Origin of the sequence: Dehalobacter sp. MCB1, assembly GCF_003590275.1 — a bacterium.
GTDB lineage: Bacteria > Bacillota > Desulfitobacteriia > Desulfitobacteriales > Syntrophobotulaceae > Dehalobacter.
Genome location: NZ_LXPC01000012.1, coordinates 115343 through 230685 on the forward strand (window position 1 = coordinate 115343; position 115343 = coordinate 230685).

Genomic DNA, 115343 nt, shown 5'->3' on the forward strand with positions numbered 1-115343 from the left:
TCGGAGCAAGCTTCAGCTTTCCTCGACCGATTTTGAATGGGAGATCCGCGGAACAGAAATTGAGTTTGTAACGTACGGCAAAGGACACGGAGTCGGGATGTCACAATACGGGGCCAATGACCTGGCCCAAAAAGGTGAATCGTACATTGAAATTTTGGGACACTATTATCTGGAGACAAAACTTGAGAAGATCTATTAAGTAAAAGTATATTGCCAGTAGACAAAAGATACATACTTTAAATGATGTATTAACTGGTAAAGGGAAGACAGACTCACTAAATGAGACTGTCTTCCTTTATAACCAGCTTTCTAAAGAATGACTGCCAAAGTTACGAGTAATACGGATGCCCCTAAGGATATAAAATCTCCTGATCTGAAGGCGTAGTACTTATACCCGCTGCCCTTTTTGCGACAGTAGAAGCCGCGAAGCTCAACGGAGATCGCCCCACCCTCAATCCGTTTGACGGAGGAAATTAGAAGCGGTACACACAGCGGCAGAAGAAGCCGTATTTTCTTAAAGAAATTTTTCGTATCGAATTCGACGCCGCGGGCTGTCTGCGCTTCCATGATACCTGCCATTTCGTTTGAAAAAATTGGAATAAAGCGAATGGCTGTCATCAACGCAAACGCATATTTATAGGGAATCCTGAGCCGCTCCACCAGCACGTTAGAAAGATCGTTCATCGGGGTGACCGAGAGCATCAGCGCCAGTGGCATTGTCGCGGCAAGCAGTCGCAAAACAAATAGCAGCGAAAACGATAAACCCTTGTCAGTGATCATAAGATGAAGCGGAAGACTCAGCAGGACGATACCATCTCTCACGAACAAGATCTGTAGCACAAATAGAACCACGGAAAATTTAAGCAACGCTTTCAGCATTCGGATGGAACGGTTAAATACACCTGCTGAAGCAGCAAGTAGCAAATTCAGCACAATAATAGCGATTACATAAAGATGTAGGTCACTGATAAAGCATGAGACACAGAGAATAAGCGAAAGTAGCAGTTTGGTCAGCGGATTAAGGCGGTGCAAAAAGGAGTTGCCGGGAACATAATCTAAAAAGCCTGTCATCTTTTGCACCTGCTTTCAATTCTTTCCACCATCTGCGTGACAGTAAATATATTTTTAAAATGCTCGCCTAAACGCAGTGCGAGCGCAGGGATCTGAGCAGGAGCTACGGAAGCGGCAGCCAGCATATCAAGATGGGTCATCATCGCAGCGGTATCGCCGTCTCCGAGAAGTTTTCCTCCGCTTACTACGAGCACCCGTTTGGCATAATCCTGGACGAGTTCCATATCATGAGTGACCATGATGATGGTGGTTCCATTCTCATTAAGTTCCCGGATCAGCTTCATAATATGAGTACATTCACTGTAATCCAGCCCTGTTGTCGGTTCATCGAGAATAAGCACCTCTGGCCTACAGGCTAGAACAGAAGCCAGTGTCACCCGCTGGCGGTCGCCTCGGCTAAGCGTGAACGGGTCGGCATTTCCGTCTAAGCCGAATTGCCCGATCATGTCTTCACAGCGTTCCTGGCGCAAGTCGACATCATCAAGCACGCATTCGAGTCCAAACATAATTTCACCGCGGATGGTATTTTGGCAAATCTGGCGGTCAGGGTTTTGAAACAGAAACCCAATCAATTTAGCAAGGCTGCTGGTGCGTGTCGTTCGGGTATCATTACCGTTGACCGTCACCCGTCCCGCTGAGGGTTTCAGGAGTCCGTTGCAGAGCTTACTGAGCGTTGATTTACCCGCACCGTTTTCGCCAATGACAGCCGCAAAATCTCCCTTATTGACCTGGAATGAAACATCGCCGATTACAGGGCTGGAGCCATAGGTAAAACTGACATGCTCAAATATGATCATACTTAAGCACCTCATTTACCATTTTCTCAGCCTCATCCAAATTCAGAGGCAGTTCTCCGTGGTAAAGTCCTTTGTTGATCAGCAGGTTGGCCAGGGTCACAATCCTGGGGACATTGACGCCGATTTGTTCAAGGTCTGTACTGTTCTGGAGTACCTGCCGCACAGGTCCCTGATGCAGAATCTCTCCATCATGCATCACAACAAGCCGGTTGACGTACTCACATAAAAGCATAATTTTTTGTTCAACGACAATGATCGTCATGCCATAATCTTTATTTAGCGTCCGAAGCATCTGGAAAATTTGCATGCTGCTCTGTGGGTCAAGTTCACCGGTAGGTTCATCGAGAAGAAGGACAGATGGACGGAGCGCAACGATAGCAGCAATAGCAACCTTTTGTTTTTGTCCTCCCGATAGAGTATGGATGCTGCGGTATCGCAGACCGGCGATCCCAATCGTATCTAGGGCTTCATTTACACGGGTTTCAATTTCTTCACGCGGTATGCCAAAGTTCTCAAGCCCGAAGAGTAGTTCATCTTCAACGACAGAGGCTACCATCTGACCATCAATATCCTGAAATACACTGCCAATAAAAGAAGATAGCTGTTCAGGATGAACCTCAACGGTATCCACATCGTCGACAATAACACTGCCATAAAAATCACCCGTGAAATGATGGGGAACAATTCCGTTCAGTGTGTAGGTCAGGGTCGACTTGCCGGCGCCGCTGCTTCCGATGATGCCTACAAAGTCGCCTTTGTTAATACGAAGGTTAATATTTTTTAGGGCGGAGCGGTGACTGCCTTTATATTTAAAAGTGAGATCGTTGATTACTATCATTGCGTAATGGTCCTTTCACGACAAAACAGATAAAGTGGTTTAAGGTTCTTATTTTTTAAGGGCAAGCTTCAACGGAATATAGAGCACTTGGACAATGATTGCATTGATGGCTGCCGTTCCAAAAATGATCGCCAGAAAGATTGCCAGCGGAGTAGGTTTAATATCTGCACCGGTGTAATACATCAGATACATAATTCCAACAAACGAAAAACCGCTGACAAGGGTAGAAAAAAATGTGGCAACAATTGGTTTAAAAGAAATTTTACCAATGTTCATCGGTATCAGAATAAGCAGTGATATTGCAATCGCTCCAAGCAGTTCGCTGGCAAAGTTAATGTAGGGCTGCCCCGGGAAGAACTGACAGATCGCACCGGCCAGAAGCCCGATAATGGCCGCTTCGCGCAAACGGGGTTTAATAAGCAGGATAATCAGACAGTACATCGCGATAATGAAGTTCGGCTTCATGCCGAAGTTAATAACCGAGCCTACAAAAAATTTGAGTACCGCTCCTGCTGCGAGCAAAACGCCGATAAGGAGAAGATCTGATACGGTAAGCCCTTTTTTATTTTCGGTAAGAACGACTCTTTTTTCCATGATAAGCATCCTTTCTGCACATTTATTCTTTTTTCATTTGCCGCCCATGCCAGCGGTTTCGGTGTTTAGTTGGTATAATCGTGACATCGCGGCATAAGGCCGTCCATGGCAAATAAAAAAGTCTGTCCTTACGAAACAAGGACAGACATAAATATCTGCGGTACCACCTTCATTGATTAGTCCAAAACGGACAAATCCACTCTTACAAAAATGCCAACACATTTTCTGCCATTAACGCAGGCCTTCGTCTCAGATACTCGGGAGAAAATACCCTTTCACCTTGCCCTCAGTGGTCCATTTGCCAAGTTGCATTTCCGCAGGGTTTCCACCATTCCCCGCTCTCTGGAGGCGCATACCTTCGGTTTGATCTCCACTTCAATGGTTTTAGTAGATTATTCAGCTCAGCAGAGCGTAACATAGAAAAGTTTTCTTGTCAATATAAAATAATGGATTTTACGGATTAAGCGGATCAGAAATTGTTGCTGTAAAATGTTTGGGCTCTAGAAATTTGGATAGCTTAAAAAAGGAATTCTAAATAAATGGTCAGCTGTGATCTGAACTTCTTTCGGCATTTCAAGACTGTGCGAGGAGTTCTCTGCCTGCGAATCAGTGTACATTATTTACCAGTAAGGGACATCCTCTTTAGGATGTCTTTTTCATTTGTACCAGCATATAAATGAACTAAAACATTGCAGGTACAAAGGGGAGAGGGAGAGTGCAGGAACATATCAAAAGAAGAGCTTTAGATATTGGCAACTATATTATAGAATCAAGCTGTACAGTGCGGCAGACCGCACAAATATTCGGGGTATCCAAGTCGACGGTACATAAAGATGTAACAGAAAGATTGCCGTTGATTAACAAACGGCTTTCCTCTCAGGTCAAGCATGTCCTTGAAAGCAATAAAGCCGAGAGGCATATTCGGGGAGGAGAAGCAACCAAGAAGAAATACATGCATACGGAGGATTAGCTCCTGAAAGACCAGTCAGAAAATATAGGTCGTAAAAAACGGAAAGAAAGAGGAAAACATAAAATTACATCGAATAATATGAACGGAGTCATGAAAAAAATCTCCCCTAAAGGGAGATTTAATTTTAGCTGCCGCCCTGCATGTTAAAGCTTGGCGTCTGCCAAGTCTTTCTTATTTTCATGGGACAAGCCAATAGAATTGTGGAGTGAAAGGGGCAACACCTGATGTTTGGGACTGATCTTGGGATTGATTTAGGCACGGCGAGTGTTCTGGTCTATGCACAAGGCAGGGGTATCGTTTTGCACGAGCCTTCGGTCGTTGCGATTGATAAGAGCACAGGTAGAAGAATTGCGGTGGGGGAAGAGGCCAGAATGATGATTGGCAGGACTCCCGGAAGCATTACGGCTATCAGGCCGATGAGGGATGGAGTCATTGCAGATTATCAGACTACCGAAATCATGTTGAAATATTTACTCAAAAAAGCAGGAATAAAAAACTGGCCTTTTTTAAAAAATAGAGTTGTTGTCTGTATACCGTCGGGAGTCACCGAAGTTGAAGAAAGGGCTGTAAGACAAGCTGCTATGAAAGCCGGTGCCGGACAGGTCAAAGTAATTGAGGAACCTTATGCAGCTGCCCTGGGGGCTGGTATGGATATATACGGGCCCGAAGGAAACATGATCGTCGATATCGGCGGCGGAACGACAGATATTGCAGTAATCAGCCTGGGTGGAATCGTAACCAAAAAAAGCATCCGCATGGGCGGGGATAAACTGGATGAATCTATTATCAGGTTTATTCGGAGAGAATTCAATTTGATGATCGGGGAAAGAACAGCGGAAGATATCAAAATCAGAGTCGGCTGCGCCGTTCCGGAAGGGAAAACAGACGGCGCAGAGATCGATGTTAGAGGAAGGGATCTCATCACCGGACTCCCGAAGACCATTACGGTAGATTCAAAAATAACATATAAAGCGATGGAAGAATCACTGGAAGTAATTATAGCCGGAGTTAAAGATGTTCTGGAGCGTACGCCGCCGGAACTCGCTGCGGATATTATGAACAGAGGAATCGTACTCACCGGTGGAGGATCGATGGTGAATTCCCTGGATTTGAGGATTTCTAAGGAGACGGGACTTATTGTTACCCTTGCCGATCATCCGATTTCCTGTGTTGCTTTAGGGACAGGTAAAGTCCTTAAAAACAGTTTTAAGTGAGAATCCCGAGGATCAGAATGAAATCATTAGAAATATTGGGAACGCGTATCGACTCGGTTGGTTTGCATGACTGTCTTGAAGCCATCGAACACACAATTTCGCTGGGGCAGGAACTTCGGATTGTAACCGCAAATCCCGAATTAATTTATAAAGCTGAACATGATGCCGGTCTTCGGAAAGTCATCAATTCAGCTGGTCTTGTCGTACCGGATGGGGTAGGCGTCGTTTGGGCTGCTCGAAAACTTGGTTACCCGGTCAAAGAAAGAGTAACGGGCATCGACCTGACAGCAGGGATTTTCGGGGAAAGCAACCGTCACGGATGGAGAATATTTCTGTTGGGCGCGAAGCCGGGCATTGCGGAAAAAGTTATTCGGCAGCAGAGCCTGGGGTATCCGGAGATAGCCTTGGCGTGCCATCATGGCTATTTTACGCAGGCAGAAGAGCCCGAGATGATTGAGCAGATCAGGCAATTTGCACCGGATATTCTTTTGATTGGCTTGGGCGCCCCCAGGCAGGAATACTGGAATCATCAACATCCAGGGCTGGCTAAAGTAAGTATGGGTGTCGGGGGGTCATTCGACGTAATGTCCGGAGAAGTGAAACGTGCCCCTGGGATATTCCGGCAATCAGGGCTGGAATGGCTTTACCGGCTAATTAGCGAACCGGGCCGGATAAAAAGGCAAGTCGTACTTCCAATGTACCTTCTAAGGGTTTTGAAACAGAAATATTTTCCGGAACGTGGCTCCTAAAATAACAGATTAAATTAGTTAATCTTTATCGGTATAATCGATAATAATTACGAATGATGAAGCCTACTCTCAGATCACAATCAGCCGAGTTCCAATCAGACTATAAACAAAAGCTAAGTGGCCGTTTTACAACGCACTTAGCTTATTAATTTTTCATTATTTTCTCATAAAAAGCTATCGTATCCTGAACCATTTTTTCAACGGAAAAGAGGCTTGCTTTTTGCCTGGATCTCGCAGTCATTTCGGCAGAAAAATCCCTGTCCTTGAGCACCTTGCTGCAGGCCAGCGCCAGCGCCGCAGGGTCAGCCGGTGGAACGAGCAGGGCTTCTTTGTGGTCTTCCAGAAGTTCAGGGATCCCGCCGACCTTGGAAGCTATAATCGGGATTCCGGCTTGAGCGGCTTCCAGTAAAACCAGTCCCATTCCTTCGCTCAGGGAAGGAAATACAAACAGATCCATCGCCGGCAGGGCCTGCCAGGCTGAAGGCAGGTAGCCGGTCAGCGTAAATGGAAGTCCGGAAAGCTTCAGCTGTTCGGTTAGTTGATCATGAAGGGGGCCTTCACCAATGATGAGCAGGTGAAGGTTAGGGATTTCCGTAGTCAGCAATTTCATTGCTTCAATCAGATAAGATTGTCCTTTCACCGGGTGCAGACGACCAATCGTTCCGATAACAAGACAATGATCCGGGATTGACCATTGTTCACGGAAGGTCTTGAGCATTTGGTCTGGTTGCGTGAATGTAAATATTTCACTACCGTTATAGATTACGTTTACCGGCAAAGTTAATCCTTTCCTGTTCAGCCGGATGGCGGCGGATTGGCTAAGACTGACGGATACCGCAATAATACCGGCAGACCAGGGCAGGGTGAGGTTATCGACCCAGAGAGAAATCCTGCCTTTGAGGGAAGACGGATAATCGTATTCCGGCAGGCTGTGGATGGTTGAAATGCAGGGAATTTTGGTGAGTCTCGCGACGATCCGCCCCAGAAGGTTACCCCTTGTGCCATGGGCATGGATTAACGCAATCTTATGTTTGCGGCAGAAAGCAATAATGGTAGGCAAAGGGGAGAGGTCAAAAGGGAACAGCATGGGGAATATTTCAGATGGGATGCCGAAAGACTGTGCGCATGATGCCAGCACAGAGCCCTTGGCCAGACATCCCAAAAAAGGATTCACGTTTTGCCTGTCCAGATTTTTCAGAAGATTCAGAACGTTCTGCTCAGCCCCCCCGATCTCGCCGCCCCCAATCAGATGAAGAACATTAATCGACATAGATTGCCTCCTCCAAAGCCTTTGGCATAATATTTCTCTGCTGTTATAAATATGATAGAGAAATATGATTGGACTTGCAAGTCCTGCGGAGGATTAAGGTGAATGACGGGAGGACAGAAAATTTCCTAAGTGTGTTTATGTTTTTGGGTATGATATGCCACGGGATTTTCTTTATCCGGGAGTGGCTTGTCTTGGGTGCTGTCTTAATATTCTACACGATTGTTCACTGGAAACAAGTTTGTCTTATAACGGTCGTCGCCAAAAATTTTTTTCGTAATCCGGTGAGCATTTTTTTGCTGCTGAGCCTTTTTTCGCTGGCGGGATTATTCAGTCCAGTCAGGGCAATTGACGGCTGGCTGGAAGCGTTCCGCTGGCTGGTATATTTATCCGTTTATTTATGGGGAATACAGCTGGCGGCTGCCGGGGAAGCAAATAGGTTTTTAAACAGAATGACATGGCTGACAATTTTGGCGGTGGTACTGTCCTGGCTGCCCGGAAGTGAAAATATCTGGCTGCCGCCTGGCCCGCCGGAAGAAGGGCGCTATGCCTTCTGTTTCGGATATCCAAATTCTGCTGCAGCTTTTCTTGTGTGCCAATTAATGGTAATATTGAGAAAAAGGAAATTTAACCCATTTTTCTTGTTGCTGCTGGGGATAAGTATTCTATCCACAGGATCAAGGGCTTCGGTGCTGCTGCTTTTGTTGTTTATTCCGATTCTATTGCTAAAAAAGAGAGCTTTAACTCAAAAGAATATTATAAATATGGGCAGCATCAGAACTGTAACCGAAAAGCGTTCTCAGGTGTCAGTCGGAATAATACTTTTTGTGTGTTTGATCATTGTCCTTTACCCTGCAGTTTCAAGTATACAGGTGCCCTTCAGTCATTTATGTTCCTGGACAAATACCAGCCTGGCGGAAAGAATTGCGTATTACGCTGACAGTATCCGGCTTGCCAGAGATGCATATTTTCTGCCGCAGGCGGGAGGATGGCTCGGTTTTTCCTTTATTCAAACCACTCCTTATTGGACATTGGATACCCATTCTTCATTTTGTCGGGTGCTTTTAAATCAGGGGATCATTGCCGTCTTGTTCTTAATGCTTTGGGCCTGGCAAGGACTTAGGAGCTTTGTCCAGGACCTTTGGAACGGGGATAATCTCGGAACGATCTGCACAAAAGCAGCAGCTCTATTTTTGGGACTGCACAGCCTGATTGATGTGGATATGTCTTTTGGGATGATCGGCATCTTGTTTTGGCTGCTGGTCGGGATGAATACCGGGGAAAAAGCAGAGAATCAGAAGAAGATAAGAACCGCCTTGCTTAGCTGAAGCATATGATAGGAATAATCAGAAGAATGAATGATTTACGGCAAAGGCAGGTCAGGTACATGATGCTTATCTATGGGGTATTGGTGGTAGGTTTGATTATTCTTTGGCTATGGGCAGGACAATATGAGTGGGAGCTTCCGGATGCCCTGTCTGAACGGATTGAGGCTTTTGGAACAAATAAATCGCGGCAGGTGAAGACAATCACTGACAATGTGATTTTGGCTATTGAGGCCAGGGAATTTGACCATGAGGATATTGAAAAAGAAATTTACATGGTCAGAAAAACACGAAACAGGCAGGAGGGGATGATTGTCAGCATAGAGCTGCCGCAGGAGAATGCCAATATTCCTAAAGACGAGCAGGAAAGAACCAAGACCCGTCTGGAAAGACGTTTTCCTGGCCTGATGGTTCAATATACTCAGAAAGGATAAGGACAAAAGCGTGCTTTTCTACATTTTAGCCAAAGACAATGAAGAATTCTGTTTTTCTCCACTGCCTTCTGCGGGCCTGATCCTGGGAGGGTGGACAAGGTATTTGAGCCCTGGGTTGCCGTTAGAAAAGCTGCTGGCCATCACAGCAGAGCTGCCTGATAAAAAACCAACAGTGCAACCAGTAAGCGCCCAACCAGCCACGCCGCCATTTTCACCGGTGCTGCCATCAGCACCAGTCATAAACAGGGACTTTGAAAATAAGCTTGCCCAAAAGCTAACAAAGCGTATGAAAAAAGAAAATATGGGTGTTCGAGAGAAGGTTTGGTGGCAGAATATTAGCCGGGAGGCCTTGCCGGAGGCATTCAATATTGAAGTACTGCAGAATGAAACCATATACCAAAAATTCCTAAGAATGGCGGAGGGCAGGCAGCTTGCCGAGAATGAGTTTTGGATTGTGGAGAAGGAGCTCGGCGTTAGTACGAAGGAACTTCTGGGCTTCATGCAAAAAGCTGTGCAGAGTGGAAATGCAGCGTGGCTGCCGATTTTTGAACAGGTTCGATCCACGTATTTCTGCCGGCGCTGCGGAAGCAGTCATTATGAAGAATGGCCATCACTGTATGGCGATACATATACCTGCCTTGACTGTCGGGAAATTGGACCGCTCAATTCTCTGCAAATTCTTTTTAGGCTTCATTCCGTCGATGTTGTGGGTCAAACACAGATGGATACGGATAAGTGTGAACCAGATCAAACTGTCCGGAATTATAGTCTGGAATTTACTTTTGCGCAGGAAAAGACAGCCGGAGAGCTTTGGCAGCAGGTGCACCGGCAAAAAGCAAAAGAAACGCTGCTTTGGGCCGCTTGCGGTGCTGGAAAAACAGAGGTTTGTTTCCCTTTAATCGACAGTTTTTTGCGTCAAAATAAGAAGGTTCTTTTTGCGGCACCTAGACAGGACGTTGTGCATGATGTCCAGCCTCGTTTGCAGAAAAATTTTTTGGAATACAATATCAAAATTCTAAGTGGAGCGCTGCCGCAGGATATGGAGCCCTCAAAGCTAACCGTCGCAACAACGCATCAGGTTCTGAGATTCTATCAGGCTTTTCACTTGATTATTCTTGATGAGACTGACGCCTATCCGTATGAAGGAAGCAGCGTCCTGGAATATGGAATCAGACAGGCGTTAAGGCCAGATGGGCAAATTATCTGTCTGACAGCGACACCATCTGCAAAAATTCTATCACGGGTCAAGAGCCGGGAATGCACGATTGTCAGACTCCCTGCTAGACATCATGGCTTTCCTGTTCCGGTCCCTGAATGGCAAAAAAATAGATTGACCGGGGATCGTTCGGTGGTTAAATTAAAAAAAATATTGCTGGAATTAATTACGGACGGTCCGATTCTGGTCTTTGTCCCCACAGTTGCGTTGGTTAAAGAATGGACGGGTGTGCTGAAAACAGCTTTTGGCGATCTGTGCGTGGAGGGAAGCTGGAGCTCAGATGCTGCAAGGAGAAAAAAAACCGTACTTTTCAGGCAGGGCGATATTGATATTTTTGTCTGTACATCCATTTTAGAAAGAGGCATAACCATCAAAGGTGTACAGGTTGCAGTTTTATTTGCGGATCATGCCCTCTATGATGCGAGGGCTTTGGTCCAGATGGCCGGCAGAACGGGCCGGAGTGCAGAATGTCCGGTTGGAAGAGCTGTTTTTATTTATGCCAAACAAACCCGGGCCATGATCGAGGCCAATCGCTGGATTCAGGACCAGAATAGGCTAGCTGAAGAATGGGGCTGTCTGAATGGTTGATCTATTCTCGAAACTTAAAGAAAACGCAGCGCTTTTGTGGTATGAAAAGACAGCGTATTGTCTGCTTTGCGGCAATGTATCAGCCGAACCGGTCTGTCTGATTTGTCAGCAGACCTACTTCTTTCCGGATTTGCCTCGCTGCGATTCTTGCGGCAAAATTCTTGCCGAGACCAAAACACGTTGCCGAAATTGTGAAACAGGAAAAGGCCCGAAAAGATTGGATAAGGTAACCTGCCTGGGTCATTACAAAGGTGCCTGGAAAGAACTGGTCCAGCAAATTAAATATAAGGGACAGCCATATTTGCTGGCGTCTCTGGCAGAAATGATCATACCATGGGTAATCCGCAGCTTGCCGCCTCCTGACCTAGTGATTCCGGTACCGATGCATCGGGACAGGCTGGCTCAAAGAGGATTCAATCAAGCAGAGGTGCTGGCCTCAATCATCAGTAGACAGCTGGTAATTCCCTATCAGAATCTGCTTGACCGAATGAAGGATACAATTCCTCAGACTACACTTGGACGCAGACAAAGGCTACGGAACCTCCGGGACGCCTTCTCAGTTAAACCCGATTACAGTGATCTCAGGGAAATTGTCTGGCTGATTGATGATGTGGTGACAACAGGCTCAACACTCGAAGAATGCGCCGGGGTACTAAAAAAGAATGGGGTAAAAAAGGTCTATGCTTTTTGTCTTGGCGCGGGTAAAGAAGAATAAGACAATTTGCCGAAGAAAAATTATTTTTTACAGAAAATTGCAGAATAAAGACAAAAATAGGACTATTGTACTAATCGATGGACTGCTCACAATTTTATCCACCAATAAAAATGAAAATATACGCCAAAAAGTAAAGTTATCAACATTATCCACAATTTGTTGTGTATAACTTCAATAAACCGAAATGCTAGTCTCATATTAACCCGAAATCCCATATATCCTGACGGCAAATTTTTCGCAATACTGCGTTATCTACTGTTTCTTGCTATCCATGGCACCGTGGTATTAGTCCATCCCTGGACGTCAGTGCGCCTGGGTATGCCTCGATCCTTCAATAGCCATGGATGGCCATTATATATCATTTTAAGGTTAACAAGATACTGCTTCTCAGGATGTTTTCAGTTTGTTAAGGTAATAATACTTCTAGACAAAGATAAAATATGGCAGGAATTTAATTAGAAAAGATGAATTATAATACTATATCAGGCGAAAGGGGTTGAGACTATGAATATCAATGTTCGAGGCAAGCAAATGAAAATAACGGACGCGCTGAAGGATTATGTTGAAAAAAGAGTCCGTAAGCTGGAGAAGTACTCCGATGATTTTCTCGATATTCAAGTCATGCTGTCCGTAGAAAAAGAACGTCAAAAAGTTGAGGTTACTGCCCCGCTGAACGGATTTCTCCTGAGAGGTGAGGAAGAAACAGATGATATGTATTCCTCCATCGACCTGGTAGTGGATAAGCTGGAACGCCAAATGGAAAAATACCGCAAGCGTATTGGGAAAAAGAGAATAAAATCCGCGAAGGAGGAGCCGAGCTATATCCTCGATGATGATGAAGAAATCTTTGATAATAATAGCATTGTAAAAACGAAAAAGTTTTCAGCTAAGCTTATGTCGATTGACGAAGCAGTGATGCAGATGGACCTGATCGGACATAATTTTTTCGTATTTGCCAATGCAGATACGGAGCAGATAAATATTGTTTACCGGCGCAAACACGGCGGTTATGGCTTACTGGAGCCGGAATACTAAAACAGATGAACGACTCAGGTTTATTAATCGCATATCCTGAGCAAAAAAGTGTCCCGCCTATGCGGGATATCTTTTTGCTCAGATTGAACCTTCAGTAAGACAGTGATAGAATAATCATATTAAGCACACCGCGCAAGGTGAAAGGTGGACCAAAATGGGTTTTTTAAAAAATTTGATTGATGACAACGCCAGAGATATAAAAAAGTACCAAAAGAAAGTTGATAAAATCAATCAGCTGGAACCATCTATACAGGTGCTCTCTGATGATGAACTCAGAGCAAAAACAGTAGAATTCAAGGAAAGACTGGAACAGGGCGAGACATTGGATGATCTTTTGCCGGAAGCCTTTGCAGTCGTCAGGGAGGCTTCAAAAAGAGTTCTCGGACAGCGGCACTATGATGTTCAGCTTATCGGCGGAATGGTCCTTCACGATGGAAGAATCGCTGAAATGAAGACAGGGGAAGGCAAAACGCTGGTTGCAACCTTGCCTACGTATCTAAATGCCTTAACCGGGCTGGGTGTCCATGTTGTGACGGTTAACGATTATCTGGCTACCCGTGATGCCAACTGGATGGGACAGGTTTATAACTTCCTTGGTTTATCCGTTGGTTTGATCGTGCATGGTCTTACGCACGAACAACGGCGGACTAGCTATAATGCCGACATTACGTATGGCACGAATAATGAATTCGGATTCGACTATCTAAGAGATAATATGTCCGTCAATCCTGCCGCTGTCGTCCAACGGGAGCTCAATTATGCCATTGTGGACGAAGTTGACTCGATTCTGATCGATGAAGCCAGGACACCACTGATTATTTCCGGAGAAGCTGATAAACCTACAGAGCTGTATTACCGAGTTGCAAAGGTTGTCCCCCGCCTTAAACCGGAGGAAGACTATCATGTTAATGAAAAAGACAGAGTTGTAACATTGACGGAGAATGGGGTATCCAGGGTTGAAACCATGCTTGGGGTGGATAACTTATACGATGACCTGCACAATGAAGTTGCGCATCACGTCAATCAGGCTTTGAAAGCGCATACCCTGTTCAAGCGTGACCGCGACTATGTGGTGAAGGATGGCCAGGTTATTATTGTTGATGAATTTACAGGCCGCTTAATGTTTGGACGCAGATACAGCGAGGGACTTCATCAAGCGATTGAAGCCAAGGAAAACGTCAAGATTGAGAGAGAGTCTCAGACGCTGGCAACCATTACGTTTCAAAACTTTTTTCGGATGTTTAAGAAACTTGGCGGCATGACTGGTACCGCGAAAACGGAAGAACAAGAATTTATTAATATTTACAGGTTGGACGTCGTAGAAGTGCCGACAAATCTTCCAATGGTCAGACAGGATCTGCCTGATGTTATCTACAGGACGGAAGAGGGCAAGTTTAACGCCGTAGTTGCGGACATTGCGGAGAAGAATGCCAAGAGTCAGCCAGTACTTGTTGGAACGATTTCCATTGAAAAATCCGAGAAGCTCAGCGACATGCTAAAAAAGAAAGGTGTTCCGCACCAGGTGCTAAATGCTAAGTTTCATGAACTGGAAGCCCAGATCGTCGCCAAGGCGGGGGAACCGGGTATGGTAACCATTGCAACCAATATGGCAGGCAGAGGAACAGATATTGTTCTTGGGGAAGGCGTCAAAGAACTTGGCGGATTGCATATTATCGGAACGGAAAGGCATGAATCCCGCCGGATTGATAATCAGCTGCGGGGACGTTCCGGACGTCAGGGTGACCCGGGATCTTCCCAGTTCTATATTTCGCTTGATGATGATTTGATGCGGCTTTTCGGTGGCGACAATATTGCAGGACTGATGGACAAACTCGGGATGGATGATAGTGTTCCTGTCGAATCCAGAATTGTGAGCCGCAGTATTGAAACAGCCCAAAAGAGAGTCGAAGGCAGAAACTTTGACATCCGTAAACACGTGCTGAATTATGACGATGTCATGAACAAGCAGCGTGAGATTATCTACTCACAGCGCAGATCCGTTCTTACAGGAGAAAACCTTAAGGAACAGGTAATGGAAATGATTGAAAAAGTCATTGCTGATACCATTGCACGTTACAGCGGAAACAGTCCGTATCCGGAAGAATGGGATATGGTCAGTTTCCTAGATTATGTCGACAATGTTATTTTACCTGATCATGAATTTACACCTGAACAGATTGGTAATTTAGCTAAAGAAGAAGTTGAAGAGCTATTGATTGACGGTATACATGAATTATATGAGAGCAGAGAAGCCCAGTACGGTTCAGAGCTTATGCGCCAAATTGAAAGAGCAGTAGTCCTTCAGGTTGTAGATACCCGTTGGAAGGAACACCTTGATGCGATGGACAGCCTTCGGGAGGGGATTGGTTTAAGAGCTTACGGACAGCGTGATCCGCTCCTTGAATACAAGAATGAAGCTTTTGATATGTTTCAGGGCATGGTAGAATCCATCCAGGAGGACGTCGCTACTTATATCCTGAGAGTAACGCCTCGGATTACAACGCAGGTCCCTGAACAGGCACAAAAGGTCTCAGAGAACCGTTATGAGGAAGAACAGGAACATATCAAAAAGCCCCGTAAAATCGGGGAGCAGATTGGCCGGAATGATCCCTGTCCTTGCGGAAGCGGGAAGAAATATAAAAAATGTTGCGGAATCAACAGCTAAATAAAGTATTGACAAAACAGATTTGTTTTACTTTAATAAGCTTTGGAAAAAATAATCTAGGGGTGGAAAAATGCTCACCGATTGGAAGAAAGAAATTGAGAATCTAAAAATGCGTTTAGCAGATTTGAGGGTTTCTCTTTGACGTTGCTGGCCGTCAGATAAAGATTGCCAAGCTTGAGGACGAACTCAACAAACCTGGCTTCTGGGATGACCCTTCTGCAGCGCAAAAGGTTATGCAGGAATTGACCCGAGAGAAGGATAAGGTTACGGTTCATCAACAGCTTCAGGAACAGATTGAGGACATTGCTGGGCTCTGGGAGCTGGCTGTAGAGGAAGACGATATCTCTTTGGAACCGGAAATTGAAAACACCATTGTTGAATTGAAAAACACGTTTGCTGATTTGGAGCTTGAGATCTTGCTCAGCGGGCCTTATGACCGTAATAATGCGATTATAACGTTGCATTCCGGTGCAGGCGGGACAGAATCCCAAGATTGGGTACAGATGCTGTACAGGATGTATGTACGCTGGGGTGAACGCCGGGGATTTAAAGTCGAGACGCTTGATCTTCTCCCGGGAGAAGAAGCAGGTATTAAAAGTGCGACATTTTCATTAGCCGGGGAAAATGCCTATGGCTATACCAAATGTGAGAAAGGGGTACACCGTCTGGTGCGTATCTCTCCTTTTGACGCCTCCGGACGGCGGCACACTTCCTTTGCCTCAGTCGATGTGATTCCCGAAGTCACTGATGATACGGAAATAACCATTGATGCTGAAGATTTAAAGGTGGACACGTACCGTTCAGGCGGAGCCGGCGGGCAGCATGTTAATAAAACGGACTCGGCAGTCCGGATCACCCATCTTCCTACCGGAATTATTGTTCAGTGTCAGAGCGAACGCTCACAGATTCAGAACAGGGCTTATTGCATGCGGGTTCTTCAGGCAAAGCTTTTAGAATTAAAGCGAAAACAACAGGAAGAGGAAATATCTGAGGTCCGTGGAGAGCAAAATGATATTGCCTGGGGGAGCCAGATTCGGTCTTATGTCTTTCATCCATACAGCATGGTTAAAGACCATCGGACCAGCTATGAAACTGGGAATGTCAATGCGGTGATGGACGGGGAAATTGATCCATTCATTTCGACGTACCTTCAGCATATCGTCGGACAGAATAAATAACTCGGAACAAAGGATCGGAACAAAGCAAAGGAGGACCCTTATAACATGTCACATTTAAAAAAAATCGCTTGCAGAATACGTCAGGACATCATCGAAATGCTGCTAAAAGCTAAATCAGGCCATCCTGGCGGCAGCCTTTCGGCCGCAGATATCCTTGCTGTCTTATATTTCCGAATCATGAATATTGATCCGGCCAATCCTGGATGGTCCGAGCGGGATCGTTTCGTGCTCAGTAAAGGGCATGCTGCCCCGGTACTATATGCAGCCTTGGCGGAGAAAGGATATTTTTCGCGCGAAGAACTGCAGCATCTTCGGCAGACCGGGCACTTTCTTCAGGGGCACCCGGATATGAAAAAGGTCCCGGGAGTCGATATGTCCACAGGTTCTCTGGGACAGGGTATTTCAGCGGCAGTCGGTATGGCCCTAGCCGGCAAAATGGATCAAAAAACCTACAAAGTATATTGCCTCGTAGGTGATGGTGAAATGAATGAGGGTCTGGTTTGGGAAGCGGCAATGGCGGCAGCCCATTATCAGCTCGATAATTTGATTGGCATTCTCGACTTTAACGGGCTTCAAATTGACGGGGCAACGGAAAAAGTCATGAATTCTTCTCCACTTGCCGACAAATGGAGAGCCTTTGGATGGAATGTTTTGGAGATTAATGGTCATGACATTCAAGCACTGACGGATACCCTGGAAGCAGCGAAACAAGTGCAGGGCAAACCGACAATGATTATCGCCAAAACCATTAAAGGAAAAGGGGTATCCTTTATGGAAAACCAGGCGGGCTGGCATGGAAATGCACCCAGTCCTGATCAAGCGGAAGCAGCCCTGGCTGAACTGAGAGGTGAAAACTAATGGCAGAGATGTTTGATCTGAATAAAGCGCAAAAAGTTGCAACAAGAGATGCCTACGGAAAAACGCTTGTGCAGCTTGGCGAGGAGAATAAGGATATTGTTGTTTTGGATGCCGATTTGTCCAAATCAACAAAAACGGCTGATTTTGCCAAGGTCTTTCCGGAGCGTTTTATCAACATGGGGATAGCCGAACAAAATTTAATGGGGGTTTCTGCAGGGCTGGCAGCGGCGGGCAAAATTCCTTTTGCGAGTACCTTTGCAATCTTTGCGACAGGAAGGGCCTTCGAACAGATCAGAAATTCCATCGCTTATCCGAAACTCAATGTGAAGATTGCGGCTACTCATGCGGGAATCAGTGTAGGTGAAGACGGTGCCTCCCACCAAGCGGTGGAGGATGTGGCGCTGATGCGTTCGGTGCCGAACATGACAGTACTGGTTCCTGCTGACGCAGAGGAAACGAGTCAGGTCATCAAAGCCGCTGCAGCTTACCAGGGTCCTGTCTATATTCGGCTCGGCAGACTGGCGTTACCGGTGCTCTTTGAGTCTGCTTCCTATCAGTTTGAGATTGGCAAGGCCAATGTACTGAAAGACGGCAAAGATGCTGTCATAATTGCAAATGGACTTATGGTGGCGGAAGCGCTGAAGGCCGCGAATGAACTTAGCGGGCAGGATTTCAATGTTGCGGTTGTCAATTGTGCTTCTGTTAAGCCGCTGGACAAACAGACCATTATCCAAATGGCGCAACGAACCGGAGCGGTTGTCACTGCAGAAGAGCATAGTATTATTGGCGGGCTTGGAAGTGCTGTGGCAGAAGTATTAAGCGAAAATTGTCCTGTTCCACTCTGCCGGATCGGGATCAATGATGTTTTTGGGGAGTCCGGTCGTCCGGATGAATTGCTGGTGAAATATCATCTTACAGCAAAAGACATTATCGAAGCTGTAAAACGAGTCATTGCCAAAAAATAAAGAGCTTCAGAACAAATATAAGCAGGATATTCCTAAAGAGGAGTATTCTGCTTTTTACTTTTGCTCAATTTGTTCTTTCAATTGCCGTCATTTGTCAATATATTCATTTTTTACACTATTCGTTTAACAATTGTGGAATGCATTTCTGAGATTTTGCCATTTTTCAGGAAATGTTTAATTTTTTTAGTTGTCTTAGACAGGAAAATAACACAAAATGTCGAAGAATTAAGTGTTAATAGGCTTCCGGAGGACAATGAATGATTAAGCTAAAGAATGTTTCTAAAATTTATCCGAATGGTGCCCGTGCTCTGTTCGGCGTCAATCTAGACGTTGCTAAGGGAGATTTTCTATTTCTGGTTGGTGCCAGCGGGGCTGGCAAATCGACACTGATCAAACTGCTCTACCGGGAAGAAATTGCCACGCGGGGACAGGTACTTATCGATAATGTTAATCTTGTCAGAATGTCTTCCAGCCATGTGCCATTGATCAGAAGAAAAATTGGTGTTATTTTTCAGGATTTCAAGCTGCTCCCGGCAAAAACCGTGTTTGAAAACGTTGCTTTTGCCCAGCAGGTTATTGGTAAAAGTATGAAAGAAACCAGAGATAATACGAATACGATTTTGGATTTGGTTGGCCTTGCTAAGAAAAAGAATGCCTTCCCTTCCGAACTTTCAGGAGGCGAACAACAGCGCGTTTGCATTGCCAGAGCGCTGGTCAACAAACCCGCTTTGCTGGTTGCGGATGAACCCACAGGGAATCTCGACGTCGATACTTCCTGGAGTATCATGGAACTGCTGAACCATGTCAATAAGCTGGGTACCACGGTCGTGATGGCAACACATGCCAGGTACATTATTGAACAAATGAATAAGAGGGTAATAAAGATTGAAGAAGGCAGGATTGTTGATGACAGCATAGAGGGGGCATATAAAATTGTCACTTAACTCAGCAAAATATGTTCTAATCCAGTCTCTGGTATCATTGAAACGAAATTTCTGGCTCAGTGCCGCATCCATTTTAACAGTGATGATTTCTTTAACAATCCTTGGTTATTCGGTTTTCTTTTTAGTCAACACATCGAACATTGCCGAGACTTTTGAATCCCAGGTAGAAATTGCCGTGTTTTTAAATGATCATCTGGAGACAGCACAAATTACCGATTTAAAAAGTCAGATTCAAAAACTTGAAGGTGTCGCAACCGTTACGGTTACCACTAAAGATCAGGCTATTATAGAATTTCAGGAATCTATGGGTTCCGACTCTCTTCTGGAGGATTTGGGCGGAGTGAACCCATTTCCGGATAAGATTACAATTACAACGACCGATGCCCGTCTCGTCAAAGACATCACTTCCCAGGTAAGTGGGTTAACCGGAGTCGAAAAAGTCCGTTATGGACAGGGCTTTGTTGAAAAACTGATTGTCTTTACTCAGTGGCTTCGCTGGGTTGGGATTGGCGTTGTTGCCGCATTTACCTGTGCTTCTTTCTTCTTAATTGTTTTAAATATTAAAACCAATGTAAATTCAAGAGAGAAAGAGATTCAAATCATGCGCCTGGTTGGTGCCAGCAAATCCTTTGTCCGTTGGCCTTTTATTATCGAAGGGATTGTCATCGGTATGGTCGGGGCAATCCTGGCCGTTGCGCTGGTTGGGTCTACCTATACTTGGCTCCTTCAGTATATTATATCGACCTTGAGTTTCCTGCCTGTTGTCAGCAGTCAACAGTTCATTATCAATGTGCTTTTGCTGATGGTTCTGGGCGGAGTTTCCATGGGATTTCTGGCAAGTGCGTTCTCTGTACGAAAATTTTTGAACCTTTAAAATAAGTTTTCTATGGTTTTAGACGTCAAAGGTTAACGAGCTTTGAGTTTTATTTGGGAGGAATGGCGTAAAATATGATTAAAAAGACAAGACCGGCTGTTTTGTTGATTGTTTTAACCCTAATGGTTACTTTCAATTTTCCTGTGACCGCGGATGAACTGTCTGATGCCCTTAAGCAGCAGGAAAAGATTCTTAATCAGCAGAAAAACGCGGAAGGAAGCCTGAAGAGCCTGACAACTAAAGCTCAACAAATGGAGAAACAGATTCAGCAGCTGACAACCCAGATTTCTGATGCTGAAGTGGATCTGGATCAAAAAGAAAACGCCTATGCGAATGCCCAGGAAGAAGTAACGGCGATTCAAGCGGAAGTGACAGCCAAGCAGCAGGAACTGAAAGGAAGACAAGATACCCTGCGCAGTCGGGTACGCGCGATCTATGAAGAAGGTCAGGTAAACTATCTGGAAGTTCTATTCCAATCCACAGATTTATCCGACTTCATTTCCAGAGTAGAATATCTAAGCTGCCTAGTTGAAAATGATCAAACCATTTTAAGCGATATTCGCGTTCAGAAACAGGATTTAGATGAAAAAAAGGAACTTCTAGTCGCTAAAATGGATGAGGCGGAGAACTTAAAACAACAGGCGGAAGCAGCAAGGAATTATTTGGACAGCAGCAAGTCAAAAAAAGAAGTAGCACTCGCTGAGAATAAGGAGGATCAGGAAGCGCTGCTCGAACAAATTGATAAGCTGGAGAAGGACTCCAAAGCACTTGAGTCAAAAATTCGTGAATTGCAGAAGAATAACACCGGAGGAGTTACTGGGACAGTTAGTGTCTGGCCTGCTCCAGGATACAAGTATATTACCAGTACTTTCGGATACAGGGTTCATCCGATAACAAAACAGTATAAACTGCACACCGGCGTTGATATCGGTGCACCATACGGGGCGAAGATTGTAGCAGCAGGATCCGGTACGGTGATCTTTTCCGGTTGGTACGGCGCCTATGGAAATGCCATTATTATCGACCATGGTAATGGAATTTCAACGCTTTACGGCCATATGTCTTCAAGGGCAGTTGCAGTCAAGACAACAGTGGTAGCCGGCCAAACAATCGGTTATGTTGGATCAACAGGATGGAGTACCGGGGCTCACCTGCATTTTGAAGTGCGTAAAGACGGCACTCCGACGAACCCGATGGCCTATTTTTAATCAATTGGACTTAACTTGTACAAGTCTGCATATACTAACAAAGAATAAATGAGTTTGATAGGGAAGTGGACGTTTGTTCAACCGTTTGAATTGGAAAAAAGCTTTTATACAGGCCGCCGCAGTCGGCCTGATATTTTGTCTGGGGCTGGCACTTGTTGTTGGTGGATTTGTACTGGCCAATTATGATCACCTTGGAAGGCTTATGCGGGTGGTCTATCTTATTGACACCCAGTATTTAAATGGAACATCCCGTGCGGGACTCGTTGACGGGGCAATCGAAGGGATGGTCAGTTCGCTGGACCCGTATTCATCTTTCCAGGATGCCGAGGAAAACAAAGTGCTGATGAATTCGATCCAGGGTACCTTTGGGGGGATCGGTGTACATTTAAGTACGGCAGATCCGGAAAAATTAGTTGTTATGCGTCCGATCAAAGGTTCTCCAGCTGAAAGGGCAGGACTCGAAGCGGGAGATATTATCACCAAAATTGACGAGACCGATGTTTCCACGATCAGCCAAGATGAAGCAGTCGCGATTTTAAGAGGAGAGCCCGGGACCAAGGTGACGGTTAAAATTTACCGGCCGAAGACGAAGACAGAATTTACTGTAAGTCTTATCCGTGACTATATCAATGTTCCGACGGTTGAAGGGATCTCCCTGCCGGGAAGGCCTGATATCGGGCTGATTGATATCTCCAGTTTCAATATGAATACAGGAGATGAACTTGAGAAGGTTTTACAGAAGATGGATCTGACTAAATATAAGGGTTTAATTATTGATCTTCGTTATAATTACGGAGGAGAAGTCAATGCCGCAATTAAAGTAGCAAGTTTTTTGGTGCCGGAGGGGCCGATTGTTCACATCGTGAATAGAAACGCCGTCGTAGATACGAAAGAATCGACTGCTGAATATATCGATATGCCCATTGTCATTTTAACCAACGAATATACAGCCTCAGCAGCAGAAATTGTATCCGGGGCAGTCAAGGATTACGGAAGCGGGACTTTGGTTGGGACGAAGACGTATGGCAAGGGTGTCGTGCAGACGGTATTTACCCTTGATGGCAACACCAGCGTAAAGCTGACGACGGACAAATATTTGACACCGAAAAAAAATGATATTAATAAATTGGGAATCGAGCCCGATGTTGAAGTCGAACTTAAAGAAGGAGAAAAGCCTACCATCCTTCCCACCGAGCCTGTCTTCGACAGTCAGCTGAGCAAGGCGGTTGAAGCCCTGCTGCAGAAAATTCAGTAGGATAGAATAGGATACAGTATCTTTATTCAGCCAAATGGAAAACGTCAAAGGTGTTTTTCTCTAAACAGAATCCGCAGCGGAACGAATGATTAAACCCGTTCTGCTGCGGATTTATTTAACGAGCAATCTCATCCTAGTAATACATTCTTAAAATAAACATACACATAGAGAGTTAAAGCAGATCTGCTTATTATCCCTATGATCAGTCTGACACAGTTTCGCTGTGGGCGAAGCACGCCGGCTGTTCCATTTGCATAGAATATCTCACAGACATTATTGAACTGGAGGAATCATCATGGGGAATACAAGTGAGATTCGTCACTATTATATTGAGGCATTCACGCCTTACGGTTACGTATCACTGCTGCCGGAACTGCTGAAAGAAATTAAATATACATATCTTCTTACGGGCGGTCCGGGTACCGGAAAATCAACCATGATGAAGCTCATCGGCATTCAGCTAATTGACCGTGGAAATGATATTGATTATATCAGGTCGATTAGGGAAGCCGATTCAGTTGCCGGTCTGTATCTGCCCAAGCATAAAATATGCTTACTCGATAAGAATGAATTTAACTGGCAATCAAACTTTAGCGGTCCATACCACCGTGAAATTGATTTTTCTTCCTTCTGCCGCCAGAGCAGACTGGAAGAGTACAGTCCAAAAATCAGTCAGCTCGGAGCAAGTCTTGCTGACATTGAGCAGGACATCATTGCCCAGCTTGGAAAAGACTATGTGCCAAAAAAAGAAAAGGAATATGAGGAGGATGGGTCCGCCTGTCAAGACAAAACCAGGAACATGGACACTGTCCTGTCTTTGGCCTGGAAAGGCGATCAGCAAGGCGGCCAGCAAGGTGATGACTCGCCGCATATTGATGAGATCACGCGAATCCTTTCCAGAATAAAAGCAAACAATCTGTCGTTTTATTTTCTCCATAGCCTTCAATTAGAGGGGTGGCTAAATCTTGCTCCGAGATATATTCGGGATTTTGACCGGATTTGCCTGGACGGCGAAGAGTCAGCTCACCTTCTGCGGGTACTGCTCGAAGAGGTTAAATGCCTGGGGCAGGCCATGGAAATCATTGTTCATCCGCTAAAACCGTACACAATCATCGGTCTGCTCTTCCCGGAAAAGAACCTGGCTGTCTGGAAAGGCAATCCCTGCCGGATTGAAGAGCAGGGTTTCCGGATGGGTCACAGTACGGAGCTGATAGCTATTCTTGAACAATACAGAAAGAAGCGCCTCGAATTAAAAAATTTAATTAATGACTCCGTGAATTTCAGGGGATTGGACCATTTTCGCAGCGAGCTCCTGAGCAGTATTTTGACGGACCTCCATCAAGGATGAAAGAAAAATGCGGGAATAAGAACAAAATGATATAATAAATATACTGTCTTTGATGGAGGGATATTCTATGGAATTTCAACTGCGGGCTCCTTATAGTCTTTCCGGAGATCAGCCCCAGGCAGTGGACAAGCTTGCTGAAGGCGTCCTTGCCGGCAAAAAACACCAGACGCTGCTGGGGGTTACCGGATCAGGCAAAACATTTACGATGGCCAGCATTATCGAACGCGTTCAAAAGCCCACCCTGGTTCTGGCACATAACAAGACGCTGGCCGGACAGCTGTACTGCGAGTTTAAGGAATTTTTCCCAGAGAATGCGGTTGAATATTTTGTCAGTTACTATGATTATTATCAGCCGGAAGCTTATGTTCCATCCAATGACCTCTATATTGAAAAAGACGCTTCTATTAATGAGGAAATAGAAAAGCTGCGGCATTCGGCCACAGCAGCTTTGTTTGAAAGAAGAGATGTCATCGTTGTTGCCAGTGTTTCCTGCATCTATGGTATGGGATCCCCGGACGAGTACCGGGATATGGTTCTGTCTTTGCGGCAGGGCCAGGAAATAGAGCGCAATCAGATGCTGCGCAAGCTGGTTGAAATCCAGTACGATCGGAATGATACTGCCTTTTATCGCGGAACTTTCCGGGTAAGAGGGGATGTCGTCGAGGTATGTCCTGCTTCTACGGATGAAAAAGCAGTCCGGATCGAAATGTTCGGCGATGAAATTGAGCATCTTTACGAGGTGAATCTTCTGACCGGTGAAATCCTGGGAGAAAGAAAACATATCTCTATTTTTCCGAACTCCCACTATGTTACCGAACGTGATAAATTAATGCTTGCAGCTGAAAATATTGAGCAGGAGCTTGAAGAGCGTCTGGCATATTTCCGCTCCCGGGAAAAGCTGCTGGAGGCTCAGCGCATTGAACAGAGAACTCGCTACGATATTGAAATGCTCCGAGAGATGGGATATTGCAACGGTATTGAAAATTATTCCCGGCATCTTACGTTTCGGAAACCAGGGGAAACACCCTATACCCTGCTGCATTTTTTTTCGAATGATTTTTTAATGTTCATTGATGAATCGCATCAGACGCTGCCTCAGGTCAGAGGTATGTACGAAGGGGACCGCTCGCGGAAAAGTACACTGGTGGAACATGGTTTCCGTCTGCCTTCAGCCATAGATAACCGGCCGCTGCGTTTTCCTGAATTCGAAATGGTTGTACCTCAAAGGGTCTACGTCAGTGCGACCCCCGGACCATACGAGATGGAGCACTGCCGCGAGGTTGTCGAGCAGATTATCCGGCCTACAGGCCTGATTGATCCCGAAATCATTGTGAAGCCCACTCAGGGGCAGATTGATGACCTGATCGGCGAGATCCGTCAGCGGATTGTCAGGGACGAAAGAATCCTCGTGACAACGCTGACTAAGAGAATGGCCGAAGACCTGACCGACTATCTGAAACAGTTGAATATTAATGTCAGATATCTTCATTCTGATATCCAAACCCTTGAGAGGCTTGAAATCCTAAGAGAACTCCGTCTCGGAGAAATCGATGTGATTATCGGAATTAATCTTTTAAGGGAAGGACTTGATCTGCCTGAGGTATCCCTTGTGGCGATTCTTGATGCTGATAAGGAAGGGTTCTTAAGATCGGAAAGGTCTTTGATCCAGACTGTCGGCCGGGCGGCACGTAATGTCAACGGAAAAGTCATCATGTATGCGGACAATATGACGGAATCCATGAAAGCCGCGATTGGTGAGACCAACCGTCGCCGGGCGATCCAGGAAGAATATAACAGAACACATGGAATTATCCCACAGACCATTCACAAGCAGATTTATGAAGTGCCTGAAGCGACGAAAGTTGCGGAGAAAAAGACGGCCTATGGGGAAAAAGGCGTCAAGTTAACACCTGAGGAACAGGAGAAAACTATTCAGGTCCTGGAAGAAGAGATGCTTAAGGCTGCCAGAGAACTGGATTTTGAACGCGCAGCTGATTTGAGGGATGCGATTATTGAACTGAAAGGAGAGTATGCTGGTATGACAAGGAGCAGTCACTCTAAATCCGGCAAAAACTATCCTTCCGAGAAACAGAACAGATCACGTAAAAAAAGAGGGTAAATGAATGCGAACAAATGTTCCCTTTTTCTGTTTTTTGGTGTAAGATAAGATCGTGGCTATTAGTAAAGAATCATGTTGAAAAAGAAGAGAATTGAGCATTAGAATTCAAGTAGAAGAGTTAAGCAACAGAATCAAGTAAAAACATTGCCATATTATCTTTAGAAGCTATATGGAGGAAATGTATGACCCAGGATTATATCAAGGTTAGGGGCGCCCGTGTTCATAACCTCAAAAACGTTGATGTCGATATTCCGCGGGACAAGCTCGTCGTGATTACCGGCCTGTCCGGCTCAGGAAAATCATCTCTGGCTTTTGACACCATTTACGCTGAAGGGCAAAGACGTTATGTTGAATCTCTTTCAGCTTATGCCCGCCAGTTTCTGGGGCAGATGGACAAACCGGATGTCGATTATATTGAAGGGCTATCACCCGCAATCTCCATTGATCAGAAGACGACCAGCCGCAATCCGCGATCAACCGTAGGAACGGTAACGGAAATCTATGATTATCTCAGACTGCTTTATGCGAGGGTCGGTCATCCGCATTGTCCGAACTGCGGTAAAGAGATCAGCCAACAGACCGTCCAGCAGATGGTAGATCAATTACTGAGCTATCCGGAGAAAACCCGTCTGCAGATTCTAGCACCGGTGATCAAAGGAAAAAAAGGAGAGCACGTCCGGACACTCGAACAGGTCAGAAAAAGCGGCTACGTCCGGGTGAGGGTGGACGGAGAAATCAGAGATCTCAGTGAGGAAATACTTCTTGAAAAAAACAAAAAGCACTCCATTGATGTGGTTGTCGATAGAATCTCCCTGAAGCCCGACAGCACCGCCCGGCTTGCCGACTCAATCGAGACTGCGCTGAAGCTCGCCGAAGGCACGGTTCTGGTTGACATCGCGGGTCAGGAAGAGATTCTGTTCAGCGAAAATTTTGCGTGCCCGGACTGCGGAATCGCAATCGACGAGATTGCTCCAAGACTGTTTTCTTTCAACAGCCCATTCGGGGCCTGTCCGTCGTGTACCGGACTCGGGGCGAATCTGGAAGCAGATATTGATCTGATTATCTCCGACCGCAGCAAGTCGATCAATGAAGGTGCAATCGTGCCGTGGGCGAAATCGAGTTCGAGCTATTATCCTGCCCTGCTGCAGGGGCTAGCCGAAAAATTCGAGTTCAGTCTGGATTGCCCGGTGAAAGATCTGACACCGGAGCAGTGGCAGGCCCTGGTCTATGGCTCTGATTCACCGATAAAATTCAGTTACTACAATGTCTTTGATGAATTAAAATATTGGAAAGCGCCTTTTGAAGGACTGGTTCCGTATTTTAACCGCCGATATAAGGAATCGACCTCGGACTATGTCCGGAATGAAATAGAAGGTCTGATGACAGAACGGCCTTGCCCGGCTTGTCAGGGCAAGAGGCTGAAACCGGAAGCGCTGGCTGTAAAGATTAATCGTTTATCCATCTATGAGCTGACCCGGCTTACCGTGATGGAGTCCCTGGACTTTTTTAAAAAGATTGTTCTAAGTGAAAAGGAACAGATGATTGCGCGCCAGGTTTTAAAAGAGATCAGGGAAAGGCTTGGTTTTCTGGTTAATGTCGGGCTGGACTACCTGACGCTGGATCGTGCCGCCGGGACTCTTTCAGGCGGGGAAGCCCAGAGGATCCGTCTGGCCACGCAGATTGGATCGAGTCTCACCGGCGTGCTGTATGTGTTGGATGAGCCAAGCATCGGTCTGCACCAGCGCGATAACGCTAAACTGCTGGATACGTTGAAAAAACTGCGGGACTTGGGGAACACGCTTTTGGTCGTGGAACATGATGAGGATACGCTCTTGGAGGCCGACCATATCATTGATATCGGCCCTGGTGCCGGAGCTCATGGCGGGCATATTGTGGCGCAGGGAGATCTGGAAGCGATTAAGGCGTGTGAAGCTTCGATTACCGGGCAGTATCAGACCGGTCGTAAAAAGATTGAAGTCCCGGCTGAACGGCGCCGGCCGAACGGAAAATGGCTTGAAGTAGTTGGTGCAGCCCAGAACAACCTGAAACAGCTTCATGCCAAATTTCCATTGGGTGTGATGACTTGTGTAACAGGCGTGTCCGGATCGGGCAAAAGCACGCTGGTCAACGAAATATTATTCAAAGGGCTTCAGATGGAACTCAAAATTAGCAGCAAAGTCCGTCCCGGGGTTTACCAGGAGCTCAAAGGGCTGGAGTATGTCGACAAGGTTATTGACATTGACCAGTCTCCGATCGGGCGTACACCGCGATCCAATCCGGCCACGTACACCGGACTATTTGATTTTATCCGGGACCTCTTTTCCCAGACGCCGGAAGCGAAAATCAGAGGCTATAAACAAGGCCGGTTCAGCTTCAATGTCAAAGGCGGACGCTGTGAGGCGTGCCGGGGAGACGGAATCATAAAAATTGAAATGCATTTTCTTCCGGATGTCTATGTCCCGTGTGAGGTATGCCGCGGGCAACGTTACAACCGGGAGACCCTGGAGGTAAGCTTTAAAGGGAAAAATATTGCGGAGATCCTCGACATGACGGTTGCTGAAGCGGTCGAATTTTTCGGGGCTGTACCTCGGATTGCTCGGAAGCTGCAGACGCTGCAGGATGTTGGCTTAGGCTACATCAAGCTTGGGCAACCGGCTACGACCCTTTCCGGGGGAGAGGCCCAGCGTGTTAAGTTGGCTACGGAGCTCAGCCGCCGCAGTACGGGGAAAACGCTGTATATTCTGGATGAACCGACGACCGGCCTGCACGTCGCCGATGTGGATAAGCTATTGAAGGTTCTGCAGCGCCTCGTTGAGGCGGGCGATTCCGTTTTGATCATTGAGCATAATCTGGACGTGATTAAAACCGCCGATTATATCATCGACCTCGGTCCCGAAGGCGGCAGCCGGGGAGGCGAGATTGTGGCAGTCGGTACGCCAGAGGAAATTGCCGCGGTTCCGGCCTCGTATACAGGACAGTTTTTAGGAAAACATCTGGGAATTTAGGACAATGGGTTAAATTCATTGATTTTTACAAGCTGGTGTCGTTTTATACGATGTCAGCTTTTTTGATTTTTCGACATTGTCATTAATTGGTGTACTCCCCTTGTGGAAAAGTGTCGGCAAGGGGTAGACAATTGAAGGCGAATAGTATATATTATATGGTAAATGATTTTAAGGAATTGTTCTTATATTTTTTGGAGGGAAAGAGAAAATGCGGTCGAAAGTCAACATCAATGCGTTACAGAACAAAGTGAATTTAAGTGAAAAAATTACCATGCTTACGTGCTATGACTATCCAATGGCGCTTCTCGAAGAGAAGGCTGGTATCGATATTATACTTGTCGGAGATTCTATGGCGATGACCGTTCTAGGAGAAGAAACGACCCTGGGCATGGACCTGGATACGATGGTCACACATGCCAAGGCAGTCCGTAAAGGTGCACCCACGGCATACTTAGTCGGCGATATGCCTTACATGACCTATCAGATCAGCAAAAAAGAAGCTATTCGCAATGCAAGCCGTTTTATGGCAGAGGCTGGCTGCGATGCGGTCAAGCTGGAGGGCGGATCCAATATGGCGGATACTGTCGAAGCTATGGTCAAAGCGACCATTCCTGTGATGGGACATCTCGGCTTAACCCCGCAATCGATGGCTCAGTTAGGCGGATTCAAATCCCAGGGCCGTGATTGTGCAGGTGCCTTAAAGATTATTGAAGATGCTCGGATTCTTGAGGAAGCTGGTATCAGTCTGCTGCTGCTGGAAGCTATACCGCCTGAAGTCGGCAAAATTGTTGCGGAAAGAGCAAATATCCCGGTTATTGGGATCGGAGCAGGTCCGTATGTTCATGGACAGCTGATGATCGTCCACGATGCGCTGGGGTTCTTTGACGCTTTCACCCCCAAATTTGTCAAGAAGTATGTAAACCTGAATTCCATCATTTTGGATGCTTTGGAAAGCTACAAGAATGATGTAGTTGGGGAACAGTATCCAGAAGACGGTCATAATTATAACTTTATGAACGGAGAGCTGGATAAGCTTTTGAAGCAAATGTAAGAACATGTCTTTACAAATTAAAAACTGCTTTCTGAACGTTGGTGAAGGAAAGCAGTTTTTTAGTATGGAAGTATTCAAGTTAGCTTAAGGTAAAACCAAACTTTTGGTAGCACATGACAAAAAGGTTACACGAATTTTTGGACATTGCTTTCCCGGGCAAACCGGTAGACGGCAATCAGAAAGAAAGCCGCAGTGAAAGCAATCAAGATGGCAATATTCATTAGGATTTCCGTCATATTTCCACCGTCTTGTATTTTTTGGATCGCATCCAGCGCCCACCATTGCGGCATAAAGTGGGCAATTTTTTGCATGGTTTCCGGCATCAGGCTCACCGGCCAGAAACATCCTCCCAGCATGCAGGTTGGCGTCATGATTAGTGTAGAAAGCGTGCCTGCCATGTAGGACGAACTTGAAAACGCAGTTGTAATGAGTCCGATTCCGATAGAAACAAGGCCGAACAGCAGCAGGATCAGGAAAAGAAGAGGTGCGGGAACATAGGTCTCAATCCGGAACAGGGTTTGTAAAGCCAGGATGATGAAGAGTGTTTGAGCGGTAACGATAATTAGGCTGCTTAAAGAATTGGCGCTCAGATATTCCTTGGTTGAGACGGGACTTGCACAGATTCTGTGATAGGTACGGGATCGCTTTTCATTTAAGATAGCATGGGAAGTCAGCCCTGCACCGAGCATCACGAACATCAGCAGGAAGCCGAGGCTTGTCAGGGTAATACCCTTGCTGACACTCTCATCCTGAAGTTCAATGGCTGATACTTGGAGCGGATTACCGCTGTATTTCTGAAACAGCTCCCAGAAGGCCTTATGGTCGCCATTGGAAGCGGCAGCCAGGTCTTTCAGATTCTGGGTTTGCAGATTGAAGGACTGCTCCAGCCAGGCGGTTATATCTTTTCCTTTTAACGAAATAATTTCAATTGCCGCCGGAGAGCCGGCAATAATGCTTTTTTCATATCCGGCAGGGATGATGACGGCTGCAGCCAGGGTCTGATCGAATAGGCGGTTTTTTATCTCTGCTTCTCGAACGGGGTTAAGCGTATAGTTTCCCGCTTTAGCAGTTTTCTGTACGAGGTAACTTGAAAGTGCGGTTTGGTCTTGATCAATCACGCCAATTTGGACAGGTTGTGATTTGGCGCCGCTGTAGATTCCCAGGGAAAAGACAATGCCAAGTAGCGGCAGAAGCAGATAGACAATATAATTGCCTTTTTTTCTAAAGGTAACTCTTAAGGTGTTTTTGACTAAAAATAGAATGTTTCTCATTCAGACCGCCTCCTTTCTGGACAGGTATGCTGAGATCATCAGGAATGCCGCAGCAATAGCCAGGTTGATCAAAATAGCTGGAAGCATCGTTAGATAGTCCTGGTTATAGATCAATCTGAAAATGGCCTCATTCGTCCACTTCAGCGGTGACAGCGCCGTAATTGCAGCAAGTGGTCCCTGGAGTGAGGATAACGGAACATATCCTCCGCCAAAAAAAGCGATGATTGGAATTAGAATATTTAAACACGCAGCTCCAGTGCCGTCATTACGAATCAGGTAAGCAATCCCTGTCCCCAGACTGACGGCGAGGACAGCTTCGGAGAGAATGACCAACGCGACCGATAGCAGGTTTGTTCCCCAGTATACCTTAAAAACTACCGAACTGAACAATAGTACGACCGCTGTCTGAATGAGGGTTACAAGAAGCCCGCCAAGCGTTTTGCCTGCAAGTAATTCGATTTTGGTAACAGGACTGCAGAGTATCCGGTTGCCAGTTTTTAAATTTTGTTCATTTTTGACGGACCAGAATCCGGTCAGCGAAGCGTACAGTAAAAAGAGTGTCAGCATGGTTACGGCGTAGTAATCCAGGGAACTAGGTTCTCTTTTTTTGTCCAGAGACTCGGATTGGATGTAATCTTCTGCCGGACTAGCCATAATGCCTGCCAAAGCAGAAGGGTTTGTTTGGGCAATCAGCTTAAGGGCATCATATCTGGCTGCAAAAATTTCAAGGGAAGATTCTACGAGATTAGCTTCGAAACTAAAGCGCGCATTTTTATAGACACGAATTTCCTGAGGATCATCGGTCAACAGAACGAAACAGGAATACTGGGCATTTTTTATACTGTTTAGACCTTCCTCTATATTTGTTGTTTCGGTAAAGGTGATTTCCATCTGTTCTTGCAATGAATTTCGAAAAGACTGAAAACCGTCGGCAAGTTCCGAATCTTTTTGGACAGCATACAGAACGTGAATATTATTTAATTTGATATCGTTGGCAAAGACGCCGGAAAAGGCTGTACCCAGAATCGCAATTAAGACAATCGGGAAAAGGACCATCATGATATTCGCTTTAAAATCCCGGATATTCTGTTTAAATTCTTTGAAAATAATATAAATCATTCTCATAGCAGTCACCTAATCCCTTAAACTACGGCCGGTCAGAGACAGAAACACGGTTTCCAGGTCGGGTGTTCGGCTCTCAACACTTTTAATGGAGAACTTATTTTCGGTAAAGTAACCAATAATTTTGTCGAGGTTATGAACCTCTTTGGCTGTACTTATTTTTATCGTGTTTTCTTCAATGTCCATTTGGAGAACTCCGGGGATTTCTCTGATTTTGTTTTCATCGGCTTTGGAGATGGCGTCGCTAATAGTAATCCAGACGACATTGGCGTCGGTTAACAGCGCTTTCAACTCTTCTTTACTGCCCAGGGCGATCACTTTGCCGTGATCCATGATTGCGATCTTGGAACAGATTTCTTCGACCTCTTCCATGTAATGGCTGGTATAAATCATTGTACATCCCATCTGATTCAATTTCTTAACCGATTGTAGGATATGATTACGAGATTGCGGATCAATACCTACGGTAGGCTCATCCATGATCATCAATTTCGGTTTATGGGCAATTGCACAGGCAATATTTAGCCGTCTCTTCATGCCCCCGGAAAAGCTTTTGGGATAACTTTTGGCTTTATCGCTTAATCCGGTAAATTCGAGTGCCTCCAGTGCCGCTTCATTCAACTCGGTTCCCCGCAGACCGTAGAGGCCTGCAAAAAATTTGACATTCTCCAGTGCAGTCAGGTCTTCATAGATCGCAATATCCTGTGGAACAATGCCTGTATTTTTCTTAGAAAATGTTTTATTTCTTTGCGTATCTTTGTTTAAGATAGAGATGGTCCCTTTATCAATGGACAATAAGCCCATGATCATATTAATAGCAGTACTTTTACCTGCGCCATTCGGTCCCAAAAGCCCGAATATTTCTCCTTCTGCAATGCTGACATTCATATTATCCACAGCAATGACATCACCAAATTTTTTTGTGACATTCTCCATCACCAGAATGTTCATACAAAATCGCTCCTTCCATTCTCTGGTCTGTTCTTTAGTTTCATCATATATCATAATGAAAATCGGCTGGTGCAAAGTAACATTTGCTTATTACTTATTCTTTGCCTTCTTATATCCTAATAAAAAAAGGTGCCTTTCGTTAGTAGAAAAGGTCACCCATTCTGTATGACAAAAGTCATATTTTTGGCCAAGGGCTTGTTATCATCCTGGAATTCTTTGTGAAGATGCTTTATTGCCTGACGCCCGTCAAGTAGTAGATCGCAATCTGGGTCCGGTGTTCAAGACCGGTCTTATTCAGGATGGAGGTGATATAATTCTTGACAGTGCCTTCGGAAACAAAAAGCATTCTCGCAATCTCCCGGTTAGCCAGTCCTTTGGCAATCAGTTTGATGATATCCATTTCCCTTTCGGAGAAAAGGTCTTCAGCAATCTTGACTTTAGGACTTGTAACCAGTTCCTCCCGGATTTTTTCCATTACACTGTCCTGCATTACAATGCCGCCGTCATATACCATCTTGATAGCATCCATAATCCGGTCAGGAGAACTGTTTTTCAATAAATACCCTCTCGAACCGTTTTTTACAGCTGTCAGGATAAAGTCGTCGTCGTCAAAAGTGGTCAGGATCAGTGGCTTAACGGTCGTTTTTTCTGATATTTCCCTGGATGCCTGCAGGCCGTCCATGACCGGCATCCTGACATCCAGCAGGGCAATATCAACCTCCTGGGATTGGCAAGATTGGATGGCTTGCAGGCCATTTTCTGCACAGGCGCACACTTCAAAACGTTCATCGTTTTGGAGAATGATTTTAAGCCCTTCCCGGATCAGCATATCATCATCGGCAATCAGTACCTTAATTGGCATTTTCCGCTCCTTTCACGGGGAGCAAGGTAATGACGGAGAAACCACTAGAACCGTCCAAAATCAGTTTGCCTCCGTTGACTTCCGTTCTTTCCTCCATCCCTTTCAGCCCCAATCCTTTTTTGATGGCTACGGCGCCGACGCCATTATCTTTTATTTCAACCTTAATGAGTTTATGCATGATCTCGAGGTTTATTTTCACTTTGTCAGCGGATGAATATTTCAGCGTATTCGTCAATGCTTCCCGGACATTTTCCAGGATGATCCGCCATTGAGCATGCGTAATGCAGTTCAGATCACCCCGATAGTTCAAATGCGTTTTTATTTGGCTGTTATAAGCAACCTCATCTAGGATCACTTTCAAACGATTAATGCCTAGCTGTTCCGGAGCCGGTTTAATGGTCCTGAGTGTGGAGCGGATATCCTCCATGCCTTCTTTCAGAACATGGATGACATTGGCAATGATCTCCTGCGATCTGTTCTGGTCCTTCTCAATCACCAGGCGGGCAGCTTCGAGCTGAAACAGGCTTCCGGCAAGGACATGCCCAATTTTATCGTGAATATTCTGCGCGAGTGCATTCCTTTCTTCCAGCTGGGTCAAATACTTAACCTGGGTTTCATATTCGGAGCCGGTACGCAAACGGCCGTAAAGCGAATGATTTTTTCCCCTCAGATGATCGTTGTCCATGGTCAGGCTGGCAATGCGCAGCGAGGATTTAAGGGACAGCATATAGATTAAGGTGCTCAGGAGAACGATCAGCAGGTATCCGGGGAGCATATCCCCGGTGAGCAGGAAAAGAGGGATTGTTGCCGGAATCAGTGCAAATAACGGATTCTTCCCGTATTGGTGAAATAAGTCCAGAAGGTTTAGTGGTAAAAGAAAAATAAAGAGTTCAGAAGCATAGACGATAGATAGAATCAGAAAAACGCCAATCAAAAGAGTCAAAAATTTTTTGAGGGATTTCCTTGGGAAAATGATTTGAAGCATACTTGTGATTACATAAATAAGCAGCAGCAACAGCACCAGGGGCAGATTGGCCATCCCTGTCAGTATATAGCAAAAAATACTGTATAAAATGATGATTAACTTCGTCCCCAATAGCCAGCCAGTCATCAGGTTACCTCATGCAAACGGTTTCGTTAGATCCAGAAAAACAGTTTCTGTATGATCCTACTATAGTTTTTTTACAGGGATGATGTCAACCTTAATTCCGGTCTGTTAGACACGGGTATCCGTGAATCCTGCCTGAAATGGAAAATCGCGGCCTTGTCGTTCTATGGTATAATAATATCAATTGTTCAGTGCAATCTGTTATCAGTGAAATCTGTTCAAGGGAGTGAAGTCAATTGATCCGGCTTGTTGCCATAGATTTGGATGAAACACTGCTTGATAATGACTGGCATATTTCCGAAGGAAACATGGAGGCGATCCGTCGGGCAGTGGCCAAAGGCGTAATGGTTACACTTGCGACAGGAAGGATGGCCGTATCAGCCAGAAAATATGCCGGACAGCTTGGTCTGGATGTGCCGATTATCACCTGCAATGGGGCCTTGATCGAACATTGCCTGAGCGGGGAAATCATTTACCATCAAGTGATCCCGTCAGGATTGGCAGCGGGGATTATGCAGCAGCTTCAAGCTAAAGGAGTCTATACGCAGGTGTTCATCAAAGATGAAGTCTTTACAGATAAGAGGAACCAGTATTCCAGGGCCTATGAGGAAATGACCGGAATAAAGATCCAGGAAGAGGATGTGCTGCAAATCCTGCGCCAAGAGCCGGAAGGGGCAGAGAAAATATTGTGTATTTCCGATGAGGCTTATCTTCAGGCTGCAACGGCAGACCTGCGTCGGATCTATGCAGACAGGCTTCATTTTACACGTTCCAAACCATTTTTTCTGGATATGATGGACATTAAAGTTAATAAAGGCAGTGCGCTCAGGGCGTTAGCTGCGGATTACGGCATTTTACCGGAAGAAATTATTGCGATCGGGGACAATATCAATGACCGGGAAATGCTGATGTTTGCCGGTATTGGTGTGGCCATGGGCAATGCCCATCGGGAACTGAAAGAAATTGCAGACGATATTACGGCTTCGAATGTGGAAGACGGGGTAGCTAAAGTTTTTGAGAAATTCGTTCTCTAAGAATCAGCACAAACATTCAGATGAAGGAGTATTGCGGTGAAAATCCTGCTCGTCGGTATCAATGCCAGGTACGTACATACGAATTTAGCCATTCGCTGTCTGAGGGAAGTCCTAAAAGCGCAGGAAAACGCTGAATGGGAAGTCTGTATCCGCGAATTCTCCATAAATGAACATCCGGATAAAATCGCAGGAGAAATATTTGCAGAGAAACCGGATGTCCTTGGTTTCTCCTGCTATATCTGGAATATTACTTTCGTTAAGTCTTTGGTACGCAGGCTGCGGCCTGTCCTGCCGGATGCTTTTATCCTGGCTGGAGGGCCGGAAGTATCTTTTGATTGTGATGGCATTTTGACAGAAGTGCCTGAGCTTGATGCGGTCGTAGCCGGAGAGGCCGAAGGTATTCTGCCTTTGCTGCTCCAAGAATGGGCCGAAGGGAATCCGCCGTCGGATATTCACGGTGTTGTCCGGAAACAGCAAAGAGGGACGGCCTGTCTCCCGAACCGGGAAGGTAAGGCCCGGCCGAATACGCCGGATCTGAATCTGCTTCCAAACCCCTATGCGGAACAAGAAGATTTCCGGGGAAAGCTTGTTTATATCGAGACAAGCAGGGGCTGTCCGTATAACTGTGCATTTTGTATTTCTTCGACTTTCAAGGGTGTCAGGTTCCTGGCGCCGGAACGTTTGCGCCCGGTTTTGCGGCAGCTTTTCGCTGGCGGAGCGCGGACGGTAAAGTTCGTGGATCGGACGTTCAACGCGTCCAAAACCCATGGGTTCCAGGTCCTTGATATATTCAGAGAGGAAGCCGAACAGCAGTATGAGAATTCCGGACAGGAAAGAACACACGGATGGACCGGGGATATCCCACGGGCCCATTGCGAGATGGCCGGGGAATTGCTGGATGAAGAATGGCTGCGGTACTTAAAAGATTATCCCGCAGGAATGATCCAATTGGAGATTGGGGTGCAGTCCACGCATCCGCCTGCTTTAAAAGCGATTCGTAGGGCGCAGAAGTTTAAGGATTGGAAGGAGAAGGTCCGTTTTTTGCAGCACGACTGCGGTATACCGGTTCATCTCGATCTTATCGCCGGTCTGCCATATGAAGGCTGGACAGAGTTCCGCCGATCGTTTGATGAAGTGATTGACCTCAGACCAGATCATCTTCAGCTTGGTTTCCTCAAAGTTTTAAAAGGTTCGGGCATCCGGGAGAAAAGCGCCGGTTATGGCCTGGTATATTGTCCGGACCCTCCCTATACGATTTTAAAAACCCGGGATTTGAGCCATGAACAGGTATTGGACCTTGTCAGGATAGAGGAAATGCTGGAAAGGTACTATAATTCCGGAAAGTTTAGGTTTTCGCTTGAAGCTATTTTGGTAAAGCGGCCAAGTCCATTTGACTTCTTTGATTCGCTGGCCAGATACTGGCACAGCCAAGGCTGGTTCCAAAGAGAATGGAGTTCCAGGGCGTTGTTCGAGAATATCTGGGAATTTTTGATTGCCCAGCCGGATGACCTTGATGCTGCAGATATACAGCTTTGGCGCGAAGCACTGCGTTTTGATTATTTCGTCGCCGAACGTCCTGGGCAAATCCCTGATTTTCTACAGAGAGCAGAAGAGACTGTCCAGGATAAAGGTTGGAAAGAAGAGATAAGAAAGGACCCGGTTTGGCGGAACCGGATTCCTGAGTCTGAGGGCATGGATAAAAGGCAGTGGACCAGAGCTACAGCTATTGAGTATTTTGAGCGGGATATTCCAACAGGGACTACAGAACATTCCCCGGGAAGAGGCGGCTGGTATTTGTTCTACTACAGTCGAAAGCCGACCCAGTATTTTAAAGCTGAAGCTCCTAAAAGTATATAGAAAACGACAAAAACAGTCTCAGAAAGTAGTATTTGTAACTTTCCAGCGGACGGATTAGAATAAGAAGAAAATAAACCAATACTTGCTCGGGTTAGTCTCCGTAATGGATGGTGCAACAGCCGAGAAGCGGTGTAGTGGCCCACAGACTTGCCCTAGCATAATGGTTTTAAATATTTTAGTGATATTGTATCAGGTATGAGGAGAGGAAGTCGCTCTAAATGAAAAAAAGGCTGAAAGCACTTCTGTGTATTATGATAATTATATTGAGCTTAACGGCTTTAACAGCTTGTTCCAAGGGATCCTCTCCGGGGAAGCCTGGCGGAGACGCCCCCGCGGTAATCTCTGTCTGGTATTCGCTGGACGGCAAAGAAGAACAGGCTTTACTTGCGCAGTTTATCAGAATCAATAAGGAATATCCCGAAGTATCGGTTAAAGGTGAAAAAATTGCTGAGACAGATATTGTCCAGCAGGTCTGGAATTACCAGGCCGGAGCAGAAGGGCCGGAAATTGTGATTGCTAGAAGGCAGATCCTCGATGCGCTCTATAAAAAAGGAGCGGTCTCGCCTGTTTTGGCGGATATTGACTCAGCCTATCCTGCGGCGAGAGCGGTTTTTACGTATAATAAACAAGCATTTGCAGCACCCTGGCTTACGGATGTACCACTGCTCTACTACCGCAAAGATAAAGTGCCGGCGCCCGCGGCAAGTCTGGCGGAAATCTGGGAGAAACATTCCGTCATCGCAGTTCCGGATTTGAATGCGTCCCTGCTCAGTCCGTGGTGGAGGGCTGAGGGAGGAACGTTAAGCGCCAACGGTATTCCAGCCTTGAATTCGCAGAAAAATTTGGCTTTTATCAACAATTTTGCAGCGCTTCGCCAGCAAAACCAAGTGCTTTTGGACAGTGCGGCCTTAGCCCGGTTTGCCGGGGGGGAGACCGGTTACCTACTGACCTGGGCCAGTGACAGTACCAAACTGACGAACATAGGTGGAAACTGGGACTGTCTGTCTTTCTATTCTTTGCTGGGAGCCAAGGGACAGGTTTTACTGGATCGTACGATCGGAATCGCCAATTCATCCATAAAGACCATTCCTGCTATGGAAAGCGCCATTCGGCTGGTTGAAGAGGAACTGCTAAAGCCGGCGGCGGAAGAGGCGATGTTTCAAGCCGGCGGCAAGCTGCCTGTCAACAGTGCGTATTACGAATCGGCGGCGAAGCATTTTCAGTCAGAGGTTGCTTTGTCTTTGCGGTCTGCCTGGTATTTGGAAGGGTCGGTGAACGACTGGAAGTATTTGGACCTCCTAAATTCCAGTTGGCAGAATATTGCCGGAGGGGCCAATATGGAAAGTGAACTCGCTCGTATTCAGCAAAATGCGACGGATATTGGCAAGCAAACGAAATAATCAGGAAAGGAACCATTCAGGTGGGGGAAAAGGCTATGAAAAGAGAAGCATTGAAACTGGTAATTATTACGGGTTTATCCGGGGCCGGGAAAACGCAAGCCCTGCAAAGTATGGAAGACCTTGGATTTTTTTGCGTAGACAATCTTCCGCCGAGCCTTATTGAAAAGTTCGTTGACTTGTGTGCCCAATCCCAAGGAAAAATAGACAAAGCTGCTATTGTCTGTGACTTACGCGGCGGAGATTTTTTTTCTTCTTTAAACCAGGCGCTCGAGGATCTGCAAGAGGCGGGATATCAATATGAAATTTTATTCCTGGAGGCTTCGGACGATATCCTGGTCAACCGTTATAAAGAATCAAGAAGAAGGCATCCCGTATCTCCGAAGGGAAATGTGCTGGAAGGCATTCACAAAGAGCGGCGATATCTTGCCGATTTACGCGGGAATGCAAGCAAGATCATTGATAGTTCGGATCTGACAGCCACCCAGATGAAGGAAAAAATCAGGAATCTGTTTGGAAAGGAATACGATCCGGCCAGGATGTCTGTATCGGTTGTTTCTTTTGGGTTTAAATTTGGGATACCGTTGGATGCTGATACAATCATTGATGTTCGTTTTCTGCCTAATCCGTATTATTTAAAGGAACTTAAACCCCTGAGTGGCAAAGATAAGGCGGTCAGGGATTATGTTTTGCTGAATCCTACCACGGCTGATTTTATCGGCAGGTTTTTTCATATGCTGGAATTTATTTTGCCGTTATATCTCAAGGAAGGTAAAAGTCACCTGGTTATTGGCATAGGATGTACAGGAGGACAGCATCGTTCCGTCGCAATTGCGGAGAAAACTGCCGAGTTCCTGCGGATGAGCAATTACTCTTGCGTTGTAAACCACAGAGATATCAAAGAATAGGAATGGTTTGACGAGATGGAACTTCCGAAAAAATATTTGGAAATGTGCAAATGGTTCTATCCAAATTTAGGTGTAAAAAGATACTTTCTGTTGGCAATCCTCGGTTTATTTCTTGTCGCCGGCGGGCTTTCGGTCATCAGCTCCGGGGAAACCCTCGGATTTATTGAAGTGCAGTTTCGGGAGATCATCTATCAGCTGGCCGGCAAAGATACCGTAATGGTGGGTCCGGCGGGGGCCGTTGCCTGCCTGGCAGGTATGGCTATCGTTTTTATTGCGTTTAAAAAAATGATCAGCTCGATCATTTCTGTGCTGCTTCCGGAAAATGAAGAAAGAATCCTCGATGTGATCTATTCCCGCCGTCAATTGAAGCGAGGACCTAAAATTGTCGTTATTGGCGGAGGAACCGGGTTGTCGGCGTTACTGAAAGGGTTAAAAGAGTATACCAGTAATCTGACGGCTATCGTTACCGTTGGGGACGATGGCGGAAGCTCGGGGCGTCTGCGCCGAGAGCTTGGGATTCTGCCGCCCGGAGATATCCGTAACTGTCTAGTTGCTCTGGCTGAAAAAGAAGATATCATGGAAGACCTTTTTTCCTACCGCTTTGATACCGGGACGCTGGCCGGACACAGCCTCGGGAATTTGTTTCTTGCAGGTCTGGCCGGAAGATTCGGCGATTTTCAGAAAGGCATCGAGCAAATTGGCAAAGTATTCGCCTTGCGCGGGGAAGTATATCCGTCAACGCTTTCTCAAATCACCCTGAATGCTTATTTTGAAGACGGTAGATTCATTAACGGCGAGACAGCCATTCGGACGACGCCTGGAAAGATCAAAGTACTCAAGATTATGCCCCAGGACTGTCAGCCCTTGCCCGGAGCTTTAGCGGCGATTGAAGATGCTGACTTGATTATTCTTGGGCCGGGAAGTCTTTATACCAGTATCATTCCGAATCTATTGGTGAAAGGACTTCGGGACAAGATTGCTTCGGCCAAGGCTCCGTGCATTTATGTCTGCAACATTATGACAGAACCTGGAGAGACTGATCATTATACGGTTGCCGACCATTTGAAGGTGATTATCGAGCATGGCGGGAAGGATCTGGTTGATGCGGTGATGGCCGCCAGGGAAAATATATCTCAGCAAGTCAGGGAACGCTATCAGGCAGAGGGAGCTGAGATAGTGGACGGTGATGCCGCCGAGATCGAAAAACTGGGTGTTCGTTACTTTGAAGGCAGTTTCTACACCGGAGGGGAAGTTGTCCGGCATAATTCGAATAAGCTGGCTAAAGAAATTCTACGTCTGTTATTCCGTTTGAAGCCCGTGAATGAGCGAGTTGCCATGGTTGATTCGTATCTGCTGAATCGAAAGATCAAGTCAATGTAATATAAGCGCTGTTAACGAAAAAAGGATATTTATTTCGAAGGGTCGGAGTTGATGGTATGTCGTTTAGTGCCATAACCAAAGAAGAACTAGCCAGACTGGAGTTGCAGAAGGATTGCTGTGAGTTGGCCGAGCTGGCTTCGCTTATCCGCATGGATGGAACACTGCAGATCAGCACGAATCAGAAATATTCCCTGAACGTGATCACTGAAAGCGCTCCTGTAGCGCGAAAAATATATAACCTGGCCAAAGAATCCCTGCATCTGCCAGCCGATATCGTGGTCAGGCGAAAGTTAAGGCTGAAGAAAAACAATTCTTATCTGGTAAAGATTTATCCCAGAGAGATGAGCGATCTGCAAAGACTCGGATTGTTTAATAAAGAGGGAGAAATCCAGGCTGGAATTGATAAGAAGCTTATTGCCAAAAAATGTGACCAGAAGGCTTACCTCCGGGGAGCATTTCTGGCCGGAGGCTCGATCAGTAACCCCGAGGGTAATTATCATATGGAGATTATCACGAATGATCCGGTTCTGGCAAGAGACTTGAGCGAACTCTTGAACAAATTTGATCTTAAGGCGAAGGTCAGTACCCGTAAGAATTTCCATGTGGTTTATTTAAAGGAGAGTGAACATATCGTCGAGTTTCTTGCTCTGATTGGTGCCCACCAGGCGCTATTTGAGTTTGAAAATATCCGGATCATCAAAGAAATGCGCAACCAGGTCAACCGGATTGTTAATTGTGAGACTGCCAATCTGAATAAGACGGTGGATGCCGCAGTACGTCAATTAGAAAACATTCGGCTGATTGAAAGGACCATCGGACTCAAAGCCCTGCCGGAGAATCTGCAGGAGATTGCTTGCCTGCGTCTGGAATTCCCGGATTATACCTTGAAAGAACTGGGTGAAATTCTGACCCCAAAAGTTGGTAAATCAGGCGTTAATCACAGACTGCGCAAGATTGAAGAGATTGCTGAAAAGATCCAAACGGATAAGAACAAACCACAGCCTAGTAAAGGAAAGAATTAAAGCAAATGTTTACGACCACGATGGTAATGCAATTCCTAGGCGGACTGGGACTGTTTCTATACGGGGTTAATGTTACTTCGGAAGGGCTGCAGAAAATTGCCGCGAAAAAGTTAAAAAACATCCTGGCTTCTTTGACTAGAAAGCCTTGGGCGGCTACCCTGTTCGGAATTGTGATGACAGTCGCACTGCAAAGCAGTACCGCGACAACGGTCATGATCGTCGAATTTGTCAATTCAGGTCTGATGACGCTGACGCAGGCGCTCGGAGTTGTTCTAGGGTCAGCAGTCGGGACCTCGATTGTCATTCAATTAATCTCTTTCCCAATCCTGAATTTTGCACTTTTGCTGCTTTTCATTGGATTTATCATGTTTTTTCTTATCAGAACCACTCTGGGCAAAAGCATCGGACAAGCCATGATTGGTTTTGGTTGTATCTTTGTCGGCATGTCTTTGCTTTCTGGAGCATTTTCACCGTTGAAAAGCTCGCCGGATGTCGATGCATTCCTCTCCCAGTTCGGGACAAACCCGATTCTTGGTATAGCCGTAAGTATGGTTGTAACAGCATTGCTGCAGAGCAGTGCTGCGTTTCTGGCAATTCTAATTTCCCTCTCTACACACGGATTGCTGTCTATGGAGTCGGTCATCCCGCTGGTCATGGGGGCCCATATCGGGGGGACGCTGACGACTTTGTTTTCCTCCCTCAGCGCTGAACGGGCCGATGCGGTTAGGGTAGCCGCAGCCAACACGCTTTATCGTCTTGCTGCAGCTGTAATCCTGCTGCCGTTTTTTGCGTACTTTACTCAGTTCATAGAATGGAGTGCTGCGGACCTGCCCCGGCAGGTAGCGAATACGCATCTTTTTTCAGCAGTCCTGATGGTGATTTTATTTCTGCCTTTAAACAAAATCTTAAGCAAATGGCTGCTTAAGCTAATCCCGCTGCGAAGGGACGAAGGTAAAAAACCAAGGCTGATATACATTACTAAGGCAGCTCCTGAATTGCCGGCAGTTGCCTTGACTCAAGCAAGACAGGAAATCCGCTGGTTGGCGAATAATATCCTTGAGAATATGGTTCAAATACTGCCGCGAATCATCTTTTACGGGGATACAAAAATACTTCAGGAACTGGAACGGACAGAACGTGAAGTAGACTGGCACTATCAGGAACTATCGAAATTCTTTACGGAATTATTTCGCCGGAATATGACCCGGGAACAAATTGTTGAGAGCCATAGCTACCAGTTGATCATTAAAGAACTTGAATATATTGCCGACAGCCTGATTGTGATGGCCAGGCTGGGGGCCAGGATTCATGTCGACCCAATAACGGTTGGAAAGGCTAACCAGGAAAAGGCCGGAGAATTGTACATTGCCGTATCCAGTAATTTCTTGACCCTGCTGCGCTATCTGGAAAGAGGAGATCAGGCCCTTGCTTCGTTGATTATTGAAGCCCATCAGGATATTATTGAAATCTATAATCAAGTTCAGAACAGCCTGACTTGCGGGGTCTCCAAAGATGGTCAAGGTAGTATGCAGGAATTGAACAGCTGGCTGTATAAAATTGGGGAGCATATTGTCCGGATCGCCAAGATACTGCAGGATTAGATGTAAATTAATTTCATAGATCATGAGAAAATACTGTTGAAATTCTTTGGTTTGTGCTATATTGTAGCTCTAAAACAGTTATAGGAACCGGAGGGGTTAACGTGCGGGTAGTCATTGTGGGAGCTGGAAAGGTTGGTTTCGGTCTGGCGCAGTACCTCGTTGATGAAGATCATGATGTCATTGTTATTGAGGAAGATGAAACACGCCGGAATATCATCCAGAACAGCCTTGACGTCATGACTATTCAAGGGAATGGAGCGAGTCCCAGGGTCTTGATGAACGCGGATGTCCGGTCGGCAGACTTGATGATTGCTGTCACCGACAGTGATGAAGTGAACATGGTGGCGTGTATGGCAGCGAAACAGGCTGGAATACATCAAACAATCGCCCGAATCCGCAATAGTGAATATATCGGTAAAGAGGAAGCCGAATTCCATCGTTCTTTGGGGATCGATCTGACGATTAACCCTGAACATGTTACTGCGGTTGAAATAAGCAGGATCTTATTTATTCCGGCAGCACTAGAGGTCGAGGATTTTGCCGATGGAAAAGTCAGATTGTTGGAAGTAAGGATCCGGCCAGAATCACCGCATACAAATATCCCGATTTCCGAACTGAATCTTCCGAAAGATATTTTAATTGTCGGCATTCTGCGTAAGAATAGGATGATCATACCGAACGGCGCGGAGATGCTGAAGCCAAGCGATAATGTTTTTCTTGTCGGCGATCCGCAAGTTTTAAATGAGATCCAGGATGAGTTTACCGAAAAAATGGTCCCGGTCAAAAAAGTTATGATCATCGGAGCCGGCCGAATTGGCCGCAATCTGGCCATTCTGCTCGAAAAGGCAGGTATGATCGTCAAGGTGATCGACAAGAATCCGGAACGGTGTCAGGCCTTGGCCAAAAGCCTCAAAAAGGGAACTGTGTACTGCGGAGAAGGAACCGACGTTGATCTGTTGATGGAAGAAGGGGTCGGCGATGCCGATGCCGTAGTCTGTCTGACAGATGACGATAAGCTGAATCTGCTGCTGGCCCTGATGGCCAAAGATCTGGGTGCCCAGAAAACAATTTGCCGGGTAGGAAGAACGGAGTATATTCCCCTGATGGAAAAGGTAGGGGTGGATTCTGTCTTATCGCCAAGATTGATCACAGCCGGTTTTATTCTGAGCCAGGTCCGCAGGGGTAAATTTATTTCCGTGGCGCTGCTGGAAGGGGCCAAAGCGCAGGCTATGGAAATCGGCATATCTCCGACGTCCAAAGTTGCCGGCAAGAAGCTGAAAGAGGTCAGGTTTCCCTACAATTGTCTGGTTGGAGCAGTCCTGCATCAAGGCCGGGTTTACGTGCCAAACGGTGAATCCGTTCTGATGCCCGGTGACCAGGCGATAATCTTTGCACTGCCTGATACGATCATTAAGGTCAATAAATTCTTTTAACGGAGAATCAGGATCATGAATTTTACGCTGCTGGAAAATATCTTGGGAAGGTTCTTGATTGCCTACAGTTTTGCCATGGTTGTTCCGATTGCTGTCGCCCTGTTCTTTCAGGAGGAGGTCGGCTGGGCTTTTCTGATTTCTTTTTGCATTACCATCATTGTCGGAACAGTTATGCGCCTGCATGGAAAAGTTGAAGGCAAAATCAGCGTGCGGGAAGGCTTTGCAGTTGTCGGGGGAGCCTGGATTTTTGCATCGCTGTTTGGGGCGCTGCCTTTTATTATTTCCGGCGTCGTTCCGACCTATATTGATGCGTTATTTGAAGTGGTTTCCGGCCTGACAACGACGGGATCAAGCGTATTGAGTAATCTGGAGGTTCTGCCCAGGAGCATTCTTTTCTGGCGCAGCCTGACCCACTGGATGGGCGGGATGGGGATCATCGTGATGTTTATTGTACTCCTCCCGAACCTTGGCATTGGGGCAGTCCACATTTTTAACTCCGAAGTCCCTGGACCGATTTCCGAGAAGATTGTTCCGAGAATCAAAGATACCGCGCTGATTCTCTGGGGGATCTATGCAGGGCTTACAGTGGCGACGATTGTGCTGCTGTTGTTCGCGGGGATGTCCCTTTTTGATGCGGTGAACCATGCTTTCGCCACTATGGCGACAGGCGGCTTCTCCACACGCTCGGCAAGTATTGCTGCCTACAATTCTTTCCCTATTGAGCTTGTTCTGACCATTTTTATGTTTATCGCAGGTTCAAACTTCAGTCTTTTCGTCCATGCTTGGCGGAAACGTTCTTTGCGTCCGCTCAAAGATACGGAATTAAAATATTATTTTTTAATAGTTGCTGTGTCTACGCTCATTATCGCCGGTTCACTTGTCATCCAGCAAGGCTGGGGATCACTTGCGGCTCTGAGACATTCTGTCTTTCAAGTGGTGGCGCTGATGACGACTACCGGATTTGCATCTACTGATTTTGACCAGTGGTCGGGGCTGGCGAAATTGATTTTATTTTTTTTAATGTTCATCGGTGCGAGTGCCGGATCCACTGCGGGCGGTTTAAAAGTGTCCAGAGTGATCCTATTGGTCAAAATGGGCCTGGCTCAGCTCAGACAAGCGATTCATCCGCGCCTGGTAGTCAATATTGTTGTTCAGGATAAAGTGATTGACACGGCAGTGCTGAGTAATGTGGGGCGGTTTTTCTTTGTTTACTTTCTGACGTTTGCTATCGGGTCTATTCTTCTGGCCGGTACAGGGCTGGAGCCTTTTGATGCGATGTCGGCAGTTATTGCGAATCTCAGCAATGTTGGACCAGGGTTTGGCGTCGTCGGACCGATGTTTACCTATGCACCGATTGAACCTTTCGGGAAAATTGTTTTGACAGTGTGTATGCTGCTGGGCAGGCTGGAACTCTTTACCCTATTGGTTTTTCTGACACCGGAGTTTTGGAAATCGAAAAAAAGCTGGTAAGCTTAATCTCGAAAACTGGCTACGGCCGGTTTTTTTGATGAAAAAAACATGCGCAAACAAACAAAAACATGTTAAAATAAAACATAAAAACAAAAAAAATATGTTCATTTGAACAGAAGGAATCCGAAAAATAATATTCTGAGCATACGACCGAATAAGAAAATAAGGGAAAAGGGAAACTAAACCTGTTCCTCAAACATATGAGAAAAAGAGGGAGATATAACGATGAATAAAATCGGAATCGATGAAATAGACGTAAAGGGAAAGCGCGTTTTCGTACGCGTGGATTTTAATGTTCCGATGGACGATCAGCAAAATATTACGGATGATACCAGAATCAGGGCTGCACTTCCGACGATCCGTTATCTGAAAGAAAACGGTGCTAAAGTCATTTTAGCTTCTCACTTCGGAAGACCTAAAGGCAAAGTGAACCCCAAATATTCACTGGCACCTGCGGCAGCCCATTTAAGCATCCTGCTGGGCACTGAAGTGAAGCTCGCTCCTGATTGCATCGGGCCCGAGGTTGCAGCACTGGTTGAACGTATGGAAGTTGGGCAGGTTTTGCTTCTGGAAAATGTCAGATTTCATGAGGAAGAGGAAAAGAATGATCCTGATTTTGCACGCAGCCTGGCTGGCTTAGCCGATATCTACGTGAATGACGCGTTTGGAGCGGCGCACCGGGCGCATGCCTCAACGGAAGGGATAGCCCAATATATACCTGCTTATGCCGGATTCTTGATGAAAAAAGAAGTCGACATCCTTGGCCAGGTGCTCGGTCAGCCGACCAGACCATTTGCTGCGATTATTGGCGGAGCAAAGGTCAGTGATAAAATTGGTGTCATAGAAAATCTACTGAAAAAGGTGGATGTTCTGATCATCGGAGGCGGGATGGCCAATACGTTCCTGAAGGCCCGGGGCCTGGAAGTCGGGAAATCACTGATTGAAGAGGACAAGGTGGAACTGGCCGCCGAACTTCTCCGGCAGGCCGAAAGTACCGGCGTAAAACTGATGCTTCCGCTGGATGTAGTCGTTACGCTGGAGTTCAAAGCAGACGCCCCGTTCAGAGTTGCAGAGGTCTCCAATATTCTTCCGGAAGAAATGGCTTTGGATATTGGCCCGGCAAGTACTGAATTATTTGCAGAGGCGATTTTGCCTGCGAAGACTGTCATATGGAACGGCCCGATGGGCGTATTTGAAATGGAAAACTTTGCGCGGGGCACGGAACAAATCGCACTGGCGCTGGCTAGATGCCAGGGAACAACGATTGTCGGAGGTGGGGACTCTGTTGCTGCTGTGGAAAAAGTAGGTGTGGCAGAAAAACTGACGCATATTTCTACCGGAGGGGGCGCTTCGCTCGAATTCCTGGAAGGAAAGATTCTGCCGGGTGTAGCAGTACTAAAAGAAAAAACTGAAAACTGAAATTGACTCAATTTCTGGTGTTAGTGGAATTCAAAGAATCAGTCTGCGAGATATGAATATCACAAAATGAGATATAAAAATATCAGGCATAGGAATATATTACAGATAAAAAAGCTATGGGAGGGGTCTCTGATGACAAGAAAGCCTATCATTGCAGGTAATTGGAAGATGTATAAGACGGTACAGGAAGCCAAAGATTTTGCCGCGGGACTGTTGGAAAGTTTGGAGAAACTGGAAAATGGAACAAACGCGGAAATGGTAATTTGTGCACCGTTTACTGCGCTGGCTGCCTTAAAGGATGAACTTGAAGAGAGTATCATCCATATTGGCGCCCAAAATATGTATTATGAGACACAAGGCGCGTATACCGGGGAGATATCGCCGCTTATGCTGACAGAGCTAGCCTGTACCTATGTGATTATCGGCCACTCGGAACGCAGGGAATATTTTAAAGAAGATGACGCGCTTATAGCAAAAAAAGTCAAGACCGCACTGGACTTTGGACTGACGCCAATTCTGTGTGTGGGTGAGAACCTGGCTTTGAGAGAAGCAGGTCAGGCCCTAGTCTTTGTACAAGGGCAGGTTGAGAATGCCCTCAGGGAGTTGAGTCCCGAAGAAATCAGAAAGATTGTTGTTGCATATGAACCCATTTGGGCTATCGGAACAGGCAGGACAGCATCTCCGCAGGATGCCCAGGAAATGTGTGCCACAATCCGTGCCACCCTGGCGAGGCTCGCCGCTGAAGCCGCTCAGGAAATACGAATTTTATACGGTGGAAGTGTCAAGGCTTCCAATATCGCCGAACTGATGGATCAGCCGGATATTGATGGCGCGCTGGTCGGTGGAGCAAGTCTGGACTTCCTTGGATTTACTGAACTGATTGGCAGCGTGAGGTGATTTTGATGTCCGAGGCAACAGGGAGGCCGCTCCTGCTGATGATCCTGGACGGTTGGGGCTGCAGCAAAGAAAAGAACGGAAATGCAACGTTACTGGCGAAAATTCCGAATTTTTCCCGTTTGCAGGACAGTTATCCGCATACGCTGCTGAATGCTTCGGGCACTGCTGTGGGATTGCCGGAAGGACAAATGGGCAATTCGGAGGTCGGCCACTTAAACATTGGCGCCGGCCGGGTTGTCTATCAGGAACTGACACGGATCTCCAAGGCAATTAACGAAGGGGACCTGGGCAAGAATGAAGTACTGCACGAAGCGATGACCCGAGCGAGGGATTCCGGAAAAACTTTTCATTTACTGGGACTGCTTTCGGACGGAGGCGTCCATTCCCATATCCGTCATTTGTTTGCGCTGCTGGACATGGCGGTGGAGATCGGTGTAGAGAAGATTTATGTTCATCCGGTTCTTGACGGCAGAGATGTCCTTCCCCAAAGCGCTAAGGAATTTATCCGGCAGCTGGAAAATAAATTAAAACAGCTTGGCAGAGGGAAAATCGCTACCGTCAGCGGGCGGTATTATGTAATGGACAGGGATAAGCGCTGGGACAGAGTCGAGAAAGCATATAAAGCACTTGTAGCCGGAGAGGGCCCAATGGCCTGTAATGCGCTGGCGGCTGTAGAAAAAGCTTATGACAAAAAGATTGTCGACGAGTTTGTTGACCCAACCGTAATTACGGATGAATCGGGCCGTCCGGCGGCGGTAATCGAAGACGGCGACAGTGTGCTTTTCTTTAATTTTCGGGCAGACCGGGCCAGAGAAATTACCCGGGCCTTTATTGAAGAAAACTTTGAAGGTTTTAGACGGACGAAACACCCCCGGGTGCATTATGTCTGCCTTACCGAGTACGATGCCAACTTTGACTGTCCGGTGGCTTTTCCACCGCAAAACCTTGAAAATACGCTCGGCGAGGTTCTGGCAGAGAAAGGCCTAAGGCAGCTTCGCATCGCTGAAACAGAAAAATATGCTCATGTAACATTCTTTTTTAATGGCGGAATAGAGGAGCCTGACGAAGGAGAAGACCGCTGTTTGATCCCGTCACCGGGAGTACCTACCTACAACCTGCAGCCGGAAATGAGCGCCTACGGGATCACCGAGACCTTGCTTGCCAAACTGCAGGAAGACCCATATGATGTAATCATCCTGAATTTTGCCAACGCCGATATGGTTGGACATACCGGTTACCTTGAAGCGGCGGTCAAGGCCCTGGAGGCTGTCGATGTTTGTATCGGGAAGATTGTTAATGCGGTTCAGGCCAGAGGAGGGACCGTATTGATCACTTCAGACCATGGAAATGCTGAGTGCATGATTGATCAGGAAACAAATTCGCCGTTGACGGCGCATACCACCAATAAGGTACCGTTCATTCTGGTGAATGATGCATCTAAAGACCGTCTTCTCCGGGAAGGAGGAAGTCTCTGCGATATTGCGCCCACGATGCTGGAACTGCTAAATATTGAAGCTCCAGCCGAAATGACCGGCAAATCACTGCTTCGGCAGAAACAGTAAAAAGACCATAGCGAATGTTATAGCCGTTTAAGGCGAATGCCTTTATATAACCATAACCATAAATATCAAACAAACGTATACGCTGATAACGTATACCCAATAATGAAGGAGTGACGATGATGAGTTTTATTGACCAGGTAATTGCGCGGGAAATTCTTGATTCCAGGGGTTTTCCGACGGTTGAAGTAGATGTTGTGCTGGAAGACGGCACGATGGGGCGGGCTGCTGTACCATCCGGTGCTTCCACTGGGGCTTTTGAGGCCCTGGAACTGCGCGACGGGGACAAGACCCGTTATCAGGGCAAAGGTGTTCTTCAGGCGGTCGAAAACGTCAATGACGTAATCGATCCGGAAATAGAAGGACTCAATGTCTTTGATCAGCCTGGGCTTGACCGGACCCTTCAGGAAATCGACGGAACGGAAACCAAGAGCAAGCTTGGGGCCAATGCCATTTTGGGCGTATCACTGGCTGCAGCCAGAGCGGCTTCCCTTTATCTCGGACTGCCATTTTACCAGTATATCGGCGGCATTAATGCCAAGGAGCTTCCCGTACCGATGATGAATATCCTGAACGGCGGCAAACATGCCGACAATAATGTGGATATTCAGGAATTTATGATCATGCCGGTCGGAGCGGCCAGCTTTGCCGAAGCGATGAGGATGGGCTCGGAGATTTACCATACCCTGAAAAGCGTCTTAAAGGGTAAAGGTCTGGTAACTGCTATCGGGGATGAAGGCGGTTTTGCGCCGAACCTTGCTTCCAATGCCGAAGCTTTGGAAGTCATTGTCGATGCCATTCAAAAGGCTGGCTACAAACCAGGTGAAGAAGTAATGTTAGCCATTGATGCTGCGGCTACCGAAATGTATAAAGACGGCCTTTATGTTCTCGAAGGTGAAGGGTTGACGAAAACCGCAGACGAAATGATTGCCTATTATGAAGACTTATGCAGCAGATTCCCGATTGTCTCGATTGAAGACGGCTTGTCGGAGGAAGACTGGGAAGGCTGGGCCAAACTTACCGAACGGCTCGGCAACAGAATCCAGCTTGTTGGGGACGACCTGTTTGTAACGAATCCAACACGGCTTAGCCGCGGGATTCAGGAGAAGTGCGGGAATTCCATCTTAATCAAGCTGAATCAGATCGGCACCCTGACCGAGACCCTCGATACGATTGAGATGGCGAAAAGAGCCGGCTATACCACGGTTATCTCCCACCGTTCCGGAGAAACAGAAGATGTCTCTTTGGCCCACATTGCCGTGGCTGTCAATGCCGGGCAGCTGAAGACAGGCGCGCCGGCCCGGACGGACCGTTTGGTCAAATACAATGAACTTCTCCGGATTGAGGAAGAACTCGGATTAACTGCTATTTACAAAGGCAAAGCAGTGCTGAAATAATCTGTCCTGGCCCATCCGCAGACGGCGATGGGCCTTTTGTCCGCAATAACCGGCCATTCGGACCGTATTCTCTTGCGTCAACACAGGGGCTGTGCTAAAATAGCAATACTGACCATAATCAGACAAACATGCTATTTTATGCCGACTAGGGAAACATATGCTGTAAATCGTTAAAGCCGGGTAAAATAACGGTTTAAACCTTTGAGGGAGGTGAAAATATGACAATAGCAATCGTTGTAATTTTAATCATCAGTTCTCTCGGGTTAATCGCCACAGTTCTGCTGCAGCCAGGAAAAAGCGCTGGTCTATCCGGTTCGATTACCGGAGCGGGTGAGCAATTTTTTGGTAAGGCTGCCAAGGGTAAAGAAGGCTTATTTGCCAAACTTGGTGTTGTATTTGCCGTTTTGTTCCTTGTAAGTTCGCTGGGGCTGACCGTATTTTTGAAATAAGATAACAGCAGGATCCCTCCCGTACCCTGCGGATTTATCCGTAATTGTACGGATTTTTCGGTATAGAATAAGGTCAACACACCAGGCTGCGTGGAACATACTTCGTGTGGTTATTTATTAGGAGGTAGTAGGAATGGATTTCTCACAGATGCCCTTATTGGGCGTAGGAGCAGGAATTATCGGGCTGCTCATGGCATTGTTTTTTGCAAAAAATGTACTTAAGGAAAGCGCCGGAAATGACAAAATGAAAGAAATTTCCAAAGCGATTCAAGTCGGCGCGATGGCTTATCTCAATCGTCAATACAAAACACTTATCCCGATTGTTGTCATCATTTTTATTGCTTTATTTGCGTTAAAAGGTAACGCTGCCGCACCATTGTCCTTTCTAGTTGGTGCAGTAGCTTCAGGTGTTGCAGGTTATGTCGGCATGGGGATTACAACCAGAGCTAATGCCCGTACAACAGAAGCTGCCCGTACCAGTTTGAACAAAGCGCTCGGCGTGTCATTCAGGGCAGGCGCAGTTATGGGATTTTCTGTGGCTGGTCTGGGTCTGTTAGGTGTTGCCGGACTATTCATGATCTTCGGTGATGCGGAGACTATCAACTCATTCGCATTTGGTGCAAGCGCAATTGCACTGTTCGCCCGTGTTGGTGGCGGTATTTTTACCAAAGCAGCTGACGTTGGAGCGGACCTCGTAGGTAAGGTCGAAGCCGGAATTCCTGAAGATGATCCGCGCAACCCGGCGGTTATTGCTGATAACGTTGGTGACAACGTCGGCGATACAGCAGGTATGGGTGCCGACTTGTTTGAATCTTATGCTGCAACCGCCATTTCCGGCATGCTGATCGGTTTCTCGGTCTTCGGCGGTCACGGCATGGGGGAGTCTATCTTCCTGGTTATCGGTGCGATCGGTATTCTAGCCTCGATTATTGCCAGCTTCTTTGTGCGCACAGGAGAAAAGGCCAATCCACAGATGGCTCTGAACATGGGCCTTTGGGGAACCAATGTGATTACAGCTATCGCTTCTTTTGCCGCAGTCCATCTGCTGATGCCGGCAACTTTTGTCACAGAATCGGGACTCGTACTCACACCGAATAGAATATTCTTAGCCATTATCTGCGGTCTTGCAGTAAATATTATCATTGGTCTGATCACGGAGTACTACACATCCAATGAAAAGAAACCGGCTCAGTCGATTGCCAAGGCCTCCGAAACCGGAGCAGCAACGAACATCATCACGGGTCTGGCTGTCGGCTTAAAAAGTACGGCTCTACCGGTCATTACGATTTGTGCTGCGATCCTGGTGGCTTATCAGGTTGCAGGGATATATGGCATTGCGATGGCCGCAATGGCGATGCTTTCCACAGCGGGAATCATCGTTGCGATTGACTCTTTCGGACCGGTGGCTGACAATGCCGGCGGTATTGCCGAAATGGCAGAACTCGATCCGAGTGTGCGTAAAACGACAGATAAACTTGACGCTGTAGGAAATACCACGGCTGCCGTAGCCAAAGGCTTCGCGATTGGATCAGCTGCAATTACCGCGCTGGCTTTGTTCAACGCCTTTGCTGAACTCGCAAACCTTCAGGCGATTGACATTCTTGTGCCGACGACGATTATCGGTCTATTTATTGGTGCTGCGCTGCCATTTTTGTTTTCCGCTTTTGCGATGCAGGCGGTCGGCAGAGCTGCGTTTGACATGATTGCTGAAGTCCGCCGTCAATTCAGAGAAATCCCCGGACTGATGGAAGGCAAAGCGAAACCTGATTATGCAGCCTGTGTTGATATTTCGACCAAAGCGGCAATCAGACAAATGATCGCTCCTGGTTTACTGGCCGTATGTACGCCGGTACTTGTCGGATTTATTTTAGGCAAGAGTGCCATGGGCGGAATGCTCGCAGGCGGTACATTTGCCGGCTTCCTGATGGCCGTATTCATGGCCAACGCCGGTGGTGCCTGGGACAATGCCAAGAAATATATTGAATCCGGACATCATGGCGGCAAGGGGACTCCTGCTCACGCTGCTGCTGTTATTGGGGACACCGTTGGCGACCCGTTCAAAGATACTGCCGGTCCTTCCCTGAATGCTTTGATTAAAGTTATGGGAACGATTTCCCTGATCATCGCTCCTTTCCTTCACTAAGAGGTTAGGTCCGTCCAAACAATTGTTTTCAAGTGAAATATATGGAGATGCCTTTAAAGCATCTCCATTTCCATTTTGTATGAAATTTTATTTATTCTTTAAGACTAACATCGAAGCTTAATTTACCATCATAAAATCAAAGACATTGCATTCAGCAAAAAAATCTGTTTAAATAAACCGATAAGGACATTATTGCCTGATATTGGCAAGTGGAAGGTAGAAGCATGTTTACACGAGAAGAGCTGGTTAAACCTTTTTACTTTTTAGGCGGGAGGACGGGGGTCCTGCTGATTCACGGCTTTACGGCCTGCCCAATTGATATGAAGCCACTTGGCGAAAGATTTAAGGATTGGGGATATACAGTCCAGGCCCCGCTTCTGCCCGGTCATGGAACTTCAGAAGAAGAATTGAAGAAGACATCCTGGCAGGATTGGGAGCAAGTTGTTGCCGAAGCAGCTGAGCAATTAAAGAAAACGTGTGAGAAAGTCCTTGCCGTCGGACATTCCATGGGCGGACTGTTGGCACTATCTCTGGCTGCTCAGGGCAGAATCGACGGTGTAGTCTCCATCAATGCCCCGATTATTTATGTTGATGAAAAGCTGCATCAGGCCGAAAGCTTGATCGGGAAAATAGAATATGTTGGTAAGCCGCATAAAAACAATGAGATCAACCTGAACAGCGAGGGACTTCCACACTTTTCCTATATTCAGGTACCGGTGATAACATTTGCTTCCCTGAACCAAGCTATTGAACGAATGAAAGGAAAATTACCCCAAGTCAGCTGTCCGACGCTTATGGTCCAGAGTATAGCTGACCGGACAGTCCATCCGTCCAGCGGTGAATTTATTCAGAAAAGCATCGGAGATCGTTATTGCGATGCAGTTTACTGGAAAGATGAGGATCACTATCTGCCGTTGAGCGCAGCGCGGGACGAATTGGCCAAAAAAATACGGGAATTCATCGAAAGACGTCAGCTGCTGGTCCCATAGGTCGGTTTATTGATTTTTTCTCAAAATAATCTCAAGGAAATACCCATTGCCTGAGCGGTCAACAACGGGTAATATTATTAATAGATAAAGCAGCGAGGTGGAAATAGATTGGCTGAGGGAATTAAGGTCATCGCTGAAAACAGAAAAGCCAGGCACGATTTCTTTGTCGAGGATAGTTATGAAGCCGGGATCATCTTAACGGGGACCGAGATAAAGTCAATCCGGGCCGGCCGTGTGAATCTCAAAGACAGTTACGCTGAGATTATCAAGGGTGAGGTCTGGCTGAATCAGATGCATATCAGCCCGTATGAACAAGGGAACAGGTTCAACCATGATCCGCTGCGGAAGAGAAAACTGCTGCTTAATCGCACCGAGATTATTAAGATGGGGGATAGGGTTAAACTACAGGGAATGACCCTTGTCCCGTTAAAGATCTATCTCAAGCACGGCATGGCCAAAATTGAACTTGGGCTATGCAAAGGCAAAAAAACTTATGACAAGCGGGATGATCTGGCCGAGCGGGATGCCAAAAGGCAAATGGAACGGGATTTAAGAGAAAGAAACAAGGGTTAGTTCGGGGAAAGGGGACGGGGAAATGGACAGCAATCTCCGAAAAAAAGCTGAAAATCTGATTAACATCTATCAGCAGGTTGCCAAAGATTTTCGCTGGAAAAATTCAAGCAGTATTAATACGCTGATTGCTTTGTCTTATGTAACCAAAGACAAGGCTTATGACAGGAAAGAAATCGAAAGGGTCAATGACTATATCAAAAAGAATTTGGGATTTTTTTCGAGTTTCAGACAAAGATCCATTCTGTATTCAACCTTGCTGCTCGTTAATTCTCCCGATCCGGAAACAAAACTGGATATCCTTCTTGCTTATGATGAAAAACTCAAAGAAAACGGGTTCCGCAGTTACACATACAGGCCTGTGACCGCCTATACATTGCTCTTGAATTGCGAACCGCGAAAAGCCGATATTCGGATTGCCAAAGCCTATGAGATTTTCACCGAAATGAAAAAACATCACCCCTGGCTGACTTCTGGTGATGATTATGCTGTCTCAATCCTGCTTGCAGCTTCGGATAAACCCGTACAGAGTATCACAGCCAAAATGGAAGAGCTGTACAAAGAGCTTCATGAATGTGGTTTTAGCCGTGGAAACGGACTCCAATTCCTGTCGCACATCTTAAGTCTGAGTGATGAGAACAGTAAGGCTAAAGCTACGAGATGCCGCATCCTGTATGATTTCTTCGGTCAAAATAAATTAAAAGTCTACGCCAATAACTATGGAACACTCGGTCTGCTTACCTTGCTTGAAGATAAAAGCCAGAGAGCTGCGCGAGAGGTACTCGGAATAAGTGAAGTTCTCCGAGAAGACCGAAATATCCGCTGGCTAGGCAAGGAGGCTATTTTTCTTACAGCAGCGTCGCTCGTTTCTTGCACGATGTTGGAAAGCCTCAAAAATAACAATGATGTGATCTATACCAATGCTTTTGTGACGATTGAAGCACTTATCGAAGCCCAAAACGCAGCAATGATCGGTGCTGCGTGTGCCGCAACGGCTGCATCCAGCGGCAGCTAGCGCGTATCGATCATCCGCCAGGCAGTTTTGTCTGCTAGGTGGCTATTAAAAGCGGACTCCGCATCTATAAAGACATGATCATAGTGACCGAATTCAGGCTGCGAAAATATGGATTTCGGTATAACAAGCTCCGCAATACAGGCGGTTTTTCTGAAAACTGGTGGTATAGGGTGACCGGTCTGCATGGGTATAGGGACTGGTGTACGAGTCCGGTGAACTCCAGTTGGAAGACCATAGTGAGGCAAGTCCGCCGTCAGGATAACCTAGGAAAATAATATCGCTTTCAGATAGTCCCAATGATGTCAAAGCTTTCACTGATTCCTGCTGGCGCGTATAGCCAAAATGGATATATTCTTTTGGTGTAAGCGTCATTTTTGTATAGTCTAAATGGGCTGCGACCCTATAACCATCACCATTGGTCATAAGGACCACTTTTACTTTACCTCCATTAACCAACGTCTTTTTGATGAGCATACCCGCCCCCAGTGTCTCGTCATCGGGGTGCGGAGCAATGACAAGGACCCTGGAGCTTGCTCCGGGCGTATCGGTATGCTCCGAAGTTGTGTCGACCATATAATTGGCAACCATTTGATCCGATATGATAAATACAAACGCGAATACAAGGATCAGAGTCGAAGCAGCCAGGAAAATTCTTCTTTTCAAAATCTTTTTCATAATATCTCTTCTAAGCCCATCAAAATTTGTATTCAAGATTTTTTGCTCGAGCGATTTTATACAAAATTTATAGTCTTTATAGTTAAATTGTTACCTAATATTATATCTTAAAATAAGATGCTTAAAAATAGCATGAGATAATAAAAATTGAGATGTGACTAAATTAAAATGATTTAAATAAAATTAAGCATTCATTATGTGAGGTGATATTACCCTAGGATAATTTTTGAAATAACACAAAAAGTGCAAGTAAAGCTTAAAAAATAAAAAAATTACAAAATTAATTATTAAGTAGAGGATTAAATTATAAATAAAAATAAAATTCTATAGGCTGAGTAATACTTCTTAAGGAAGATGTTTGTATTTTCTGTAAACATTAAATAAAATTCTCAAGTTAGTACTAGTCAAAATGTAGAGATATGGTATAATGATATTGCTACATTTTCTCGGGGGCGTTTTAGACTCGCTCGGGGGAGCAATGGTAAGAGTTGCGTGTCGAGATCCCGCTTGACCTCGTTAAACAGCGGACAAACAATAACTGACAAAACAAATTACGCTTTAGCAGCTTAAGCTGCTACATCCTGCCTTCTGTGTCTGCGGTGAAGAGTTCAGGGTGTCAAAACAGCAGGCTATCCTGTGAGACCACCGTCTGAGGTCAATCAGGTAAACGAATCAGACTGGCTTCAAAGGAATCCCGCTTTCAGGAGTCCAGCGAAGCGAGAAGTAAAATGAGAGCTACACACGTAGATACTTTTGGTATTGTCTTTCGATACAGGGGTGCAAGTCCCCTCGCCTCCACCAAAATTTGTCCAAAAACCCGCTATTCATACGGGTTTGAGAATTTTCGGAGCAAATTTCTAACGGTTCTTTGACCGTTTTTTTGTTTACAGTTAGAAAAGTACAAAAAAAGGCCATTAAACCCTCATTGCTGCCACCAATTGTTCAATTGTCAGTAAAGATTTATTCCATTGAAACCCCCTGGTATTAGCGGATTCTTAAATATAGACCTCAAAAAAAGTGCTTGTGATGGGTGCTTAATTTTTTTGCGAAAAATTATATTTGTTTTATTATATATTTTTACATGCTTCAATTATTCTTCAATACACGTGTTTCGACAAATTACTCTTTTAGGAAGTGATATTATGTTTTAAAGGGATTTTTGTTATACGGGTATTTTAATTTTGGGGGGTTATTATGAAATATAAATTTACTGAATTGGTTGATATTTCTAAACTTCAAGATCTTATGGAAGGATTTTATTCAGTAACCGGTATTTTATCAGCAGTTCTTGATACTGATGCAAATATCTTAATTGCTGTTGGCTGGCAAGATATCTGTACAAAATTCCATAGAGTAAATAAGCACGCCGAACTCTTATGCAAAAAAAGTGATTTGTATATAAAAAAATATATAGATTCTAATTATGTTAATGATAAATCAAATATCTGTTATAAATGCGATAATGGACTGATTGATGTAGCCTATCCAATCATTATTGACGGGGAACACTTAGCCACAGTATATACAGGACAGTTTTTATTTGAAGAGCCGGATATAGAACAATTTCACAGACAGGCAGAAAAATGTGGTTTTAATGAAGAAGACTATATAAACGCAGTAAAAAAAGTACCAATTTATACAAAAGACAAAGTAGATTCAATTATGAATTATGTCAGGCAATTAGCTGAAATGATGGTACAAATGGGTTTAGCCAAGCTTCAACTTATTGAATCCCAAAAAAAGGCTATGCAAGAAAGTGAAGCTTTAGTAGAGGAACTGAAAAAAATGGATCAAAATAAAAATCAGTTTCTCAGCATGCTTTCCCATGAGCTCAGAAATCCGCTGGCTTCAATCATGATGAGTCTCTCTTTCTTGGACCAAGTGCCTACCTGTGATAAACAAGCTCTAAGGGCTGTGAAAATTGCTAAACGTCAAGGAGAACAGCTTACCCGGCTGGTTGATGATCTACTGGATGTTACCCGTATTACCCAAAACAAGATTGTACTGAAAAAAGAACGCGTTGAACTCAACAGAGTGGTACAACAGGCTGTGGCTGATTACCAGGGGCATTTTTCGGAAAAGGAAGTTGAACTGGAAATCAAATTAACTTCAGACCCAATCTATCTTGAAGCAGACTCAGCACGTCTGACTCAGATAATTGGTAACCTGCTACATAATGCAGCCAAATTTACCCTTAAGGGGGATAAAACCCTCGTAATGGTTGAGAAAAAACAGGAGGCCGTAATCACAGTTCAGGATACGGGCAGGGGCATTCCAACTGCAATCTTACCAAATCTTTTCACGCCTTTTGTCCAGGTCGACAACTCCCTGGATCGTAGCAATGGTGGTTTAGGTCTGGGCCTCGCTATTGTCAAAGGAATGGTGGAGCTACATGGTGGGAATGTGACCGCTCATAGTGAAGGATTAGGCTATGGAACACAATTTACAATTTGTCTGCCGATAAAAGGCATCGATGAGGAACATAAATCAAAGGTTAACAGAGCATCTGCTCATTCACTCAGGATTCTGGTTATAGACGATATTCCAGATATTGTTGAAATTTTATGTTCCCTGCTAAGCTATTTGGGCCATGAAACTATTGCAGCATTAAGCGGATCTGAGGGTATAGACAAAGCAAAAGAGTTTCGGCCTCAAGTGGTGATTTGTGATATTGGATTGCCAGGGAAAAATGGATATGAAGTGGCTAAAAGCTTTTGCTGCGATAAGGAACTTAAGGATACATTCTTAATTGCACTTTCTGGTTACGCCCAACCGAATGATTTGGAACGGGCCAAGGAAGCAGGGTTCAAGAAACATTTAGCAAAGCCGGTGGACTTGAATACTCTTGAACAGACATTAGCTGAAGTAGTTATTTAGTATTCTTATATATATGAGCGCCATGGTACCATTTGACGGTATCGAAGGGGTGCCTCGGCAGGCATAAACGCTTCTATGTCGGGATGTCGTCACGAATAGGTAAAATTACTTTCTTTTTCGTTTGTTATTATCAATACCGAGTTTAGTCTAGTGTTACTGGCAGATATACTAAGGACCGTTGATCCCTCTAATTGGTTTTCGGAGTTTGAATTTGTCAATTCTGCTCACGGAAAAACCTCCGTTACATAAATTCCTATGCATTCGGAGGTTTACACAGTTTTTCAGCACTCTCGTATAATAGTAGAATTCTGTTCCACTTGACTAGTAGTATTGATCATAACTTTGGTTCTTCTTGGTTATCTGCTTATTCGACTTCTTCTGCATCGTCATCTTCGTCGTCATCGTCGATATCGTCATCTTCTTCGTCGAAAGCGAATTTCATTACTTCGCCATTCGTATACGTTACCTTTACTTTTAAAACGTCAATATTGTTGGTTAAGGAATCGATAACCTGTTTTAGAAATTCATCTTTGTGCATGATCTTGCTCCTTTCTTTTTTATATTTTATCAACTTCATCTCCCCCTAAAGAACTGTGCTAGGTGAAAGACGATAGCTTTGATACTATATGATCATTTTACACAATTGGTACAAGATTTGTGTTTATTACTAATAATATAGAATCATTCTAAAGAAGCCAATTGTTTCTTCGAATATCAATGATTTGTTGCCTTAAACCTTCATTCTCGCTTGAACTTCTGACCAATCTCCAGTTAAGTTTGTGAGAATAAAGGGTGTGCTTTCGTTTTGATAGAGCTCTTTCAGGACTTTTAGTGGCCTATCTGTTTTTGTTCCGAAAACTAGTTTATTGGGATGAAAGATCATAGTGCTCTTCCTTCCCGTAAAAACTCCGGATTAGATACAATATCAAATGAATCTTTGTCGGTGCCCATTTCAAGGAATGTTTGGTAAATCCATTCATTGGTTCCAGGGGGAACGGCACTTTTGGTAATGATAATTTTGTAACTATTAATCGTTGCAGCAATCAGATAACCCGTTTAAGAAAACTTAGATTGCAGGTGCCATCGTTTTGGGAAGGAGTACCGACGGCAATTAATATAATTGGATAAACCCTAATACTCTCTACGACATTGTTCGAAAAATAGAGTATATTTTTTTGACTATATTCGGTAATCAAGTCTTCTAAGCCCGGTTCGTATATTGGAACTCATCTTGAGGAGATTATTAATTTTTTCTTGATCTATATCGACATATTGAACTTCATGGCCAAAAACAGCTAAAGCCACTGCTGTTGTGAGGCCTACATAACCTGCACCTACAACGCAAATTCTCATTAATTCCTTCAATCCAATCTCATAGAATATCGGTTTATACATCGTATTCCTATGGAAAATGAATTGTTCCATATTCTGGAAAGGACATGGGGGGTATGCCTGTTTCACTTTTTCAATATCCTGGAATATATTACATTATATACTTGAAAGGGTGCGGGAAATATGAAAGACTATCTGATCCAGCCGTGGGATTCAGAACAAGAAAATACTGGGGTCAACCTTGATATGTGGGTTCCTTCAGAAGTAGATAAATTAGCACAGCAGGTTATGGCCTATTATGACATGGAAATCCACACGAAAACGTTAATTACGTCTAAACCGGATAAAGGCGGGGCCATCTGGAAAATAGAAACCGACAAGGGCCCTCGCAGTTTAAAATTGTTGCATCGCGAGCCAACAAGAAGCCTCTTTAGTGTAGGGGCACAGGATTACATTGTAAAAAACGGGGGAAGAGTTCCGGAATTAATAAAGACCAAAGAAGGAGCACTTTGTGTTGAAAGGGGAGGTAAGTTATGGATTGTCACAGATTGGATTGAATTTCTTACTCCTGCGAGTAAGGACCTTTCCGGTGCTAAGGCTTTATGTTATGGTCTTGGGGAGTTTCATAGGCATACACGTGGGTATACTCCACCTGCTGGCTCTCATAGAGCTTCCCGATTATTTGGATGGACCGCTTATTACAAAAAAATAATTACCAAAATAGGGTGGTTTCGCAATGTAGCCAAAGCAAATAGTGATATTCCGGGCAGTCAAGCACTGCTCTCCGTTATCAATATATTTGAAGGCCAGGCCTTAGATGCTTTGTCCCTCCTTGAGCAGCCATTTTATAAGCAAATACTCGCGATGGGGGAAGAGCACTGGGGACTTGTACACCAAGACTATGGATGGTCTAACGGACAACTTGGTACCGGTGGTCTTTGGGTGATCGATTTAGATGGAGTTGCCTACGACCTGCCAATTCGTGATCTTCGGAAGCTTATCTCAAGTTCGATGGATGATTTAGGAAGGTGGGACGTTCCCTGGATTCAGGGAATGATCAGCGCCTACCATGATGCGAATCCGATCGATAGAGAAACTTACAAGATTTTATTAAATGATTTGGCATTCCCCAATGAGTTCTATAAACACTTAAAAGAGATGCTGTTCAGCCCTATAGATTTTCTAACGAATCATTTAGAAGGACTTATGTCGCATCTCAATTTATTAGAAGAGACAAAGGGATTGGCACTTGCTGAATTAGCATTAGACAAGGAGAATTTCCTAACGGGGCATTATGGGGCAAATGCCGGATTGGAACCAGAAAAGCTTGAGATAATGCCAATGAAAGCATTAAGGGAAAGCAGTACACTCCCAAAGTTGATTAAAAAGACTGAATCCGAGATTCAGCAACAAAAGGATGTGCCCAAAAAATCTTTTGGGAACGAAGATCAATTGAAAGTACTGATGATCTGTACGGAGAAATTGCCGGTTCCGGCTGTACGCGGGGGTGCCATTCAAACCTATATCGATGGTATTTCAGGGTTATTGAGTCAACAGCATTCTTTAACAATCTTAGGAACGACAGACCCAACATTGCCAAATGAGGAATATAAAAATAATATTCGGTATGTAAGAATTGAAAGCGAATACTTCTTCGAAATTTATGCCGCTGGAGTAATCAATTTTCTTAAAAACGAATCCTTTGATCTCATACACGTTTTTAATCGCCCCCGGCTCATTTCCTTAATTCGTGAAGTAGCACCTTACACGCGATTAATTTTAAGCATGCATAATGATATGTTTGATATTAACAAAATTGATCGCCAGACTGCACTCACTGCGATTAGAGAAGTAGAACGGATCATTACAGTAAGTGATTATGTCGGAAAGACTATCTCCAACCTCTTTCCTCAAGCTGCTCCCAAGGTTCGCACGATTTATTCAGGAGTTGACTTAAAAAAATTTATTCCTTGGGAAACATCAAACCGGGCAACTCAGGTTCGTCACAATCTACGCAGCAGCTATCAGCTTGAAGATAAGACAGTCATATTGTTTGTTGGGCGTTTAACCCGCAAAAAGGGTACGGACTTATTAATTCAGGCTATCAACGAGCTTTCAATAAAGGATTCCAATATCGCCTTGGTAATCGTAGGCGGAACATGGTATAGTGTCGACTCTGTTACCGATTATGTGGCCTATGTTCGCGCCTTAGCGGAGAAAGCTAAGTTTCCTGTCGTAACAACAGGGTATGTATCCTCTGATGTTATTCACGAGTGGTTTTGGGCTAGTGATATCTTTGTCTGCCCATCTCAGTGGCAGGAACCGCTTGCCCGGGTCCATTATGAAGCCATGGCTGCCGGCTTACCATTTTTAACGACCGCACGGGGCGGTAATCCGGAAGTTGTGATTGATCAAAATGGTTTACTTGTCGATCAACCTGAGGATTCTCTTGAATTTGCAGAAAAACTTAAAATCCTCCTAACTGATCCGAAACTCAGATGTAAAATGGGGCAAACAGGCAGGCGATTAGCTGAAGAACGTTTCAGTTGGGAACGTGTGGCGCACGAAGTCTCAGAATCATGGAAACAGGAATTGAACTTCGAAACGGATACGAAGAAAGAGATCGATTTTGTAGATTCAGATCAGGTAAAAGGTAAAGGGTTAACTATCAGTGATAACGACTCCCCGAAAAACCATGACCAAATTGGCATAATTTATCAAATTATAGCAACCTGCCCATCTGTCGCCAACATTACCCGTATCAGGATTTACCCTGTCAGAGTAAAAAACAACGGGATTAGCTCCACAGGTCCATCCTTATGGAGAATCATTCGAGACCTAATAATAATCCGATTGATTAGGTTTAGCAAGTAAAAAATGGAGCATTCCGGAAGTTTACAAATGCAGCAGCCTGTTACCAAATTTATTGGAAAATACCTGAAAGAGCTGCTAGGCGTCACCTTTCTCAAAAGGTAAAATATGCCGCTTCAGATTTAACACTTTGTATAAAGAAGTTTTAGGAGGGCCGAAAAATGAGAGTTACAAAAGCTGTTATACCCGCTGCAGGATTAGGAACAAGGTTTTTACCTGTTACCAAAGCTTTACCTAAAGAAATGTTTCCAATCTGCAATAAACCCATAATTCAATATATCATCGAAGAAGCAATCCATTCAGGTATAGAAGACATTGTTATAATTACGGGCAGGGGTAAATGGTCAATTGTCGATTATTATGATCGTTCCCCTGAACTTGAAGCTCACTTGGCTAAGAAAGGTGATTATAAACAACTTGAAAAACTAATACAGCTTTCAAGAATGGCTAATATTTGTTATATAAGGCAGAATGAACCTCTTGGTTTAGGACATGCTATTTACTGCGCAAAGTCATTTATCGGCCAGAATCCGTTTGCTGTCCTTTTGGGAGATGATATTATCAAATCCGACATTCCTGCGATAAAACAGCTTATGGAGGTTGCAGAAGAAACATGCTCTAACGTAATAGGAATTAAGGAAGTTTCTGAAAGGGATGTCAGTAAATATGGAATTATCGACCCTCTTGATAACGACCGTGATATCTACTGCGTTAGAGATCTGTTTGAAAAGCCTTTACTGAAAGATGCTCCTTCCAGACTTGCAATCATGGGCAGATATATCTTAAATTCTTCTATATTTTCCTTTCTTGAAAAGATTCCCAAAGGAGCAGGTGGGGAGTTTCAACTAACTGATGCTCTAAAGATGCAAAGTAAGATTGAAACAATTTATGCTTGCAAGTTAAACGGTATTCGCTACGATGCCGGAGATAAGCTTGGCTTTTTAATCGCGACTATAGAGTATGCACTTGAATCTTCTGAGATTGGTCCGGAGTTTGCCCAGTATTTAGATACACTTTATGAAAGAAGAAAAACTATATAAATTCCCTTTATTTTAAAGGTGTTCATTTTTGCAATATTCATCCCTTATGTTTGGAATGTTTCCTAGCGGTGAGTGCGGGAGTTTTTTAGGCAAGAGCGGAATCCCGGCTAGACCAGTATGGGGAGGGAATAAGATGGCACAAAGAAAAAGCGGCAGAAGGACGCCTTCCATTGGAAATCAATTGTGTGGATAAGGAAGCTGAACCTTATATTTAGTGAACATATCCAAGGCATCATCAATTTGCTGCTGGGTTGCTGTATCAGCCTGGTATTCTCCTAAATTGAAAAGTTGTTCAAAGAAATATCTTTGAGCCTGTTTAGCACTATTGAGGTTACCATTTAGAATTGTATAAAGTTTTTCGCAAAGGATCTCTTTGGACCCGGTAGTATAACCTTCGATAATATACTTCTCGCTTGTCAAAACATCATTCATTCTGTCACGAAGGTTGAAGCTGGGGTCCTTTTCTTTAGGCAGAACAGGGGATTTATCCTTTCCGATTTTCTGAACGCCAAATTGACTTGTAACCATAGAAGTATTATCAATCATTGTACCATTCCCCCTTGTGATGACTGTTGTTGGAGATAAGAAAGAAGATTGGAGTAATTTTGTTGATGGATTTGGCCTGCACTATGAAAAACTCCTTTAAAATTGGGATCTACCTCTTGATTGGCATAGTCGCTGCATTTTTTAGTCATCAGGAGTTCCCAAGAGAGAAAATCCTTGATGTAACCCAGTTCTTTTACAGATAAGTTTGACATGTTCAACCCTCCAAGTAAATATTTCTTTTTGTATTCTTTCTCAGGAGCAGATTAGTTATGTAAAATTTTTAATTTTTAATGACCTTATCTCTAAAGGAAATTTGGCACAGTTTGTGTAATAACTTTATTATTAGCAGTATAGTGTAGAATTAAGATAGTACTAACCATAGCCGTTAGTTATATCATATATTCTTATAAACAAATGGATTATTAAGCCTCAATGATTAAGGGTGGAATAACTGCATGTTTTAATTGAAGGTATCATTGCTTATATATCAGGAATAATAACTATGAATAAACTCAAAGATTGTTTAGTTTCTGCTTGCGAAAAAACCAGTTTAAGGAAAGTCTTAATTTCGAGTACTGGAAAGAAGGAATGGAAATGAGAAGAATAATCTTAATAGGATTTGTTGTAGGTATTTTGATTTTGTCGTTGGGTGGATGCAAATCTTGGGAAAAATCTTATGAGGAGGCGGCCGCTACAACTTTTAAGGTTAATGTATTAAGAGGAACGACCGCATTAGGGATGATCAAGATGATGGAGCCTAGTCTTAAACCTAATCCTAGACTTGGCGACACGGTAAAATATGTAATTGAACAAAGCCAGGATACACTATATGCTAAACTGCAAGCCGGGGAAATAGAAACAGCGGTAATTCCGACCGAAATGGCGGCCAAGCTCTATAATAATGAGGGCCAATATCAACTGGCGGCGATTAATACCAAAGGAGCTATGTATGTACTTACCAATGGGGTTGTCATTAACAGCTGGACTGATTTAAAGGGTAAAGAGGTACATTTTGCCGTTCCAAGTAAAGCTCTGCTTGCAGTGTTTAAATACATGCTGGTTCAAAACGGAGTCGATCCGGATAAGGATATATCCCTTAAATTTATTGAGTCGGGCCAGGTACAAGCCGATATTGCGAATACCAACAAAATCATTGTAATGACAGAACCGTGGGTATCAGAGTTAATAGGTACGAATAGCAATATAAAGATTGCTCTGGATATTCAAAAGGAATGGAATCGAATAAATGGGGAGGAGACGCCGCTTGCTCATACTTGTTTAGTGGTTAAGCAGGAGGTAGCAGCTCGGGATCCTGAAGAATTTGGCTTGTTTTTACAGGATTATGCTGATTCAATAAATTGGGTAAATAAAAAACCAGCAGAGGCTGCGAGACTGGTCGCTAATCATGATATTGGAATATCTCCCGTAGTTGCTGAGGAGCTCATTCCCAGATGCAACATGCTTTATATGAAAGCCACTGATGCTAAACCGGCGGTGGAGAAATATTTAAAGATACTCCAAGGTAATACGCCGGATTCAATAGGAGGAAAACTTCCTGATAAAAATTTTTATTATAAATAAGAAGCTTGAAAGTGTTGTAAGGGGTTTTTGATGCGATATTCTCATATAACTAAAGAAAAGAAGGGTAGTAAGAAAACCACCCTTCTTTTTTATTGATAATATTTTATATGATTTAGAAGATTACTCCTAACGCAATTAAAATCAATATTGCAATCGCGATGATACCGACTCCAACTCCATAAACAGGCGCTACTGGAGCTACAGGGGCCATAGGTCTGCAGCAACATCCACCAGCGTATCCAAACATAATATTTCCCTCCTTTTAAAATTGATTCAAATTAGAATACAATACCTAAAGCGATTAACAGAAGAATAATTACAACAACAATTGCAATTCCACAACCACAACCGCCAAGACCTCCTGCTACGCCCCCAACTGCTCCATCATAGGCCATTTTTATATGCCCCCTTTCCTTATAAAGAATAAACACCAGAGAATATAGATCATAAGAACTTTATAAATTCATTGTTTTTATTTTATTTAGAGTCATTAACTCGTAGACAGCTATAACGATTATTCTCTGGTGTCCTATACACTATATGAGACACAACTCCGTTATGGTACTATTTGGAAGAAATGAAATGCCAAAAAAATTATGATCGGGCCTTGTAACGGGATTAAATTGACACAGTTGTGGGCTTACCAATAAAACAGGTATTGTGATATGGGCTGCATGAGCGTAAAATATACAAGACAGAAGTTAGAATAATTTTGCACACCAGAAATGGAGGTACTATATTTTGTTACAAGCTGTAAAAAGATTGTATGTTGAGAAGAAACAGGGGTTCAATATCGAAGCCCAGGGACTTTTTGCAGATCTTCGGGATAATCTAAGCATTGCAGGATTGCAGGGGGTCAGAACGATCAACCGCTATGATATTTCCGGGATTACCGATGAAGAATATAAGAAATCTCGTACGATTATTTTTGCTGAACTCCCCTTGGATATCCTTTACGACGAAACGCTGGATATCTCGTCAGGGGACAGGGTTTTTGCGATGGAGTATTTGCCGGGCCAGTATGATCAACGGGCGGATTCGGCTGCTCAATGTATCCAGATGCTGACCCAGAAAGAGCGTCCGTTGGTTGCTTCAGCCAAAGTGATTATCCTGGAAGGAAAACTATCTGATCAGGACTTTGCAAGAATCAAACAATACTGTATCAACCCGGTCGAATCCCGGGAAGCTTCGCTGGCAAAACCGCAGAGTCTGGAATTTGAAGCGGCAGAACCGGAAGACGTTGAAATGATGGAAGGATTTATTACTAAAACACCGGAAGAAATTATTGTGATGCAGCAGCGCATGAATCTCGCCATGAGCGTCGAAGACTTGCTATTCTGTCAGTCCTATTTCCGGGATACGGAAAGAAGAAATCCGACCATGACCGAAATAAAAACGATTGACACTTACTGGTCCGATCACTGCCGGCATACGACGTTCCAGACTGAAATTGAAGAAGTCGATATCCGGGAAGGACATTTTTCCGGGCCTATCCAAACAGCTTTCAATTGCTATAAGGCTTCCCGGGCTAAGGTATATCAGGACAAGCTGCCCAGTAAGGATATCTGCCTGATGGATATTGCTACGATGGGGATGAAAGAGCTTAAAATGGCAGGACTGCTTGATGATCTGGATGAATCTGATGAAATCAATGCCTGCAGTATTGTTGTGAATGCAGAAGTAAACGGCCAGGAAGAAGAATGGCTGGTGATGTTTAAAAACGAGACGCATAATCACCCGACAGAAATCGAACCGTTTGGCGGTGCCGCCACCTGTCTGGGTGGTGCGATCCGAGACCCGCTGTCAGGCCGGACCTATGTCTATCAGGCGATGCGGGTCACCGGCAGCGGCGATCCACGGGCAAAGGTCGAAGATACCTTGCCCGGTAAACTGCCGCAAAGAAAGATTACCACCGTTGCTGCAGCCGGATATAGTTCTTACGGCAATCAAATTGGACTGTCGACAGGTCAGGTTGCCGAAGTCTATGACGAAGGCTTTATCGCTAAAAGAATGGAGATCGGTGCGGTCATCGGTGCTGCCCCCAGAAAAAATGTCATCCGCAAACCTCCTGAAGAAGGTGACGTGATTGTTCTGGTTGGCGGCAGGACAGGCCGGGACGGCTGCGGCGGAGCGACGGGTTCTTCCAAAGAACATACGCTGGAATCGCTGACCAGCTGTGGTGCCGAAGTTCAGAAGGGCAATCCGCCGAATGAAAGAAAGATTCAGCGGCTGTTCCGCAACTCGGAAGTCAGTACGCTTATTAAAAAATGCAACGATTTTGGCGCCGGCGGTGTCTCTGTTGCCGTGGGGGAACTGACTGACGGCCTTGATATCTGTCTGGATGCCGTGCCAAAAAAATACGAAAGCCTGAATGGGACAGAACTGGCGATTTCCGAATCCCAGGAGCGCATGGCTGTCGTACTGGCAGCTGAGGATTGGGACAAATTCAAAAGCCTGGCCGCCGAAGAAAATCTTGAAGCAACCGTTATTGCCCTGGTAACCGGCGATCAGCGACTTAAAATGTCTTGGCGGGGCAAGAAAATCCTAGATCTCAGCCGTGACTTTCTGAATACCAATGGGGTCAAACAAAAGACGAAGGTTGAAGTGACGGCGCCGCTGGAAACGCAAAATTACTTTAACGCTATCCCCAACTCAGTGGCGCGGGAGCTGCTGGATCTGCGAAAAGCCTGGAATGCTAATTTAGGCGATTTGAATGTCTGCAGTAAAAAAGGACTGATCGAGAGATTTGACAGTACGATCGGTGCGGCATCGGTACTTATGCCGTTAGGCGGAAAATACCAGCTGACCCCGGCTGAAGGTATGGTCGCCAAACTGCCGGTACTTGAAGGTGATACGACGACAGCTACGATCATGACGTATGGCTATAACCCGCAACTGGCCAAATGGAGCCCGTTTCACGGGGCTTTATATGCGGTGCTGGATGCCGTTACAAAAGCAGTGGCGTTAGGTGGAGATTACCGTAAGATACGCCTTACCTTGCAGGAGTATTTCGGCAAACTAAATGACGCCAGCAAGTGGGGGCAGCCTTTCAGTGCTTTATTGGGCGCTTATTATGCTCAAAAGCAGCTAGGTATTCCCGCTATAGGCGGAAAAGACAGTATGTCGGGCAGCTTTATGGAGTTGAATGTCCCGCCTACCCTGGTCGCATTTGCCGTTTGTACGGCAGATGCCCGCAAAGTCGTATCCCAGGAATTCAAACAGGCCGGAAGCAATGTGGTCCTGCTGAAACTGATCCGGGACGAACAGGAAATCCCTGACTTTGCTATGGCGGTGAAAAACTTTGTAAAGGTCTTGAACTTGATTCAGTCAGGCTGGGTGCGCTCTTCACGTTCGGTCAGAATGGGTGGGATTGCCGGCGCTGTCAGCGAGATGGCTTTCGGCAATATGATTGGTTTTCGTTTCAGTAGACAAATAGAGTCTTCAGACCTGTTCCGGACGGATTATGGTTCGATACTACTGGAACTGGATGAGAAGACTGATCTGCCTGTTTTGTTTGGCGATGTCGGATACGAATTACTCGGCTGTACGCAGGAGAAACCAGCAATCGCTGTCAACGGAGTTGAGTTGCTGCTGACGGATGTGCTGGGCCAATGGGAAATCCCGTTGGAAAAAATCTTTCCAAGCAAGGCTGAGAATGCCGAAAATACCGAAAAACCTCGGGCAGTCAGCTTTGACAAGCGTAGTGCTTTCAGACCGGCGATTAAAGCAGCAAAACCACGGGTATTTATCCCTGTTTTTCCGGGGACAAACTGTGAATATGATTCTGCCAAAGCTTTCACGAAAGCCGGTGGTCTGGTCGAAACCATGGTTATTCGAAATCTCAGTGCCGCAGATATTGAAGGCTCGATCAAAGAAATGGTCAAAAAAATCAATAACTCCCAGATTATCATGCTCCCGGGCGGTTTTAGCGCCGGAGACGAACCGGATGGATCGGGAAAATTTATTGCCACCTTGTTTAATAACCCGCGCATCAAAGATGCCGTCATGAACCTTCTGAAACAGCGGGACGGCCTGATGCTCGGAATATGCAACGGATTCCAGGCTTTGATCAAGCTGGGACTTGTCCCCTACGGGGAAATTAAAGAAATAAACGCAGAAGACCCTACGTTGACCTATAACAGGATCGGACGCCACATTTCCTGCATGGCCCGGACCAAGGTTGTTTCCACACTTTCCCCTTGGTTTAGCGGTGTTGAATTGGGAGAGATTCACACGATTGCAGTTTCGCACGGCGAAGGAAGATTTGTCGCGAGTCAGGAAGTCATCAGCAAGCTGATTCAGAACGGGCAGATCGCTACCCAATATGTCGATCTGAATGGAATGCCAAGCAACGATGTCGAGGATAATCCGAACGGTTCCTTTGAAGCTATCGAAGGGATTACCAGCCCCGACGGAAGGATATTGGGCAAAATGGCGCATTCAGAACGGACCGGAACCGGTGTTGCTGTAAACGTCCCCGGCAATAAATACCAGCCCATTTTTCAGGGCGGCATCAATTATTTCAAGTAAAAGTTCCTATTCAAATCATACACCCTCAGACCTTTGGCTGGGGGTGTTATTATCATAGCGAAATAATCAACATGCGTCTTATTTCGTTGCAACATTTATTCCAGTAGATGAACACAAATTCAGTTCTCAATCTCGGTAATATTGACAATGGCTTTATTGGGCAGACAAACAGCATAGTCCCCTGGGTTTTCCAGCCAGCCTGTCCGGACACAAATCTGGTCGGGACAATTGGTTTCTTTAAATCTGATGCGGCCTTTTTCCACCAGAACAATCTCGTGGTACTTGCCTGGAAGGGTAATTTCCCGCGGTTCCTCGACTGCATTTAAATCAATACGTTCGATAAGCACGTTATTCTGTGTGATCTCGGCAAACCTGAGGTCTTTCCCATTTTGGGATTGATGGAATTTTATACTGCCTAAACCGATGAGCACGAGTATGATTATGATACCAATTAGGACAATATCGTGTTTCTTCATGATATTTATAGGTTCCTCCTTGAGCGCGCTCCATATGGCTGTCTGACTGAACAGAGCAAAGAAAACAGAACAGAACATAACATAACATCTACATTCCAGACATACTATAATTGATAAAACAAAACAGTGTCAAGAGAAGTCAAAAGGGAATATCTGTATATAACAAAAATGTAGGTAAATGGTGTCGAATGAATAAGTAAGTTTAGAAGGACTATTGAAGTTTACAGGCAATTAATATAAACTTAAGCCGTCACTAAAATGGCAAAAATAATTTTTCAACTGGGCAATACTATGCAAAAGCATACATATAAAAAAATATCTGGAGGGAATTAATATGCCACTGGTAACTTCTGCTCAAATGTTTAAAAAAGTCTATGGAAAATGTGCTGTCGGAGCATTTAACGTTAACAATATGGAAATTATTCAGGGAATTGTTGATGCTGCGAAGGAAGAAAAAGCACCTTTAATTTTACAGGTTTCCGCGGGTGCCCGGAAATATGCCAAACATATTTACTTAATGAAGCTGGTAGAGGCCGCAGTGGAGGATACGGGTTTGCCGATCTGCCTGCATTTGGACCACGGGGAAGACTTTGAGATTTGTAAGGCCTGTGTTGACGGCGGCTTTACTTCGGTAATGATCGATGGTTCCAAGCTGCCTTTTGCCGAAAATATTGCTGTTACCAAAAAGGTTGTAGAGTACGCCCATGCGAAAGGCGTTGTGGTGGAAGCCGAATTAGGCAGACTCGCAGGCATCGAAGATGCGGTAAACGTAAGTGTGAAGGACAGCAGCTATACGGATCCGGAGCAGGCTGCCGAATTTGTCCATGAAACTGGTTGTGATTCCCTGGCTGTTGCGATTGGCACTAGTCACGGAGCGTATAAGTTCAAGGGAGAAGCCATGCTTGATTTCGAGCGTCTTGAAAAGATAGCCTCACTACTTCCTGGCTTCCCATTGGTCTTACACGGTGCGTCCACGGTACTGCCGGAATTTGTAGCAAAATGCAACGAATACGGAGGAGATATCAAGGGAGCGCAGGGTGTCCCCGAAGATATGCTTCGCAAGGCTGGGACCATGGGCGTATGCAAAATCAATATTGATACCGATCTGCGCCTTGCCATGACAGCTTCAATCCGTGAGTATTTGGCAAACAGCCCTGCTGATTTTGACCCCCGCCAGTATCTCAAACCAGCCAGAGAAGCCATCAAAAATATGGTTAAGCATAAGATTGCAAATGTTTTAAACTGCAGCAATCAGCTCTAAGCATAACATACTGTACGGAACCAGCAAACAGAACATGATACTTGGGTCTGAAATACGAACTGTTGCGAAAAAGTAGACACTTTAAGTCTACTTTTTTCAACAGAATGAAAAAGGTATTTTGTAGATTTATGTAGAATTTTCCCATAAATAAATCTATATAAGTAGGGATATTGTTTGCAAAATAATTGGGAAAAAACGGTAAGAACAGTTAACGCTCTTATTCTTGCTCTGCTGCTATTAACACAAATTCTCTTGATCAGGTCTTGGTATAATAAGACCCTTGATGATATCGGCATCAACGCGATGACCATTTCTCGGGTTGTCGCTGACAGTATTAATATTGCTGAATATGAAAAGTTGCTTGCGGGGAAGGAGCCTAATGATTATTTTAGAGAGATGCAGGCATATTTTAAGCGTATTCAAGCTGAAACCGGAGTGAAGTATGTTTATGTCGAGCATCAAATATCACCCAGCCAAATTGAATACATTTTCGATTCGGAGGGGGATTCTTTAGGTGAGACTGATGAACTGTCTACACCGGCAGCACATACGAATACCAAAGCTTTTCACACGCGAGCTCAGACTTCAACGCTTTGGGGTACTTTGATTACCGGCTATGCGCCATTGGTTAATGCCGAGGGTCAGGTCATAGGCGCAGTCGGAACAGATGTAGATATCCAATATATTTATCAGGAACTGGCCAAACGCGTCGGACAGATCATTCTTTATGCAGCAGCCATGGTCATTCTCTTTGGCTTGCTTATTTACTTCACGCTCAGTGAAGAAATACGAAGACGCCGCATCGTCGAAAAAAATCTTAAGCGCACTATGCAGTCTGTGAAAGATTTACTCAATAATGCCGGGCAGGGCTTCCTATCTTTTGGGTCAGACCTGTGTATTGAACCTGAATATAGTGTCGAATGCCAGAGGCTATTGGGTTCTGACTTAGCTAAGCGTAACTTTCCGGACTTAATTTATCCGGAGGATCAGGAACAAAGAGACTTTATGAGCAAAGTTCTTCGGGAATGTTTTCAGGAGAATGACCCGGTACGCAGGGAGGTATTCCTTTCTTTTCTGCCGGATGCAATATTCCTGAATAACGACTATATAAAAATTGAATATAAGTTTATCGCGGCTAAGTATCAGGAAGAAACACAAGCTTTAATGGTCATCTTAACGGATGCTACGGAAAAACGCGCTTTGCAGGAACAAATGGAAAATGAACGCAAAACACTTAAAATGATTGTAAAGGCTGTTATCAGCCGTAATGACCTTTTGGAGCTTATTTCAGATTACCAGCGTTTTTGCCAGGTCACCGTGCCACAGCTGCTTATTTGCAAAGAACCGCTTCAGCAGGTAATTGCCGATGTCAAACGAAGGATTCATACCTTTAAAGGGGAATTTGGCCAGTTTGAGATGATACATATGGTTCGTTCTCTTCACCATCTTGAAGAAGAGATTAAATCTTTTGAACAAAGGGATTCAGCAACCAGTGCTGATTTAGGCATGCTCCTGCAAAATTTGAAGCTTGAACGTGTTCTGAATGAAGGTTTGCGTATTCTGCAGTCAACCTTAGGGGAGAATTTCGTTGCCACAGATAAAACCATTGAGATTCCGGAAGCAAAACTGGTTGAATTGGAAGAGCAAATAGCGACGCTTATTCCATCGCAGGAGGCCGATGTTTTGATCACCAAAATCAGGCAGTTGCATTACCGCTCGTTCAAAGAGCTTTTAGCTGCTTACCCGAATACAGTAGAAGGCTTAGCCCAGGGCTTGGAGAAATTGTTGTATCCCCTTGAACTAAAAGGTGGGGAGTTCCCTGTAGATACAAAAAGGTACCAGGCTTTTACCAAATCGCTGATTCATATTTTTACGAACTGCGTAGATCATGGCATCGAAAATAGGGAAGAAAGAATCAAAGCCGGAAAAGAAGAAAAGGGCCGCATTGTCTGCGAAATGAAATTAGTCCAAGATCAAATTTTATTAAAAATTGCTGATGACGGCAAAGGCTTAGACCTGGAAGGAATCAAACAAAAGGCACTCGAGCTTGGGACAGTTACCGCAGAACAACTGGCAGAGCTAGAAGATAAAGATATAATCCCGCTTATTTTTGAAGACGGGCTTTCCAGCAAAGAGAGTGCATCAATGATTTCGGGACGCGGCATCGGCATGGCGATTGTTAAACAAGAACTTGAAAAAATAGGCGGTCATTTGGATATTGTGACAAACCCTGACACTGGAACAGAATTCAATTTTCTGCTGCCTATGGAAGGCGGCGCTATCTAGTACAATGTTCTCAAATTCCCTGCTCAAATTATTCATACAAGCTTGATTACCCGCAATGAGTCTGGGGGCAAACCCGGGAGTTTAACGCAATCGTCTATTTGAGTATTTATTTCAGGAACGTTGTACTAGTTACAATCGAGGAGGGAAAATGGCTAAGGTATTAATCGTTGATGACTCTGCAATTATGAGGAGAAATTTAGCTGCCATCATGGGGAGAGGCGGGCATGAAGTCATAGGCGAAGCGCTCAATGGCATGCAGGCCCTGGCTGAATATGGGAATTTGCATCCGGATATTGTGACCATGGATATTACGATGCCTCTATCAGACGGTATCGAGGCGCTTGGTAAACTGCTCGGTAGGTATCCTGATGCTAGGGTGGTTATGATAAGCGCAATTAACCAAAAAGACAGGGTCTTCGAGGCAATTAAATTGGGCGCCAAGAATTACATTATTAAACCCTTTGAAGAAGACAAGGTAATCAATATCATAAACCAGGTCCTGGGTTTAAAATAATCGTTATCCGTGTGAATCAAAGATGATGTAAGGCCGATGAAGAGAGGGGGTTCTCTTTGTTAGTCTTCTTGTTAGGGTAATATAAATGATATTTACAACAAACAACCCGGATAGTATAATAAAGTTGTTTGAAAAAACGGCCACATCCTATTTTAAGGATAATAAAGCAAATAAGGTGATGAGACAGGATTAACTAAGAATCGGAGGAGAAAATGACGAGCAATAAAAAGGAAACAATTGATTCTTTTACACATAAGTACAGCAAGATCTGTCAGGAAAACAGCTGGATTGATCCAAGCCTCTATAATGCGTATGGCGTAAAACGCGGCTTAAGAGATAAGAACGGGGAAGGGGTGCTTGCCGGGTTAACCAATATCTCTTTAATCAAGTCTCATGACGAAATTGATGGAAAGCGGATTCCCTGTGACGGAAAACTTCTTTACCGGGGATACAATATCACCGATTTGGTCAAAGGGTTTGCATATAATCAGCAATATGGCTTTGAAGAAACAACGTATCTGCTTCTGTTCGGATCACTGCCTAATGAGGAACAATTGGCCCACTTCAAAGACATTTTAGTGGAAAGCAGAAATCTGCCTAAAAATTTTGTGCGTGATGTCATTATGAAAGCACCGAGCAGAGACATCATGAATTCTCTGACGAAGAGTGTTCTTACCCTGGCATCCTATGATGAGACCATAGACGATGTGTCTTTAGATAATGTTTTACGGCAATGTCTGATGTTGATCAGCATTTTTCCGATGCTGTGCGTGTACGGGTATCATGCCTACAATCATTATGAATGCAACGAAAGCTTCTATATCCACAGACCGGATGACCAGCTCTCCACAGCTCAAAATATTCTAAAAATGTTAAGACCGGATAAACAATTTACAGAACTTGAGGCCAAGGTGCTTGATATCGCGCTTGTGCTGCATATGGAACACGGCGGGGGAAATAATTCCACGTTTACGACCAGGGTCGTTTCTTCTTCCGGTTCGGATACGTATTCCGTTATTGCGGCGGCCTTATCCTCTCTGAAAGGGCCAAAACATGGCGGAGCAAATATCAAAGTTGTTGAGATGGTAGCTGATATCAAATCCCACGTTGCCAACCTTAGGGATGAAGAAGAGATCAAAAGCTACTTAACGAAGATTTTAAACAAGGAAGCGTTTGACCGGAGAGGTCTTATCTATGGGATGGGACACGCTGTCTATTCCATTTCCGACCCAAGGGCACAGATCTTCAAAGGCTTTGTTGAGAAGCTGGCAGATGACAGAGGCCGAAGAAGTGATTTTGAATTATATGCGATGATTGAGAGACTCGCTCCTCGGGTCATCGCTGAGGAACGGAAAATCTATAAAGGTGTCAGTGCCAATGTGGATTTTTATAGCGGCTTTGTTTATAGCATGCTGGATATCCCGCTGGAACTGTATACGCCGCTGTTTGCAATGGCCAGAATCGTCGGGTGGAGTGCCCACCGTTTAGAAGAACTGGTCAATGCAGACAAGATTATCAGACCGGCCTATGAAAGTCCCCTTATGGATAAGGATTATAGGGTGATGCAGGAACGGTAAACCCTTCTTGATTTGCTATAGCTGGTTCTTCCAGGAATAAATTTTTAGAGTGTCGTTATTCTTTTGAAACCTCTTGTCAGCAAGGGGTTTCTTGCTACGCTATGATAAGTTTTAGGATACGATGATTAGTTTCTGCATGTGTTTATGATACGAACTTGAATTTTTGCGGTATAATTGAGCTGTTAAAAAAACGGATCTGATTGCATTGGAAGGAGACAGTGTACAATTGCGGCTAAGGAGAAAACGGAGCGCAAAGCCCGAACTGGAGAAAGACTCCAAAACCATTTTGGCCCCTGCGGAACGCAAAGGGAAGTGGGATGAAGTATTTAAGAATAACGGTCCGGTTCATTTGGAATTGGGCTGTGGACGGGGGAATTTTATCACATCACTTGCAGGCAAAACTAAATATATCAATTATATTGCGATTGATTCCTACCCGGAAGTGCTGGTCTGCGTGTTGAGAAAACTTAATCAAAGCAGGCTGCATAACGTCAGGTTGGTTTCGATGCGCATTGAAGACACCGACAGTATTTTTGGACACGATGAAATTGACAAAATCTACATTAATTTTTGCAATCCATGGCCCAGCAAGCGACATCATAAACGCAGACTGACGCATCCTAACTTTCTAAGGAAGTACCAGATCTTTTTAAAGAAAGGATCGGAGGTTTGGTTCAAAACGGACGACGAACCGCTTTTTGAAGATAGCCTACAGTATTTTCAGGAGACAGGTTTTCAGGAATTATACCGGACGTACGATTTGCATCAAAGTGGTTTTGAAGAAAATATCATGACCGAATACGAAGCAAAATTTACAGACCAGGGAATCAAAATTAAGTTTGCCGTCTTTAAGTATGAATAGAACCATGATTAAGCTTCCAATTAGACAGCTGGTTGAATTAATAATGCGCTGCGGCGACATTGACAGTAGGTATGCTTCCCGGGACAGGATGGCGGAAGGGTCCAAAGCGCACCGGGTCCTGCAGAAGCGAAATCGTGAAATCTATGAGGACTATCGAAGCGAAGTTCCGCTTTCTGAAGGGTATTGTTACAATGGTATTGATTATACCCTGGAGGGCCGCGCTGACGGCATTTTCAGCTGCGAAGACCGGACGGTTATTGAAGAGATAAAAACTACGGTGCTGCCCTTGGATTCTATCGACAAAGATTTCAGCAGTGCTCACTGGGCGCAGGCCAAATGCTATGCGTACATTTATGCTGTCCAGAACGGTCTGCCGGAGGCAGCAGTCCAATTGACATATTTCAATCTGGAGACCAATGAAACCAAACAATGGCTCAATTTCTTTTCAACCAGTAAACTGACAGAATTTGTCGGTTGCCTTATTCAACAGTATTCGGTCTGGGCAAGCTTTTCTATCGAATGGGCAGAGATCCGGAACCTTTCGATCAAGACACTTCAGTTTCCTTTTCCGGGCTACCGCAAAGGGCAGCGGGAGCTAGCCGTACACGCCTACAGGGTCATAGCCGGCCGAAAAAAGCTGTTTGTGCAGGCCCCGACAGGAACCGGAAAAACCATTTCGGTGCTGTTTCCAGCCATCAAAGCGATGGGAGAAGCCAAAACGACAAAAATATTCTACCTTACTGCCAAAACGATAACGCGTCAAGTTGCGGAGGAAGCTTTTGAGAAAATGCGTCAAGGCGGCCTAAAAATGAAGACGCTGACACTGACCGCCAAAGAAAAAATCTGTTTTTGTGAAAAGTCGGTCTGTCATCCCGAGTATTGTAAGTATGCCAAAGGACATTACGACCGAATTAATGCTGCTATTTTAGATGCGGTCAAAGAATCTGATGATTTATCCAGAAGTGTAATTGAGAAATATGCTCAGAAGCATACAGTCTGTCCGTTTGAACTTTCCCTGGATCTTTCGCTTTTGGCGGACTGCGTCATTTGTGACTACAACTATGTTTTTGATCCGAGAGCACACCTCAGACGCTTTTTTGCAGACAACAGCGGCGATTATGTGTTTCTGATCGATGAAGCTCACAACCTTGTGGACAGAGCGCGGGAAATGTTCTCAGAAAAGCTTGATAAAACTGCTTTTTGCCAGATAAAAAAAGCGTATAAGGGCAGAAATAAAGCGCTGGATAAAACCCTGAACCGCATCAATAAAAAGATGATTGACTTGCGTCATCAATGTGGGGAGCAGGGCTATCTGATTACGACAGGAATGCCCGCGGATTTCCAGGGCCTTCTTCAGCAATACGCCGGAACCTGTGAATTGATGCTTAAGGAAAACAGAAATTTAAGCGAGGATAGTGCTTTTATCCAACTTTATTTTGATGTGCTTGGTTTTACAACAATCGCTGAATTTTACGATGAAAGATACGTTACTTTTGTAGAAACTAAGCGGGATGAGGTAACCGTGAAGCTATTTTGTCTTGACCCATCGTTTCTACTGGGTGAGGCGTTGAAGAGAGGCAGTTCGGCGGTGATGTTTTCAGCGACGCTTTCCCCGCTGGAATATTTTCGGGAGGTACTTGGCGGATCTGAAGAAGACCATATTCTCTCTCTCGATTCCCCGTTTGATCATCGGAAACTTTGTGTGCTAACGGCTGACTCTATTTCGACCAAGTATAAAGAAAGAGAACAAAGCGTTCACCAGATTACCCGGATGATTGGTTCTTTTGTCGCTCAGAAAACGGGAAATTATATTGTCTATTTTCCATCATATAAATATATGAACGATGTTTTTGCCAAGTTTGTCTTGGTCTACCCCGATATCCCCGCTGTGGCCCAGGAAGCTTCCATGTCGGAAGAAGAGCGGGAACGCTTCCTGCTAAGTTTCAAAGAGAATCCTGAGAAAGCCTATGTCGCTTTTTGCGTACTCGGCGGAATATTTTCCGAAGGTATTGATCTAAAGGGGAGCAGACTGATAGGTACGGCGATTGTAAGCGTGGGACTGCCCCAGCTAAGTGTTCAGCAAAATATCATTCGGGATTACTTTAATAGCAAAAACGGTCTCGGCTATGAATATGCGTATATGTATCCAGGGATGAACAAGGTGATGCAGGCTGCCGGCAGGGTGATCCGCAGCGAAAGCGATGTTGGTGCCGTATTGCTCATTGACGAGCGGTACAGCCAAAAGAAATATGTCAAGCTGTTTCCAAAACACTGGATGCGGCGCAGAAACATTAAAGACAGCAAGTCTCTTAAGAAAAACCTAGAATTTTTCTGGCAGACAGGCAGTAGAGACAATCCCCAAAAAAACGAGAAAGAATGTGAGAATTAAATAAAACATAACAAGATGCCTCAGAATAACCGGAGGCATTTTTTTTGTAAAATTTACACAATCGTTACAATTACGCAAAGTCTACGCAATAATAAATTGTTATTGTTTATATAGAAAAATTTTTAACATTCAAATGAGAGGGAGATATTAAAATGAAAAAACGGTTAGCCATTGTTTTGATTGGTGTTCTGGCTTTAGCCTTTAGCGGTTGTGGAAGCAATGAAAGTTCTTCCCAGTCCAACGGACAGCAAGCACAAACTGAGTCCGCGGAGATCACCATTGCAGGATCCACATCGGTTCAGCCAATTTCTGAGGCCTTAGCTGAAGCATTCATGGCGAAGAATCCAAATATCAAAGTGAACGTTCAGGGGGGCGGTTCCGGAGCCGGGATCAAAGCTGCCCAGGAAGGGACTGCAAATATTGGCTCTTCATCTCGTGAACTGAAAAGCGAGGAGAAGGGGTTAACGGAGACAGTGATCTGTAAAGACGGAATTGCTATCGTCGTCAATGCCCAAAATGCAGTCACAGACTTAAACCTTGAGCAGATTAAAGGGATTTATAGCGGCAAAATTACGAACTGGAAAAAAGTCGGCGGAGCAGATCAGACCATTAATGTTGTGACCAGAGAAGCCGGATCCGGAACACGCGGAGCGTTTGAAGAACTGGTCATGGGCAAAGATACTGTGATTATTGACAAAGCTATTGTTCAGAATTCCACGGGCGCTGCTAGAGCGGCAGTCACCGGTGATGCCAATGCGATTGCTTATATTTCGATGGCAAGTCTTGATGACACGGTAAAAGCAGTGACAGTAGAAGGCGTTAAGGCCAGTGCGGAAAATATCCTGAATGACACGTATAAAGTTCAGCGGCCGTTTCTCTATCTGACCAAAGAAGCGCCTGCAGGTGCGGTCAAGACCTATATTGACTTTGTCATGTCGAATGAAGGACAAAGCATCATTGAGAAGGAAGGTCTCGTACTGATTAAATAAACCCGAGATTCGTTCAACGTAACAGCTGCATCCGTGCAATAAGAGCAGTAGATGCTCAATATAAATGAAGATAATTTGGTCAAACAGGGATGATTAGTTCACCCTGTTTGACCCAGTTAAACGTGTAACCCGAGAATTTTTCTATTCGTACTCATCGTGTTGCACGATACGATCGTCATATTGCTTAAAAAATATTTTTGATAAAAAATGGGCTTGCCAATGAGATTAAAATTAGGGGATTATACTGATGAAAAAAGCAAAAGTTGCATTTATATGCGTTCATAACGCATGCCGTTCTCAAATGGCGGAGGCAATATCAAAGTTTCTGGCTTCGGAAGTTTTTGAAGCTTACTCTGCAGGAACAGAAATAAAGCCTACGATTAATCAAGATGCCATACGGATTATCAAGCAATTATATAACGTTGATATGGAAAAAGAACAGTATTCAAAGCTGATTTCAGATATCCCGCAGATGGATATTGTGATAACCATGGGATGTAATGTAAATTGTCCCTATATACCATGTAAATATAGGGAAGACTGGGGGCTCGAAGATCCGACCGGAAAAAGTGATGAAACGTTTATTCAGACAGCAAAATTCATCGAGGATAAGGTCAGACAGCTAAAAGAAAAAATACATCAGGATGGCAGTGGAATAATGTAAAGATGCTTTTCTAGTCTGTCTTAGAAGCCACTATTATCAAGGATTTGGTAAAAGGTTCCAAATTCAGAAAATTCATTGCAACGTTGGGACTGTTTTATAAAAAATGGCTTAAATAAGCAAAGTCGCAATATATTAATCAAGGTGAATTTATAGCCCATTAAAACCTGTTGGCTGGTATCATGCTGTCTTGCGGGATTTTGCGCCTTTACTAATACATGTTCTTTTCATAAAGATGAAATACCCTTTATACTGCTATATAATATGAAATAAATATACTGTAAATATGGCTTATTCTTATTGATAAAATGTTTTAAATGCGAAACTGGTATATTTATTAGGAGGACGATATGAGCAAAAGAATCTTGGTTGTGGAAGATGAAGAAGTGATTGCCCGCTTGATCAGTTATAATCTTCAAAAAGAAGGATTTGAAGTTCAGGTTTCAGGAGATGGACTTGAAGCACTGGGGAAAATTCGATCAGAAAAACCAGATCTGCTTATTCTCGATATTATGCTTCCTGGGATGGATGGCTATGAGATCTGCCAAACTGTCAGGAAAGAAGGCGGTTCTCTCCCTGTTATTATGTTATCGGCGAGAGATGAGGAGCTAGATAAGATTCTTGGTCTGGAACTTGGCGGGGATGATTATCTGACAAAACCATTCAGCCCGAGAGAGCTTGTGGCCCGGGTACGCGCTCTATTGCGGAGGACACAGACAAATCAAGCAGTACTTGACCGCGAGACTTTTTTGATCGACAGGCTAATTGTTGATTTTTCCGGCCGGGAAATAAGCGTAGATGATCAGATTGTGCCGCTTACGCCAAAGGAGTTTGAACTGCTGGCGTATTTAATCCGACATCGAGGAAAAGTTGTAAGCCGAGACCAGTTGTTAGACAAAGTATGGAACTATGACTTTGCGGGTGATACTCGGATTGTTGATGTACATATCAGCAGGCTTCGGGAAAAAATTGAGACTGATCCAAAGAATCCATCCTATATCCAGACGGTTCGCGGGGTTGGATATAGGTTTAAGGAGCGAGGCTCATGTTAAAAAGTCTGAAAATGAAATTCACGGTTGGCTTTATTGCGCTGGCACTGCTTTCAATGCTTGCATCCGGCGTTTATCTTATCAAGGTGCTCGATAACTATTTTATTGAAAATCTACAGGCCAAACTTTTGGTTGAGGCAAAATTGGTCAGGGAAATGGTGATCGAGAAGTTTGATTCGCAGAATATGACTTTTGACATAGAAAAAATTACCGGTGATCTTGGAAACGTGACAAGTACTAGGGTTACAGTAATCGATGCAAATGGTATCGTTCTTGGCGATTCTGAACAGTCACCGGCTCTTATGGAGAATCATCTGGGACGTCCTGAAATTCAACAGGCGATCAGCGAAGGGGCCGGAATCTCGGAGAGAGAAAGTTCAACACTTAACACGCAAATGATGTATTTGGCGCTGCCGGTTGAGAAAGGCGGGAAAATAGAAGGCTTTGTTCGCCTGGCGTTGCCGCTGACCGAAATAACAACGGCCTTATCTAAGCTGTGGATGATGCTGTTTATCGCTCTCCTAATCGCTACCATGATCGCCGGCGTATTAGGGTTCAAACTGTCGCAAAAGCTGACGAAACCCATTCAGGAAATGACAGCTGCAGCTCAGAAAATTGCAGGCGGGGATTTCAGCCTGCCTACCTATACAACCAGTCAGGATGAAATTGGGAAACTTGGGAAGGCATTAAATCAGATGGCCCGGCAGCTGAAAGAAACGATTGATGAAGTCTCGGCCGGAAAGAGTAAGCTCGAAACGGTCTTAGCGAATATGGACAGTGGGGTTATTTTTCTCAGAGAAGACGGAAAGATTGATCTGATTAATCCGGCAGCCCTGAAGATTTTAGAGATCGAACCGAAAATCGTAAATAATCGGCATCAGATAGAGATTATCAGCAATTACCAATTAAGCACACTGATTGATACAGCACTGAAAACGCACAAGGCCGCCAAAGAGGATTTGTTGATATTGTCTCCGCATGAAAAAAATATTGAAGTCAATATTACACCGATTTTTGGCAAGGATGATACCAGTATAGGAGCAGTAATGGTTCTTCATGATATTACAGATTTTCGGAAACTGGAAAGGATGCGCAGGGACTTTGTTGCCAATGTTTCCCATGAATTAAAAACGCCTGTTACTTCACTCAAAGGATATGCTGAAACATTGCTCGATGGCGCGCTTGAAGATCCTGAAACAGCGAGGGAATTTGTCAGAATTATTTTGAAGGAATCAGAAAGACTGCGGATGCTCATTAATGACCTGCTGGAATTATCCAGGATTGAATCTGCGGCAGATCCGGTCGAATGGCAAAAGATTAATGTAAACGCTTTATTACATTCTCTGGAGGTAAAATTCAGACCCCAGCTCGAAGCCAGGCAAATTGATCTTGTAGTTGTTTGTCCGGAAAATTTTCCTTATGCCTGGGGAGATTACACTATGATTGAGCAGGTGTTGACAAATTTGGCGGATAACGCAATAAAATATTCCCCAGTTGGGGAGAAGGTCAAAATCGTCGCTTCCGAAAAAGCTGACGGAATATTATTTGAGGTGATTGATTCCGGTCCTGGTATACCAAAGCAAGATTTATCCCGGGTTTTTGAAAGGTTTTACCGCGTTGATAAAGGAAGAAATCGTAAACAAGGGGGAACGGGGCTGGGGTTGGCGATTGTCAAACATATTCTGGAGACCCATGGCACGAGAATACACGTGGAGAGTACGCTGGGGCGCGGCTCACGGTTCTATTTTATGCTAATAAAAAAATCATAAAAGGAACAAAGAATACAGATTAAACTTGACTTACACCACGCAAGATTTTGATAAATACTTTCTCGAGATTTTTTTCCATTTTCTGCTGCAAGTAGCGGATGTGAACATAAATAATAGAGATGTCTTGATCACATACAAGGGATCTCTATTATTTATCTGGATATTTCATCACAACCATTTACAAAATTGTTACAATTCCGCAAAGTCTCCTCAACAATTAATTGGTATTGTATAACTAGGAAAATTATCGGAGGAGACCGATCCATGCAGAAAAGTATTCACCTTAAAAAAAGTGAAATTATTATCGAAAAAATACTCCTTCTAAGTGCTGTCGCTGCCATCTTTATCATTGCCCTGATTACCGTGTTTGTCATTATTTCAGGTTGGCCTGTTTTGCAAAAGACGGGATTTTTCAACTTTGCCCTTGGAACAACATGGGACCCCACCCATGGCATCTATGGGATTCTGCCGATGGTGGTTGGGTCCATACTTGTAACCTTGGGAGCGCTTGTTCTGGGAATTCCTTTTGGCGTAGCCGGAGCTATATTTATGGCTGAAATTGCTCCACCCAAAGCGGCAACCCTGATAAGGCCTGCGATTGAACTACTAGCTGGAATTCCATCCGTTGTCTACGGCTTTTATGGCCTGGCCGTAATTGTACCTTTGATACGGAATCATTTCGGCGGAACAGGTTTCAGCATTCTGGCTGGATCTCTAATTCTAGCCATCATGATCCTGCCAACGATTCTGAACCTTTCTGAGACTGCGCTGCGTGCAGTTCCTAGAGAATATAAAGACGGATCCTATGCGCTGGGGGCCAATTACTGGCAGACTATCAAATGGATATCACTGCCTGTAGCCCGTTCGGGCATCATCACAGGGGTCGTCCTAGGCATGTCAAGAGCAATCGGGGAGACCATGGCTGTCATCATGGTCACAGGCAACGTGACGCGTATACCCGGAACTTTATTTGACCCGATCCGTACGCTCACAGGAAATATCGTGATGGAAATGGGATATGCCTCGGGGGAACATCAACAAGCGCTATTTGCCACCGGTATCATCCTGTTCATCTTTATCATGATCTTAAACCTGATCGTACAGTTTGGCGCAAAAGGCAGGTGGCAAAAATGAAATCATCAGCCCGGCTGGAAGAAAAAATAGCAAAATTATTGCTTTGGTTGTTTGCGATTTGTACGCTTCTGGTTTTGTTCAGTATTATTGCGCATATTCTAATCAACGGAATCAGCGGGCTAAGCTGGGATTTCATCACCCAGGAACCGAAGCGGATGGGTAAGGAAGGCGGAATTTTTTCCATCATTATTGGTACCATCTACCTGACGGTAGCAGGCATTGTTCTGGCAACACCTATAGGAGTTGGCGCAGCCATCTACCTGACGGAATACGTAAAAAAAGGCCGGTTGGTACAAATCATCCGCTTTGCCACAGAAGCACTGGCTGCTGTGCCTTCAATTATCTTCGGTTTATTTGGATTTGTGTTGTTCGTCATTACCCTGAAGATGGGATGGTCTATTCTATCGGGTGCGCTGACATTGGCTTTTATGGTGCTACCAACGATCATCAGGGCTGCGGAAGAAGGAATCAAAACGGTTCCTGATTCTTATCGTGAGGGCAGTCACGCACTCGGCGCAACCAAGTGGTATACCATACGTAAAGTTGTTTTGCCTTCAGCACTTCCGGGGATTGCAACGGGCGTTATTTTGGGTATTGGGAGAGCAATTGGAGAAACTGCGGCAGTCATCCTGACCGCAGGCAGTTCATTAGGATTACCGGCCTCAATCCTTGAACCGACCCGGACTCTTTCCGTTCATCTCTATATATTAGCGTCGGAAGGAATATCAACCAAGAATGCGTATGCAAGTGCTACTGTGCTCATCATCGTCATTGTTATCATTAATTTTCTGGCCAATATGCTTATGACAAAGCTTGTAGGGGCGAAACAACCAGCGTCACGAATAAGGAGAGGTGGTAATCAATGTTAGCTAACTTAACAGAAACAAATAATAAAATGGTAGCCAAAGACCTGGAATTGTATTATGGAAGCTTTCACGCTTTACACGCGATAAACCTGCCAATCCTTGCCAATCAGGTTACTGCGCTGATTGGACCCTCAGGGTGCGGCAAGTCCAGCTTTCTGAAAACTCTAAACCGGATGAATGACCTGGTTGAAGGAGCAACTGTCAAAGGAAATGTATATCTTGACAATAAAGATACTTATACCTCGGATATTGATCCGGTAACACTCCGCAAACGAATTGGAATGGTTTTTCAAAAGCCGAATCCGTTCCCGATGTCGATCTTTGATAATGTTGCCTATGGACCGAGGGCCCATGGCCTGAAAGATAAGCAGAAACTGAGTGAAATTGTTGAGAAAAGCCTCAAGGAAGCAGCTCTCTGGGATGAAGTCAAGGACCGGCTGAACCGTTCAGGGCTGCAATTATCCGGTGGGCAGCAGCAGCGTCTTGTTATTGCGCGTTTACTGGCTGTGCAGCCTGAAGTACTGCTGATGGACGAACCGGCATCGGCTTTGGATCCAATTTCCACGGCAAAGCTGGAAGACCTGATCCTTGATCTTAAAGAACAATATACTATCGTGATTGTAACCCATAACATGCAGCAGGCCGCCAGGATTTCAGACTACACGGCATTTTTCCTGAACGGGGAAGTCATAGAATACGGCGTTACGAAAGAACTGTTTACCAAGCCTCTGGACAAAAGGACTGAGGACTATGTCACCGGAAGATTCGGATAAGGAGGAAACGTATTATGACCCGAAACTCATTTGCAACATCATTGGAAGAACTGAGCCATGATGTCCTCATGATGGGCAACCTCGTAGAAAACGTTATTAGCTCTGCAGTGAAATCACTCGAGGAAAGAGACCTGAAACTGGCGGAAAAAGTACTCGAGGACGATGATATTGTAGATAATTTTCAGCTTGAGATCGAAGACAAATGTTTGACCATGCTGGCCTTGCAGCAGCCGATGGCCGGTGATTTGAGAACCATCGGGACGGCGCTGAAAATTGTCACCGACCTCGAACGCATCGCCGATCACGCCGTCGATATCGCTGAAGTAACGATTAAATTAAGCAATGAGCCCTTGGTAAAACCTTTGGTTGATATTCCCAAGATGGCAAAAATGGCGCGGGAGATGCTCAGAGACAGTATCACCGCGTATACAAATAAAGATTTAAAAATGGCGCAAAATCTAGCAGTTAAAGAAAAGGAGGTGGACCGGCTTTATCAGTTGGTCTATGAAGATCTATTACATTTAATGCAAAAAGACCAAAAAAATATTTCACAGGGTATCAATTTGCTGCTCGTTGCGCTTTCCATTGAAAGGGTAGCCGACCATGTGACAAACCTGGGTGAATGGACCATCTATCTGGCTAGCGGCAAAAGAAAAGACCTGAATGATGATAATCCGGTTGATATGAAATGATCAATCTGCAAAGTTATCCACAGTCTACACACAATTGTGAGTAAGTGTATATACAAGTATATGGTTATATCCGGCTCATTTGCTGAAACTCTACTCAGTCGCTAACGGTATGCCTTTATTTACTGGATTAACATATTACTGTACAAACCATTGAATAATCGCTAAAATATACGGTGGTATTACAAATTTGCGCGTATGTATTCAGAGGAGAATCATCAATGAATCTAATTCAAATGGCAGCAGGCCCGGTTATTGGTGCTATCATCGGTTATGTCACAAACTACATCGCGGTTAAGATGCTCTTTCGGCCCATCAACCCGATTAAAATCGGAAATTGGACATTGCCGTTTACGCCCGGCATTTTTCCAAAGAGAAAAAGGCAGCTTGCCAAAGCATTGGGTAATGCGGTCGGGAACAACCTTTTAACCAGTAAAGATATAGAGAATTTGTTCTTGTCAGGAAACATAAAAAATACAATCGTTCAGGAAATCGGCAACTCACTTTATGAAATGGATGAGCGACATACCCTAAAAAATATCTTCACGGGGTTTGTTTCACAGGATACCTATCAGGTTCTGAGAGAACAAGCTGAAAACATCATTTGCAGCAAGATCATGTCCGGTGTTTCCAGGATGGATGTCGGGACAGTCATTGCACGGGAGGGCAGACGAGCAATGAAGGAAAAAATCCATGGGACGATGCTCGCGCTGATGGTCAATGACCAATTGATTGCGTCCGTGGCGGCTCCGATCGGAGCAAAGGTAGATGCATACATCCAGGAAAACGGTCAGGACATGATCCGGTCCATTGTGAGAGAAGAACTTGCGGTTCTTGAGAATCAGCCGTTAGCGGCATTCATGAAAAAAGTTGAGATTGAGGAAAAACATCTTACCGGTATGGTTGACAGAATCTATTCGGGATTCGTGCAGAAAAAGCTTGGAGACTATATCCAACAGTTTGATATAGCCGGTGTTGTAGAACAAAAAGTTAATACTATGGATGTTCTGGAGATTGAGAGACTTGTGCTTTCGGTAATGAAAAACGAGTTGAACGCCGTCGTTAATTTAGGAGCCTTGATTGGTTTCGTGATTGGGCTGTTGAACTTATTGTTAAAATAACTTATTTGTCAACAGCCGCTGAAATTAAAGGAACAACCTGTTTCTTTCTGGAAACGATGCCAGGCAGGCAGACGCTGTTTTCACCCAGATCAACGTTAAAAGCAAGCGAGATTAATTCTTTTTCTTCTCCGGAAAATAAGACTTCTGAGGCCTGGTCAAGAATATCGGTCACAAAAAGCATCAGTAAATGATAGCCGTTTTCGGCACAAAGCTGCTTCATGAACGCAATCAGTGAATCTTCCATCTCCGAGATTTTTTCCTTGTCCATGGTGAAGACCTGCCCGATTCCAATCCTGTATTTGCCAAAGGTATAATCCTTGAAATCCTGATAGAATATCTCCTTGAGTGTTTTTCCCTGCAGAGAAGAGCCTTCTTTGAACATTTGGTTGGCGTACTTGTCCATATCGTCAATCCCGGCTATTTCTGCCAGCTTTTCGGCCGTCATCCTATCGACGTAGGTACTGGTCGGAGATTTGAATTTCAGCGTATCGGACAGGATGGCGGAGCAAAGAATCCCGGCGATGTTCTTCGAAGGACGAATTCCCATCTCGAAAAACATATTGGCAACAATGGTCGAGGTGCTGCCTACCGGTTCGTTGCGAAGAAAAATTGGACTGGCTGTCTGAATATCACCCAACCGGTGGTGATCGATAATTTCAAGGATTTCTGCCTCTTCAATGCCATTGACAGTCTGAGATTTTTCGTTGTGATCCACCAGAATAACGTTTTTCTTTCTCTGTGAAATCAGATGATACCTCGATATAAATCCTTGGATCCGGTTATTGTCATCAACAATCGGATAGCTCCGGTACCTGGTTTTTAACATTTTATCCTGAATATCGTCAATAAAGTCATCAATGTTAAACGATATAAGGTTCTGGCTGGTCATGACGGCACCTACCGGTATGCTCTGATTCACCAGCCTTACGGTCGTATAGGTGTCAATCGGAGTTGTTAACAAAACAATATTCCTGCTGCGGGCTTCTTCGATCAGCTCTTGTGACGGTTCCCCGCCGCAGGTGATGATCAGGCAGGTGGTACCGTATTCCAGGGCTTTCAACTGGATATCTAACCGGTTTCCCGTGATGACAATATCACCCGGCTCAACAAACGAATGCAAGTCGTCCGGTTCAACAGCAGCAACCACAACCTTGCCGGTCGTCTTGAAATCTTCCTGGGAACCGCAGATTAATGTCGCATTCAGCGTTTCGGCGATATTGCGCAGGGTCGTTCTCGTTGAAGCAATGGTGTTGTTGTCCAAGGCATCCATATAATTATTGGTAATATCGGATAGGGTTACAATCCCTAGAAGCCGCTCATGATCATCAATGACGGGAATCGTTTTGATATTGTTTTTTTTCATAAGGTGCCAGGCCGTTTTAATCGAAATATCCGATGATACGGGAAAAGCCTGATCAACGTTTAAATCAGCCACCTGTGTTTTGACTGTGAAAAGATGTTCCGGCGTTTCGACGCCGAAATGCTTCAGAACAAACTCAGTTTCCCGGTTGATATCACCGAGCCTTTTGGGTACAGCGTTCACGCCGAGCTTTTTTTTAAGTTCCGCGTAGGCAATTGCAGAACATATGGAATCTGTATCCGGATTCTTATGACCGGTGACAAATACTAATTTATCCATCCTTTATCCTCCTCTTTATTTCGAATCTATTTCCCCGAATCTGGGGACAAGTTCTCCGTTCACTAGAACATTTTCAAAGAACATTGCATAAGGCCGTGCAAAAATAATTCCTTCCGAATTTTTATAAATCACCAATTTTTCTTCGGTCTCTGAGTGAATGGCGATGAAGAGAACTTCATAAATTCCGCCTTTAAAATGCTTATATTTTGGCATTCGGATACCTCCAGCAACAAATGCTATCCTATCATTGTATAATAAAAAGTGTAAATTCAAAAGAAGTAATCTTCAAAAGCCGTCTTTCCCAAATACTAACAAAGCTCATTTACAGATCAGCGTTGGCATGATATGCTTAATTTATGAATAAAATAAAGACAGTTCGAAATCCATCCTGTCTCTAAACAAAACTAGGACCACTACCGTCTTGGGTAGTTTTTTGTTTGGAGAGCAGTAGCTCTTTTTTGTTTCTTGGGGAGGTTGCATGATATGTACATGTTGAAGGTGGAAAGTGGTTTTGACAGCGCGCACTTTCTGGCAGGCCATCCAGGCAAGTGCCGGAACATTCATGGCCACAGCTGGCGAGTGGTTGTGGAAATTGAATCTGAAACACTCGCAGATGAAGGAGAAGCCAGGGGGATGATTGTTGATTTTAGCCAGCTGAAAGCGGATCTGAGGCAGCTGGCGGATGACTACGATCATGCCTTGCTTGTGGAAGACGGAACGCTGCGAAAAAGTACGCTGGAACATCTTATTCGAGACGGTTTCCGGGTCATTGAGGTGCCTTTCAGGACAACAGCCGAAAATTTTGCCAGGTGCTTTTACGAGGCTTTGGCCGGTAAAGGATATCAAATGACCAGGGTTAGTGTGTTCGAAACGCCCACGAATTGCGCGGTCTACGAAGGCAGACGGTGATTTAAGATGAAATACAGGGTTGCAGAAATTTTTTCAAGCATTAACGGAGAAGGACCGCGAGCAGGAGAATTGGCTGTTTTTGTCAGATTTGCGGGGTGCAATCTGCGATGTACTTACTGTGACACCCGCTGGGCGAATGAAGCGGATGTTTCTTACCAGGAAATGACGGGAGCGGATCTCTATAAACAGGTTTTGACCACAGGTATAAAGAACGTCACGCTGACAGGCGGGGAGCCGTTGATACAACCTGGTATTGCAGCCCTGACCAACTTGCTGTGCCAGGATCCGGCACTTTCCGTCGAGATTGAAACGAATGGCAGCGTCAGCCTGAAGCCGTTTTGCACAGAGGTTAACCACCGTCCGGGATTTACGATGGACTACAAGCTTGCTTGGAGCGGTATGGAGGACAAGATGATCTTAGCAAATTTTGAGGTTCTGACATGCCGGGATGCTGTGAAATTCGTGGTTGGCGATCAAAGCGACCTGAAAAGGGCGCGCGAAATCATAAGTACCTACGGTCTGATCAAGAAAACTGCGGTATTTATCAGTCCTGTTTTTGCACACATTGCGCCATCTGAGATTGTTAAATTTATGATTGTGCATAAAATGAATGGGGTGCGCTTGCAGCTTCAGCTACATAAAGTGATCTGGGATCCGGAAAAGAGAGGAGTATAAGCTCATGCAAAAAAATGAAAAAGCTTTGGTCGTCTTTAGCGGCGGACAAGACAGTACGACCTGTCTTTTTTGGGCCAGACAGTTATTTGCAGAAGTCATCGCCCTGTCCTTTGATTATGAGCAAAAACACCGGCTGGAATTAGATTGTGCCAGAGAAATATGTGCTAAGCATCAGATTGAGCATCATCTGCTAGATCTCGGTTTATTAAATCAGCTTGCGCCGAACGCACTGACCAGGACAGAGATCGAAGTTGAGAAAAATCCATCGGCCGGTCGGCTGCCAAACACATTTGTAGATGGCAGGAATATGCTCTTTCTATCGTTTGCAGCTGTTTTTGCTAAACAGAGAGGAATCAGGCATTTGATCACCGGCGTTTCTCAGAGTGATTACAGCGGTTATCCGGACTGCCGGGATATTTTTATAAAATCCCTGAATGTAACACTAAATCTCGCCATGGATTACGAATTTGTGATTCATACCCCTCTGATGTGGATCGACAAGGCGGAAACCTGGAAACTGGCTGACGATCTCGGTGTGCTTCCGATTATTCAAGAAGAGACGTTGACCTGTTATAATGGTATTAAAGGGGATGGGTGCGGGGAATGCCCTGCTTGCCTGCTACGGAAAGAGGGATATCAAAAATATTACAGCAAAGAATCAAGTCATACGCTTGTAAATCAGAAGGTAGATAAATATAATGAATTTGAATAAATCACTGCTTGAGATAGAAGGAAGAGCATGATGGACAAATGTTCAAAATGCGGTCAGGAAGTTCAAGAAGATGATATCTATGAAGTTAACGGACAGAAGGTATGTGAAGACTGTAAACTCAACGAGACGAAGGTAGAGGTAAAACCATGCGGCAATTTCAACGGTTGATTTTGATTTTTGAAGTTGTTCTGTGGTGTATAATCTGTAGCGTATAAAATGTATAAAAGATAAAATAAGGCTGCTGCGCAATGAAAATGGTCATTAAGCGGCAGCTTTTATTGGTTGTTTGACACGACAAATTGCGCAATACTTTTTCGTCCATCTCAGCTATAATGAAAATGACGTTCTCAAATTCCCTGCTCAAATCATTCATACGAGCTTGATTACCCTAGATTAGGTCTGGGGGTCATAATTCCAGCGTTAAGCGGAGCATGGAGGTGAAGCGCGGCTGTTTGCACCATGGATGGCGCAACAGCCGAAAGCGGAATTGTGGCGCCCAGGCTGACCCGGGAGTTTAACGCAATCATATATTTGAGTATTTATTTCAGGAACGTTGTACGAGTATAGAATCGGATTGTCCAGGGTAGAGTATGATTACCGATGGGTGAGGTGATTGTATTGTGATATCACAATGGCAGAAATTCCAGGAATATTTATATTTCAATGATGAGCTGGGAATCCAGGTAGATGTCAGTCGCGCAGGGTTTCCGGATACGTATTTCAATGATATGAAACTGCGTTTGCAGGATATGTATCACCAGATTCAGGCCTTGGAAGAAGGAGCGGTTGCCAACCCGGACGAACAGCGGATGGTTGGGCATTATTGGCTGAGTGATCCTGAATTAGCCCCGCTGCCGGAAATAGGCGCAGCAATTAAAGATACCTTGCGCCGTATTCGATGCTTTGTGCAGGATGTTCATGCGGGCACTGTATGTGGTCAAAACGGACACCCTTTTCGGAACGTTATTGTGATCGGTATTGGCGGATCTTCTTTAGGACCGCGTTTTGTTTCCGAGGCACTTGGAAACAAAAATGATCTCTGTTCGCTGTACTTTATTGATAACACAGATCCGGATGGTATGGACCGTATTTTTGCTGAGTTGGATACTGAGCTGGATGCGACATTAACGATCGTGATCTCCAAAAGCGGCGGCACAATTGAAACCCGCAACGGTATGGAGGAAGTTCGTCATTTTTATGTAAGTCGGGGGCTGGACTTCAGCCGTCATGCGGTCAGTATCACTCAGCCTGGAAGCAGACTGGATCAGATCCGGATGAAAGAGGATTGGTTGGACACTTTTCCGGTTTGGGAATGGGTTGGCGGGCGGACTTCCGTCTTGTCCGCTGTGGGGCTGCTGCCGCTGGCTTTACAGGGAATTGATATTAGCGCTCTTATAGATGGAGCTAAGAAGTGTAACGCTCTGACCAGGAATCCAGATACGAAAAACAATCCTGCTGCCCTGATTGCCTCAGCGTGGTATGTCCTGACAGGGGGTAATGGTGGACAGCAGATGGTTATCCTTCCTTATAAAGACCGTTTGGAGCTTTTTCCAAAATATCTCCAGCAATTGATTATGGAGTCTCTTGGAAAAGAAAAGGACTTGGACGGTAATATTGTCCATCAGGGAATCACAGTACTCGGAAATAAAGGAACAAGCGATCAGCATTCTTATATCCAGCAGCTGCTTGATGGACCCGGCAACTTTTTTGTAACTTTCATCGAAGTATTAAAGGACAGGGATGGCCACTCACTTAAAATTGCTGAAGAAAGTACCAGCGGTGATTATTTACAGGCTTTTTTGCTCGGTACGAGGAATGCCCTGTCAAACAAGGGCCGAAAATCAATTACGCTGACAGTGAGAGACCTCAACCCCGTAACGATCGGAGTATTGATTGCCCTATACGAACGTACGGTGAGTATGTATGCCCAGTTTGTGCATATTAATGCCTATCACCAACCGGCTGTGGAAATGGCTAAAAAGGGTGCGCAGGAAATGATTCAATTAAAGAACCAGGCCCTGCGTGTTCTAAGGACCTGTAAAACCAAGGGATTAACAGTTGAAGAAATTGCATTGAAAATTGAAGCAGACGGGGCAGCCGTTGACCGTGAAATGCTCTATAAAATTCTTAAGCACCTTGAAGCAAATCCGGGAAACAAGATCAAGAGTCAAAAGAGCATCAGTGAATTTGAGGCTTTATACGAGGTTGTAGCTGATCAACAGTGAGGAGAAAAGTAACATGTATTCAGAACAAAAGTATGAAAATACCTTGAAATTTTGGATCGAAAATGATTATTTTGACGAGCTCAGCAGAAGGGAACTAGCGGAAATAACCGATCTGAAGGAGTTGGAGGATCGTTTCTATACGACTCTGGAGTTTGGGACCGGTGGCATTAGAGGGGTTCTCGGCGCAGGAACCAATCGCCTGAATCGTTATGTTATTCGCAAAGTCACACAGGGGTTGGCCGACACGATCTTGGAGCATGGACCGGAGGCGTCTCAGCGAGGGGTTGTCATTGCGTATGACAGCCGCTATTTTTCCAAAGATTTTGCACTGGAAACAGCGCTGGTACTGGCAGTAAATCGGATTAAAGTCTATCTGTTTGAAAGTCTGCGGCCGACACCTGAACTTTCATTTGCTGTCAGGTATCTGCAGACAATTGCCGGCATAAATATCACGGCCAGCCATAATCCGAAAGAATATAACGGCTATAAGGTCTATTGGGAGGATGGCGGGCAGCTGCCGCCTGCTCCTGCTAAGCAGATCATTACCAAGATGGCTGAAAGAAAAGACTGGAGAATTATGCTGGCGGACCGAACCAAAGCCCTGGAGGAAGGGATGGTTCAGATGGTCGGAGATCAGGTGGATGCTGCCTATCAGGTGGAGATACTCCACAGTCTGCTGAATACAGAACTAACGCAAACTTACGGTACAAAGCTGAACATTGTCTGCACGCCGCTCCATGGAACCGGCGGCAGCCCTGTCCAAAGCATTCTTAACAAAATGGGCTTTAAAGCTTTTCAAATGGTTGCAGAACAGGAACAACCTGATCCGGAATTTCCGACGGTGAAATCTCCGAACCCGGAAGATCCGGCGTCGTTTGCGCTTGCTTTAGCACTGGCAAAGAAGATACAGGCGGACCTTGTGTTAGCCACCGATCCGGATGCAGACCGTCTCGGTGCGTATGCCCTGGACCGAAATGGTCAATATTGCCGTTTTACGGGAAATCAGATTGGCGTAATCCTGGCGTATTATATCCTGGATCAAAGAAGACGAAGCCACAGACTGCCGGACAATGGCGTGATTGTCAAGACGATAGCCTCTACGGACATGGCCGAAGCAGTTGCGGCTGATTTTGGCGCCAAAACAGTGAATGTGCTGGTCGGCTTTAAATATATTGGAGAAAAGATCAAAGAGATGGAAGCACAGGGCTGGGGGACATTTTTGTTTGGTTTTGAAGAAAGCCATGGTTACCTGGCCGGTACGTATACCAGAGATAAGGATGCAGTCCAGGCTTCTGCGCTGCTGGCTGAGGCGGCATTGTATTACAAGCAGATAGAGAACAAAACCTTGCCGGATATACTGGCGGAACTTTTTGCGCGATACGGCACTTTCCTCGATGAGCAGGTTGCTTTTGCGCTGAGCGGTAAAGAAGGCCGGGAACGGATTGCCGCTGTAATGGACAGACTGCGGACGGCAAAGCCACTTTCTGTGGCAGGGCTCAGCGTACGGTTTATTGATGACTATCAGCAAAAGGTCCGATGGGATGTGCTGGAGAACAAGATGGAAGAAATCGATCTTCCCCGGGAGAATGCGCTTCGCTTTTCCTTTGAAGGGGGAGGCTATGTCATGGCAAGACCTTCCGGTACGGAACCAAAAATACGTTTTTATTTCTGTATCAAAGGTTCTACCAGAACTGAAGCGGATGCTACCTTGGCACGTGTCAAAGCGGAAGTCTTCGCCCTGATTAATGACCTGATGGTTTGATTGTGGTAGAATACAGGAAAGACAGGAATGATTCGAAGGCCAGGAATAGAGTACCAGTTGTCAAGTGAATGGAGTGTGAACGGCTTGCAACACTATCTTGTCTCTCCGGAGGGCCTAAAAGAAATAGAATCACAACAGATTCCGGCAGAGGGAAAGTTTAGCGTAACCCTCTTCAATGCTGAGGAATGGAAGCTCCTGAGCGGGCACTTGGCATTTGGCGGATCTGCAGAGATTGACCGTGTTCTGGGGAAACTGAATCCGCAGGAGAATAATTTTAATCAAAGATTTGAACGTCTACACCCTTCTCTGTTTTTTATTGGATATAGCGATTTTGCTGATGATACCAAAGAATTTGCGATTTACTTTTTTCTGTCGGCGAATGATATGACGATACTGCGCAATGACCGACTTGAGCTGCCGCAGATCAATGACTGGGCCCGGAGAGGACTGCTTACAACACCTTCCGATCTGGCGCAGCTCCTCGGCATGGAAATACTGGAACACCATCAGCGCCAGCTGGAATTACTGGAAGATGATGTGGACCGGATTGAAGAAAATATCCTGGAAACTCCTGAAAGATGGCAAAGAAGTGAAATAATCAACCTTCACAAAAAAATACTGGGTTTAAAGAAATCACTGAATGCGCATCAGACGATTTTCAGCAGACTGGCAGCCATGGATAATCATGATCAAGGGAAGCCATCGTGGAAAGACCTGGTTGCCGATACCCAGCAGAAACTTGAAAATGCACGGCAGACTCATGAGCTGATTGAAATCCTAATGGAAGCCTACCAGCAGGCCATTGATAACCGGGCCAATGATATCATGAAAGTTCTGACGCTTCTAGCCACGATCCTGCTGCCGATTAATCTGGTTACCTCCTTCTTTGGAATGAATTTTGAAGCAATGCCACTAATTCACTCACCTTTGGGGATGCCGCTCTTTCTCGGTGTATCCGTGTTGATTGTAACAGCAGTACTTATCCTGTTTTGGCGTAAACACTGGCTGAGATAAAATTTGATCACGCATGGAAAACCAAATCCATTCATTAAGAAAAAACAACCATTGAGGTTGTTTTTTTAACATTCTGTATAAAATTCTCCCAAAAGAAGACTTAATGAGATAATCTGATAGCATGACAATACAATTGGAAGAATCATACAATAGCTTTTGCTGAAAAGTAAAGGTTTATATAGGGGGTCACATCATGAATTTATTTGATCGAAAAGATGATCATGCTTTTTTAGATAGACATAAACTCAGTCAAAAAAGTAAATTTATTATTTGCTTATTATTTATTGGGGTCTTGGTCTTGGTTCTGCTTTTTGGCAATCTGAATACAGCTCCGGGAATTATTATTGGGAGTATAATGGCTATCGTCACGTTGCTGATGCCGCTGATCTTTGGGTATGCCGGCCTTATGGTTACACTTATATACAGTATCATAGGGATTACTGCTCCGTTCAGATTCGGAATAATGCAAGGTGACCCATATTATTTTGCTATTGCCGTGTTCATCCTGGCAAACTTTTTTGGATCTGCGATTATTGCCGTTGAAGTTGAACGCAATAAAAAAACTCAGAAAATACTTGAGACCCTTTCTGTGACAGACGGTCTGACAGAGATCTACAATCATAGGTATTTTCAGCAAAGGCTTGACGAAGAGATTGCGAGAGCCATCAGAGCAAATCGTACGCTTGTTTTATGTATGATCGATATTGACAACTTTAAGATGTACAATGATTCCTATGGCCATTATTTCGGTGATGAAATACTAAGAAAAACCGCCGGGCTAATCCAAAACACTACGAGAAAATCAGATATTGCCTGTCGCTACGGCGGAGACGAGTTTGCAGTAATTTTGCCTGATTCCGGCATCGAAGAAGTCCATTTTGTCATGGAAAGGCTCAAAGAAGCATTTTACAGTCTGCGATTTTCTTTCCCGGATTGTCACGTTACAAAAACCTTGACGCTTTCGGTCGGTTTCTCAATTTTCCCTGATCTGGCTAAAAATAAAGATCAACTAATTACCCAGGCGGACGCTGCCCTTTACCGGGCCAAATATCAGGGCAGAAACAAAATCGAGCTCTATCAGGATACTCTAAGAACAAACCCGCTCAATTAATACAAAAAATGAATATTTACTATAGATGATCTAAAGATGAAAGGGAAAAGTTAGGAATAAATAAAGCTGAAAAAAGAACTCAAAAAAGGAATAAAAAAGAAAATGTCGAATATACCCGAGAATAAAAAGGAAAATTATTCATTTTCTGTCCGGACAGATAAAATAGAAAGGAATATATGGCAAGAATACTTTTGGTTGATGATGAACCGATGGTGCTTAACGCTTTAAAGCGTATCCTGCATCCCCAGGGATACGAGCTGTTTGCCGCTACGACCTCGAAAGAAGCGCTGGATTTTCTGCAAAAAAGCGCGATAGACGTGATTATTTGTGACCAAAATATGCCGGGGATGCTGGGTATTGACCTATTGAAACGTTCAAGAGAAGAGTATCCGGATGCCGTTAGAATTCTGATCACTGGTTCGTCAGACATCAATGTTGCAATTTCAGCAATTAACGAAGGCAGTATTTATTATTACCTCGCCAAGCCCTGGAAAAACGAAGAAGTCATTTCAGTGGTCGAAAAAGCCCTTGCCAATAAACCTGAACATCTCTATCCGGTGGAACGCAAGATGGAACAGGAAATCAAAAAAATACCTGTATGGGAAGATGACACCATTATTCTGATTGACCTGTCGGAGGTGATTTATTTAACGGCAGCTGAAGGGGATGTCGTTGTTATTACCGAAAAAGGAAGATATCAAAGTCCTGACTCTTTAAATTCGTGGGAGAAGAAGCTTGGATCCGGCAGCTTTTTTCGGTGCCATCGAAGCTATATTGTCAATATCAATAAAATTGAAAAAATCAGTCCCTGGTTCAACAGTGCGTATAATTTAAAGTTGAAGGAAACGAAAGAAACTATTCCCGTCAGCAGAAACTCCACTAAAAAGCTGAAAAATTTATTTGGGTTATAAAATAAAAGTATAGGAATCGATTATGAATCAATATCCGAAAAAAAGAACGATACCTGGTGTTTTATCTGCTCTTCGTGAAACGCAAGATGATAACCTGACAAGCTATTATGAAAATACCATGGTCAGTATGTATATGTCTGTGCTGCTCTTTCTGGCAGCATTTATTAGTTTTTTTCCCCGTTATTTTTATCTTGCCAGTGACTGGCAGGCGTATTTCGTAGACAGTTTGGTTTTATTAGCTTTGGCTCTGGGATTTAACGTTGTTCCGAAATTGGACTTTGCAATGAGATATGCTACCTGGATGATCTCGGGGCTGACCGCGTTGACACTTCTGTTTTTAACAGTCAGAATGTATGATCTTATCGGACCGGCTTTGTACACTTTTGCGTATCTACAGCTCATACTGGCCATGATCCGGGTCACCCGGGTTATGATGGTCACAACAACGGTCGCCATACTGTTTTCGGTATGCTATGTGCTTTTCCATTCTTATCATGTTCAGTTTTACCAGATGACGACATTGTCTTATGTTTCCCAGCTGATCCTGTTTATGGTCTTAGTGGTCGTTATGGCGGCCGTAAATAATGTCAGTATCGGCCGTTACCGTAGGCTGGAAAAACAGCTTCAGGAAGCAATCTGCCAGAATGAAAAAATTACCGGGTTGTTTAAACAAAACGTTGCCTCAGATGAAGAGTTGAAAACAACGATCAGCCGTTTAAAGAAAACGCAGGAACAGCTTGTCCAACAAGAGAAGCTTGCTGCAATTGGACAGTTGGCTGCCGGGGTTGCCCATGAAATCAATAATCCGCTTGGTTATATTTCCAGTAACTTTGAGACCTCTCGTCTTTATTTTGATCAGTATACGAATATGATCAACGCCTATCACAGCTTTTTGGAGCAGCTGTGCCCAAGCGAGAAGAATTTGCTTGCCTCACAGATAGAAAACTTGAGAAAGCTTGAAGAAACCAACAACCTGAAGTATATCTCAACAGACCTGGAAGATTTATTTTTTGATATTGAGGATGGCCTCAAACGGATCAGTGAAATTGTAACCGGACTTAAAACCTTTTCCAGAGCGGATCAAGGCAACGAGTTTGAAGATTACGATCTGAATAACGGATTGAAGAATACGCTTTTAGTGGCCAGAAATGAGATTAAGCACCATGCCAGGGTAATCGAATTGTTTGGGGAGCTTCCTTTAATTCAGGCGAAGGGCAATCAGATCAATCAGGTACTCTTGAACATCATCCTGAATGCAGTCTACGCCATAAAGACAAAAGAACCGGAGACACTTGGATCTATCATGGTTAGTACAGCAGTCGCGGATGATTTTGTGCGGTGTCAGATTGAAGACAATGGGACAGGGATCAATAAAGAAAACCTGAGAGAGATTTTCAATCCGTTTTTTACCACAAAACCCGTTGGGCAGGGTACAGGCCTTGGGCTCAGTATTGCCTACGATATTGTTGTCAATACGCACGGGGGGCAGATTTCAGTTCAAAGCACGCCGGGCATAAGTACGAGGTTTATAATCCTGCTGCCTGTCAGGCAGCAGCCGGAAGCCAATACAGGTGAAGAAAATGAATGAAACAATTTTGTTTGTAGATGATGAAAGAGCAATATTGCGGGCACTGAATAGGGCTTTCTTTGGCAGCAGCTATGAAGTTCTTACTGCGGAAAGCGGTGAAGAGGCTCTGGAAATTCTTCAAAGAAAGAAAATTGATCTGATTGTAACGGATGTCAAAATGCAGGGAATGGACGGCTTTCAGCTTTTGACACAAGTCAAAGAAAAATATCCGTCGACGATCAGACTTGTTTTAAGCGGGCATGTCGATAAAAGCATGCTTTTGAAAATACAACAGAATTGTTTGGCAAAACACTATCTGTTTAAACCATGGCAAAACAAGGACCTGCTCAGGACCATCGAACATATTTTTGAAGTGGAAAAGATCTTGAAAAACCGAAACCTACTGGAAGTGATCAATAAAATCGAATTTTTGCCATCCCCACAGAATGTCTTCAATAAATTTAATTCTCTGATCGAACAGGATGCGGGCATGAAGGAAATCGCCAAAACGATCGAAAGTGATCCTTCCATAACCGCGAAAGTATTACAGGTAGCAAACTCTGCCCACTTAGGGGTAAAAACAGGTTCGGTAATCCAGGCTATTAATTATTTGGGGCTAACGGATGTCAAAAATATAGTCCTGAGTGCCTGTCTGCATCAGGAAACCAAAGGGGAAAAAAATGCGCGTTACCAAAGAGATATCGCGATGCTCTGGTTCCATGCTGTAACGACCAATACCATCCTGAATGTTTTCTACCAAAAGATCCATCATAAGAAAATGCCTGAATCGAGTACAATGGCCGGATTGTTGCATGATGTTGGCAAAGTGGTTCTGCTGAATAATTTCTGGTATGAATATATGCGAGCAGTTGAGAAGAACATAGGCAATCGGAATCTATTCGACTATTATGAACAAATGGAATTTACGGATGTATCTCATGGGGAGATTGGCGGCCATCTGCTGGATTGGTGGGAGCTTCCGTATTCGATCGTGGAGTCCGCTCTTTTTCACCACTGTCCGCTTGATGAAAAGGTCATCGACAAGGAGATGGTCGCCCTGGTGCATATTGCCGATATCTATTCCTGGAAAAGCATTTGCAAGCAGGAGTCCGTAAAGATCGATTCGCAGGTGCTTGATTTCTTGGATATTAACAAAGACGATCCTGATCGTTTTTTGGATGAGGCTGGGATTCACCATTCATTGTAAAAAAACAACCATTTAGGTTGTTTTTTTACATTTTGCGGCAAATTATCCGCCACGACAAAATGACGTGGTATGCTATTGACATAAGCGGCTGCAAGGAAAGGTGGGAGAAGTATTCAATGAGCTGCGTTCATGATGTTGTCATATATTTTGAAGAGGGAAGCAAAACACAAGATTATAAAGCGCTAGCCGTCATTTCCAGCTTGAAAAAGATTGCAAACATCATTGAGTTTTATCCGAAAGATATTGGCAGCAATGATCATAGTGCAGAAATCATCAAGGAAGAAGGGTTAAGAATCAGGTTTTCTACGGAATGCAATCTCGAGAAAATCAGAAAATTCTTTTTTGAAACTATCTCCCCGAAAGATTTCGAATTGGGGACTTCAGACCATTAGGGTGTGTTATCCCGCAATATCCGCGTCTTCCGAGAACTGGCTGTTATATAATTCGGCGTAGAATCCGCCTTTAGCTAGTAGCTCTTTGTGATTTCCTGTTTCAATGATACTGCCGTTATTCATGACCAGAATAAGTTCAGCATCGCGTATGGTGGAAAGCCTGTGCGCAATTACAAAATTTGTCCGGCCTTTCATCAGGTTCTTCATTGCTTTCTGGATCAATACTTCAGTCCGGGTGTCCACGCTGCTGGTTGCTTCATCGAGAATCAATATTGCCGGATCGGCCAAAATAGCCCGGGCGATAGTGAGCAACTGCTTCTGTCCCTGCGAGATATTGGTCGCTTCTTCATTCAGAACCGTGTCGTAGCCTTCGGGAAGTGTCCGGATAAAGTGGTCGGCATGGGCTGCCTTGGCCGCACGGACGATTTCGTCCATGGAAGCGTTCTCTTTGCCGTAAGCGATATTATCCTTAATACTTCCGTTAAAGAGCCAGGTATCCTGAAGGACCATTCCGAAGAGTTTGCGTAGTTCGCTGCGCGGCATATCCTTGATATCCACATCGTCAATACTAATTTTACCGGAGTTGATCTCATAAAACCGCATCAGCAGGTTGACCAGAGTCGTTTTGCCTGCGCCTGTCGGACCAACAATGGCGATAGTATCTCCCTGCCTGACTTCAAGATTCATATCTTCAATTAACGGGACATCTTCTTTATAGCGGAAGCTGACATGTTCGATGCGGATATTCCCTTTGGGCATATTCAGGATCACAGCTTCAGGACTGTCAGGGATTTCTTCCTGCTCGTCCAGAACTTCAAAGACCCGTTCAGCGCAGGCAATAGTAGACTGGATAACGTTGGCGATATTGGCGGTTTGGATAATCGGCATCGTAAATGACCGTGAATATTGGATAAAAGCCAGGATATCACCTAATCCTAACAGGTTGCGCGTGATCCAGATGCCCCCGACAATGCTAATGCCGACATAACTGAGATTACTAATAAAATTCATCAGCGGGAACATAATCCCGGATACAAACTGGGCTCTCCAGCCCGCGCCATACAACCGGGTATTGATCGATTCAAATTTCTCGATCGCATCTTTTTCATGCCCAAAGGCCTTGACGATCTTATGACCTGTATACATCTCTTCAACATGGCCGCTGAGGTCTCCCAGCTCTTTCTGTTGGATGGCAAAGTATTTCTGGGATTTCTTGGCGATCATTGTCGTGGCTGCCATGTACAGCGGTAACGAGGCAATAATGATCAGGGTGAGTACCGGACTGATCGTAAGCATCATAATAATATAGCCTACAATTGTTACCACGGAGGTAATAATTTGGGTCAAGCTTTGCTGCAAGGTAGTGGCAATGGTATCGATATCGTTGGTCACACGGCTTAAGATATCGCCATAAGGGTGCATATCATAATACTTTAAAGGCAATTTTGCCAGCTTGTTATCAACTTCCCGACGTAAATCCCGGACTGTCCGCTGAGAAACGCCTGACATGACAAGACCCATGATCAGGCCGAATAAGGCGCTGATGAGATACATACCGATCAGGATCAAGGCGATCATACCAATATAATGAAAATCATATTCACCGTTCGTTTCTCTGATGGACTTAATGGCGCCGCCGATTTGATTATCGGTAAGCTTGACATTTTGCTGTGTATTCGGCAAATTCAAGCCTGCATCACCGGTTGCGGACATCTTTTTCCCTAAATCAATGATTTTCTGACAGACATCCGCTTTTTCTTCGGCATCCGTTAACGAACTCAGCATTGGCAATTGCAGGAATGTTTTGATTGTATTTATGCTATTCGTATCAATCATTTTCACCGATCCGTCCTGAGTATTACCGCCGGTAATGTTTTCCTGCATATTTGGCAGGGCATTGAAGAGATCTAGCATTCGAATGACGGTATTGGCTTTCTCCTCCGGATCTTGAATTGTATTGATCGCAGGCAGCATTACCAGCGCTTTGACCGCATCCAAAGATGCAGGGCTGATTGGTTCACTGGCTGCGGCATTCGTCATCTGCTTATTGACCTGGTCGACTGCCTTCATTTGGACATCGGCCATTTGGGTATAAATGCTGTCAAGGCCGTTTTCCTGTGCCTCGGACATTTTTTGCAGCATCGTCCTCGCCATATAGGCATCCTGTAGTTTGTTAATTGCTTTACTGCTTATCTTAGGAGCTGCAATTGTAAAAGATGTACTGGCAATGGCAAAGATCAATACAACAATTAAATGGACTTTATGCGGTTTTAAATACCGAATGAGCCTTGCCAGACTGCCGCGGAAATTTTTAGCTTTTTCCACAGGAGCACCAAAGTGCCCCCCCGGTCCTCCGGGCCCTCCCGGCCCTCCCGGCCCTTCTGATCCTCTTCGGTTTTGCCGATTGCGCATCGTGTTTTGGTTTTGATTTTCACCGCTCATGCGATTTCCTCCTCTGACAGCTGGGATGAGACAATCTCACGATAGACTTCGCAGCTGCTCAACAGTTCTTTGTGTGTTCCAATGCCTGCAATCTGACCGTTATCTAAGACAATGATTTGATCTGCGTCCATGACGGTCCCAACCCTTTGAGCAACAATAAGGACTGTCGCCTCGGCTATTTCCTGCTTCAGGGCAGCACGCAGACGCGCATCTGTTTTAAAATCCAGGGCCGAAAAACTGTCGTCAAAAATACAGATCTCCGGTCTGCGGACCAGAGCCCGGGCAATTGCCAGTCGTTGTTTTTGACCGCCGGATACATTGGTACCGCCTTGAGTGATAACATGGTCATACCCGTCGTCCATCTTGGCAATAAACTCGGCTGCCTGGGCGACTTCTGCTGCGTGCAAAATTTCTTCTTCGGAGGCCTCTTTACTGCCAAAACGGATATTTTCGGAAATCGTTCCCGAAAAGAGGACCGCTTTCTGCGGTACGAAACCAATTTTCTGCCTAAGGTTTTCCTGGGATATTTCCCGGACATCCACACCGTCGATTAGGACAGAACCGCTGTCAACGTCATAAAACCTGGGTATCAGATTGATCAGCGTAGATTTCCCAGCACCAGTACTGCCGATAATCGCTGTGATCTCGCCCGGCCGGGCAGCGAAGGAAACATCCCTGATAGCGGGTTCTTCCGCGCCGTGATAGCTAAAGGTGACATCCTTGAATTCCACATAACCTTTGCCGGTGAAAGTATCCTTCAATTCCTTGGCATCTTCAATTTCAGGTACGGTTTCCAGGACTTCGTTGATTCTGACAGCAGCAGCCTGGGACCGGGGAACCATGATGAACATCATGGCCAGCATCAGCATGGACATCATGATCTGCATCGCATACTGTGTAAATGCCGAAAGGGCTCCTAGGTCCATATCGCCGATACTGATACGGATGCCCCCAAACCAGAGGATCGCCAGTGAAGTTAAGTTCATGATCAGCATAATCGACGGCATCATAAAAGCCATGATTTTATTTACTTTAATGTAATTGTCCGTAAGATCAACGTTGGCGTCGTCAAAACGCTTTTTTTCATGTTCGATTGTGTTGAAGGCCCGGATGACCCGTACGCCGGTAAGTTTTTCTCTAAGCACCAGGTTGATCCTGTCAATTTTTACCTGAACTAACCGAAACAGTGGAATCATTTTGGATGCAATGATTGCGATGACGATTGCCAGTACCGGTATGGCGACAGCAAATACCCATGTTAGGGCCTTATCTTCCCGATAAGCCAAAATGATTCCGCCGATTGCCATAATCGGGGCACTGATCATCATACGCGTAATCAAGATCGTAACCATCTGGATTTGGGTGATATCATTTGTCGTCCGGGTAATGAGCGTAGCGGTGCCGAGTTTATCAAATTCATGTAAAGAAAAACTTTCAACTCTTCCGAAGATCCTGCTCCGCAGTGTAGTCCCCAGCCCTACGGCAACCTTAGATGATAAAAAGCTGGCCAGGATAGAAAATGAAGCGCTTACTGCGGCGACCAGAAGCATGATTCCTCCGATATGAAGAATCTTCTGCGTGTCGCCATTCATGACGCCGTCATTGATAATATCCGACATCAGCGTTGGCAGATACAGGTCACCAAGCGTTTGGAGAAAAACCAGGATCAGAACGCCGTAAACCAGATGTCTGAAAGGTTTTAAATAACGAACTAATTTTAACATAACCCAATATCCTTTCTCTTTTGTAATGTTCCATGTTCTGTAGAAAGATTAGGTGCAATTTTGATCCAGGGTCTTTTTTAAAGCAACCAAACCCTCAGATATTTTTTGCATATCTTCAGAGGTAGCCTTGCTAAGCACTTTCTGCAAGTCATTTTCGGTTTTGCGATAGGACTTTCGGTGAAGGTCAATAAAATGAGGACCCGCTTTGACATAGACGATTCGTCTGTCCTGTTCACTTCTGGTTCGAATGACCAACTGCTGTTTTTCCAGACGGTCAATAATTCCTGAGATCGTACTGTTGGACAGATGCAGGACGCTGCTTATTTCGGAGATCTTCATCTCGCCGGATCTCATTAGAGTGTTCATAACCATGCCTTGCGGTATTGTTAAGCCGTCACATCCAAAACTTTTTCGCAGTATCCGCTTCATAGATTTGCCAACTTCAAAAAAAAGCCGCACGATTTCTACTTCATTATTAGGGGTGCTTTCCATAGAAACAGGCCTCCTTAAACTTTACGCTACACTAATACTACCGACACGAATATTTCGCATACAAAATATTATATTGATCCAGGCTGACACTGTCAACAACATTCCAAAACAGATTTTGTCTTATTTTGGTCTTATTTTGCATGAATTCTAATCAAATTTTAATCCTGAATTAAGCGTAGTCTCATCTGACGTTATTATAATAAAACCATCGTTTAGAAATGGAGATGAAAATGATGAGTATCAGTATGGAACAAATGGACGAAATGAGAAAAAGGACCAACTGCAGTTATCAGGAAGCCAAGGAACTTTTGGAAAAGTATGATGGGGATTTGATTGACGCGATCATTGCCTTTGAAAAAATGCATGGGAATCAATCAAATTCAAATTCCAATCAGAAAACCTGTCAAAAAGAACAGAGCTTCGGCAAAAAAGTAAAAGCACTGCTTCAAAAAGGTTGCGTCACAAGATTTATTATTGAGAAGGATCAGACCATTATTCTGAATATACCGGTCATTATTCTAATTATCGCTATGTTAATCACAATGCCGATCATAGGATTGTATGCTGCAGCTTTTATCCTGCTATACGTAATGGGTTATCGGATCAGGATCAGAAAAGAAAAGGGGCAGGATGTTGATATCAATGAGTTTGTCGACGGTATAGGCAGCAAAGTCAGAACTGCGGCTGATAAAATGAGGGAAAAGCCGGCAGCAGAACAGGCAAACACTACCCGGGCTGAAACCAATCCTACGAATGAAGATAAAAAAGAAGAGGATTGTAATGAGATTACGATTGGTTAGTACCTATAAATGGTCAGGGTGCTCGTAATGAGATAAAGCTGATGAGAAATGAACCTGTGTTGTTTACAGGTTCATTTCCAATTATAATGAAATCGTCCCAATGCTTTGATGAAGGACGGAGAACAGGATGAAAACCAGAATTCTGGTCATTGAAGATGAGGTAAAAATAGCCAGGTTCCTGGAATTGGAGCTCACCCATGAAGGCTATGAGGTAGAACTTGCTCACGAGGGAAGAGAGGGCTATGAAAAAGCAGTCTCGGGGAAGGCGGATTTGATCATTCTGGACCTGATGCTCCCCGGTCTCAGCGGTATTGAAATTTGCCGGAGGGTAAGGCGTGAATCGGACATCCCGATCATTATGCTGACCGCCAAAGATGATGTTTCCGATAAAGTAATGGGGCTTGACAGCGGGGCAGATGACTATATGACCAAGTCATTTGCCATTGAAGAGCTGCTGGCGAGGATCAGAGTGATCCTAAAGCGCAGGGGGAAAAAGGAAGATCAAAATAATAGGATCACGGCCGGACCGGTAATTTTGTATAAAGATGAACATCGGGTTACCTGTCAGGGGGCAGATATATCCCTCTCCAAGAAAGAATTTGAGCTTCTGAAATATCTGATGGAGAATAAAGGCATTGTATTGTCGCGCGAAAAAATCCTTGATCATGTCTGGGGATATGACTACTATGGAGATACCAATGTCACCGATGTCTATATCAAGTACCTGCGCAATAAAATTGACCAGAAATATGGTATCGTACTTATTCACACCGTAAGAGGGGTTGGGTATCTTCTCAAATATGAAGAAGAAAAATAAAGCGAATAAGAACATGTTCAAAAATATCCTCAAGGTGATCTTTTTTCCGGTTTATCTTTTCAGGCTTCTTTATGCATTTATCCGGGAAAAGATCGCTTATTCAATTCGCTTAAAACTTTCCTTGAGGTATACAGGCATACTTTTGCGGACAGTGCTGGGAGCCGGTCTTATCGTTATCCTGGTTTATGGCGGATTTAGAATCCAGGAAACGGTTAAGCAGGACTATTTGGACATCCAGAAGATGCTTAGCACGGACAGCAGCGGTTTTTCAGAACTGGAAACCTATTCCCGGGAGCATCAGATCCCGCTTCGTATCGATGAATCCAATCAGCAGACGCTTATGGCTACGGATCAAAATTTGAGGGAATATGGTGCTGAGTACTGGCTGGGCTTGGCCAAGGATCAAGGAAACATCTACGTATCCGTAAACAGGGATTTTGAAATAGCCGGAACTACCGGCAGGATGATTATCTTTTCCAACATTCAGGATGAGATTACGGATATTTTGTTCATCGCCAGGATTATGCTCTTTGTCTTTGTGCCGTTCTTGTTCCTGGCTCTGATTGCGATTGCCGTATCAGGGAGAGGAATTTTTGAACCCATACGTGAGATGACCCGGACGGTAAAGGTAATTTCCGAGCAGAATTTAAATTTAAGGCTCAATGTAAGCGGGTCAAAAAATGAACTGAAGGAACTGGCACTTACCTTTAATGAAATGATGAACAGATTAGAGGATCAATATAATAGGCAGAAACAGTTTGTATCGGATGCTTCGCATGAGCTAAGAACACCGATCGCCGTGATACAGGGCTATGCAGTCATGCTCGACCGCTGGGGAAAAAACGATCAGGCAGTTCTGCAGGAATCCATAACGGCTATCAAAAATGAAGCCGGAAATATGCAGGAGCTGATCGACAAATTGCTGTTTCTTGCCAGGCATGACAACAGTACCCTCGCCTATCAAAAGGAAGAATTCAGCTTGACGGAAATGCTCCAGGAAGTCATCAGAGAGACCCAGATCATTGATTCCGGGCATCAAATCAACAATGAGCTTAATCAGGAAATCTCGATGTTTGGTGACCGGAACCTAATGAAACAGGCCTGTCGCATCTTTATGGACAATGCCATGAAATATACACCGACTGGCGGACAGATTTCAGTCCGTCTTGGCAAAGAAGGGGAGTCCATTGCGATAAGCATCAAGGATACCGGATCAGGTATGACGAATAATGAGTTAAAGCACATCTTTGACCGCTTCTACCGCTCAGACCAGTCCAGAACGAAGGAACGGGGTGGTTATGGTCTGGGACTCGCAATTGCCAAGATCATTATCCTGGGCCACAATGGGAAAATCAAAGTGCGAAGCAAAGTTGAAGAAGGTTCCGAATTTATCATCCTGCTCTCCTAACAATAACCCTAGAGATATGGGGAGACTTTTGTCTCTCTTTTTTTGTGCGTAAAGCAATTAATAGAAATATTGGGAAATTAAGGTTGCAATTTGCCTGGCTTGTGAATAAGATATTTCGAAATCAGTTCTTAAGAAGTTAAGATACGAGGAGGGGGAAAAATATGTACGGTTCTTATGGTTATGGCCGTGGCTGCGGAATGGGTGCCGGTGCTGGCATAATCGCTATTGCAGTACTGATCCTGATTGCTCTGGGCGTTATCTTCTAAATCAATTTTGGCATGCAGCATTTATCAGGTATTCTTTGACCGGGAGGTGAAAAACATGGCAGTTGGAGCAGGTACTTTCGGCGGAACATTTGGCGGCGGCGGTTGCCTCTGCGGCATCGCGATCGTAGTGGTTATCATTCTCCTCTTAATTGCAATGGGGATCGTTTTCTAAATGATCTGATATAGGATTGATCTTATTCAATATCCAGAATAAAGAATCAATAGTCAACAAATCTTTAATATTTTGAAGAAGACAGCCCGAGACATCAAAACTCTGTGCTGTCTTCTTTGACCGCCATGATACTTTAAAGCAAGCCAATTCCGGGGAAAATGTAAATGGCTTTTTTTGTCGAAAAAAATTGCTTAAAATAGGCTCAAATGTTAGAATATGACTCAGAGCATTGCATATCCTCGACCTTAAAAAATTTCTTATCTAATTTTCAAATATAATTTAAAAAATAAAAGCAAAATGGATTATGTTAAAGGAATTTAAGGAAAAAAAAAGAATTAATGCTCCATGATTAACATATTCGGTTGTAATTTAGCCTGTATTTCCGAAAATGAGATTAATGCCTATACCCAACTAATCTCGGAAAAAAGAAAAATAAGTTTGGGCAGAATGAAGTATATCGAAGATGTGAAAAGATCTTTACTGGGAGAACTGCTTATCCGCAAAATTGTCAGGAAAAATTATTTCCGAGGAAATGCTGAAATTTCTTTTGGTGTAAACGATTATGGCAAGCCTTATGTCAAAGACCTAGAAGCATTTCATTTCAGTATTGCCCACTCTGGAGAATGGGTTGTTTGTGCGACAAGCGATCAAAAAGTAGGTGTTGATCTCGAACAGATCCGTCCGGTTGACCTGGAGATTGCCAGACAGCATTTTACTGAACAAGAGAACAGGTTCTTAACGAGCCTCAGCCAGGACAGGAAAGTAGAATACTTTTTTAAACTTTGGACGCTTAAAGAAAGCTATCTTAAAGCAAAGGGCACAGGCCTTGCGGGTAATCTTAAAGAAGCTGATTTTTCCAGCATGGCCGGATCCAGTTTTTCTTATCCGAATGAAGGGCTGTTCTTTTATATTTGCCCATTTGATCCGGGTTACGCTGTAGCAGCATGCGGCTGCGAAAAAGAATTCAGTCCCGAAGTTCATGAGGTAAACATCCGATATTCAGACTTTTGAGCTTCTCTGAATACAAGCCATAGTTTATAAGGTTGACAAGGTACGGGAAAATTTGCAGATTTATGGAGGGCTGCTGTTCTAT

At 44.7% G+C, this 115343-nt stretch carries 100 protein-coding genes and 1 other RNA gene (2 of these 101 running past the window's edge); 77 read left to right on the forward strand and 24 right to left on the reverse strand.

All coding sequences use genetic code 11. The features are described 5' to 3' along the window. On the forward strand, window positions 1-199 hold the final stretch of the coding sequence (spoIID, locus tag A7K50_RS08430) for a stage II sporulation protein D (RefSeq protein WP_119775535.1). 737 nt of this gene lie to the left of the window's left edge; the window shows 199 of its 936 coding nt (coding positions 738-936); its start codon lies beyond the left edge, outside the window; the stop codon is at window positions 197-199. Window positions 200-309: 110 nt separating this feature from the next. Here spoIID and A7K50_RS08435 read toward each other — a convergent pair whose 3' ends face one another. From A7K50_RS08435 to A7K50_RS08450, 4 genes are read right to left on the reverse strand one after another with little or no spacing between them, the layout of a single operon-like run. Further along, a complete protein-coding gene (locus tag A7K50_RS08435; RefSeq protein ID WP_119775537.1) occupies window positions 310-1071 on the reverse strand; it encodes an energy-coupling factor transporter transmembrane component T in 762 nt (253 codons plus the stop codon). Next, on the reverse strand, window positions 1068-1868 hold the full coding sequence (locus tag A7K50_RS08440) for an ABC transporter ATP-binding protein (RefSeq protein ID WP_119775538.1): 801 nt from the start codon (window positions 1866-1868) through the stop codon (window positions 1068-1070). The genes A7K50_RS08435 and A7K50_RS08440 overlap by 4 nt, the downstream gene beginning before the upstream one ends. Continuing rightward, entirely contained in the window at window positions 1855-2706 is an 852-nt protein-coding gene (locus tag A7K50_RS08445; protein ID WP_119775540.1) for an ATP-binding cassette domain-containing protein, read from the reverse strand. Before A7K50_RS08445 ends, A7K50_RS08440 begins: the two co-directional genes overlap by 14 nt. A 48-nt stretch (window positions 2707-2754) precedes the next feature. Beyond that, window positions 2755-3300 carry a tryptophan transporter gene (locus A7K50_RS08450; protein WP_119775541.1) on the reverse strand — a complete coding sequence of 182 codons (546 nt, stop codon included), beginning with the start codon at window positions 3298-3300 and terminating at the stop codon, window positions 2755-2757. 715 nt (window positions 3301-4015) lie between these two features. Between A7K50_RS08450 and spoIIID the strand changes: the two genes are divergently transcribed. The 3 genes from spoIIID (at window position 4016) to A7K50_RS08465 (ending at window position 6233) form a co-directional block, all read left to right on the forward strand. Beyond that, window positions 4016-4270 (forward strand): sporulation transcriptional regulator SpoIIID, encoded by a 255-nt coding sequence (spoIIID, locus tag A7K50_RS08455; RefSeq protein WP_015044900.1) that lies wholly within the window; start codon window positions 4016-4018, stop codon window positions 4268-4270. Window positions 4271-4494: 224 nt separating this feature from the next. Beyond that, entirely contained in the window at window positions 4495-5484 is a 990-nt protein-coding gene (gene mreB, locus A7K50_RS08460) for a rod shape-determining protein MreB (protein ID WP_020492013.1), read from the forward strand. Between the two features lie 17 nt (window positions 5485-5501). Continuing rightward, window positions 5502-6233, forward strand: a complete 732-nt coding sequence (locus tag A7K50_RS08465) for a WecB/TagA/CpsF family glycosyltransferase (RefSeq protein WP_119775543.1) — start codon at window positions 5502-5504, stop codon at window positions 6231-6233. A gap of 145 nt (window positions 6234-6378) precedes the next feature. On the opposite strand, the gene A7K50_RS08470 is transcribed toward A7K50_RS08465, so the two are convergent. After that, entirely contained in the window at window positions 6379-7503 is a 1125-nt protein-coding gene (locus A7K50_RS08470; RefSeq protein WP_119775544.1) for a glycosyltransferase, read from the reverse strand. A 98-nt stretch (window positions 7504-7601) separates the two neighbouring features. On the opposite strand from A7K50_RS08470, the gene A7K50_RS08475 reads away from it, so the two are divergent. From A7K50_RS08475 to panB, 17 genes are all read left to right on the forward strand, one after another. Further along, on the forward strand, window positions 7602-8828 hold the full coding sequence (locus A7K50_RS08475; RefSeq protein ID WP_119775546.1) for a hypothetical protein: 1227 nt from the start codon (window positions 7602-7604) through the stop codon (window positions 8826-8828). A 59-nt stretch (window positions 8829-8887) separates the two neighbouring features. Next, the gene (locus A7K50_RS08480) at window positions 8888-9259 is read left to right on the forward strand and encodes a hypothetical protein (protein ID WP_026156405.1); all 372 of its coding nucleotides are present in this window, start codon (window positions 8888-8890) and stop codon (window positions 9257-9259) included. Window positions 9260-9269: 10 nt separating this feature from the next. Beyond that, a complete protein-coding gene (locus A7K50_RS08485) occupies window positions 9270-11063 on the forward strand; it encodes a DEAD/DEAH box helicase family protein (protein WP_119775547.1) in 1794 nt (597 codons plus the stop codon). Further along, on the forward strand, window positions 11056-11778 hold the full coding sequence (locus tag A7K50_RS08490; protein WP_119775549.1) for a ComF family protein: 723 nt from the start codon (window positions 11056-11058) through the stop codon (window positions 11776-11778). The genes A7K50_RS08485 and A7K50_RS08490 overlap by 8 nt, the downstream gene beginning before the upstream one ends. A 504-nt stretch (window positions 11779-12282) precedes the next feature. Continuing rightward, window positions 12283-12813 carry a ribosome-associated translation inhibitor RaiA gene (raiA, locus tag A7K50_RS08495; RefSeq protein ID WP_020492020.1) on the forward strand — a complete coding sequence of 177 codons (531 nt, stop codon included), beginning with the start codon at window positions 12283-12285 and terminating at the stop codon, window positions 12811-12813. A gap of 154 nt (window positions 12814-12967) precedes the next feature. Continuing rightward, window positions 12968-15478, forward strand: a complete 2511-nt coding sequence (secA, locus tag A7K50_RS08500; RefSeq protein WP_119775550.1) for a preprotein translocase subunit SecA — start codon at window positions 12968-12970, stop codon at window positions 15476-15478. Between the two features lie 70 nt (window positions 15479-15548). Next, window positions 15549-16656 (forward strand): peptide chain release factor 2 gene (gene prfB / locus A7K50_RS08505; RefSeq protein WP_243103696.1). Its coding sequence is split into 2 segments (ribosomal slippage): window positions 15549-15617 and window positions 15619-16656, totalling 1107 coding nucleotides; the frame shifts between segments, so codons are not numbered across the junction. A 45-nt stretch (window positions 16657-16701) separates the two neighbouring features. Then, window positions 16702-17514 (forward strand): transketolase, encoded by an 813-nt coding sequence (locus tag A7K50_RS08510; RefSeq protein ID WP_119775552.1) that lies wholly within the window; start codon window positions 16702-16704, stop codon window positions 17512-17514. After that, entirely contained in the window at window positions 17514-18479 is a 966-nt protein-coding gene (locus A7K50_RS08515) for a transketolase family protein (RefSeq protein WP_119775553.1), read from the forward strand. The genes A7K50_RS08510 and A7K50_RS08515 overlap by 1 nt, the downstream gene beginning before the upstream one ends. Before the next feature lie 257 nt (window positions 18480-18736). Continuing rightward, window positions 18737-19423 (forward strand): cell division ATP-binding protein FtsE, encoded by a 687-nt coding sequence (ftsE, locus tag A7K50_RS08520; RefSeq protein ID WP_020492025.1) that lies wholly within the window; start codon window positions 18737-18739, stop codon window positions 19421-19423. Then, entirely contained in the window at window positions 19413-20297 is an 885-nt protein-coding gene (ftsX, locus tag A7K50_RS08525) for a permease-like cell division protein FtsX (protein ID WP_119775555.1), read from the forward strand. Before ftsE ends, ftsX begins: the two co-directional genes overlap by 11 nt. 74 nt (window positions 20298-20371) lie before the next feature. After that, the gene (locus A7K50_RS08530) at window positions 20372-21505 is read left to right on the forward strand and encodes a peptidoglycan DD-metalloendopeptidase family protein (protein WP_020492027.1); all 1134 of its coding nucleotides are present in this window, start codon (window positions 20372-20374) and stop codon (window positions 21503-21505) included. 73 nt (window positions 21506-21578) lie between these two features. Continuing rightward, window positions 21579-22760, forward strand: a complete 1182-nt coding sequence (locus tag A7K50_RS08535) for a S41 family peptidase (protein WP_026156408.1) — start codon at window positions 21579-21581, stop codon at window positions 22758-22760. A 295-nt stretch (window positions 22761-23055) separates the two neighbouring features. After that, window positions 23056-24108 carry a hypothetical protein gene (locus A7K50_RS08540; protein ID WP_119775557.1) on the forward strand — a complete coding sequence of 351 codons (1053 nt, stop codon included), beginning with the start codon at window positions 23056-23058 and terminating at the stop codon, window positions 24106-24108. 67 nt (window positions 24109-24175) lie between these two features. Beyond that, window positions 24176-26227, forward strand: a complete 2052-nt coding sequence (gene uvrB / locus A7K50_RS08545; RefSeq protein ID WP_119775559.1) for an excinuclease ABC subunit UvrB — start codon at window positions 24176-24178, stop codon at window positions 26225-26227. A gap of 182 nt (window positions 26228-26409) precedes the next feature. After that, window positions 26410-29232, forward strand: coding sequence for an excinuclease ABC subunit UvrA (gene uvrA / locus A7K50_RS08550; RefSeq protein ID WP_119775561.1), 2823 nt, complete (start codon window positions 26410-26412; stop codon window positions 29230-29232). A 208-nt stretch (window positions 29233-29440) separates the two neighbouring features. Next, window positions 29441-30283 (forward strand): 3-methyl-2-oxobutanoate hydroxymethyltransferase, encoded by an 843-nt coding sequence (panB, locus tag A7K50_RS08555; RefSeq protein WP_119775563.1) that lies wholly within the window; start codon window positions 29441-29443, stop codon window positions 30281-30283. Window positions 30284-30408: 125 nt separating this feature from the next. Here the strand turns inward: panB and A7K50_RS08560 are convergent, their stop codons facing one another. The 5 genes from A7K50_RS08560 to A7K50_RS08580 form a co-directional block, all read right to left on the reverse strand. After that, window positions 30409-31554 carry an ABC transporter permease gene (locus tag A7K50_RS08560; protein WP_119775565.1) on the reverse strand — a complete coding sequence of 382 codons (1146 nt, stop codon included), beginning with the start codon at window positions 31552-31554 and terminating at the stop codon, window positions 30409-30411. Continuing rightward, the gene (locus A7K50_RS08565; RefSeq protein WP_119775567.1) at window positions 31555-32679 is read right to left on the reverse strand and encodes an ABC transporter permease; all 1125 of its coding nucleotides are present in this window, start codon (window positions 32677-32679) and stop codon (window positions 31555-31557) included. A 9-nt stretch (window positions 32680-32688) separates the two neighbouring features. Further along, window positions 32689-33627, reverse strand: a complete 939-nt coding sequence (locus tag A7K50_RS08570; RefSeq protein WP_119775569.1) for an ABC transporter ATP-binding protein — start codon at window positions 33625-33627, stop codon at window positions 32689-32691. Between the two features lie 229 nt (window positions 33628-33856). Continuing rightward, window positions 33857-34489, reverse strand: coding sequence for a response regulator transcription factor (locus A7K50_RS08575; RefSeq protein ID WP_119775571.1), 633 nt, complete (start codon window positions 34487-34489; stop codon window positions 33857-33859). Further along, complete coding sequence (locus tag A7K50_RS08580) at window positions 34479-35600, reverse strand: histidine kinase (protein ID WP_119775572.1); 1122 nt, start codon at window positions 35598-35600, stop codon at window positions 34479-34481. The genes A7K50_RS08575 and A7K50_RS08580 overlap by 11 nt, the downstream gene beginning before the upstream one ends. A gap of 233 nt (window positions 35601-35833) precedes the next feature. Here A7K50_RS08580 and A7K50_RS08585 point away from each other — a divergent pair, with 233 nt between their 5' ends. The 18 genes from A7K50_RS08585 to A7K50_RS08670 all read left to right on the forward strand — a co-directional run bounded on the left by A7K50_RS08585 (window position 35834) and on the right by A7K50_RS08670 (window position 58137). Further along, complete coding sequence (locus tag A7K50_RS08585; RefSeq protein WP_119775574.1) at window positions 35834-36631, forward strand: Cof-type HAD-IIB family hydrolase; 798 nt, start codon at window positions 35834-35836, stop codon at window positions 36629-36631. A 36-nt stretch (window positions 36632-36667) separates the two neighbouring features. Continuing rightward, entirely contained in the window at window positions 36668-38488 is a 1821-nt protein-coding gene (locus A7K50_RS08590) for a B12-binding domain-containing radical SAM protein (RefSeq protein WP_119775576.1), read from the forward strand. 218 nt (window positions 38489-38706) lie between these two features. Next, window positions 38707-39888 carry an ABC transporter substrate-binding protein gene (locus A7K50_RS08595; RefSeq protein WP_119775577.1) on the forward strand — a complete coding sequence of 394 codons (1182 nt, stop codon included), beginning with the start codon at window positions 38707-38709 and terminating at the stop codon, window positions 39886-39888. 35 nt (window positions 39889-39923) lie between these two features. Continuing rightward, on the forward strand, window positions 39924-40793 hold the full coding sequence (gene rapZ, locus A7K50_RS08600; protein WP_119775579.1) for an RNase adapter RapZ: 870 nt from the start codon (window positions 39924-39926) through the stop codon (window positions 40791-40793). A gap of 15 nt (window positions 40794-40808) precedes the next feature. Beyond that, window positions 40809-42173 carry a gluconeogenesis factor YvcK family protein gene (locus A7K50_RS08605; protein WP_119775581.1) on the forward strand — a complete coding sequence of 455 codons (1365 nt, stop codon included), beginning with the start codon at window positions 40809-40811 and terminating at the stop codon, window positions 42171-42173. Between the two features lie 56 nt (window positions 42174-42229). Next, window positions 42230-43195, forward strand: coding sequence for a DNA-binding protein WhiA (gene whiA, locus A7K50_RS08610; protein WP_119775582.1), 966 nt, complete (start codon window positions 42230-42232; stop codon window positions 43193-43195). A gap of 5 nt (window positions 43196-43200) precedes the next feature. After that, entirely contained in the window at window positions 43201-44796 is a 1596-nt protein-coding gene (locus A7K50_RS08615) for a Na/Pi cotransporter family protein (protein ID WP_119775584.1), read from the forward strand. Between the two features lie 101 nt (window positions 44797-44897). Beyond that, entirely contained in the window at window positions 44898-46229 is a 1332-nt protein-coding gene (trkA, locus tag A7K50_RS08620) for a Trk system potassium transporter TrkA (RefSeq protein ID WP_119775586.1), read from the forward strand. 15 nt (window positions 46230-46244) lie between these two features. Beyond that, window positions 46245-47699, forward strand: coding sequence for a TrkH family potassium uptake protein (locus A7K50_RS08625; RefSeq protein ID WP_119775587.1), 1455 nt, complete (start codon window positions 46245-46247; stop codon window positions 47697-47699). Window positions 47700-47924: 225 nt separating this feature from the next. After that, on the forward strand, window positions 47925-49118 hold the full coding sequence (locus tag A7K50_RS08630; RefSeq protein WP_119775589.1) for a phosphoglycerate kinase: 1194 nt from the start codon (window positions 47925-47927) through the stop codon (window positions 49116-49118). Between the two features lie 132 nt (window positions 49119-49250). Next, a complete protein-coding gene (gene tpiA / locus A7K50_RS08635; RefSeq protein ID WP_119775591.1) occupies window positions 49251-50015 on the forward strand; it encodes a triose-phosphate isomerase in 765 nt (254 codons plus the stop codon). A 5-nt stretch (window positions 50016-50020) separates the two neighbouring features. After that, a complete protein-coding gene (gene gpmI / locus A7K50_RS08640) occupies window positions 50021-51577 on the forward strand; it encodes a 2,3-bisphosphoglycerate-independent phosphoglycerate mutase (RefSeq protein WP_119775592.1) in 1557 nt (518 codons plus the stop codon). Window positions 51578-51696: 119 nt separating this feature from the next. Further along, a complete protein-coding gene (gene eno / locus A7K50_RS08645) occupies window positions 51697-52971 on the forward strand; it encodes a phosphopyruvate hydratase (RefSeq protein WP_119775594.1) in 1275 nt (424 codons plus the stop codon). A gap of 218 nt (window positions 52972-53189) precedes the next feature. Then, window positions 53190-53420 (forward strand): preprotein translocase subunit SecG, encoded by a 231-nt coding sequence (secG, locus tag A7K50_RS08650; protein ID WP_119775596.1) that lies wholly within the window; start codon window positions 53190-53192, stop codon window positions 53418-53420. Between the two features lie 133 nt (window positions 53421-53553). Beyond that, window positions 53554-55563: a sodium-translocating pyrophosphatase gene (locus tag A7K50_RS08655; protein ID WP_119775598.1), complete on the forward strand. Its 2010-nt coding sequence runs from the start codon at window positions 53554-53556 to the stop codon at window positions 55561-55563. Window positions 55564-55787: 224 nt separating this feature from the next. Next, window positions 55788-56552, forward strand: coding sequence for an alpha/beta fold hydrolase (locus A7K50_RS08660; protein WP_119775599.1), 765 nt, complete (start codon window positions 55788-55790; stop codon window positions 56550-56552). Window positions 56553-56660: 108 nt separating this feature from the next. Beyond that, the gene (gene smpB, locus A7K50_RS08665) at window positions 56661-57125 is read left to right on the forward strand and encodes an SsrA-binding protein SmpB (protein ID WP_119775601.1); all 465 of its coding nucleotides are present in this window, start codon (window positions 56661-56663) and stop codon (window positions 57123-57125) included. A gap of 22 nt (window positions 57126-57147) precedes the next feature. Further along, complete coding sequence (locus tag A7K50_RS08670) at window positions 57148-58137, forward strand: DUF4003 domain-containing protein (protein ID WP_119775602.1); 990 nt, start codon at window positions 57148-57150, stop codon at window positions 58135-58137. A 93-nt stretch (window positions 58138-58230) separates the two neighbouring features. Here A7K50_RS08670 and A7K50_RS08675 read toward each other — a convergent pair whose 3' ends face one another. Then, entirely contained in the window at window positions 58231-58812 is a 582-nt protein-coding gene (locus tag A7K50_RS08675; RefSeq protein ID WP_243103697.1) for a PIG-L family deacetylase, read from the reverse strand. 448 nt (window positions 58813-59260) lie between these two features. Here A7K50_RS08675 and ssrA point away from each other — a divergent pair. Further along, window positions 59261-59613, forward strand: a transfer-messenger RNA (tmRNA) gene (ssrA, locus tag A7K50_RS08680). Between the two features lie 393 nt (window positions 59614-60006). After that, window positions 60007-61689: a PocR ligand-binding domain-containing protein gene (locus A7K50_RS08685; RefSeq protein ID WP_119775604.1), complete on the forward strand. Its 1683-nt coding sequence runs from the start codon at window positions 60007-60009 to the stop codon at window positions 61687-61689. A 364-nt stretch (window positions 61690-62053) separates the two neighbouring features. Here A7K50_RS08685 and A7K50_RS08690 read toward each other — a convergent pair whose 3' ends face one another. From A7K50_RS08690 to A7K50_RS14345, 4 genes are all read right to left on the reverse strand, one after another. Then, complete coding sequence (locus tag A7K50_RS08690; RefSeq protein ID WP_119775606.1) at window positions 62054-62266, reverse strand: hypothetical protein; 213 nt, start codon at window positions 62264-62266, stop codon at window positions 62054-62056. A 302-nt stretch (window positions 62267-62568) separates the two neighbouring features. After that, on the reverse strand, window positions 62569-62736 hold the full coding sequence (locus A7K50_RS14475) for a hypothetical protein (RefSeq protein ID WP_348980873.1): 168 nt from the start codon (window positions 62734-62736) through the stop codon (window positions 62569-62571). Further along, window positions 62733-62885 carry a hypothetical protein gene (locus A7K50_RS14480; RefSeq protein ID WP_282432336.1) on the reverse strand — a complete coding sequence of 51 codons (153 nt, stop codon included), beginning with the start codon at window positions 62883-62885 and terminating at the stop codon, window positions 62733-62735. The genes A7K50_RS14475 and A7K50_RS14480 overlap by 4 nt, the downstream gene beginning before the upstream one ends. Next, window positions 62869-63084, reverse strand: coding sequence for a 3-hydroxyacyl-CoA dehydrogenase NAD-binding domain-containing protein (locus A7K50_RS14345; protein ID WP_243103698.1), 216 nt, complete (start codon window positions 63082-63084; stop codon window positions 62869-62871). The genes A7K50_RS14480 and A7K50_RS14345 overlap by 17 nt, the downstream gene beginning before the upstream one ends. A gap of 120 nt (window positions 63085-63204) precedes the next feature. On the opposite strand from A7K50_RS14345, the gene A7K50_RS08700 reads away from it, so the two are divergent. After that, window positions 63205-65895, forward strand: coding sequence for a CotS family spore coat protein (locus A7K50_RS08700; protein ID WP_119775608.1), 2691 nt, complete (start codon window positions 63205-63207; stop codon window positions 65893-65895). Between the two features lie 158 nt (window positions 65896-66053). After that, a complete protein-coding gene (gene galU / locus A7K50_RS08705) occupies window positions 66054-66932 on the forward strand; it encodes a UTP--glucose-1-phosphate uridylyltransferase GalU (RefSeq protein WP_026156416.1) in 879 nt (292 codons plus the stop codon). Window positions 66933-67109: 177 nt separating this feature from the next. Here galU and A7K50_RS08710 read toward each other — a convergent pair whose 3' ends face one another. Then, the gene (locus A7K50_RS08710; protein ID WP_020492070.1) at window positions 67110-67478 is read right to left on the reverse strand and encodes a spore coat protein; all 369 of its coding nucleotides are present in this window, start codon (window positions 67476-67478) and stop codon (window positions 67110-67112) included. After that, the gene (locus tag A7K50_RS08715; protein ID WP_119775610.1) at window positions 67475-67690 is read right to left on the reverse strand and encodes a hypothetical protein; all 216 of its coding nucleotides are present in this window, start codon (window positions 67688-67690) and stop codon (window positions 67475-67477) included. The genes A7K50_RS08710 and A7K50_RS08715 overlap by 4 nt, the downstream gene beginning before the upstream one ends. Window positions 67691-68072: 382 nt before the next feature. On the opposite strand from A7K50_RS08715, the gene A7K50_RS08720 reads away from it, so the two are divergent. Both A7K50_RS08720 and A7K50_RS08725 read left to right on the forward strand, forming a co-directional pair. Beyond that, window positions 68073-69059, forward strand: coding sequence for an ABC transporter substrate-binding protein (locus tag A7K50_RS08720; RefSeq protein ID WP_243103699.1), 987 nt, complete (start codon window positions 68073-68075; stop codon window positions 69057-69059). 738 nt (window positions 69060-69797) lie between these two features. Further along, window positions 69798-73589, forward strand: coding sequence for a phosphoribosylformylglycinamidine synthase (locus A7K50_RS08725; RefSeq protein ID WP_165904953.1), 3792 nt, complete (start codon window positions 69798-69800; stop codon window positions 73587-73589). A 119-nt stretch (window positions 73590-73708) separates the two neighbouring features. Here the strand turns inward: A7K50_RS08725 and A7K50_RS08730 are convergent, their stop codons facing one another. After that, complete coding sequence (locus tag A7K50_RS08730; protein WP_119775614.1) at window positions 73709-74065, reverse strand: NusG domain II-containing protein; 357 nt, start codon at window positions 74063-74065, stop codon at window positions 73709-73711. 334 nt (window positions 74066-74399) lie between these two features. Between A7K50_RS08730 and fba the strand changes: the two genes are divergently transcribed. From fba to A7K50_RS08805, 15 genes are all read left to right on the forward strand, one after another. Beyond that, window positions 74400-75326 (forward strand): class II fructose-1,6-bisphosphate aldolase, encoded by a 927-nt coding sequence (gene fba, locus A7K50_RS08735; RefSeq protein ID WP_119775616.1) that lies wholly within the window; start codon window positions 74400-74402, stop codon window positions 75324-75326. A gap of 174 nt (window positions 75327-75500) precedes the next feature. Next, complete coding sequence (locus A7K50_RS08740) at window positions 75501-77612, forward strand: ATP-binding protein (protein WP_119775618.1); 2112 nt, start codon at window positions 75501-75503, stop codon at window positions 77610-77612. Window positions 77613-77760: 148 nt separating this feature from the next. After that, window positions 77761-78126 carry a response regulator gene (locus tag A7K50_RS08745; RefSeq protein WP_019224609.1) on the forward strand — a complete coding sequence of 122 codons (366 nt, stop codon included), beginning with the start codon at window positions 77761-77763 and terminating at the stop codon, window positions 78124-78126. 212 nt (window positions 78127-78338) lie between these two features. Beyond that, a complete protein-coding gene (locus A7K50_RS08750; protein WP_119775620.1) occupies window positions 78339-79703 on the forward strand; it encodes a citrate/2-methylcitrate synthase in 1365 nt (454 codons plus the stop codon). Window positions 79704-79929: 226 nt separating this feature from the next. Beyond that, window positions 79930-80565 (forward strand): tRNA (guanosine(46)-N7)-methyltransferase TrmB, encoded by a 636-nt coding sequence (gene trmB / locus A7K50_RS08755; protein ID WP_020492078.1) that lies wholly within the window; start codon window positions 79930-79932, stop codon window positions 80563-80565. Between the two features lie 4 nt (window positions 80566-80569). Next, window positions 80570-82954, forward strand: a complete 2385-nt coding sequence (locus A7K50_RS08760; protein ID WP_119775953.1) for an ATP-dependent DNA helicase — start codon at window positions 80570-80572, stop codon at window positions 82952-82954. 152 nt (window positions 82955-83106) lie between these two features. After that, window positions 83107-83943, forward strand: a complete 837-nt coding sequence (locus A7K50_RS08765) for a phosphate ABC transporter substrate-binding protein (RefSeq protein WP_119775622.1) — start codon at window positions 83107-83109, stop codon at window positions 83941-83943. A gap of 247 nt (window positions 83944-84190) precedes the next feature. Further along, window positions 84191-84607: an arsenate reductase ArsC gene (locus A7K50_RS08770; RefSeq protein WP_119775624.1), complete on the forward strand. Its 417-nt coding sequence runs from the start codon at window positions 84191-84193 to the stop codon at window positions 84605-84607. Window positions 84608-84954: 347 nt separating this feature from the next. Further along, entirely contained in the window at window positions 84955-85656 is a 702-nt protein-coding gene (locus A7K50_RS08775; RefSeq protein WP_119775626.1) for a response regulator transcription factor, read from the forward strand. Then, window positions 85650-87422, forward strand: a complete 1773-nt coding sequence (locus tag A7K50_RS08780) for an ATP-binding protein (protein WP_119775628.1) — start codon at window positions 85650-85652, stop codon at window positions 87420-87422. Before A7K50_RS08775 ends, A7K50_RS08780 begins: the two co-directional genes overlap by 7 nt. A gap of 264 nt (window positions 87423-87686) precedes the next feature. Then, window positions 87687-88556 carry a phosphate ABC transporter permease subunit PstC gene (gene pstC / locus A7K50_RS08785; RefSeq protein WP_119775630.1) on the forward strand — a complete coding sequence of 290 codons (870 nt, stop codon included), beginning with the start codon at window positions 87687-87689 and terminating at the stop codon, window positions 88554-88556. Beyond that, entirely contained in the window at window positions 88553-89425 is an 873-nt protein-coding gene (gene pstA, locus A7K50_RS08790; RefSeq protein ID WP_119775632.1) for a phosphate ABC transporter permease PstA, read from the forward strand. Before pstC ends, pstA begins: the two co-directional genes overlap by 4 nt. Continuing rightward, window positions 89419-90195 (forward strand): phosphate ABC transporter ATP-binding protein PstB, encoded by a 777-nt coding sequence (gene pstB, locus A7K50_RS08795; RefSeq protein WP_119775634.1) that lies wholly within the window; start codon window positions 89419-89421, stop codon window positions 90193-90195. The genes pstA and pstB overlap by 7 nt, the downstream gene beginning before the upstream one ends. Window positions 90196-90209: 14 nt before the next feature. Further along, window positions 90210-90887, forward strand: coding sequence for a phosphate signaling complex protein PhoU (phoU, locus tag A7K50_RS08800; RefSeq protein ID WP_119775636.1), 678 nt, complete (start codon window positions 90210-90212; stop codon window positions 90885-90887). A gap of 218 nt (window positions 90888-91105) precedes the next feature. Beyond that, on the forward strand, window positions 91106-92005 hold the full coding sequence (locus tag A7K50_RS08805; protein WP_119775638.1) for a DUF445 family protein: 900 nt from the start codon (window positions 91106-91108) through the stop codon (window positions 92003-92005). A 1-nt stretch (window position 92006) separates the two neighbouring features. On the opposite strand, the gene A7K50_RS08810 is transcribed toward A7K50_RS08805, so the two are convergent. Further along, window positions 92007-93644: a putative manganese-dependent inorganic diphosphatase gene (locus tag A7K50_RS08810; protein WP_119775640.1), complete on the reverse strand. Its 1638-nt coding sequence runs from the start codon at window positions 93642-93644 to the stop codon at window positions 92007-92009. A gap of 15 nt (window positions 93645-93659) precedes the next feature. Further along, entirely contained in the window at window positions 93660-93857 is a 198-nt protein-coding gene (locus A7K50_RS08815; RefSeq protein WP_119775642.1) for a DUF1653 domain-containing protein, read from the reverse strand. A gap of 270 nt (window positions 93858-94127) precedes the next feature. On the opposite strand from A7K50_RS08815, the gene queD reads away from it, so the two are divergent. From queD to A7K50_RS14040, 4 genes are read left to right on the forward strand one after another with little or no spacing between them, the layout of a single operon-like run. Further along, window positions 94128-94553, forward strand: coding sequence for a 6-carboxytetrahydropterin synthase QueD (queD, locus tag A7K50_RS08820; RefSeq protein WP_119775644.1), 426 nt, complete (start codon window positions 94128-94130; stop codon window positions 94551-94553). A gap of 6 nt (window positions 94554-94559) precedes the next feature. Then, the gene (gene queE, locus A7K50_RS08825; RefSeq protein WP_119775646.1) at window positions 94560-95228 is read left to right on the forward strand and encodes a putative 7-carboxy-7-deazaguanine synthase QueE; all 669 of its coding nucleotides are present in this window, start codon (window positions 94560-94562) and stop codon (window positions 95226-95228) included. A gap of 4 nt (window positions 95229-95232) precedes the next feature. Then, a complete protein-coding gene (gene queC, locus A7K50_RS08830; RefSeq protein ID WP_119775648.1) occupies window positions 95233-95940 on the forward strand; it encodes a 7-cyano-7-deazaguanine synthase QueC in 708 nt (235 codons plus the stop codon). A gap of 27 nt (window positions 95941-95967) precedes the next feature. Continuing rightward, window positions 95968-96108, forward strand: a complete 141-nt coding sequence (locus A7K50_RS14040) for a hypothetical protein (protein ID WP_158582044.1) — start codon at window positions 95968-95970, stop codon at window positions 96106-96108. A 215-nt stretch (window positions 96109-96323) separates the two neighbouring features. Here the strand turns inward: A7K50_RS14040 and A7K50_RS14190 are convergent, their stop codons facing one another. Next, window positions 96324-96467, reverse strand: coding sequence for a hypothetical protein (locus A7K50_RS14190; protein ID WP_199698261.1), 144 nt, complete (start codon window positions 96465-96467; stop codon window positions 96324-96326). 93 nt (window positions 96468-96560) lie between these two features. On the opposite strand from A7K50_RS14190, the gene A7K50_RS08840 reads away from it, so the two are divergent. The 8 genes from A7K50_RS08840 to A7K50_RS08875 all read left to right on the forward strand — a co-directional run bounded on the left by A7K50_RS08840 (window position 96561) and on the right by A7K50_RS08875 (window position 106129). Beyond that, window positions 96561-98165: a glucose-6-phosphate isomerase gene (locus A7K50_RS08840; RefSeq protein WP_119775652.1), complete on the forward strand. Its 1605-nt coding sequence runs from the start codon at window positions 96561-96563 to the stop codon at window positions 98163-98165. A gap of 13 nt (window positions 98166-98178) precedes the next feature. Next, complete coding sequence (locus A7K50_RS08845; protein ID WP_119775654.1) at window positions 98179-99927, forward strand: phospho-sugar mutase; 1749 nt, start codon at window positions 98179-98181, stop codon at window positions 99925-99927. Window positions 99928-99984: 57 nt separating this feature from the next. After that, a complete protein-coding gene (locus A7K50_RS08850) occupies window positions 99985-100941 on the forward strand; it encodes a CorA family divalent cation transporter (protein ID WP_243103700.1) in 957 nt (318 codons plus the stop codon). 193 nt (window positions 100942-101134) lie between these two features. After that, complete coding sequence (locus A7K50_RS08855; RefSeq protein WP_020492463.1) at window positions 101135-102052, forward strand: GGDEF domain-containing protein; 918 nt, start codon at window positions 101135-101137, stop codon at window positions 102050-102052. Window positions 102053-102228: 176 nt separating this feature from the next. Further along, a complete protein-coding gene (locus A7K50_RS08860; RefSeq protein WP_020492462.1) occupies window positions 102229-102963 on the forward strand; it encodes a LytTR family transcriptional regulator DNA-binding domain-containing protein in 735 nt (244 codons plus the stop codon). 22 nt (window positions 102964-102985) lie between these two features. Then, on the forward strand, window positions 102986-104551 hold the full coding sequence (locus A7K50_RS08865; protein WP_119775658.1) for an ATP-binding protein: 1566 nt from the start codon (window positions 102986-102988) through the stop codon (window positions 104549-104551). Continuing rightward, complete coding sequence (locus A7K50_RS08870) at window positions 104544-105737, forward strand: HDOD domain-containing protein (protein WP_119775660.1); 1194 nt, start codon at window positions 104544-104546, stop codon at window positions 105735-105737. Before A7K50_RS08865 ends, A7K50_RS08870 begins: the two co-directional genes overlap by 8 nt. Before the next feature lie 59 nt (window positions 105738-105796). Continuing rightward, window positions 105797-106129, forward strand: a complete 333-nt coding sequence (locus tag A7K50_RS08875; RefSeq protein WP_020492459.1) for a hypothetical protein — start codon at window positions 105797-105799, stop codon at window positions 106127-106129. Between the two features lie 6 nt (window positions 106130-106135). On the opposite strand, the gene A7K50_RS08880 is transcribed toward A7K50_RS08875, so the two are convergent. The 3 genes from A7K50_RS08880 to A7K50_RS08890 are packed head-to-tail and all read right to left on the reverse strand — an operon-like array spanning window position 106136 to window position 110787. Beyond that, a complete protein-coding gene (locus tag A7K50_RS08880; RefSeq protein ID WP_119775662.1) occupies window positions 106136-108571 on the reverse strand; it encodes an ABC transporter ATP-binding protein in 2436 nt (811 codons plus the stop codon). Further along, window positions 108568-110295: an ABC transporter ATP-binding protein gene (locus A7K50_RS08885; protein ID WP_119775664.1), complete on the reverse strand. Its 1728-nt coding sequence runs from the start codon at window positions 110293-110295 to the stop codon at window positions 108568-108570. The genes A7K50_RS08880 and A7K50_RS08885 overlap by 4 nt, the downstream gene beginning before the upstream one ends. A 48-nt stretch (window positions 110296-110343) precedes the next feature. Further along, entirely contained in the window at window positions 110344-110787 is a 444-nt protein-coding gene (locus A7K50_RS08890) for a MarR family transcriptional regulator (protein WP_119775666.1), read from the reverse strand. Between the two features lie 230 nt (window positions 110788-111017). On the opposite strand from A7K50_RS08890, the gene A7K50_RS08895 reads away from it, so the two are divergent. The 5 genes from A7K50_RS08895 to A7K50_RS08915 all read left to right on the forward strand — a co-directional run. Beyond that, window positions 111018-111587 (forward strand): DUF4342 domain-containing protein, encoded by a 570-nt coding sequence (locus A7K50_RS08895; protein ID WP_026156508.1) that lies wholly within the window; start codon window positions 111018-111020, stop codon window positions 111585-111587. A 127-nt stretch (window positions 111588-111714) separates the two neighbouring features. Continuing rightward, window positions 111715-112404, forward strand: a complete 690-nt coding sequence (locus tag A7K50_RS08900; RefSeq protein WP_119775668.1) for a response regulator transcription factor — start codon at window positions 111715-111717, stop codon at window positions 112402-112404. 13 nt (window positions 112405-112417) lie between these two features. Then, window positions 112418-113812 carry an ATP-binding protein gene (locus A7K50_RS08905; RefSeq protein ID WP_243103701.1) on the forward strand — a complete coding sequence of 465 codons (1395 nt, stop codon included), beginning with the start codon at window positions 112418-112420 and terminating at the stop codon, window positions 113810-113812. Window positions 113813-114595: 783 nt separating this feature from the next. After that, entirely contained in the window at window positions 114596-115261 is a 666-nt protein-coding gene (locus tag A7K50_RS08910) for a 4'-phosphopantetheinyl transferase superfamily protein (protein WP_020492450.1), read from the forward strand. Window positions 115262-115341: 80 nt separating this feature from the next. After that, window positions 115342-115343, forward strand: a 2-nt sliver of a protein-coding gene (locus A7K50_RS08915) for a thioester reductase domain-containing protein (RefSeq protein ID WP_119775672.1). Its footprint extends 4312 nt past the window's final position; just 2 of its 4314 coding nucleotides fall inside the window; only part of the start codon is in view: it crosses the right edge, with 2 bases visible at window positions 115342-115343; its stop codon lies beyond the right edge, outside the window.

Coding starts and splice junctions, on each gene's coding strand:
- A7K50_RS08660 (WP_119775599.1), top strand. CDS start 55,788: ATGTTTACACGAGAAGAGCTGGTTAAACCTTTTTACTTTTTAGGCGGG.
- A7K50_RS08865 (WP_119775658.1), top strand. CDS start 102,986: ATGAATCAATATCCGAAAAAAAGAACGATACCTGGTGTTTTATCTGCT.
- A7K50_RS08630 (WP_119775589.1), top strand. CDS start 47,925: ATGAATAAAATCGGAATCGATGAAATAGACGTAAAGGGAAAGCGCGTT.
- A7K50_RS14190 (WP_199698261.1), bottom strand. CDS start 96,467: ATGATTGCGTTAAACTCCCGGGTCAGCCTGGGCGCCACAATTCCGCTT.
- A7K50_RS08570 (WP_119775569.1), bottom strand. CDS start 33,627: ATGAACATTCTGGTGATGGAGAATGTCACAAAAAAATTTGGTGATGTC.
- A7K50_RS08625 (WP_119775587.1), top strand. CDS start 46,245: ATGAATTTTACGCTGCTGGAAAATATCTTGGGAAGGTTCTTGATTGCC.
- A7K50_RS08805 (WP_119775638.1), top strand. CDS start 91,106: ATGAATCTAATTCAAATGGCAGCAGGCCCGGTTATTGGTGCTATCATC.
- queD (WP_119775644.1), top strand. CDS start 94,128: ATGTACATGTTGAAGGTGGAAAGTGGTTTTGACAGCGCGCACTTTCTG.
- A7K50_RS08845 (WP_119775654.1), top strand. CDS start 98,179: ATGTATTCAGAACAAAAGTATGAAAATACCTTGAAATTTTGGATCGAA.
- A7K50_RS08855 (WP_020492463.1), top strand. CDS start 101,135: ATGAATTTATTTGATCGAAAAGATGATCATGCTTTTTTAGATAGACAT.
- ftsE (WP_020492025.1), top strand. CDS start 18,737: ATGATTAAGCTAAAGAATGTTTCTAAAATTTATCCGAATGGTGCCCGT.
- A7K50_RS08905 (WP_243103701.1), top strand. CDS start 112,418: ATGTTCAAAAATATCCTCAAGGTGATCTTTTTTCCGGTTTATCTTTTC.
- A7K50_RS08530 (WP_020492027.1), top strand. CDS start 20,372: ATGATTAAAAAGACAAGACCGGCTGTTTTGTTGATTGTTTTAACCCTA.
- A7K50_RS08655 (WP_119775598.1), top strand. CDS start 53,554: ATGGATTTCTCACAGATGCCCTTATTGGGCGTAGGAGCAGGAATTATC.
- A7K50_RS08435 (WP_119775537.1), bottom strand. CDS start 1,071: ATGACAGGCTTTTTAGATTATGTTCCCGGCAACTCCTTTTTGCACCGC.
- A7K50_RS08700 (WP_119775608.1), top strand. CDS start 63,205: ATGAAAGACTATCTGATCCAGCCGTGGGATTCAGAACAAGAAAATACT.
- A7K50_RS08445 (WP_119775540.1), bottom strand. CDS start 2,706: ATGATAGTAATCAACGATCTCACTTTTAAATATAAAGGCAGTCACCGC.
- A7K50_RS08595 (WP_119775577.1), top strand. CDS start 38,707: ATGAAAAAAAGGCTGAAAGCACTTCTGTGTATTATGATAATTATATTG.
- queE (WP_119775646.1), top strand. CDS start 94,560: ATGAAATACAGGGTTGCAGAAATTTTTTCAAGCATTAACGGAGAAGGA.
- A7K50_RS08510 (WP_119775552.1), top strand. CDS start 16,702: ATGTCACATTTAAAAAAAATCGCTTGCAGAATACGTCAGGACATCATC.
- uvrB (WP_119775559.1), top strand. CDS start 24,176: ATGGAATTTCAACTGCGGGCTCCTTATAGTCTTTCCGGAGATCAGCCC.
- mreB (WP_020492013.1), top strand. CDS start 4,495: ATGTTTGGGACTGATCTTGGGATTGATTTAGGCACGGCGAGTGTTCTG.
- galU (WP_026156416.1), top strand. CDS start 66,054: ATGAGAGTTACAAAAGCTGTTATACCCGCTGCAGGATTAGGAACAAGG.
- A7K50_RS08685 (WP_119775604.1), top strand. CDS start 60,007: ATGAAATATAAATTTACTGAATTGGTTGATATTTCTAAACTTCAAGAT.
- A7K50_RS08465 (WP_119775543.1), top strand. CDS start 5,502: ATGAAATCATTAGAAATATTGGGAACGCGTATCGACTCGGTTGGTTTG.
- A7K50_RS08760 (WP_119775953.1), top strand. CDS start 80,570: ATGATTAAGCTTCCAATTAGACAGCTGGTTGAATTAATAATGCGCTGC.
- A7K50_RS08900 (WP_119775668.1), top strand. CDS start 111,715: ATGAAAACCAGAATTCTGGTCATTGAAGATGAGGTAAAAATAGCCAGG.
- queC (WP_119775648.1), top strand. CDS start 95,233: ATGCAAAAAAATGAAAAAGCTTTGGTCGTCTTTAGCGGCGGACAAGAC.
- A7K50_RS08670 (WP_119775602.1), top strand. CDS start 57,148: ATGGACAGCAATCTCCGAAAAAAAGCTGAAAATCTGATTAACATCTAT.
- A7K50_RS08560 (WP_119775565.1), bottom strand. CDS start 31,554: ATGAGAAACATTCTATTTTTAGTCAAAAACACCTTAAGAGTTACCTTT.
- A7K50_RS08730 (WP_119775614.1), bottom strand. CDS start 74,065: ATGAAGAAACACGATATTGTCCTAATTGGTATCATAATCATACTCGTG.
- A7K50_RS08675 (WP_243103697.1), bottom strand. CDS start 58,812: ATGAAAAAGATTTTGAAAAGAAGAATTTTCCTGGCTGCTTCGACTCTG.
- rapZ (WP_119775579.1), top strand. CDS start 39,924: ATGAAAAGAGAAGCATTGAAACTGGTAATTATTACGGGTTTATCCGGG.
- A7K50_RS08770 (WP_119775624.1), top strand. CDS start 84,191: ATGAAAAAAGCAAAAGTTGCATTTATATGCGTTCATAACGCATGCCGT.
- A7K50_RS08780 (WP_119775628.1), top strand. CDS start 85,650: ATGTTAAAAAGTCTGAAAATGAAATTCACGGTTGGCTTTATTGCGCTG.
- A7K50_RS08810 (WP_119775640.1), bottom strand. CDS start 93,644: ATGGATAAATTAGTATTTGTCACCGGTCATAAGAATCCGGATACAGAT.
- A7K50_RS08490 (WP_119775549.1), top strand. CDS start 11,056: ATGGTTGATCTATTCTCGAAACTTAAAGAAAACGCAGCGCTTTTGTGG.
- A7K50_RS08575 (WP_119775571.1), bottom strand. CDS start 34,489: ATGCCAATTAAGGTACTGATTGCCGATGATGATATGCTGATCCGGGAA.
- A7K50_RS08580 (WP_119775572.1), bottom strand. CDS start 35,600: ATGACTGGCTGGCTATTGGGGACGAAGTTAATCATCATTTTATACAGT.
- A7K50_RS08480 (WP_026156405.1), top strand. CDS start 8,888: ATGATGCTTATCTATGGGGTATTGGTGGTAGGTTTGATTATTCTTTGG.
- gpmI (WP_119775592.1), top strand. CDS start 50,021: ATGTCCGAGGCAACAGGGAGGCCGCTCCTGCTGATGATCCTGGACGGT.
- A7K50_RS08775 (WP_119775626.1), top strand. CDS start 84,955: ATGAGCAAAAGAATCTTGGTTGTGGAAGATGAAGAAGTGATTGCCCGC.
- A7K50_RS08875 (WP_020492459.1), top strand. CDS start 105,797: ATGACGTGGTATGCTATTGACATAAGCGGCTGCAAGGAAAGGTGGGAG.
- pstC (WP_119775630.1), top strand. CDS start 87,687: ATGCAGAAAAGTATTCACCTTAAAAAAAGTGAAATTATTATCGAAAAA.
- A7K50_RS08720 (WP_243103699.1), top strand. CDS start 68,073: ATGAGAAGAATAATCTTAATAGGATTTGTTGTAGGTATTTTGATTTTG.
- A7K50_RS08765 (WP_119775622.1), top strand. CDS start 83,107: ATGAAAAAACGGTTAGCCATTGTTTTGATTGGTGTTCTGGCTTTAGCC.
- pstB (WP_119775634.1), top strand. CDS start 89,419: ATGTTAGCTAACTTAACAGAAACAAATAATAAAATGGTAGCCAAAGAC.
- phoU (WP_119775636.1), top strand. CDS start 90,210: ATGACCCGAAACTCATTTGCAACATCATTGGAAGAACTGAGCCATGAT.
- A7K50_RS08565 (WP_119775567.1), bottom strand. CDS start 32,679: ATGAGAATGATTTATATTATTTTCAAAGAATTTAAACAGAATATCCGG.
- eno (WP_119775594.1), top strand. CDS start 51,697: ATGAGTTTTATTGACCAGGTAATTGCGCGGGAAATTCTTGATTCCAGG.
- A7K50_RS08870 (WP_119775660.1), top strand. CDS start 104,544: ATGAATGAAACAATTTTGTTTGTAGATGATGAAAGAGCAATATTGCGG.
- A7K50_RS08710 (WP_020492070.1), bottom strand. CDS start 67,478: ATGATTGATAATACTTCTATGGTTACAAGTCAATTTGGCGTTCAGAAA.
- uvrA (WP_119775561.1), top strand. CDS start 26,410: ATGACCCAGGATTATATCAAGGTTAGGGGCGCCCGTGTTCATAACCTC.
- A7K50_RS08470 (WP_119775544.1), bottom strand. CDS start 7,503: ATGTCGATTAATGTTCTTCATCTGATTGGGGGCGGCGAGATCGGGGGG.
- A7K50_RS08715 (WP_119775610.1), bottom strand. CDS start 67,690: ATGTCAAACTTATCTGTAAAAGAACTGGGTTACATCAAGGATTTTCTC.
- tpiA (WP_119775591.1), top strand. CDS start 49,251: ATGACAAGAAAGCCTATCATTGCAGGTAATTGGAAGATGTATAAGACG.
- A7K50_RS08815 (WP_119775642.1), bottom strand. CDS start 93,857: ATGCCAAAATATAAGCATTTTAAAGGCGGAATTTATGAAGTTCTCTTC.
- panB (WP_119775563.1), top strand. CDS start 29,441: ATGCGGTCGAAAGTCAACATCAATGCGTTACAGAACAAAGTGAATTTA.
- A7K50_RS08605 (WP_119775581.1), top strand. CDS start 40,809: ATGGAACTTCCGAAAAAATATTTGGAAATGTGCAAATGGTTCTATCCA.
- A7K50_RS08880 (WP_119775662.1), bottom strand. CDS start 108,571: ATGAGCGGTGAAAATCAAAACCAAAACACGATGCGCAATCGGCAAAAC.
- raiA (WP_020492020.1), top strand. CDS start 12,283: ATGAATATCAATGTTCGAGGCAAGCAAATGAAAATAACGGACGCGCTG.
- A7K50_RS08860 (WP_020492462.1), top strand. CDS start 102,229: ATGGCAAGAATACTTTTGGTTGATGATGAACCGATGGTGCTTAACGCT.
- A7K50_RS08745 (WP_019224609.1), top strand. CDS start 77,761: ATGGCTAAGGTATTAATCGTTGATGACTCTGCAATTATGAGGAGAAAT.
- A7K50_RS08690 (WP_119775606.1), bottom strand. CDS start 62,266: ATGAAGTTGATAAAATATAAAAAAGAAAGGAGCAAGATCATGCACAAA.
- A7K50_RS08750 (WP_119775620.1), top strand. CDS start 78,339: ATGACGAGCAATAAAAAGGAAACAATTGATTCTTTTACACATAAGTAC.
- whiA (WP_119775582.1), top strand. CDS start 42,230: ATGTCGTTTAGTGCCATAACCAAAGAAGAACTAGCCAGACTGGAGTTG.
- A7K50_RS08540 (WP_119775557.1), top strand. CDS start 23,056: ATGGGGAATACAAGTGAGATTCGTCACTATTATATTGAGGCATTCACG.
- secG (WP_119775596.1), top strand. CDS start 53,190: ATGACAATAGCAATCGTTGTAATTTTAATCATCAGTTCTCTCGGGTTA.
- A7K50_RS14040 (WP_158582044.1), top strand. CDS start 95,968: ATGATGGACAAATGTTCAAAATGCGGTCAGGAAGTTCAAGAAGATGAT.
- A7K50_RS08885 (WP_119775664.1), bottom strand. CDS start 110,295: ATGTTAAAATTAGTTCGTTATTTAAAACCTTTCAGACATCTGGTTTAC.
- A7K50_RS08515 (WP_119775553.1), top strand. CDS start 17,514: ATGGCAGAGATGTTTGATCTGAATAAAGCGCAAAAAGTTGCAACAAGA.
- secA (WP_119775550.1), top strand. CDS start 12,968: ATGGGTTTTTTAAAAAATTTGATTGATGACAACGCCAGAGATATAAAA.
- pstA (WP_119775632.1), top strand. CDS start 88,553: ATGAAATCATCAGCCCGGCTGGAAGAAAAAATAGCAAAATTATTGCTT.
- A7K50_RS08910 (WP_020492450.1), top strand. CDS start 114,596: ATGATTAACATATTCGGTTGTAATTTAGCCTGTATTTCCGAAAATGAG.
- A7K50_RS08440 (WP_119775538.1), bottom strand. CDS start 1,868: ATGATCATATTTGAGCATGTCAGTTTTACCTATGGCTCCAGCCCTGTA.
- A7K50_RS08615 (WP_119775584.1), top strand. CDS start 43,201: ATGTTTACGACCACGATGGTAATGCAATTCCTAGGCGGACTGGGACTG.
- A7K50_RS08890 (WP_119775666.1), bottom strand. CDS start 110,787: ATGGAAAGCACCCCTAATAATGAAGTAGAAATCGTGCGGCTTTTTTTT.
- fba (WP_119775616.1), top strand. CDS start 74,400: ATGCCACTGGTAACTTCTGCTCAAATGTTTAAAAAAGTCTATGGAAAA.
- A7K50_RS14345 (WP_243103698.1), bottom strand. CDS start 63,084: ATGTATAAACCGATATTCTATGAGATTGGATTGAAGGAATTAATGAGA.
- A7K50_RS08450 (WP_119775541.1), bottom strand. CDS start 3,300: ATGGAAAAAAGAGTCGTTCTTACCGAAAATAAAAAAGGGCTTACCGTA.
- A7K50_RS08895 (WP_026156508.1), top strand. CDS start 111,018: ATGATGAGTATCAGTATGGAACAAATGGACGAAATGAGAAAAAGGACC.